We start from the raw sequence: 115,343 nt of genomic DNA, 5'->3' as shown, positions 1-115,343 counted from the left end.
GTGCTTTTCTTCTCTCTCTCGCTGTTTGGCCAGGTGTCAACGGGCTCGCTCTCGGGAATCGTCAAAGACCCAACGGGCAGCGTGCTTCCGGACGCAACCGTCGTGCTCAAGAACCTCGGGACCGGCCTGACGCGTACGACAACCAGCAAGAGCGACGGCTCCTATGCGGTTCCTGAGCTTCCCGTGGGAGCTTACACTGTAAGCGCGGCTCACAGCGGCTTTAACACCGCATCCATCTCGGGGTTGACGATCTCGGTTGCAACGAACTCTACCCTGGATATCTCGCTGCCCGTTGGCTCGACTACGGAATCGGTCCTCGTCACAGACAGCACTCAACAGGTTGACACTACGAGCCCTTCGCTTGGCGGCTTTGTCTCGCCGCAACGCATCGAAGATCTTCCCTTGAATGGACGCAACTTTGTCGATCTTGCATTTCTGCAGCCGGGCGTCGATCTCAATACGAATAAGGGAACGCAGGGCGGCACGGTTGGCGAGTGGTTCAGCTCGAACGGAATGCCGGACCGCTCCAATCTACAACTGCTCGATGGTGCGAGCGTCGTCAGTATTCAAGGCGGAGCAGGCTCTTCGATCCTGAGTGAGTCGCTGGGCGTCGATGGTATTCAGGAGTTTCGTGTCATCAATGGATTTACCGGCGCTGAGTATGGCGGGGTATTGGGCGCGCAGCTCATCCTTGTCAGCAAGGGCGGAACGAATGCGTTTCACGGAGATGTGTATGACTACCTCCGCAACAGTGCCCTGGATGCCAAGTATCCTATCCTGCTGTCGACCCAACCGAAGCAGACCTTCCATCGCAATCAGTTTGGCGGCGCGCTGGGTGGTCCTATCGTCAAGGGTCGCGCCTTCTTCTCGACCGTCTTTGAAGCTCTGAAGGCCTCACAGCCGATTCCAACTTCTGTGACGACACTGGGGCCGGGTTGCATCGCCGCGGCTGGCGCTGTGTTGACGAATGCGCAATGCCCTCAGCTGCAACTGCCTGCTTCGACTCCCTCCGTAACCGTCAATGCAGTAACGGCCAGCCTGCTCCCTATCTTTCGTCCTGCAGGCGTCGTCTATGCTCCGGGCAGCCCAAATCAATATAACTTCACCTTCAACCAACCGCAGAATGAGTACTATGGGCAGGCTCGCGTGGACTACATCTTCGGCGAGAAGGATACGGCCTTTGCCCGTTTCACGACCGACTATGCAACTGAGCCTGTCTCGCAGGGTCAGCCCTACTTTTATTACAACGCGCTCAGCAAGGGGAATATCGGCACCGTCTCCGAGACGCATACGTTTTCTTCGCGACTGCTGAATACGATTGGCTTCTCTTATACGGGCATCGACACGCAGGTGAACTGCTTCGCCAGTGTGCCTGGAGACCTGTCCATCTTGCCGGGGCAGACGATGGGATCGATCTCCATTCCGGGTGTGGCCAGTTTTGGGCCGTGCAGCTCGGATACGCGCTCGCGCAAGCTGGTATACGACATCCGCGACGATGCGTTCTATAACGTCGGACGCCACTCGGTGAAGTTCGGTGTGCTCTACAACCGCGTGGCTCCGTCGATCGGCTCTCCGCAGAATGCGCGTGGAGGATTCACCTTTCCCAGCCTCTCCAGCTTTATAACGGGCAATGCCTCAACGTTTACGCTGAGAGCATTCGGGCCAACCTATCATCCCGCATTTACGGATAACGAATTTGGATTTTATGTGCAGGATGACTTCAAGATCTGGCCGCGACTTACGCTGAATTTGGGCCTGCGTTATGAGCCTTGGACTGTTCCCGTGGAAGACCACGGCCAGACCGCTTACGTGAATAACATTCCTCTTGTTGATCCCGCCGCCACTAGCTTCACTGTTGGACCGATGCTGGCTCACAATCCATCGCTCAAGAACTTCAGCCCGCGCATCGGGCTGGCGTGGGATGTCTTCGGCAATGGCAAAACTGCATTCCACGCAGGCTATAACCGTCTCTACGATGTGGAGCCGCTTAACGGCGCTTACAACAACTACTCGGTAGCCACACCGCCCTTCAGCGCCAGCGTCGTGCCTACGTTCACGGGACAGGCCGCTGCGACCTTCAAGCTGGGGTTGCCCGTGAGTGCGCTGGCCGCCAATGCAGCCGGCACTGCGACGATTCCCTTCCCTACTCCGTCCACGGTGGTATCGCCCTCGGCGCAGACGATCGGGCACAACCTGCAGCAACCGACCGCGGATGAGTGGCTGGCATCGGTACAGCAGCAACTGCCGTCGCATACACTCTTGACCCTCGCCTATGTAGGGACGCGCGGGCTGCATCTGATTCAGAACGTCGACATCAATCCGAATCAGCGGCAGATCGTCGATGGTCAGACCTACTGGCCAGTAGGCGCTACCCGCATCAATCCGCACTTTGGTTCGATTCTGCAGAATGGATCTACAGGCGACTCGATCTATCACGGGATGCAGGTGAGCGTGAATCGCGATGTGGCGACTACCTTGCAATTGCAGGCTTCTTATACCTGGTCACGCGTTATCGACAATGGGCAGGGCGTCGTGGGTATTGAGAGCACGGCCACTCCGCTGCAGCCGGATAACTCGTACGATCCCCGGAGAGACCGCAGCGCGGCGGCTTTCAATGTGACGAATAACCTTCGTCTGAATGCAATCTATCGCCTTCCACATACGCAACGGTTTGGAGTTGTCGGCCGTCAGGTGGTGAATGGATGGTGGATCTCGCCGATTCTTTCGGCACAGAGCGGGCTGCCCTTTTCACCGCAGGTCGGATTCAATAACTCGCGCTCCGCCATTAATACGAACCTGGGCAATGAGCGGCCATCTTATGTGACTCCGGAGAACCTGGCAGCTGCGCTGGCGCTCGATCCTCAGGCAGTCGTCTTCAATCGTGGCAGGGTCATTCAACATACGCGCGCGCAGTACTTCAATCCGCACATGTATACGGTTGGCCCGGCGGGCTTTCTCGGCAATGTAGGACGGGATTCGCTCTATGGCCCGGGGCTGTTGAACCTGGATCTCTCGGTGGTGAAAGATACGAAACTCGCGGTGTTGGGTAGCAGCGGCGCGATACAGTTCCGTGCCGAGTTCTTCAACATCATCAATCGTGAAAACTTTGCGGAGCCTACTGAGACCGCGTTCTCTTCGGCCGGGGTCAGTCCTACGGCTGGATTGATTACTTCGCTCATCAATCCTAATGCGCAGCGGCAGATTCAATTGGCGCTCAAGATTTTGTTTTAAGATCAGGCAGAGAAAGGCAGCGCGATGAACCCCTACAGTAGAAGTGCGGTCAGATTGATTACGTCGGTGGCGCTAGGTTTGCCCCTTGGTTCTATTGTGGCAATGGCGCAGCCTGCCACGCCTGCGCCTGCTTCATCCGAGGCTTGTCATAGCCTGATCGGGACGCCGAACCTGACGATTCTCTCGGCCGAGACTGTCGCGGCCTCTGGCAAACTGCCCGCTTACTGCCAGGTGTATGGGTTGATTGCACCTGCGATTCACTGGCAGGCGCAGCTTCCTCTGGGTGACACCTGGAACGGACGGCTGTTGAATATCGGCAATGGCGGCAAGGCTGGGAACTTTCAGTTCGCCTTCAATCGGCTGGCGCAGGGCTACGCTGTAGTAAGTAACAATACTGGTCACGATAACGGGGCCGAGCCTAACTCGTCCTTCGCGTTCAACAACAAGCAGGAGTTCTTCGACTATGCGTACCGGGCTATTCATGTCACGGCTAACGCATCGAAGGCCTTGACCCTGGCGTTTTATGGCAAGCCTCAGAAGCATGTTTATTTTGAAGGCTGTTCCACTGGCGGGCGCCAGGGGATGCTGGAGGCGCAACGCTATCCTGCGGACTTTGACGGCATTGTCATCGGCTCTCCTGCAATCGACTTTACGAAGCTGAACGTCGCTCATATATGGACGGAGAAGCATCTGCTTGAGAATCATGCAGCCGGGAACCTCGCATTCGATAAGGACGGGGACGGAAGCTTTAAGGATCTGAAGAAGGTCGATATTCTGCATGACGCTGTGCTGGCCAAGTGCGATGCGAAGGACGGCATCAAGGATGGAGTTATCAACGACCCGCGCCAGTGCGACTTCAAGCCTGCAGAGGACCTCAAGCAGTATGCCTGCCCGGCGGATAAGAACGCGGATAACTGCTTTACCAAAGCGCAACTGCATACGATTGAAGCCATCTATGCAGGACCACATGACAGCAAGGGGACGAAGATCTTCTACGGCCCTTCCTTTGGCTCAGAGGTGCAGTGGCCCAAGAATGTCATTCCGTGGGGAGGCAATCAGTTTCTGCCGACGAACCTTATCTATGAACTCGACCATGCGAACTTCCTCATCTACGAAGACTCGCCGGGGCTTCCGCCCAACGAGATTCATAGCGTTGGCGATGCTCCCTATAAAGGCGGCATCTTTCCGGAGTATGCGTGGTGGGAGTTCAACTTCGACGACATCACCGCAGGCAAAGCGCAGTTCGTTCAGCACTACATGGATGCAGTCGACCCTGACCTCAATCGGTTTCTGAAGCAACGCAAGGGCAAGTTGCTGATGTACCAGGGGTGGAGCGATGGTGACGCGCTGCCCGAGAGCATCGTTGCTTATTATCAGCAGGTGGTGCAGAAGACCTTTGATGGATCATATCCCGAAGCTCAGAAGGACGCGCGTCTCTTTATGGTGCCAGGCATGGGACACTGCGGCGGCGGACCCGGGCCGAACGAATGGGATAAGCTGCCCGCGCTGGTGAAGTGGGTTGAGGAGGGCGTTGCTCCGGACTCGATTGTCGCGGTGCATCGCAGCTCTGTGCGCGATGATAATACCCCCGGTCCGATCACCGATGAACGGAAGCTGTGCCCGTTTCCGCAGCAGGCGGTGTACACAGGGCCAGCGGGTGGAGAGAATGTTTCTGCGAACTGGAAGCAGCAGAACTTTGCCTGTCGAGAGAGGTAGGACGTTTAGTGGATCAGGAAAACTCCAGACCGCTCGCCACACAGATTGACCACCTGGTGGTGGATGCGGGAGACCGTATGGGTGAGGCCGAGCGTGCGTATCGAGCCTTCGGATTTCACCTTACGGAGCGCGGCTTTCATACGCTTGGCTCGGTGAATCATCTTGCGGTCTTTCAGGGACTATACCTTGAGCTGCTGGGCATGGGCGCTGGGTCCAGGCGAGCCGATATCGCCACGTTCCCGGAGGGTCTCAACGGCTTTGTCTTTGCTGCCGGTGATGTCGATCAGCTCTATCGCGATCTGCTAGCGCGAGGCGTGGCTGCAAAGGAGCCGGTCTTCTTCTCGAGGCCAGTCACGCTTGCAGATGGTATTCGTGATGCTAAGTTCGATGTGGTTCGATTGGAGCCGGAGGCGTCGCCCTTTGGGCGCTTCTACTTCTGTCATCATCAGACTCCTGAGCTGGTATGGACGCCCGAAGCGCAGGTGCATCCGAATGGCGTCGTCGCGATCTCTCGCGTGCGTGTGTCCGTTATTGACCCAGTGCGTTTGCTGGAGTTCTTCGGCCACACCCTGGGAGATACGCTGCGCGTTGAGACAGGAGAGAATCGATCGAGCTTTCGGGTAGGAGATGTGGTCGTCGATCTGTACTCCGCGCCCGATCCATCGCTCAGCAGCATCTGGGCCGAAGCCAAGGGCCGTTCGGCGTATATGGCAACGCTCACTTTTCGCACGCAATCGCTGACGCAGACCGCGCGAGTGCTCAGAGAGAATGGAGTAGCGGGCGTGATCTTCGGATCGGAGAGTATTCTGATACCAGCAACCAACGCGTTCAATGTTGGACTGGAGTTCGTAGAAGCATGAGTATGCAATCTGGCGCGCGCTGGTCCAATCTGGGCGCTGCTCTCTCGCAAGATGGCAATCAGGATGACCCGGCCATCATTGATCTCGGTGGTGAAACTCCACCCACGACTTATAGCTATCGACAACTGCACGAGCTGGTCCAGGCCATCGCGCGTGGGCTGCTGGCTCTCGGTCTATCTACGGGTGATCGCGTTGCGGTAGTGTCGGCCAATCGGGCCGAGTACCTTGCCGTCTTCTTCGCAGCGATGCAGGCTGGGCTTGTTCCCGTTCCTCTCAATATCAAGCTGCCTGCCGCGGGGATTGACCTGATCCTTCGCGATGCCGGGGCCAGGCTCGTCTTCTGTGATGCGGAGCGCGCCTCACTTTGCCCCACAGATATTCCCAGAGTATGTTTCGGCAAAGTTTCGGCGGGCACTGAGGCCTTCGAAGCTTTTCTCTCGCCGGGAGCCTTTACGCCGGACGAGCCTGTGCCCGACCAGGCTGCGATGTTCCTCTATACCTCCGGTTCAACGGGCGTTCCTAAAGGTGTGGTGCTCTCGCACGAAAGCCATCTGTGGGTGCTAAAGATGCGTCGCCGTCCGGCTTCTACCGAGCGGCTGCGGACACTGATCGCCGCTCCTCTTTATCACATGAACGCGCTTGCGACGGCACACGCCGCACTGGCGCAGCATGACTCGGTCGTACTGCTGCCGGGCTTTGACGTACCCACCTACATCGACGCCATCGAACGATACAAGTGCAACGCGCTGACGGCGGTTCCAACCATGTTCTCGATGATCCTGAAGCGGCCGGATCTTCTTGCGCGCACCGATCTCTCTTCAGTTCGATCGCTTCGCATGGGCTCCGCGCCGGTCTCGCCGGCGCTCTTCGAGTCGCTTCGCAAGCTCTTCCCCAATGCGCAGATCGCCAATGTTTACGGCACTACGGAGGCGGGGCCCATTGTCTTCGCGCCTCATCCCGATGGTGTACCGACGCCTGCACTCTCACTTGGCTTCAAGCATCCTGAGGTTAGTCTGCGCATCGACGGCAAGGGGACCGGGGAGGCCGATGGCGTGCTTGAGATCAAGTCTCCCGCGCTACTCACCGAGTATTACGGCCGTCCGGAGATGACGCGCAAGGTCTTTACCGAGGATGGGTACTATCGCACCGGCGATGTCTTTCATCGCGATGCCCTTGGCTTCTATTTTTATGTTGGGCGGGCTGACGATATGTTCTCGTGCGGTGCGGAGAATATCTATCCGGGCGAAGTGGAGAAGATGCTGGAGCGACATTCTGCGGTCCAGCAGGTTGCCGTCGTTCCCATCCCCGATGAGATCAAGGGCGCGAAGCCGGTTGCCTTCGTCGTTCTCAAGCCGCACGCGCAGGCAAGCGAGCGGGAGATTCAACAGTTCGCACTGGCGAACGCACCGGCTTATCAGCATCCACGGCGTGTATGGTTTGTGAGTGAGCTGCCGCTGGCAAGCACGAATAAGATTGATACGAAGGCATTGATCGCATCCGCACTTTCGAATATGCAGAGCGATCCAGAAAAGAGGACGACATGAAGGCAATGGTGCTGCGTGAACATGGAGGACCGGAGAAGCTTCTCCTCGAGACCGACTTCCCTGACCCGAAGGCGGGTGCGGGCGAGGTGATCGTGAGGGTTCGCGCGACTTCGCTCAACTATCACGATATCTTTACCCGGCGCGGGATGCCCGGCATCAAGGTTCCATTCCCCGCGATTATGGGACTCGATGTCGCTGGTGAGATTGTTGAAGTGGGTGAGGGTGTTGAGGGCTGGTCGACGGGCGACCGCGTGCTCGTCGACCCTATCAATCGCGTCGAAGGCGGACTGATGGGTGAGACAGTCCATGGCGGGCTGGCGGAGCTGTGCCGCGCCAAGGATCATCAACTGATACGTATTCCTGATGGTGTCTCCTTTGAAGAAGCGGCGGCGCTGCCCTGTGCGTATGGCACAGCCATCCGCATGATGTCGACGATCGGCGAGGTGTCCAAGGGAGAGCGGGTTCTTATCCTGGGCGCTAGCGGCGGTGTGGGCGTCTGCTGCCTGCAGCTCGCCAAGCTGGCCGGGGCGGAGGTGGTCGCCTGCGCCAGTACGCCCGATAAGCTCGCACGATTGAAGGAGCTGGGAGCCGATCACACGATCAACTATCGCGAGACCGACTTCGTCAAGGAGATCTATGCGCTCTATGGCAAGCCGAACCGGCGCAGCGCCGGGGCTAAGCTGGGCGTTGACGTTGCGGTGAACTATACGGGCGGTGACACCTGGGTGAAGACACTGCGCTGCCTGCGCGTGGGCGGACGTCTGCTCACTTGCGGCGCTACTGCCGGGTTCGATCCGCAGGAGGACCTGCGCTTCATCTGGACCTTCGAGCTGAAGATTCTCGGCTCCAATAGCTGGGCTCGTACTGACGTTGAGAAGCTGCTTGCGCTGGTGCAGAGCGGCGAGCTGAAGGTCATCCTCGATGGCAGCTATCCGCTGGCCGAGACCAATGATGCACTACGCCGGATTGAAGACCGCGAGGTCTTCGGAAAGTTGGTCATCGTTCCATGAGCACCGAGACGCTTACTGCTGAGCAGCTTCAGGAGAAGCTGCAGTACTCTCCCTTCAATCGCCTCTTGAATCTGACCGTTCTTCATGCCGATGCAGAGAAGCAGGAGGTAACCGTGCGCAGCCAGTTGCGGCCTGAGTTTGAACGGGCCGAGGGCTCCGGCCAATGGCATGGTGGGGTGATCTCGGCCTTGATCGACACGGTGGGCGACTACGGACTGGTGATGCTGGTGGGGCGTCCACTGCCTACGGTCAACTTCCGTGTCGATTACCTGCGGCCCGCGATCAATACCTCGTTGACGCTGGTCGCCAAGGTGCGCCGTATAGGCAAGAGTGTCGGGATCGTCGATGTCGATGTGCTCAACGATGCGGGTGCTCTTATCGCGATTGGGCGTGCCAACTACTCCATGCTCGTCTGACGCACTGCGCAGTATTTAGGAGAGGAACTCTCGATGAGCACGCTGGCTAAGAAACAAGATCGCTGGGTGGCGCGCTCTGTTGTCGTCTCGACGAGCGGGGTGGTCGCCAGCGAAAGCTCACTGGCATCGCAGGCTGCGGCCGTTATCCTTGCCCAGGGTGGCAATGCGGTCGATGCTGCCGTTGCGGCTAATGCTGTGCTCGGCGTCGTTGCTCCGCATAGCAACGGACTGGGCGGCGATCTGTTTGCCATCGTCTATGAGGCCGCTACAGGGAAGTATATTGGCCTCAACGCGAGTGGGTGGTCGCCCGCTGGTCTTAGCGTTGCGTGGATGCAGCAGCGGGGAATGACGGAGATCCCGAAGAAAGGTATCCATAGCGTCAGTGTTCCGGGCGTCGTGGATGGCTGGGAGAAGCTGCTCCACAGATTTGGCAGCCGCAACTTCGAGCAGGTGCTCGCTGCTGCGATCCACTTTGCTGAAGATGGGTTCCCGGTTGCGGAACGGTCTGCGATGCGCTGGCAGGAGAACGCGCACGAGCTCATTGGCGAGGCTCAGAGCAGCTTTTTGCCGGATGGCCGTGCGCCGCGTTTTGGCGAGGTCTTTCGCAGCCCCGGACTCGCTCGCAGCCTTCGTTCCATCGCCAGGGATGGCAGCCAAGCCTTCTACCAGGGGGAGATCGCGGAGCGCATCCTCGAGCTGTCGCAGGCTGAGGGCGGGTTGTTTACTCGCGAGGACTTGAGCGAGTTCAGCAGCGAATGGGTGGAGCCCATCACCACTACTTACCGTGGCTGGACCGTGCACGAGCTGCCTCCTAACGGCGCGGGTATCGCGGCGCTCTCAATGCTCAATATCATGGAGAATTTTCCGCTGCGAGAGTATGGAGCCAACTCCGCGAGTGCGCTGCACCACATGATTGAGGCCAAGAAACTGGCCTATGCCGACATGTTGCGCTATGTCTGCGATCCTGGCCATGCCGCGATCCCCGTGGAGCACATCCTATCGAAGAGCTACGCAGCCCAGCGTGCGGCTCTCATCGAGCCGGATAAAGCTTGTGCGGCGGCTCGTCCCGGGCAGTTCCTGGAGCCGGGTGGAGATACCGTTTACCTCAGCGTCGCCGATCGTCATGGCAATGTGGTCTCGTTGATCCAGAGCAACTACATGAACTTCGGCTCGGGTCTCGAGGCCAGGGGCACAAGCTTTCTGTTGCAGAATCGGGCCAACCTCTTCAGCGCCGACCCTTCGCATCCTAACGTTGCGGCGGGACGCAAGCGCCCTCTGCACACCATCATTCCGGCATTCCTCTCGAAGGAGGACCAGATCATCGCCTTCGGAATTCAGGGCGGATGGAATCAGTCGCAGGCGCACGCGCAGTTTGTCTCGAACATCGTTGACCATGACATGACCATCCAGGAGGCGATTGAAGCGCCTCGCTTTACCAAAGCGACGTTCGATGGCTTCGATATTCAAGTGGAGGCGCGTATCCCCTTAGAGATACAGCGGGAGCTCGAAGCCAAGGGACACCAGGTGAAGCAAGAGGGAGCGTTCTCAGAGATCATGGGTGGTGGGCAGGCTGTGCTTTGCGATCGCGCGGCGGGGGTGAACTATGGGGCCTCCGATCCGCGCAAAGACGGCTCTGCTATTCCCGAACCGCACGCTGCTCTCTGATGGTTACTCTTGGCAAAGAATAGCCGCTGGGAACTCTGCCGGTAACCCTCGTAAACATTGCAGTGAAGCTCCAGGCTGTTTGATAGCCAAGGGTGCTTGGACACAGTGTCTGTTTCAGAGCCTCGTGGAGCTTGAAGCACTCGATTGATAGCGACCTGACATCGGGCATCGATGGCGTTACGGTATTTCTTCGCCATAAATACGCGACAGATGGGGCAATGTTGCGGCTACGACCGAGTTTGGCCATGGATCATCTTTCAGGGTGAGGCTTCCGGGAACGGATGTTCCTCTGAACCTTGCCGCAGACACTATTTCCCTCTCTGCGCCTTGCATAAGCAATAGCGCTACTCCCACATCAAGATGAAGATTTCCTGAGGCATTGTTAAGAGTTGGCAACGAGGACCGAACTCTAAGGTTTCCCTAAGTGACGATGGGTACAAAGCGAGTGGACCCATCACACACTACCGAGGAATCATGATTAAGATAACGGCTCTTGCACTTGCTACTCTTGCGCCCACAACTCTTTATGCACAACATGAGGCACATAATGTTGCACCGGGGGTCAGGACCCAGGTACTGGCTCATAATGCCTACCCCGACCATGGCAAATATGAGGATCGTCTCGACCGCGCCCTTGCCAGTGGTATGCCTCTAGCTATTGAAGAAGACCTTGCGTGGCTCGACGGAAGATCGGTCGTCATTCACGGTGCCAAGAACGCCTCTGCCCAGGATCCGACGCTGGAATCTTATTTATTCCCCAAGGTGCGTCCCCTGATGGAGAAAGCAATGCAAAGTGGGGACAAGAGCAAGTGGCCCCTGATTACGCTCTACCTCGATATCAAAAATAATCCTCCCGAGCACCTAGAAGCCATTGCAAAGGTTCTCGATCGTTATAACTCCTGGCTAACTACGGCGGTAAAGACTGACGACCTCACCAAGCAGTCTCCGCTAAAGCTCGGCCCAATGATGATTCTGGTAGAAGATAAGCAGAACGATATTAAGCAACAGTTTTTTTACGACCAGGTGCCGGTTGGAGGACAGATCAGGGTCTTTGGGTCAGTGACCAAACCGGCTGAAAATCCCACTCATATTCCAAAGCAGGAGTACATCGATAGCCTTGTCACTGTACCAATGGAAAAGATCACCATGCAGAAGGCCGACAACTATCACCGTTGGTGGGGGCTTGATTGGGCCTATGTCGAAGAGGGTGGCGAAGAGCATCATCGCGAGTGGGGCAAAGAACAAGAGACGCGGCTGAAACAGATCGTCTCCTATGGTCATCAACTCGGGTACTTGATGAGCTTTTACTGCCTCGACGGGTTTACTTCAGAGAGCAACCAAGGATGGGAAAGCGAATATAACTTCGGCTCCGTGCAGGAGGTGATGCCTCGCTGGAAATCCGCAATTCATGCCCATGCGGATATGATCTCGACCGACCAGTTCGAGTTACTTGCAAAAGAGATTAAGTCGCGTTAGTTACCTCCTTTTATAGTTAGTTCGAAGATTGTAAGTACCAATAAGAAAGCCCCGCAGATATCTGCGGGGCTTTCTTATTGCTTACTCGACAAGTTAGAAGTCAACCTTCAAACTGAACTGCAAGTCTCGAGGCCCACCGGATCCGGCAGTGTTCGTGTTGTAAGCAGAGGTGATGACACCAAAGTTATTCGGGTTAGGAACAGTGGTAGCCGGAGCCCAGGTTGTTGCCGGTTTGCCATACTGCGCCTTGTTCAAGATATTGAACGCCTCAGCACGGAAGGTAGTGCCCACTCTCTCCGTGATGGGGAAACGCTTGCTGATCGCAGGATCGATCTGCCAGTGTGCCGGCCCGCGCACCGCGTTACGTCCGAGATTACCCCAGGTGCCATTTGCCGGCGTGGAGAAGGCCTCGTAGTTGAGCCAGTGCTGTGGTGTCTTATCTGCAAAGTAAAGCGGCACTCCCAGAACCACGTTAGGACGCTGGCTTTTGTTGATCTGATCCGGCAGTGCGCTTGCACTGCGGCTCACCGTCACGTTGAGAGGAAGCCCACCTCTCGCGTATGCGATCGTGCTCAGTTGCCATCCTCCCAGGAAGAAGTCAGCAGTACGTGAACCGGTGTTCAGGAACTTGCGTCCTCGCCCAAACGGAAGCTGCCAGATAGCACTGCCGGTAAAGTAAGAGCGCATGTCCTGGTCGCTTGCAGCGCGTTCGCACCGTGGGCAGGCGACGTTCTGCGGGACATCGGCTTCGCCACCACCGAGGCCGCCGTTATCAATCGAATGCGACCACTCGTAGTTAGCCGAGAGCGATAGCTCTCTGGATACATTCCGCTGCAGGCTGGTCTGGAATGCGTTGGTACTGGCATGATTGAAGGTTCCGCGGTAGTCGATCGTCGAATACCCCGCATAAGGACGTTTGCCGGTTGCGGGAATAATTCCGTTGAGTGTCCAATCGGAGAAGACGTGCGATGCGCTTGTACCGAAGTACGACATCTGGAAGATCGTCTGTTTGGCAATCTCCTGCTGAACGGAGATCGTCCACTCATCCACTGCCGTGTCTCGCCGATTGATCGGCGCACCCGAGGGGCTTGAGCTTCCTGTCTGAGTACCAAGTGTTGGCGGAACCGGATAGCTAAGTCCCGGAGACTGAGCCTGTGTCAGAGTGTATTTTGCCGGGGTTATGTTCGAGATGGGAGTGCCCAGACCTCCAAACTGACCGAAGCCATAGTAGATTCCGAATCCCGCACGGAAGACCGTCTTGCCATGAAGAAGCTCAGGAGACCATGCGCCACTGATACGGGGAGACAGATCGAGCAAGTTGGGGCTGTACCAGCCAATATTGCTGGGGCAGACGATATTGGGGCAGTTGAGGGGATCGACACTGATGCCTCGCCCCAACACCTCGTGGTTGACGCCGAAGTACTCGTAACGCAGGCCGATATTCAGATTCACTGTCGAGCCAAGCTTGTACTGGTCGAGGACGTATCCGAAGTACTCCGTCAAACGCTGGCCTGTCAGGGGAACGGTGCCATTGTAGCTGTCGGAGTCGATCAGATTGCTGAGAAAGGTCGAAGTGCTGGTATAAGAAATTGTCTCATCGGGACTGTTCGGCGAGGCTTTGTTCTCCTGCACACGACGCACGGTAACTCCAGCCTTGATGGTATGACGCCCGAAGAGGAAGGTTGCATCATCGATGCCGGTGAAGGAGTTGTCGTTGCGAATAGAACCGCTCGGATTGCCGATGCTGGTGAAGGGTGAGATCGAAAGGGCAAACGCAAACGGCGTGTTCTGCCCCTGGAGAAACTGTGCGCGATTGAAGCCATAGCGAAAGTCGTTGAAGAACCGCTGCGTGAAGGTGTTCTGAACTCCAATCGTGGCGTTAGGCGTGTTCAGGTTGTTGAATCCAGTTGCAGGCGGCAGGTTATCAGGCGCCGTCTGGGTGTAGTGATCCGTGTTGACGCGGACAAAGACACTCATGCGGTCACTGACGTGATAGTCGCCACGAATCAAGCCCGAATCTTCGCGTGTAATCTGCTTGCCGGTGCCATTATAGGTGGCACTGGTCGGACTAATAGCGATCTGGCCAAGCGGATAAGCATTGATCAACGGAGCTAATACAGGCTGCTGGCTCGCGACCTGCGCTCTGAAGCTCGCGGTGGGAACGGTCCCCGTGATGGGCTTATTCAAGATCTCACGTACGGCCTCGTAGTTCGCAAAGAAGAAAAGCTTCTTCTTCAAGATCGGGCCACCGAGATTTGCACCGTAGTTATTCCGTCGCAGAGCGGGAAGAAATCCGGCTGCTCCCCACGGAGTCGCATCAAAGTAGTTGTTGCGAATGAACTCCCAGGCCGCTCCATGAAACTGAGCACCACCGGTCTTCGATACGACCTCGATCTGTCCACCAACCGAACCGCCTTGATCCGCGCTATAGCCAACGCCGTTGGCACGAAACTCGGCAATGGCCTCCGTCGAGACCTGCAGGTGAAGATCGACTTTCTGGTACTGGTGATTGATGCCGGAGTTATCGACTCCATCCAGATGCCAAGTGTTATCTTCGTCCGAGAGCCCCGCGAAACGTACATCCTGCTGCGTACCAGTGCCTCCGTCGATCACTCCCGGAACGAGAGAGACAAGACCTACAAAGCTCCGGCCGTTGAGCGAAAGATCCTGCGCCTGTTTGCCATGGACGACTCCGCCGATCTCAGCAGAGGACTTTGACAGACCTGAGTCCAAAACTTCGACCTGCGTGCTTGTGCCTTCGATAGCCAGTTTGGCGTCAAGCGTGCGGGTCTGTCCCACGTCCAGCGTCACGCCCTCCAGAACATAGGGAGAAAATCCGGGCGCATTGATCGCTACAGTATATGCGCCCGTAGCCAGAGAGCTTACAGTGTAAGCACCGGCCTGGTTAGTATCTGTGAGACGCTGAGTGTCCGTATTTTCGGACGTGATTACGAGGTGAGCCCCGACGACCCTGCGGCCTGACGGGTCAGTGACCGAACCCGTCAGGCTTGCACGGTCCGTCTGCGCCAGGGCAGGCAGAACCGATAGTAGAAAGAGCAAAAAAAGTTTCTTCATCACGATCCTTCTTTCCTTAGGGTTGATGAATCGTTACTGGTACAGAGCTTTCTTGCTGGGGATCTGACGCTGCATATCATCCCGAATGGCCACGCCGATCTTGATCGCCTCTTCTTCAGTCGCCGCCTTCGCGTAAGGAACCTCCATCACCACGAAGCCGCCGCTCAGATCGCGGCCCTTGGCATCGGTCATCGGAATCAGAAGATCGAAGACCTTATCCTTGTCAATCTTCGCCGCCACCGGCTTGCCACCTGCCAGCTTCTGCATGTCCGTATCGGAAGACTTCTTGCCGACCTTAGAGAGCGTGATGTTCGCAATGATGACGTTGTCAGTCTCGTTCGGCGGAACGGCATGGATGCCAAGCTTGACGATCTGGTCGTCATGAGCAGCCTTGACCTTCACAACCAGGGACTGGGCGAAAGGTGCGCTCACGTGCATGTAGGTAGAAGGATCCTGCGCGGGAGCCTTAGCTTTCTTCGCCTCCTGGGCGTGCAACACGGTGGAGACAGACGACAGGGATAGCGAGCAGACGAGGATAGCTTTAATGATCGACATAGAGGTTCTCCTAGACGGAAGGTTGACTTGCATTTGGTTAAGTGCGAATCATCATCACCGCATACCGCGCAGCGACTTTGTTGTCAGTCGTGGCAACGATCACCACATCACTGCTTCGCAGAATGTTTCGGAGTCGAGTGCGGCAGATGTGACTGCTGCCTCGACTCGAGAAATGGCTCAGCTACCTGTTCGAGCACATGTCCAACGTTGCCGCTTGGAGTCTCGATCTGCAGGATCGCCGCCAGGGTTGGCGCTACGTCGCTGACGCCGACGCGCTTGCTATAGACACCAGCCCGCACCTTGCTGCCATAGAAGATCAGCGGTACATGGCTGTCGTAGTCATAAGGAGAGCCGTGCCCAGTGCCCGAATCGCCCCCGAGATAGTAGGGCTTCATGATGACAATCACATCGGGACCACGCTGAGGAAAGAAGGCTCGTGCGACATACTCGTCGATCTGCGACTGCGCGGCCTCATGCTTCAGCAACTGCGTGCGGGTATAGGTCCGCGCGACATACGGAAGCGTCATCGCAGCCGCTGCAGCCTCGTCTTCGACAGCACTGGGCTTTAGCTTCTTCTGCGCGATCAGATCGTAGTTGAAGTAAAAGCCGGACTCCTGAACCCCCAGCAGCCACTTCCCTTCACCGAACTTCTTCGTTAGAGCATCCTGAATTTTGCCGAGATACTCCTTCTTATCGATACGTCCACCCGGCATCTTGCGCGCCGTGTTTACCTCAGGCACGGGCGACACGCCATGATCCGCAGTAACCACCACCAGCAGGTTCTCGAGACCGCCCGCCTGCTTGACCGCCGCATCCAGAAGCTTGGCCAGAACCCGGTCCGTGTATACGGACATATCCTCGACCTCGGGCGCATCCGGCCCAACCGCATGGCCAAGATGATCGTTCGCGGAGAAGCTGATCGTCAGCACATCGGTTCCGTTGTGATGGCCGAGGTCTTCATGACGGAGCACCTGCTCTGCCAACTCTTCAAGCATGTCATTGGCATACGGTGTCTTCTCCCACTCAGAGAAGTAAGCCTTATTCGCGATGTTCGAGAGCGTGATAAACGGCTTCGCAGAGAAGGCATCCTTCCCAATGGGAAACCACGTCGCGCCCAGGTACTTCAGAGCGGGCTTAGTGGAGTTGAACTGCTCGACCCACTCCGGCAGCTTCGACTGATACCACGTGCTGCTCACGACATTGCCCGATTGGTTGTCGATCCAGTAGGCCGCATCCGCCATACGCCCCGCGGGCAGAATCGCCGCCCGGTCCTTCATCGAGATGCCAATCACCTTTGACGTGCCTCGATCAGCGATCTTGATCTCGTCACCGAGCGTGCTCACGATCAGGTTGTGCGGCGACGCTCCCTCTTTCCCCGAACCGGCCCCAAGAAGAGTCGTCTTCGCATCCTCAACCGAGGTGATGGTCTTGCCCAACGCGCGGTCGTACCAGTCATTGCCGATGATGCCGCTCGTCGCAGGCACCGATCCAGTCAGAAAAGTCGCATGACCGGTGGCAGTAACCGTTGGAAAGTGATCCTGATGCGCATCCACAAACACCGCCCCTTGCGACAGCATCGTGGCCAGGCCGCCCGTGTAGCGATCACGGAAGCGAGTCGTGTAGTCATACCGGAACTGATCGATTGCGATTGCCAGAATCAGCTTCGGTCGGTGTTCGGAGGTCTTCGGCTTTTCTTCCGCATGGGCTCCTGGTAGAGAAAGAGCCAGCAGAGCGGTGCAGAATATGTTTCGGATCTTCAATGCGCTCTCCTATACAGCCGGCACGAGATGCACATGTGTTCGATCGCATCGAACGCGTTGCACACGGTGCTCTTCACGAGCACTCCTTGGATCTTCTTCTCGAGCTGCTGATAGGTTCATTCAAGCCGGACCGTCTTAGACAAGCCTTAGAAACGAAGGCTTGTAACCTCTATTTCATCGGACGTCCGCAAACTGTTCACATCCTGGCATCTCTAATGGTCCCTATGAACATCCTTGTGGTCGAAGACAATAAACGACTTGGCAATATCCTACGGCAGGGATTGATCGAAGATGGGCATCAGGTTGTGCTCTCGCAAAGGGGCGACGATGGGCGCGATCTCCTGCTGGAAACCGCATTTGACGCGGCTGTGCTCGATGTCATGCTGCCCGGTCTAGATGGCTTTAGCGTGCTCGAGCAGGTACGTGAGCGCAAGTGCCTGGTTCCGATCCTTATGTTGACTGCAAAGGATTCCATGAGGGATATCGTGCATGGTCTGAACCTCGGCGCGGATGACTACCTCACCAAGCCGTTTCAGATTCAGGTCTTCATTGCGCGCGTTCGCGCCATAGGCCGTCGCAGCCCCATGCTGCAACCGAAGAAGCTTCTCGCTGGCGATCTCGAACTTGATACCTCCAGCCGTGTCGCTCGTCGCGCGGACAACGAGATAGCCCTGACAAAGAAGGAATACACCCTGCTCGAGCTGCTCATGCGTAGAGCCAACCAAGTAGTCACACGCAATCAACTGCGAGAGGCCGGCTGGTCTTACGATGCGGAAGTAAGCGACAGCAGCGTCGATTTCTACATGCACAGCCTGCGCTCGAAGATCGACATCAATCGCCGCGAGAGCCTCATTCGAACCGTCCGCTCTCTCGGATATACCCTGGCAGTTCCAAAATGAAGATCACCTTACGCTCTCTTCGCATCAGGCTTTCTCTGCTCTACATCATCTTTACCTTGACCTCCATGATCTGCCTCGGCTGCTTCTCGTACTGGTATCTCAGCCGCCAGCTTGAAAGCTCTCGCAAGCACACCATGGAAGCACGCGAGGAGCGTGTCATCCGCTACATCGCCACCTGGCCCCGGCAAGGCCCTGCGCTCGACCTACTTGAAAAGCTCCAGTTGTTCAGCATTGCACTCGCTTCCACCGACATCATTCAGGCCTATGAACTCGATGGGAGCCTCATCTACTCTTCGCCCGGCAGTCCCGAGTTCAAGGTTCCCTGGCCCAACAAGTCGTGTTTGGAACGCTGCTACGACCTCGTTCACCAGAACGGCCACACCGTCCGCACGCTTGACCACGTGGTCATACTTGACGGCCACAAGATACGCCTGTCCCTCTCCGGCAAGATCGACGAGCATGAAGATATCCTCCGCGCTGTACGCAACTCCTACCTGCTCTTCTGCCCGCTCCTGCTCCTTGCCTCGGCTGCGGGAGGGTATGTTCTCAGCAACCGCGCGCTCACCCCTGTCAGCCAGATGACAACAGAGGCGCGCAAGATCGGGATTCAGGATCTCGAGCGTCGGCTGCCTGTGCCCGATACTGGAGACGAGCTACAAACACTCGCTGAGACATGGAACGAGCTGCTAGGCAGGCTTGAGACTGCAGTCGCGAGACTCACGCAATTTACGGGCGATATCTCCCACGATCTCAGCACCACGATTACGATCATGCTCACCACAGCCAGCCTCGCCTTGAGCAGAACGAGATCGACCGAAGAGTATCAGAGCGCGCTAAGCACGATTGCTGTCGAATGTGAGGCCACCTCTCAGCTTCTCGAAGACCTGCTCGCCGTAGCGAGAGCCGACCTCGTGCATCAGAACATCGAACGCCGTCCCGTTCCCATCTCGCAGATCGTCCTCGAGATGTCTCAGCACTTCGCGGCCAAGGCGAGGCTCAAGAATCAGGTTCTCACCTCACGTATCGACGACGACGCCTGGATGCTTGGAGATCTCTCCCTGCTGCGGCGAATGGTCACGATCCTCCTCGACAACGCGATTAAGTACACGCCGGAGTCCGGTTCTATCAGCATCTCTCTGGAAGCAAATGGCGAAACCATCCAACTGGTTGTAAAGGATACGGGAATTGGCATTCCTGCAGAGGCGCTGCCGAAGATCTTCGACAGGTTCTATCGTGTCGATCAGGCACGGAGCCAGGAGGAGGGGAGCAGCAGTGGCCTGGGCCTATCCATCGCAAAATGGGTTGTGGAAGCGCATCAATCGGTCATCACGGTAGACTCCAAGCCGGGCGAAGGAAGCACCTTTACCGTCTCCATCCCGGAGCAGAACAATGGTGTCGAAGCCACACATTTAGCCGCCTTCTGACACATACTACAAGCCATCTATCCTGATAGCGATGGTACGAAGCTGCTGGAATACCGAACGAATCTCCTCGTCGGCTAACGAGCGATGAGGCGACTAGAGGACTCCCGTCGCCCAGCAAGCTGCGAGCGGCTTCCGAGCACCTCCGGAACATGCTCTTCCACCCAATCCGTCAGCGTCTTAATATGAATCCCCACCTCTCTCCCGAGACGGGTCAGGCTGTATTCGACCTTAGGAGGAATGGTCGGGTATACCGTTCTCAGCACAAATCCATCTGCTTCGAGGGTCTGGAGAGTCTGGGCCAGCATCTTTTCACTGACGCCTCCGATGCCTCGTGCCAGCTCGCTGAAACGCTGTGTCCCATCCAGAAGAACAAGAAGCACTAGGCACCCCCACCGCGACATCAGGTGATTGAGAACGATTCGAGACGGACAGTTCTCGTCGTATACATTCCCTTTCCGTCTCTTTTGTCTCCCCGTGAGAACTTTAGCTGGACTGGGCATGTAAGTAGCTTACCTTAATGTGCGTACTTACGAAAAGTTAGCCAATGCTCTAGGCTTTCGTTATGGCCAGCTGCACTCGATTGGCCGTGAGAAGGATAAGGAGAAAGCAAATGATCGTCGTCACAGGAGCAACAGGGAAACTTGGCCATCATGTCATCAAGGGATTGCTAAAGAAGGTTCCGGCAACTCAGATCGTCGCGGCTGTCCGCAACCCCGAAAAAGCCTCGGACCTCGCCGCTCTGGGAGTTCAGCTGCGGCAGGCCGACTACTCCAAGCCCGTTACGCTCGCTTCGACATTCGCCGGCGCGGAAAAGGTCCTGCTCATCTCATCGAACGAACTCGGCGAGCGCGTGGCACAGCACAAGGCCGTGATCGACGCCGCCATAGCAGCGAATGTGAAGCTTCTTGCCTACACCAGCATTCTGAGGGCAGACACCTCTGCCCTGGCCTTGGCAACCGAGCACCTGGCAACGGAAGAGCACATTCGCTCCTCAGGCTTGCCATTCGTCCTACTGCGCAACGGCTGGTATCTGGAAAACCATACGGAGGTGCTCGGCCCTGCGCTACAGCATGGAACGATCCTGGGAGCCGCCCAAGACGGTAAGTTAGCCTCAGCATCTCGAGAGGATTATGCTCTGGCAGCCGCGACAGTGCTTACGGGCGAAGGGCACGAGAATAAGGTGTACGAGCTAGCCGGAGACAACTCCTACACACTCTCCGAACTAGCCGCTGAAGTCTCAAAGATCGCCTCCGTACCAGTGGCCTACAAAAACCTGACTCCAAGCGAATATGAGACCGCGCTACTCGGCTTCGGACTCCCCGCGGCTCTAGCCTCTCTCCTCGCCAACTCAGACGCGGGCGCAGCAAAGGGCGAACTGGACTCCACGTCCCATGACCTTCAAGCCCTGCTTGGTCGCCCAACTACTACGCTGACAGAAGCAGTACATGCAGCTATCACCAAATAAAGGATATGCGCAGGGCTACTCTGAATAGCCCTGCGCATATCCTCTTCTGAAGCGACTTAGATAGCTCGCAGTTCTTTGTTTTCTGACCTCAAGCATCCGCACCGCGATGCCCTCCTGCAGGCGGCGCATCTCTTTCCACAGGTAGAGCAACCGCACCAGCCAGATGGACTCGGAGACTATCATTTAAAACATGCGAACGTCATAGCTTCAACGGTCGGTGTGCCCTAAATCTCTTCCCGGAGCAATCCGATCCCGCACCAGTTGCTTAAGCTCCTTGATGTCCGGGAACCTGCCCTCATCCTTACGCGACCAGATGAGCTCATCGTTCACACCCACCTCGAAGACGCCGCCTGTGCCGGGGATCAGTGCGACTTCGCCGATCTCATCCTGAAATGTCGTCAGCAGCTCCTGCGCCATCCAGGAAGCGCGCAACAGCCATCGGCACTGAGTGCAGTACTTGATGTGGACTCGTGGCAAAGTGGACATCTCTGAAGTAGTATCACCTTCCGGCATCGCCCTTCAACCACTGATCGCGCAAAACCGATTCTTGCTATAACCAGTCGAATCTTGCTCAAAATGAATCTCAAAACGTGCCGTGCGCGAATCGACTCCTCTCCCAAGGCCATACTGATAACTAGCCGGTAGATCCGGCGGGTGTGCTTGAGCAGCAGTAACACCCCGGGAGTTTTCAATGGCACTCGACATTATCGGTTTCATTCTTGTCTCAACTCACATCCTCACCGTCGGCATCATCATCCTATGGTTTGGTCTAGGCAAGCCCAAGACAGTGGCGAAGTTTTGCAGCGTCTTCAAGCAACACGTATTAGGGATGAAAAATCCCGGCTCGGAGCTACACTCGAAGCCTTAGTATTGTCATTGTCCTTCGTAAGAGTGGGAGTACATGTTTGAAGACGTAGGAACAGTCGTAACGCGCACCTGGGCGAGTCCCTTCTGGCCTACGTGCGGTCTGTTGCTCCTCTCCGCTCTTTACCTCAAAGGGTTTCTAACCGTCAGGCTCACGCGCCCTCACGAGCTTCCCCCCTGGCGAGCACTCTGCTTTGCAGGCGGCATCCTATCGCTCTGGCTGGCCATCGCCTCCCCATTAGACGCACTGGGAAATCTACTGCTCACCGCTCACATGGCGCAGCACTTCATCCTCATGTCGGTTGCGCCTCCGCTAATCCTGCTCGGGGTGCCCACAGTTCCACTACTGCGCGGGCTGCCCAAAACGCTGATGCGAGAGATCGTAGCTCCGTGGTCCAGCACCGGGTGGGTCAATAAGATAGGACACGCCATCACTCATCCAGCCGTGGGCTGGATAGCGATGAACGCAGCCTACGTCGGCTGGCACCTGCCTGCCGCTTACGAGCTGGCCCTCCGCTCCAGCTCTTGGCATGAGGTCGAGCACGGCTGCTTCTTCTTCACCTCGCTGCTCTTCTGGTGGACGGTCATCCAACCCTGGCCAAGCCGCGCTCGCTTCACCCGCTGGCTGGTGATCCCTTACCTGCTCGGCGCGAGCATCATCAACACCGTCCTGTCAGCCTCTTTCGCCTTTTCGGGACAAGTCTTCTACCCCACCTACGCGCAGGTTCCGCGCCTCTTCGGCCTCTCCGCGCTCAACGATCAAATCGCCGCCGGTGTCGGCATGTGGGTCATCGGAGACCTCTTCCTTCTCGGCCCACTCATGCTGATTGCGTTCTCCCTGCTCTCCACGCAGCGCCGCCGTCGTCCACAACAACTCATCATCCTGAGCCAGAAGCCCACGTCCGCTCCATTCGACTTACTACGCCTCTACGGGATCGGCGCTCTTCTGCGCTGGCGTTACGGCCGCCTTTGCTTACAAGCAGTCAGCCTGTTCATCACCGTTTTGGTTATGGCTCACGGCTTCTTCGGCCACCAGATGGGCTCGATGAATCTCGCCGGCATCGTTCCCTGGAACGTGGTCCGCGTCTTCGGCGTGCTGGCGCTTCTCTTCGCCGGCAACCTCTTCTGCATGGCCTGTCCTTTCATGCTGCCCCGCGAGCTGACACGCCTGCTCAAGACACCCCGCTGGCGCTGGCCGGTAGCACTGCGCAGAAAGTGGATCGCCGCCGCACTCATGCTTGCCTTCTTCTGGGCATACGAAGAGTGGACTATCTGGGACGTACCCCGCCGCACCGCCGCCATCCTGCTCGCCTACTTCATCACAGCCTTCGTCGTGGACGCCCTCTTCCGCGGCGCGAGCTTCTGCAAGTACGTCTGCCCCATCGGCCAGTTCAACTTCGTGAGCTCGCTGATCTCTCCGCTCGAGCTGACCGCCCGCAGCAAGAGCATCTGCGCCTCATGCACAACCCACGACTGCATCCAGGGCAACAACCACCAACGCGGCTGCGAACTCGACCTTTACATCCCCCAGAAGATCGGCAATCTCGACTGCACCTTGTGTATGGATTGCGTCAAAGCCTGCCCGCACGACAACATCGGAGTCACCGCAGCCAGCCCCCTCCGCGATCTCCTGCGCGACCCCGCCCGCTCCTCGCTGGGACGTCTCTCGAACCGTCGTGATGTAGCAACCATCGCCCTCCTCATCGTCTTTGGCGCCTTCGGAACAGCCGCCGTCATGGTCGGCCCCAGCGTCAGTGCCCTGGACAGCCTACGAGCCAACCATCCCGCCTTCGCCGCAGTTCTAGGGCCTGGCAGTTGCATCGTTGCCTTCGTACTAACACTCATAGCAATCACCATCTGTGTAGCCACAGCACAACAACGCCTTGGCCATCTCGCCGGGACGAGCATACGCGAACTCTTCTGTCGCTTCTCCCTCGCGCTTCTCCCCTTAGGACTGGCCATGTGGGCCGCCCACCTCATCTTTCATCTCGGCACAGGCTTGCCTTCAATCTTCCCTGCCCTGCAACAAACAATGAGCGACTTCGCCACTCTTCAAGCCGTATCGATCTTCCATTGCGGGAGCCCTTGCTATCCCCTCGGAGCACCCCACTGGGACATCGGTAGCAACATCCGGCCCAATACACTGGAACAGATCCAATTCCTTCTTTTGGACAGCGGCCTTCTCGTATCGCTCTACGCTGGCTGGAGACTCGCGCAGCAGATCGCGCAGGACCGAGGCCGTCCCCTGTTGCTGTGGATCACCTGGTCTGCGGTAGTGGTGTGCCTCTACGGCTTTGGCCTCTGGATCCTGACGCAGCCCATGGCGATGCGCGGCATGGTGATGTCATGAGACACATCCTTCTAGCCCTGGCGGCCGCATTGCTCTTCGTCATGCCCGCCCACGGCGACGGAGGCCGCGTGCAGATGCACGCAAGCGCAGGCCCCTATATGGTCACGCTCTTCTCCACACCGGACACCTTGACGACTGGCCCTGCGGATCTAAGCATTGGGGTCGAAGATGCCGCCACCGGCGAGTTCATCACCGATGCCGAGGTCAGACTCACCCTGAACCAACTCGATGCAGCCCCCGCCAATAAGATCGTAGCCCAAACCGCCCACGGCTCATCGGCTAGAGGCATCCTGCAAGCAGCCCAGATCACCTTCCCTCGCCCCGGACGCTGGCGAATCACTATCGACGTAAACCGCAAGGGCAGAACCGGCCAGTGCACAACCGACCTGACCGTAGGCACTGCCCACCAACAAACTTACGAGATATGGGCCACAGTCTCCACCCCACTCCTAATCTGCCTCCTATTTGTCATTCACGAGCGGAGAAAGCGACAATGGAAGCAGGAACGCACGATAAGAAGCAGAGCCTCATAGTCTCCAATCGCCTGATCTCTTCAACAGCACCAGCAGTCGTCTGAAAGGAAACGTTCTTGTCCGAATCACCTCTCAAGCCCACCCATCGGCCGATCAATCCTCACTTCTCCTCCGGCCCTTGCGCCAAGCGTCCCGGCTGGCAGCCCGCCTCGCTCTCCGACGCGCTCGTAGGCCGCTCCCACCGCTCCAAGCCCGGCAAGGCCAAACTGCAAGAGGTCATTGAGCTGACCCGCCAGATCCTCGGCATCCCCGACGACTACCGCATCGGCATCGTTCCCGGCTCGGATACCGGAGCCGTCGAGATGGCGCTCTGGTCGCTGCTGGGCGCACGCGGCGTCGACGTCCTGGGCTGGGAGAGCTTCGGCAAGGAGTGGGTCACCGACATCACCAAGCAGCTCAAGCTGCCGGACACGCGCATCTTCGAGTCCCCCTACGGTGAGCTTCCCGATCTATCTCAGATCGACCCGGCGCACGACGTCATCTTCACCTGGAACGGCACCACCTCCGGCGTACGCGTCCCCAACGGCGACTGGATCTCCGACAATCGAGAGGGCCTGACCATCTGCGACGCCACCTCCGCCGCATTCGCCATGGAGCTTCCCTGGAACAAGCTCGACGTCGTCACCTGGTCCTGGCAGAAGGTGCTCGGCGGCGAAGGCGCACACGGAATGCTGGTGCTGAGCCCGCGTGCGGTCGAGCGCCTCGAGAGCTACAAGCCCGCCTGGCCCCTGCCCAAGATCTTCCGCCTGGTCAAAGGCAGCAAGCTGATCGAAGGCATCTTCCAGGGCGAGACCATCAACACGCCCTCGATGGTCGCCGTCGAAGACGCGCTCGACGGGCTGCGTTGGGCGAAGTCCATCGGCGGGCTGCCGGAGCTGATCCGCCGCTCCGAGAGCAACCTGCGCGCAGTGGTCGACTGGCAGAGCAAGAGCACCTGGTGCGGCTTCCTCGCCCAGCGCCCCGAGACGCGCTCCTGCACTTCTATCTGCCTGACGATCGTCGATCCCACCGTCGCCGCACTGAGCGCCGAACAGCAGGCGAAGTTTGTAAAAGACCTGGTCAGCCTCGTTGAGTCGGAAGGCGTTGGCTACGACATCGCCTCCTACCGCGACGCCCCCTCCGGACTGCGCGTCTGGGGCGGAGCCACCGTCGAGACCTCGGACATCGAAGCCCTTCTCCAATGGCTCGACTACGCGTTCGCCACCATCATCGCCCGCCAATAACACCAACCAAAACGAAATCTCCTGCTGCCCGGAGAACAAGGGCAGCAGGCGGTTCATTTGAGCAATCAAACCTACTCGATGTTTACCTTCAGGGCTTCGCCGATACCGCCTGCGCCTGCTGCGACGCATCGACCGCCGCCGGTTGCCCCGCAGGCTTCAGCGTCTCCAGAAAGCGCACCAGCGCGGTCACCTCGGCAGGGCTGAGGTTCTTCCCATACGCGGGCATGTTGCCTCCGCCCTGAATCACCTGACGAACCAGTTGATCCTCCGTCAGACGTGTCGCCACCGTATCCAGCGCCGGTCCCCGCTGCCCGCCTGTGCCTCCGATGATATGGCAGTTACGGCACTGCTTATCCTGAAAGACAACAGCTCCCTGCCGTTCGAGCGGCGTCTCACTATGGATGAGCTTCTGCGGCAGTGCATAGCCGCTCCACGCATCCATCTGCGGACTCCACGGCGTATACGTCGCGAGTTTGGTAAACGTAGCCCATGAAACCGCAACGGTTACAAGTACCAGCACCGCGACAGGCCGACGATGCCAGCTCTTCTCACCCTCCCCTGCAACAAGCGGCAGCGCCAGCAGAGCAACGATACCCAGCACCGGAGCGATGAGCACAAAGGGCGTCTCCATGCTCGGCGGCAGATACGAGAGCACCGCATAGAGCCACAGGAAGAAGAAGTCCGGCTTCGGAGCAGTCTGAATGATCGTCGGGTCAGGCTGCCCACCGGGACCATACGGCCCGAAGACCGCGGCACACACCGCCACAGCCGCCAGAATAGCCGCAGAGAAGAAGAGATCCTTCCACAACGCATCCGGGACGAAGGGAACGCCATCCGTATGGGTCAGCTCCTCATACTCCTGCGTATAGGTCGAGCGCCGCACAACCCGGCCCGGCATCGGCCAGTCATTGATGCCGAGCTTAAGCACCATCCAGAGATGCAGCCCCGTAAAGGCAAGCATCGCGCCTGGAACGATAAACACGTGCAGCGCAAAGAAACGTGAAAGCGTCGCCCCCGAGATCGTTGGACCACCCAGCATCAGGTTCACCAAGGGGCCACCGATCAGCGGCACACGACTGGCAATCGAAGCCCCAATCCCCAGCCCCCAGTAGGCGTCCTGATCGAAGCGCATAACCTGCCCCGTGAACGCCATCCCCAGCGTAAGCAGCAGCAGAAAGACCCCGGCGATCCACGTCAGCTCACGCGGAAACTTATACGCGCCGAAGAGAAATACCTGCGCCATGTGGATGAGCACCACGGCAACCATGAAGTTCGATCCCCAGCCGTGCATCGCCCGCAGAAACCATCCCAGCGTAAGCTGATGGTTCAACTGGTTGAGGCTCGACCAGGCCTCGCTCCCCGAGGGAACATAGACCATCGCCAGCAGGATGCCCGTCACGAACTGCAGCATCAGCAGCGTCATAGCGGCGCTGCCAAACACATACCACCAGCTCGCCGTATTGCGCGGCACAGGATGGAGCGCAGCCTCCATGACCGGACCTTCAAGCTGGATCCGGCGCTCAAACCAACCGTAGGTCTTCTTTAGCCAAGGCATGGGGACTTCCCTGTTCCTTCAATGTTGACGAGACCGGCCTGATTGGCCAACGTAGGCATCTGTCCAGAGCTGATATGAAGCTCGTTCTTGACGACTTTATATTCGTACTCGAACAGCCCCCGCTCCGGCGGTCCCGACGCCCTCGAGCCGTCCGCATAGTAAGCGCCGCCGTGGCACGGGCACATAAACAGCTCCGACTGCGGGAACCACCGCACCGGGCACCCCAGGTGCGCACAGTTAATCGCAAAGACCTGAAACTTGCTTCCACTCACACGCCGCACCCAGCAAGGCGTCTTCGAGGTCTCGCCATCCTGCGCGTGCTTCGAAGGATTTACAAACTCAGCCAGCCGCGTCTGCCCCTCAGGAAACTGATCGATCTCCCCCAGCGAGATCCAGGAGTTATACGCTCCCTTCTTCTTAATCGGAGAGAGCAGATAACCAATCACCGGAGTCGCAATCGCAAGCCCCACAATGCCGTTCAGAAAGACGCCGATCTTCAACAACACCGATCGCCGCGTATACCATTGGCCGTCACTCATGTGTTTCCTCTCCTCCGTTGCGGGGCTGCTCTTTGCCCTGGCCGGGTTGCGTTGGATCTGCCTGCCGCTGAGCGGCCATCCAGGTCACGATGTCCGTCACCTCCTGGTCGCTCATCGAATGCCCCTGTAGCGCGCTGCGCCAATCCGGATGCCCAAGGTCGGGCCGGCCAGCAATGATGGTATTTCGCAAAGACTGATCGCTCACCAGCGCCAGATAAGACCGATCCGTCACCGAGCCGCCGCTGGCCTTCTTACCGCCCACGTCACTGTGGCAAGAGACGCAGTACGTCTGAAATGACTGCTGCCCGCGCATTCCATCGCCCTGCACATCAGCCTTGTAAGGCGGAGGAATCTGCTTCTCCAGATACCCCGGCTTATACCAGCGCTGGTGAATCCCCTTGACCAGCACCTCCACCTGCGCATCGGTCAACATTCCTCCGGCGCTTTGTGCAAACGCAGGCATCAGCTTTCCAGGCCCACCGTTCGCGATGGACTTGCGCAGATCGTCTTCACTCACGATGGCCTGATATACCGGATTCGCAAGCGCGATGGAGGGACCATTGCTCCCATCCGACCCATGACAGGCCGAGCAGTTGCTGGCATAGAGCTTCGTAAAATCTTTGACCTCATCGGGCCGCACGTCTTCCGCATCAAGACGCGGCTTCCCCGGCAGATGACATCCGGCCAGAGGAAGCACAAGGGCTGCAAGGACCATCACGCGATAAAGACTCTTCATCGGTCACTGTCCTCCTTCTCCTCTACATGCAGGCCCGGCGTCTCTAATCCCATGCGTACCGCAACAGGCAGCGACTGCCCCGTAGGCACCTTGTTATCTCGCGAGACAATCCAACCCGCAACCATGCCAAACGCAATCTGCGAGAGGATGAACCATCCCCAGTCGATCCGCTCGTTGAGCTCTGGATCAATGATGCCAAGCGCAGAGTGCAAAAGCCCAGTCCACAGAAGCGGCGCAATGATTCCCCCAAGCAGTACAGGCCGCCTCGGCAACATCGGCAATACTGCACCGTAGAGCAGTCCAATTAGCAGGCAAGCAACGACATGGATAATCGTGGCTGCGATCAAACCCTGCGCGTGGAAGGCGGCGATGTCCGCGGTCGTTGGGTTCTTCCAACCCGCGATACCCGCGCCCCCAAGCAGATTCACCGGATACCAGATGCTGTGGTATCCGATGAGCCCATAGAGCAGCGCCGGAAAGATCATCACCACACCACCGACGATCCCACCCTTGAGGCCCGAGATGATCGGATACGTCTCCAGCGGCAGGCGAGCGCGGTGCTGCGCACTGACCTCAATACGCGCCACGCTGGTACGCGCGGAAAAGATGGCAATCTCCTCAGCCGTGCTCACCGGTACCTCTTCGTGCGCCTCATGCGGAATCACCTGGCGAAACCAGCCAATCGCAGCGGAGATCGCCAGTACCCCTCCCAGGAGGCTAATCATAGGACTGGTGACAATGCCCGCAAAGACAAGCGTGATCCCGAAGGCAAGGACGATCGGCCATGCCGTCGGGGCTGGCAGTTGAATCGTCTTGGTGTGCGGACCGGCGTGCTCGTGAGTTTCCATATTCTCTCTCTATCGACTATCGACCGATGACATACACGACAGTGAAGACGACGATCCAGACGGCATCGACGAAGTGCCAGTACAGCGCGAGCACCTGGACCCGCTCTGAGTGCTCCTGCTTCACTCGACCCGTCAGCGTGAAGATCAGAACCGTCAGCAATCCCAACAGCCCGATGATGACGTGCGAGGCGTGCAGCCCGACCAGGCAATAAAACGTAGTGCCGAACAGATTCGTACTAACAGTCAGCCCATCGTGATAGATCAGTGTGCGCCACTCGTTGGCCGTACCGATCAAAAAGATAGCGCCAAGCGCAATCGTAACCGCCCACCAAACTCCGAACTTCCTGATCTCCCCCCGCTCAATCGCGTGCTCCGCCAGCCAGATGGTCACGCTGCTCGAGAGCAGGCAGATGGAGTTGAAGATGGGCAGCGAGAGCACCTCTCTCGGCGTAGGCCCGGATGTGGTCTTGCCCATGTAATAAACGTAAGCGACGACGAAGATGGTGAAGATCGCCGTCTCCGCGATGATGAGGCAGGCCATCCCCACGCGGCCTTTGGACGGCAGTACCCAAGGGCTTTCAACAGCTTCCGGTGTCACGACGGCAGTGCTCATTTACCTTGCCCCCTCATTCGTACTTCCAGTCCGTATCTTCCGTATGCTTCAGGTCCCACAATGGACGCCTGCTGCGCACGACCGGGTCATCCTCAAAGTTGTAAGCAGGAGGCGGTGAAGCGGTCGTCCACTCCAGCGTCCAGGCATCCCATGGATCGTTGCCCGCCTTCTCGCCGTAGAAGTAGGACCAGACCAGATTGAACGCAAAGAGCAGAACTGCGATGGCCTGAATGAATCCGCCGATAGAGACAATCATGTTCAAAGTGCCCCATCCACGGCTGGCCTCGTAGGTATAGATGGAGCGTGGCATCCCCAGCATTCCCGGGATGTGCATGATGTCGAAGGTGATGTGGAAGCCGATCAGGAAGAGCCAGAAGTGCCACTTCCCCAGGGTCTCGTTCATCATGCGGCCCGTCACTTTGGGGTACCAATAGTACAGCCCCGCAAAGATACAGAAGACAATGGCTCCAACCAGCACATAGTGGAAGTGAGCGATCACAAAATAAGAGTTATGCAGCTGCCAGTTCCACGGCACCACTGAGAGCATGATGCCTGTAAGTCCCGCGATCAGAAACTGAAACAGAAATGCCGTGCAGAAGAGCATCGGAGTCGCAAAGCGTAGCTTGCCGCCCCACATGGTCGCGACCCAGTTGAAGATCTTCATCCCGGTCGGAATACCGACGAGCATTGTGGACAGCGAGAAAAACGCATTCGACACGGACGTCATCCCGATGGTGAACATATGGTGCGCCCACACGCCGAGGCTGATGAACACAATCCCCATCGACGCCGCGACCATGGCCGGATAGCCAAAGATCGCCTTGCGCGAGAACACCGGAATTATCTCGTTCGCAATAGCAAACGCAGGCAGCACCAGTACGTAGACCTCAGGATGGCCGAAGATCCAGAAGAAGTGCATCCAGATCATCGCCGAACCGCCCGACTGCGTATCGAAGAAGTGTCCCCCAAGATAGCGATCCACCAGCAGCATGATCTGCGCCGCGGTCAGAGGAGTAATCGTGACCAGAATCAGACCGCTGACAGCAAAGTTGAGCCATGCAAAGAGCGGAAGACGCATCATCGTCATCCCCTTGCAGCGCATACAGAGGATTGTGGCAATCACATTGATCGCCGCACCCACCGTACCGAAGCCCGTCACAATCAGCGACAACGCCCAGAAGTCTGTGCTGTGCCCCCGCGAAAACGCCTTCGCCGTAAGCGGCGCATAAGCGAACCAGCCAACATCGGGAGCACTGCCGTCACCAAAGAGCCCATAGCCTCCGATGAAGCTGTAATAAATCATCAGGCCGCCAAAGGCCGTCACCCAGAAGCTAAACGCATTCAGCCGCGGAAACGCCATATCCCGTGCGCCAATCATTAGCGGAATAAGATAGTTGGCGAACCCAAAGATGAAGGTCATCCCCACCAGAAACACCATGGTGGTCCCGTGCATGGTGAACAGGCGGTTGAAGACCTCCGGCGAAAGAAACGTATTGTTCGGCCGAATCAACTGGATGCGAATGGCCATCGCCTCCACCCCGCCGACCAGCAGAAAAAATATCGCATAGAGCGTGTAGAGGATACCGAGCTTCTTATGATCGACGGTCGTCACCCAGCTATTCAGCCACTGCAAGATAGCGGCCTGCGAATAACGCGGCGATGTCACCTCAAGCGCACCGGGTATCGGAAGTGAAGAATCTGCCATGGCTATAGGCTCCTGCCTACTTCAACGTGCTCAGGTATGCGGTTATCTGGTCCAACTGCTCATCGGTCAAATGCATTGCAGGCATCAACGACCCGCTCTTGAAGGTATCGGGGTTCTCGATCCACGCACGCAGATTCTTCGGCGTATTAGGCACGGCACCGGCTGCGATCGTATCCCGGCTCATCAGGTGCGTCAGGTCCGGGCCAAACCTCCCCGTCGTGCCCGTACCGCGAATCGTATGGCAGTTAACGCAGGCCTGCGACTCATAAACCCTGCGTCCCGCGGCAACGGAGTCATCCTCTACAGCAGGCTGCTGCTGATTCTTCACCCAGGCGTCAAAGTCCTCCGGAGACTGCACATAAACACGGATCAACATCTTCGCGTGCTCCACCCCACAGAACTGAGCGCACTGTCCTACATACATCCCCGGAGCCAGCGGATCGACCCACATCTCATTGGGATGATTCGGAATCAGGTCCGTCTTTCCCGCCAACTGCGGCACCCAGAAGCTGTGCATTACATCGGCAGAGAGCAGCTTCAAGTAAGTAGGCTTCGGATCTTTCGCGCTGCTCAAAGGAACATGCAACTCGTTGACCGCGTGGATGCCAAGCTCGGGATAGTTGAACTCCCACCAGTACTGGTGGCCAACCACGGTGACATTGAGAGCACTCTTGGGCGGTGCTGCATCCTGAATCGCAAAGATCATGCGAGCCGTGGTGAGAAATAGAACAACCACAATCAAGACCGGAACCACGGTCCAGGCGATCTCCACCTGCGTACTGCCGTAGATCTGCGGCGGCTCCTCCGTGTCATCCTTACCGCGCTGGCGATAACGAAAGATAACGTAGGCCAGCACGCCGCCAACGGTCAGAAAGATCCCGGCCGTAATCGCCAGAACAAAGTACGAGAGCGCCAGAATGGAGTGTGCCGGGGTAGATGCAGGAGCGAAGATACTCGGCCTGGCCAGCGGTCCTTGCCCTACAGCCTGGCCTGCAGCTTCATGCCACGAAGTTGCTGCGACCATCAGCAGGCAGCCTGCTCCTCTGGCGGATTCCAACCATTGCGGCAACCTTAAGGCCATCGGTCAACATCCTTCATCACTTCGTCACAAAGGCAAGGAACTCTGCCCGGACAAAGAAGAACTGGGAACCAGACGCGTTGTACAGAATAGCTCATCGAGATGTCTCCAGTTGATACCTTCCCCCCGGTCTTTTCTTGTCGCGAATGGTCATATCTTGCTAAAAAGACCATCTTGCGATCATTGTTCCCCCTCTTTGGACCAAAGACCAGAAACTGACTGCCTCATCTATAGCATTCTTCGCCATTGCGATGGACTAACCCCCATCGCCTTGCGAAAGCTCTTGGAGAGTTGGCTTCCGTCCGCAAATCCTGTTGCCGAAGCGACCTGCTGCACACTCAGCTCTCGCCGCATCAGCAATGTCTTCGCACGCTCCACTCTCATCTGCACGACATACTGATGCGGCGTCACTCCAGCACTGTCCCGAAACGATCGTGCAAAGTGAAACATGCTCAAACCAATCAACCCGGACAACTCCTGCAAGCACAGGTCTCGATGGAGATTTGCCTCGATATAGGACAACACCTGCTTAAGGTGAGATCGCGAGAGACCGCCCTTCAGGAGAACCGGTAGAGACGAACTCCGGCCATACTTTTTGATGATCGTACTCGACAGGCACATGCCCAGAAGATCACCGTAGAGCGCACCCATCGCCCAGTCGGAGTTCATCTCCCGGTCCATCTCCGTCAACAGCAGTTGCAACTGCCGGTCCTTGAACGACCAGCAATTCTCGAAGTCGTACGATCCTTTCAGCTCCATCTCCTTCGCCGCGCGCGCCAGCAACGAGGGATGGATCGACGCCACGATGCGCTGCGAAACCCCGTGCCAGATCACGCTGTCGCGCGTACCCGGCGTCACGAAGATCATGCTCCCGGCTCTGGCCTTGACATGTCCGGTCCTGCCCGCAGAGTGCCAGTCCATCTCAACCGGCCCTCCCGTCTGCAGATGCAGGCAAAAGGTCGTGTGCTCGTGCATCGGCAGCGCTACAGGTCCATGATGATGTCTCTCCAGCAGCAGGCCAGTCCACGGCGACCTCTCGCTTCCCCTGACCGGCACGCCGGGAAAGAGCGGAACGGAATGCGCGCCCACCAGAACGGAGACACGCTTTGACAACAGGCTCCCGGCGCCCGAAGCCGTCGATTCACAACACCCGTCCTGTACTCTTATCCTTCTGTGGGACCGCGGCATCTGCTCTCCCCCTTACATGATATCTATCGCAAGGATCGACCGCTCAGAGCAAAAAATAGCCGCATACCGCACAAATAGAAACACAACAGGCCGATGGGTTGAATTGAATCCATCCCATCGGCCTGTTGCCCTGCCTTACTTGTCTGCAATTACACCTAAGCCGTTGCCAGCAAGCCATGCGGATCGAGTACGAACTTCTTCGCAACACCCGAATCGAAGTCCTTATACCCCTGCGGAGCCTCATCGAGCGAGATGACCGTAGCATTGACGATCTTCGCAATCGGAAGACGTCCATGCAGAATCGCCTGCATCAACGAGCGGTTGTACTTGAGCACCGGAGTCTGTCCGGTGTAGAAGCGATGCGACTTCGCCCATCCCAGCCCAAAGCGCATACTCAGAGCGCCATGCTGCGCCGCCTTGTCACTGGCCCCAGGATCCTCCGTCACATAAAGTCCCGGAATACCGATACCGCCAGCCGCACGCGTAATCGCCATCAGGGAGTTCAGCACCGTCGCCGGAGCCTCCGTGTCATGCTGCGATCCATGCCCCTTCGCCTCAAAGCCAACCGCATCAATCGCCGCATCAACCTCACGCACACCCAACACGCCCTCGATCAGATCTTCAAGCGAGTCGCTCTTGGTCAGGTCAATCGGCTCGAAGCCAACCGACTTCGCGTGCTTGAGACGATCCTGATTCATGTCGCCGATGAGAACAACCGCCGCTCCCAGAATCTGCGCCGAGGCCGCAGCCGCCAACCCTACGGGACCAGCACCCGCCACATAGACCGTCGATCCCACACCCACACCCGCCGAGACCGCGCCATGAAACCCCGTGGGCAGAATATCGGAGAGCATCGTCAGGTCGCGAATCTTCTCGAGCGCCTGCGCCTTGTCGGGGAACCTGATCAGGTTGAAGTCAGCATAAGGAACCATCACATAGTCGGCCTGACCACCGATCCAACCGCCCATATCAACGTAGCCATAAGCTCCGCCGGCCCGGCCAGGATTGACGTTGAGACATACCCCCGTCTGCTGTTCCCTGCACGTACGGCAGCGGCCGCAGGCCACGTTGAACGGCACCGTCACCAGGTCACCGACCTCGAGATACTCGACGTCCTTGCCCTTTTCGATAACCTCTCCCGTAATCTCATGCCCCAGCACCAACCCTGTGGGAGCAGTAGTACGCCCACGCACCATGTGCTGATCCGAGCCACAGATATTCGTAGAGACCACCTTGAGGATTACAGCATGTTCGATCTTTTTGCCCGCCGGATTCTCGAACTTGGGATAGTCGATCGACTGCACTTCGACCTTGTTCGGTCCCAGATAGATAACACCACGATTGCTTGCCATATTTTCCTCCTGATCGCTTGCCCGAAACGTTGTTAGTACGCTGTCGCGCCTGCCTCTGCAACAGCGTGGTCCTGCTCTCCCGAGCCGCCGCTGACCCCGATGGCTCCAACGACCTTGCCATCTTTCCTAAGCGGGATTCCGCCGGCAAAGATCATGATCTTGCCGTCGTTGGAGGCGTGAATGCCAAAGAACTGGCCGCCGGATTGAGAGTGCGTCGCGAGATCTTTCGTCGCAATATCAAAAGCACGGGAGGTGTAGGCCTTCTTGATCGAGATATCGATGCTGCCCAGCCAGGCCCCATCCATGCGTACATGCGAGACGAGATTGCCTCCTTCATCGGCCACAGCAATGTTCATGGGCTGACCGATCTCCTGCGCCTTCTTCTCCGCAGCGGCAATAATTCTGCGGGCGTCTTCGAGCCTGATCATATTTGTTTCATCCTTTACTCAATGGGTTGTATTGCGCCTTAAATGCGGTTAATCGAATCGAAATGTTCGTTTCTATTACCTATCCGTGACTACAATACTTCTTACATCTGCTGCTTGGCAAATCACAGGAATATGAAGAAAACAACAAGCGTCTCGAAGACCTCGAAAGTAAAGCCCCGGGCATCAGTCGGTAGCGGCTCCGGCCGCCCACCGGCCAAGCAGGCCGCCGCCCGCATGGAAAACATTCTGAGTGCGGCCGCTGAGATCTTTCTTCAAGAAGGCTTTGACCGCGCCAGCGTAGGCTCCATCGCTCGCCTGGCCGGAGCCTCCACCGAGACACTTTACTCGAAGTTCTCAACCAAAGAGGAGCTGTTTCAGGCAGTTATCACCAGAAAGACCGAGATCTTATTGCAGAAGTTCTCCCGTGTGCTGGTGCAAAATCAGCCCATTGAAAAGGTTTTGGAGCGATACGGCTCGAACCTGCTCGACTTCATGCTCCTGCCCGAGATGCAACGCCTCAGCCGCACCCTGATCGCCGCAGCCCCGCAGTTTCCGGAACTCGCCGGAGATTTCTGGCGTCTCTGCCCCGAGCGGGAGCAGGCCCAACTGGCCGAGTACCTTGAGACGCAGATTGCCGCAGGCATCCTTGTCCCCTTCAACTGCCGCAAGGTGGCAGAGTCTTTCTTCAGCCTCTGCCTCGGCCAGTTCCTCGTCCACGCCTACATGTTCGTGCGCAAGGTCCCGAACACCGCTGAACGCAAGCAGCACGTGGCCCTGGCCGTCCACATGTTCATGGCAGCCTACGGAAGACCAACCGGGCGCAAACAGTAGCCCTTTCCCTCAGACTCCTCATTGGCCACCATTCCGGTTGCCCGTCTGCGTCCGGATAAACTCGATCCGGCTCGGCCCACCGAAAGAGCGATTACTTGCATAGACATCAGCAAGCTGCTCTCGGAACGCATCTTCCGTCAGTAAGTTCCCTTCCCCATCCACCGGATTAATAACGGTGATCGTCCGCGGACCTGCCGCTATCATCAAGTCATCCAGATCGTAGTGCAGCAACACACCCGGCACCACCGATTCAGCAACATCTCGATGGACAGCAGCACTGACAACCGAACGATAGCTGACAAGGCTGTGCTCGATAGTCACTTTCCGAATTCGTGGCTCAAGAACAGCCGCGTGTAAGAGAACAACACCGGAAGCTCCATATCCATAAGCATCAATCTCCCCAGGGTTGACCTCGTGCTGCGCCGCAAGCCACCGCACGGCAGCCAAAGTATCCTCGGTTCTCATCCCTACAAAAGTCCTTCCAATCAGAAAGGCCCGCGAGGTCCAGGGCAGCATCGTCCCCATGGTAGGCCGTACTGCATCCGTACTCTGCGGCCAGGGCAATGGAGTAATAGCGAGTACAAGCTTGCCGCCTCGCGCCGCACGATCAAGATCCCCGTCAGCCTCAGCCACACCAGGCTGACTACTGGTAATAAGCAGCGCCGACTTACTCCCCTGCTTATCCGGTAATGCGAGCACAGCAGGAAGCTCCATTCCGGACCGGCTATGAAAGATCGCACTCTCGAGCCGATATCCCTGCCGCTGCTCGGTCTTGACAACCGTTAGCATAGGCAAGGCCTGCGAAGCGCGACTCATGCCAATCACAGCAGGAATCTCCCTCTCCAAACGGAGTAGCAGCTTTCGGCGTCCCTCCAATGAAGAAATAGCAGCCTTCGGCGGCAGGATAGAATGAGCGCGATCCTGGTTGATCTGATAGATCGTTCTTCCAGTCATCGCTGTAGTGACTTGTCCCGTCGTAGTGCACTGCAAATCAGTAACGGCTGGCCGCGGAAGAGCCGGCATCTCCAACACTGGACTATCGTCATGTGCCAGCCAATGCTTGTAGAACGCGATGATCTGCGGCATCAAAGGCCGGATAGCACCATGCCCTCCAGGCCCGGTAAACCACTTGAGGTTATCTTTAGCACCATACAGCGAGTAGAAACGTTCTGCCTCATCGTGCGTGGCTCGCGCCCCTGCAAAGGGAAACATGTCCTCAGTCGTACTCACCATCGCATAAGCGCGAGGAGCAGCCAACTCCACGAGGTCGGGAAAGTCGAGGCCCTCTTTGATGAAGTCAGGGATAACTTGTTCTCCATCCTGCGGCCCTATCGTCTTAAGCAGTTCCTCGTAAGAAGTAAGATAACAAGCCACTGCACCAGCTTTCACCCTGGTATCCAGCGCCGTCAGATAAGCCGAAAGCGTACCGCCGCCAGAGCATCCGTACGAACCAATATTCGTTGCATCAATATCGTGCCGCGTGGTCAGGTAATCCACTCCGCGCATCGCATCCCACACCATGTAACGAGAGACATGATCTCCGACAAGCGAGATAGGAATCTGCGCCTGCGAGTGTTCATCGGGCCCCGCCCAGGACTTACCGGTAGCGGGGTTCATGGCCTGTAGCCGCTCGCCCGCTCCAAGAGGATCATAGGCAAACACAGCAATTCCATTTCTCGCCAGATTCGAAGCAAGCCCAAAAGCCTCTGACTTGCCCGAGGGGCCATGTCCCGAATGATAGACAACCACCGGGAACGGTCCCTTGCCGGCCGACGGCAGATAGAGATTCGCCGTGACATGATAGCCAGGCAAACTGTCGTAGATAATGCGCTCGATGCTAAACCCGTCCTGAGGAATAACACCAATCAAAGTCGCATTCAGCGGATCGTGGTCATCAGGCAAGCCGCCAATCAAACGCAGCAAAGTAGCACGTACATGTGCCTTCCGCACCTCCGCCTGCGATCGGTCATGAATAGCAGCTAACGTAGACTTTCGCCGCTCCAGATAAGGCTGCGACAGACGATTCATGCTCTGAACGTATGTAACAGGTGCTGCTGTCTGAGCCGCAACAATCCCCCCGGACAACAGCATCACAACTAGCAAACAGCATCCCAATCCATCCGCAACAAACGCAACTCCAGAGGAAGATTTGATAGCTCTGATCGATAGCGTCCAAATCAAGCGACCAGTCCTGTATTTAAGGGACCTTATATTTTCCCCACAGAAACCGACTAATCGTTTACTGGTGCGAAAGGCATTATCACCAATAAGAAGATTGGCCTGCTCGTGAATCAGCTCCTTAGCAGGTTCAACTCTCTCCCCATGTTCTGACAAAGGACTGATCATAGCTGATGGCGGACATCATAGCAGCGTTATCCAAGGCTTGTCCCGGGAAACTATTTTGACGGCCTACCACGCGCATCGCCTTACACTATGTCATAAGCGGCCCTCCCCATACCAGAGAATCGAATAGCTCTCCTAGAACACAACTTTGAGTGCCAATTGGATAATGCGTGGATCGTTCGCAGCCTGAATCGTCCCGAAACCCGCGCCGGTTGTCGTCTGGATCGGACTCTTAGCGCGTGACCCGGTATTATCCACAGAGAAGTTCGTGTGGTTGAACGTGTTGAAAAACTCTCCACGGAACTGGAGCGCGAAGGAGTCATGCAGCGGAATATTTTTGAATATTCCCATATCCCAGTTCCAGTAACCCGGCCCGATAAATTCGCCCTTGCCTACGTTCCCTAACTGCCCAGGAGCCGGTGCCGAGAAAGCTGCTGGATTGAGCCAGCTAACGCAGTGGGCTGATATCGTGCAAGGCGCTCCCTTAGCATAGCCATTCGACCCACTGTACTGCGGACGATCCAGATTGATGCCCGTCTTTGAGATGTCCTGTCCATAGTAAAGAGCTAGAGGCGCTCCGCTCTCCCCGGTGAAAATCCCCGAGAACTCCCAGTTACCAGCCACTTGCCTGGCCACAGCATTCATCTTTTCGAATTTAGGCGTCTGCCATACATAGGACACCACCATGACATGCGCATGATTGAAGTCCGACAGCCCTTCGTCAAACCGGCGAAAGTTGGGCTGCGTAATAGGAGCCGTATAATATCCGGCGGTTCCGAAGGTAGCAGCATCCGTACCGTACGGAAGACTATCCACGCTCTTCGACCATGTATAGTTCGCCAGCACTGTTATTCCGTGCGACAGCGGCTTAGTAAGGCTGAACTGAGCTGAGTGATACCAGGAGTTACCCGAGTTACTCTGCTGATAAATATTCGTAAAGTTAGTCTTCGGTGGAGCCGCATTCACACAGGTTCCAGCCGTATCGTTATACCGGCGCCTCTGATCCGTGGTGAGCGTGCACGCGGTTCCCGTTGAGGAGGTCGGATAGTACGTCGCCGGATTCTGATCCAGCGTCACCGTCATATGCTGCCCACGCGATCCCACATACGCAACTCTGGTAAGTACACCGCGCCCAATATTTTGTTCAACCGCCAGATTCAGCATGTAAGTACGAGGCGTGATGAACTTATTCGCAGGATCCCAACTGAAGACCTGTATCGGCAGACTGAATGTTGCCGCGGACGTAGGAGGAAAGGTCGCCGGAAACGGATTGACCTGCCCCAGATAAGGGTTGCTGAACGGACCTGCAGGAGTCGTAAAGTTTACCGAAGCGCTATACGGCGCAGCCGACAGCTCCCGGTTATTCGAGAACGACGGCACACGAGAGTCGTAAAAGATACCGACACCGCCGCGAAAACTCGTCTTGCCCGTGCCGAAGACATCCCATGCAAAGCCAACCCGTGGAGACACATTCGTATAGGACGGCTGAGTACCATTGATCGGCACTCCAGCATCACCGGAGAAGAGCAACCCTGCCGGAGCGTTCGGGAACATCGTCGACCTTCTACCGGCGGCAAAGGCATCCGGATAGAACACTTGGTTCTGATGATAGAGATCATGCCACACCTGCTGCGGCTCATAGCGAACTCCGAAGCTCAGCGTGACCCTGTTGCTGGCACGGTAAGAGTCCTGGCCATATCCATTCAAAATCCAGTAACGATTCTTTACATGTTGCCCATTGGTCTGAAGAAACGTCCTGATCTCGCCTGTCATGAAGTCCGCCAGAGCGAGGCCCGTGGAGTCTCCGGAGAAGGAGAACTGCCCCGGCAAGTTCAGAATGTTGTACATATTGAGTTGGTCTCTCTCATACGTACCACCGAAGGCCACGCTGTGTTTGCCATGTACCCAGCGCACATCGTCCAGCACGGAGTAACTCGTACGCGGAAACTTCGCCGTAGGATTCGCCCCTGTACTAAAGAAGCCCGTAACCGAAACACCTTGAATCGCCTTCGGAGTCGGCTCATAGATATTCACCCCATAGTCCGCGAGTGACGGAGTATCGGGCGGAGATTGGCGGATCGACACAATCCTGGCAAAACCTATCCGAAAGTCATTCAGCAAGCTGGGGCTGAAGATATGCGTCTCTTGAATTACCGCGTTATGCGAGCTGATCGTCGATCCCTGCCGATAGGCCAGAAGATTTCCTCCATAACTCGGAACATTGACGAAACGGTCATAGTAATAACGCGCAACCAGTTTGTCGTTCGAAGTAATGGCATGGTCGCCGCGCAAAATATACTCATCGAAGTTCTGAGAAATAGGAGTGCTATAAGTAACAAAGCCATTTCCAGTCGCATGGGGAAGATTGGCCAGCATATTAACCGCGGCCCTATCAAATGATCCAGCCGGAGCGATATTCCCAACAAAGGGAGCGGGCAGAATAACTGCCTTGCCCAAAGGATTATTCGGATCTGACTTATTCAAATATGCTGTGAAGTCTCCGGCACGGTTTGCATCAGTAGGCACGTAAGCGGTCTGCCCTCCCTGGTTGCTGCGAATCCTCGTCCCTTGATATCCCCCAAAGAAGAAGGTCTTCTCCTTGCGCAACGGCCCGCCAATCGTGCCACCGAACTGGTTGCGCTTCAAAGGATCGACCGTCTTTACACCATTCGTATAACCGAAGTAATTCGCAGCATTAAAGACACGGTTGCGAAGAAACTCGAACGCGGTTCCATGAAACTGGTTCGTGCCCGATCTTGAAACGATCGACACGATACCTCCAGCGGCCTGCCCATACTCCGCGCTGTAGTTACTCGTCTGGACGCTAAACTCCTGCAGCGCATCCGGAAATGGAAATGGCTGATTGATGTTGCTATTGATATCAAGATTCGGTGCGCCGTCGAGATAGTATCCCGTCTGGTTTGCCCGTGTCCCATTGACCGATACCGTCACAGCCGCAGGAAAGGTCTTCGCATTGCCCTGATCGGCGTTGTTTGAAGGCGAGATCACAGCACCAGCCACCAGCGTCGTCAACGACGCGGCGTTTCTCCCGTTCAAAGGAATCTCAACCATCCTGGCCTTATCGACCACCTCCTTCAGCGTCGGAGTCGTCGTATCCACCTGCACCAGCTCCGTATTCACCGTCACGCTCTCCGTCACCAGTCCCACCGTAAGCGGCACGTCAACGGTCAGGCTCTGGCTCGCCTGCAAGACAACTCCCTGCTGCGTGATCTGCTTGAACCCCGCCATATCGACGGTCAGGTTATAGGTCGAAGGCATCACCGAGACCAGCGTATAAAAGCCGTCCGAACCGGTCACCGCGGTTCGCGTTTGTCCCGTGCCAACCTCCGTCACAGTCACCTTGGCTCCCGCCACAGCGGCTCCCATAGGATCGGTTACCTGGCCATTGATCGTTCCATACCCCTGCCCCCAAGCAGCGGATACAAACAAAACCAGGAGAAGATTCAATCTGACAAACATCCGTAAGCAAGTCATCGCCGTCATCCTCTCGACTCGTTGCGAGTCGCAGATTACCTCCTCTGCGCCGCGCATAAGGGCAATTTTTCGCCTGATTGCGACCTGAGCACGAATGCTTCAAACCGCTTTTACTTCAGGTCAAACATTGCTCCTGTTCTGAATCGCCAGAACAATAGCTCCTTACTTCCTCTGCTGGCAAGTAATAATTTGCATGATGGTCCGAATGTTTTATGGACAGACCAATTTAAGCATTTCTTCTCTAACCGAACTTTTTCCGTTGCCGCGTGACCGGCTGCGAAATCAGGGCAGAAGGAAGAGCTTAGCGAACAAGTTGCAAAGACGCAATCACGCTCCGCGGACTGCCCGGATAAACCGCAAAACGCCCACTCGCACCCGAGAAATAACGACGATCGAGCAGGTTATTCGCGTTCAACGCGAAGCGGTACTTCCATCCCCCAGCCTTCGGACGCTCATAGGATACGCCCGCATCCACTCTCGCCCACCCCGGCACAAGGTAGAAGGTATTCGGAAGGGCCTTCGTAATCAGTTGTCCCTGCATGTCGCTCACGCCTGAGACGCCACCACCAATAGAAGCTCCCTTCAGCCAGCCGCGTGTCTGGTTGTAGCGAGTCCACAGGTTCCCCGTATGCCGCGGCACCGACTGCAGCTGGCTATCGGCCAGATAGGTATTATCCTTATGCACAGTCGCGTTGGTAAGAGCATATCCAGTAATCAGATCCCACTGATGCGTAAGATGCGTCACCGCATTGAACTCGACTCCGCGGCTCCGCTGTTGCCCCAGTTGAATCGAAAACCCAGGATTATTCGGATCAGCCGTAATAACATTCGTAAGATCGATCTGATAGATCGAAGCGGTTCCAGTCACGCGATGGTTCGCAGTATCAAACTTGAACCCTGTCTCAAGCAGTTTGCCGTGCTCCGGCACAAAGGGCGCACCGTGTACATCCGTACCGCTCTGTGGCTGAAACGAACGGTTATAAGTGGCATAAAACGAGATCGCCTGCACCGGCTCATAGGTCAAGCCCACACGTGGCGACCACGCCGTCGCCCGGCTAGAAGAATCCGGAGTCACAACATAACCAACCGTCTTGATCTTGGCCAAGTCGTAGCGCACTCCGCCCGTCACCTTCAGCTTCGGCGTCAACGTCACCTGATCTTGCACGTACCCTCCGCCATAGCCATCGCGCGACTGATCGACTCGAGAGGTGACCGTCAGCGAACGCGGCGGCAGCGCAGCATAGTCTGGATGATAGATATTGAGCGTCTCTGCCGGCGATCCAGCGGCTGGACGCACCGTATTCGTATCGTAGATCTCATAGTTCAGCTCAGCACCAGCCAGCAGCGTATGACGGATCGGCCCCGTCTTCACCGTGCCCGTCACCTCGTTGACCCAGTAGTGTGCCTGGAAGTACTGATCCGTCTCGAGATCGTTCAGCGTTACCGTCTGCTGATCCTTCGAGATCGAATTTGCAACGCGTGCGTTATAGTTCGTCCACCCCGTGGAGGAGCGCTCATAGCTACGGAGGGTCCATCCACGCCCAAGCGCCTGATCGAGACTCAGCCCAGCCTTTCCCTGCCGATACGGATAGACCAGATTAGGATCGGCAAGGTATCGGCTCACAGGAAGATCGGCGGGCCTCGTTCCGATCGCAATAAGGCCGCGATCGTTGAGATTGCTACCGCCAAGAAACTCCGTATAAAGCCGCACACTGGTCGACGGCGTCGGCGTCCATGTCAGAGTAGGCGACAGAAAGAGACGCCGCGTAAAGTTGAAATCGCGAAAGCTCTGGCTATCCTGCCCCGACGCGATCAAGCGATAGAGTAGCGCCTTATTCGCAGTCAGCGGCCCTGAAGCATCAATCGTCGGACGCAGAAACTGATACGAGCCACCCTGCATCGTTACGCTGTAGTAGTGCTCCGAGAGCGGCTGCTTCGTCACAAGGTTAACCACCCCACCAGGATCGAGCCGCCCAAAAACGGTCGACGAAGGCCCCTTGAGAATATCGACGCGCTGCACATTCGCAAAGTCGGGAAAGGTGGCATTGGCGTTCGAGTTATTGCGGAAGCCATCCTGAAAGGTCGTATCCGTCACAAAGCCGCGTATCGTAACGCGCTCCTGCCGCCCGCCCGCGTCCTCGGCGATCGTCACTCCACTTACATTGCGAACCGCGTCGGCCAGCCTCACCACCTGCTGGTCCTGCAACAGCTGCTGCGGAATCACATAGACGGCCTGGGGAATATCTCGAATCGCCGTGTCGGTGCGCGTTGCCTCGCTGCTCTCATTCACCTCATAACCCTTGGCCCCGGCGCGCACTTCGATCGTGCTGTTCTGCTGAGCGACGTTGAGTATCAGATCCTGCTGATTCGCCTGGTTAGCCTGAACCTGAAAGCTCTGCTCCTTCGTCGTAAATCCGTTTGCCTCCACCATCAACTTGTAAGCACCAGCCGGTATCTGCACCGAGTACTTACCCGCCGCATCCGTCGTCCCATGCACCGCAATCTCCCCGCACGAGAGCGTCACCCGCGCATCGTGCAGAATGGCTCCAGTGGGGTCCGAGACGATACCAGACAGCGTGACCGTCGCGCCCGTAGGAGAAGGACACGCGCTCTGCGCACCGATGTACTTTTGACCAGAAACAATAAGAGCAGCAACGAAGATGCGAGACAGCAGGGAGCGGGACATAACTTGCCTTTCATGCTTAGGGCTCCGCTGCTTTATTACAGAAGCAGTCATAAGCCTCGGACGATCTCATATTCCAGATGAACCTTCGCCAAAAGACTCCATCTGAAACTTTCTGTTACTTGCGAATCACTTGAAGATCTGTCAGATACGCGCCGTCTCTATGCCTGCTCTCTTCTGCGGCGCAGTGGCATGGGTATTGCGTCGTTTCCTCCACGATGCAAATCGCCGCAAAGAGAGCGCAAACCCAGTCCACACCAACATGAGCGCACTCACCATCGCCATCAATGCAACGAACCGGCCTGCAACACCGAAGATCTCCCCCGTATGCAGGAACCGGGCATACAACCGCCACCGTCTCCCACGCGGGTTTGCCGAGAACGGCTCCCAGCGAACGACTTGGCCATCCTTGCGCGCGATCACCAACTGCGCGCGCTGCTGCGGCCTGCCGCCATCCCCCTCATCCAACGTGAACATCACATTGGGGTCTTTAGCCGAAGGTAGCCTCATCGACAGACTCTGCCACTTCGAGTCCTGCGACACAGCCTTCTGAACCGCCAGATCCAGCACAGGAAACTTATCGACAGAGAGCGGCTTGGGCCGCCTTGGCTCCAGTTGAGCACGCTCCACCGGAAGCGCATCTCCCGCGGCTCGATAGAGCAGCGCATTCGCCCACGGATAAGCCATGATGACGCCGCTGATAACAATCACAAGCAACGGCACCGACATCCAAAAACCGAAGACGTTATGCCAGTTCCACTCCCGCGCACGCCCCTGCAGATTGCCCCGCAGCACAACGACAGGCCGCAGATGCTTCCACGTAATCTTGCGCGGAAACCAGAGTACAAGCCCACTGAGAATCAGAAAAAGAAAGGCCAGCACCGCCGCATTCTTGATTGCACGCAACGTCTCATGCCGCACGCCATTCAGAGCAATCCAGCGATGCAGATCCCTCGTCCCCTGAAAGAACTTCCTCAACCTGTTCGCGCCCGGCCCAATGACCTTGCCGTCACAACCACGCGCAAGCACCACCGCGCTCTGCCCAAATGTAACCTCGGCAGGCACATGTGGATCGGCATAGAGCGTAAGCCCCGTAGGCGCATCCTGCTGAAATGCAGCCGCATTCTGAAGCAGCACAGACGGCGCAACACAACCCTGCTGCGAAGGAGCAGAAGGTGTAACGATGCGCGCATCCCGCTCAGCCCAAGCAATCATCTGCTGCTGAAACGTCATGATGGAGCCGGTAACAGCGAGGAAGGCGACCACCAGACCCACCGTCACGCCGGTCGCCAGGTGCAGCCAGAACAGTACTCTCCGCAGCGTCATCGGAACATCCGCGTTCCGGAAGATTTCAGTGCAATAGCCAAGCGCCAACTCCATGGAAGATGCCGACACAGAGGACTGCGTCCATATCCATTGGAGCAATCGTCAGCCTTCGGTCGTCGATCTCGAGCCTTCCCCGGTGCTTCGCCAAAAGACAGTCAGGGAAGGCCTCTGTCGCACTTTCTAAACTACGACAGATTTAGTCGCATATCAAGGTCCACTGCGTATTTAAATCTCCCAGAGCCATCGGCTACTGCCATCCCCCACCAAGCGCCGCATACAACTGCACCAGCGACGCAGCCTCCTGCTGCTGTGCCAACGACAGCGCCAGTTGCGCATCATAGAGATTGGTATCCGTAGTCAGCACCTCAAGATAACTTGTATTACCACCGGCATACCGCAACCGAGCAAGCCGTACCGCATCCGCAGCCGAGGTCACCTGCGCCAGCTCTTCTTGTCTCCGCTCTCTCGTCTCCTTGTACGAGACCAGCGAGTTAGAAACATCTTTCAAAGCCCCCAGGATTGTCTTCTGATACTCCAGCAGCATCTCCTGCTGCTGTGCCTTGGAGAGACGATAGTTGTTACGAATACGCCCGCCATCGAAGATCGGTTCCGAGACCGAGCCCGCGGCATACCAATACGCATTCGCGCTCTTGAAGACCGATTGCAGTTGGTTACTCGACGAGCCTCCAAGGCTGGTCAGCGATATCTGCGGAAAATACTGCGCCCTCGCAACACCAATACGCGCATTCGCGGCAATCAGCTTGGCCTCGGCCTGCTGAATATCCGGCCGCCTCTCAATCAACTGCGAAGGCACACCAGCCGGAACCTCCTGCGGATGCGGCTGCTCCGCTATCGGCAGGCCGCGCTCGATATCCCCCGGCCTGTGCCCCAGCAGAATACTGATCGCATTCTCCTCGACCGCAATCTGCCTTCTCAACTCCGGCAGGTTGGCCTGCGCCGCGTGCAACAACTCCTCGGCCTGGCGCACATCCGCAAGCGATCCCGCACCATGCCGCTCCAGCGACTGCGTCAGCCGCAGAGAATCCTGACGAGCCTTGATCGTGCTCTGAGTAATCTCCATCTGTGCGTCGAGACTACGCAGCGCGAAGTACGCCTCGGCCACGCCTTGGACAAGACTGCTACGCGTAGCCTTCCTGGCCCAGTCGCTGGCCAGCAGCTCAGCCCGAGCAGCTTCGCTCTGACGACGATACATCCCCCAGAAATCGAGGTTCCACGCGGCAGATCCAGTAAGCCCTCCGCCATCGAAGAAGGAGTTGGCCGGACTGCCATTGCTATTCGTCCCCGCAAGCGACGAGGGAATCTGCAACGTTGTAAAACCCGCGCCACCACTCACCGAGGGTAGCTGTTGCGAACGCGCAATCCCCACCTGCGCCTGCGCTTCGAGAACCCTCTGAGCAGCAATACGAAGATCGAGATTGTTCGCAAGCGCCTCTTTGACTAAGCGCTGCAACGCAGCATCCTGAAAGATAGCCGCCCACTGCTCATCGCCCAGAGAGGCAGTCGAAGCAGCCACCGCAACATCCGGCGCCAGCGCCCCACGATAGCTCTGCGGAACATCCACCGCCGGACGTTTATAGTTAGGCCCGACTTTGCACCCAACCACCGCAACGAGCACCGCAAGCTTCATCAATACATCAGCAATTCGCTTCATACCATGCCTTCTCATCTCTCCACCTGCAACAGTTCTTACCGAACCTCAACATGCTGGCCTTCATTCAGCAGGTCGCTGGGGCTGGCCACAAGCGCCTCAGAACCCGTCAGCCCATTAAGGATCTCGACCTGTATCCCCATATCGCGTCCAATCGTGACCGGCACAAAGTGAACAGTGCTATTGCTGGCAACCGTCACTACGTGCATTCCCGCCCGATCAATCACAAGAGCACTCGTAGGAATGATGTACGAAGCACGCTTCTCCGCCAGCGTGAACTTGATCTGCGCATACATCCCCGGCAGCAGCGATCCATCGCGGTTATCGAGCTGCACCTCGGTGAGCATCGTACGCGCTGCGCTATCCAGCGAGCTGGCGCTGCGCACCACGGTCCCAACGTACTCACGGCCAAGCCGTTCCTTCACATCGACCGTAGCCTTCTGGCCATCCTGAATATTGACAGCCTGCGACTGCGGCACATCCACCTGAATCCGCAGCGTCCCACTCTGTGCGATAGAGAAGAGCGGCTTACTGGCAGAGGCACCACCAGCACCCACAAGGTCTCCACGTTCAACATTGCGCTCAGTAATCACACCATCGAACGGAGCCACAACCCGCTCAAAGCCCTGCGTCTGCTCCAGCCGCGCCACATTGGCACGGTTCGCGGTCACATTTGCCTCAGCAGCAGTAATATTGGCATTCGCCGCCGCCACATCCGCCACACGCGCATTGTGCGACTGCACAGCCTCATCCACAATCTGCTGCGAGATAGCGTGCTCCTCCCCAAGCGGAAGATCCCTCTCCCGAGTCAACCGCGTAAGCTCAGCATTCGCCTTCGCCTGCTCCAGCGAAGCCTTAGCCTGCTGCAATGTAGCCTGCGATTGCGCCAGTGTAGCCCGCGCCTGCAAGAGCTGCTGATCGACCTCCGGCGCAGAGATAACAGCCAGCACTTGGCCAGCCTTCACCTTCGCACCAATGTCAACATTGCGACGGTCAACATAGCCATCCACCCGCGCATAAACACTCGCGCTATAGAGCGGCTGAATATTACCCGGCAGCAACAACTCCGAAGTAGGCTCCCCTTGCTTCGGATGAACAACCGAGACAATGGGATGCGTAACAGTAGACTCATTCACCGCGGCCAGCGCAGCTCGCTGACGTCCGAGACGCGGGATGATACCCACGGCAAGCAGAACCAGCAGCAGAGCAAATGCTCCTGTAATGGTTACTTTTGTTCCGGAAGGAATGCCCTGTCTTTGTTCGCTGGGTTGGTTTTCAATCTGCTGTGTCATGCGGCCTCCTGGGTCGTGCTGGCGTTTCTTCCATGGATCAAGGTAAACATCAAGGGAACGAAGAAGAGTGTGGCAAAAGTTGCGACGCCGAGGCCACCGATAACTGCCCGGGCGAGCGGAGCATTCTGCTCGCCTCCCTCACCGATGCCAAGCGCCATCGGCAACATGCCGATAATCATGGCGAACGCAGTCATAATGATCGGCCGCAGACGCGTATAACCCGCTGTCACCGCAGCTTCAAGCGGAGCCATGCCCTTCAAACGCAACTCATTGGCAAAGGTGACCAGCAGAATCGAGTTAGCCGTAGCCACACCGATAGACATGATCGCACCCATCAAGCTAGGCACATTGAAGGTAGTCTGCGTAAGAAAGAGAGCCCAAACAATACCGCAGAACGCCCCCGGCAGTGCGCAGATAATAATGAATGGATCGAGCCAGCTCTGGTAATTCACGACCATCAGCAGATAGACCAGCAACGCCGCAAAGGTAAGCCCGAGGCCAAGACGATTGAACGCCTCATTCATACTCTCCACCTGGCCACGAACAACAATCTTCGTCCCTGGAGGCAGAGACTTGCTCTCCTCCTTCACGATCTTGTTGACCTTCGCCGCCACCGATCCAAGATCGCTATCCTGCGTATTCGCGAAGATATCGAAGACCGGCGCACCGTTATGGTGATTAATCACGACAGGCAGCACAGCAGGAGACAGCGTCGCCATATTGCCCAGCACCTCAGTACGATTCGCCAGAGTATGAATCGGGATCGGTGTATTCTGTATCGCGTTGATGGAGTCTATGTTGTACTGCGGAGTCTGCGCCGCAACCGTATAGGTGATCCCCATCTTCGGATCGAGCCAGAAATTCGGCTGCACCGCAGCACTCGAGCTGAGCGAGATATACAAGCTGTTCGCCACATCCTGCTGGGTCAAACCAAACTGCGCCGCGCGCACACGATCAATATCAAGATGAAGATCGGGAGCATCTACAACCTGGTGCATATGCACATCGACAGCACCCGGCACCGTGGCCAGCCGCTCACGCAGATGGCGTGCAATCTCATAGTTCCCCGGATCATACCCCTGTACCTGAACATCAATCGGCGCAGGCAGTCCAAAGTTCAGAATCTGCGTGACCATATCCGCAGGCTGGAAGAAGAACGTGAGATCCGGAAACTGCCTCTGCAACTGAGACCGCAGCTCTTTCACATACTCCTGCGTTGGCCCATGATGCTCGCTGTTGAGCGCGATCAACACCTCGCCATCGGCGCTGCTGATAGTCGCACCATCCCCGAAGGCATAGTTGAAGGTCTCAGGTGTAAGCCCGATGTTGTCGGTAATCAACTCGATCTCATTCGCAGGAATCGCCTTACGAATCTGATCTTCCACCTGGCTGAAAATTACCTTGGTGCTCTCGATGCGCGTCCCTGGCCGAGCCCTTATATGTAACTTAATCTGTCCCGCATCAACCGAAGGAAAGAAGTCCCGCCCCACAAAAGGCAGCAGAACGAACGCCGTGGACATAATCGCAATCGAAGCAATCAACGCCGTCTTTCGATTCCCTAGAACAGCTTCAAGAGCATGAGTGTAGCGGCTCTGCACCCAGAGATACCCTTCATTGAACCGATCGTTGATCCGTCCAAAGATAGAGCGCGGAGCATGATTCAAAACATCGACAGTGAAGTCTCCCTCGGGATGCCCTTCAAAGCTATGCTCAGCGCCAAGCAAGAAGTTCACCAGCACCGGCACCAGCGTTCTCGACAAAACATAAGACGCGAGCATGGCAAACACAACCGCCAACGCCATCGGCGTAAAGAGAAACTTCGCAGGCCCCGTCAAAAAGACAACCGACACAAAGACAATACAGATCGTCAGCGTCGAAACCAGCGTAGGCGTCGCAATCTCCGACGCTCCAATCAGCACAGCCTCTCTCAGCGGCTGCGAGTCCATGTGGCGGTGAATATTCTCAATCGTCACCGTCGCATCATCCACCAGGATGCCGATAGCCAGCGCAAGCCCACCCAGCGTCATCGTATTCATCGTCTCGCCCATCGCACTCAGCACAATGATCGAGCTAAGAATGGAGAGCGGAATCGAGATCGCAATAATCAAGGTGCTGCGCCAACTCCCCAGGAAGAGCAGAATCATCAACGCAGTCAAACTCGCCGCAATGGCCCCCTCGCGCAACACCCCGACAATAGAAGCCTTCACAAAGACCGACTGGTCAAACAACTCCGTAATCTTCAGCCCCTTAGGAGCAGCCGCACGCGACGCAGGCAGCACATCGTTCTTGATCTGGTTGACGATATCTAACGTCGAGACAGAGCCCGTCTTCATAATCGCCAGCAGCGCGGCAGGCTTCCCATTCGCTCTCGCCACATTCTGCTGCACCGACCAACCATCCCTAACATGCGCGATATCCCGCATATAGACCAGCGATCCATTGACCGTCTTAATCGGCACATCATTCAACATCAGCGCATCGACAGGGCTAGAGTTCGTACTGACGGTATATTCGCTATTGCCAACCTTGGCCGTACCTGACGGCAGCGTAACGTTCTGAGCATTAATAGCCGCAGTCACATCAATCGGAGTCAGCCCCTTCGCCAGCAGAGCATTCTGGTCGAGATCCACCATGATCTGCCGCGCCACACCGCCATACGGAGTAGGCAACAAAGTCCCCGGAACCGTCGTTAGCTGCTGGCGAATCCGGAAGAGCCCGTAGTCATAAATCTCCGACTCCGAGAGCGTGTCGCTCGAGAGCGCAAGCTGAATAATCGGCACTGTCGAAGCACTGAAACGCAGAATCCACGGCGGATTGACACCCGCCGGCATCCGAAACCGAATCGAGTTAACCGCCGCTCCCACCTGCGACACCGCAGCGTCAATCCGCACCTGTGGTTGAAACGAAATCTTAATAACACTGGCACCGCTGGTCGTCTGCGAGTCGATGGACTTCACGTCATTCACGACGGCCATCACAAACTCGCTGAAGGTAGTCACCCTCTCCTCCATCTCCTTCGCGGGCAGCCCGGAGTAAGACCAGATCACCGTGACCACCGGGATATCAATATTCGGAAAGATATCCGTCGGCGTCGTAGCGATCGAACTGAAGCCCAGTACCAGAATCAGGATCGAAGCTACAATAAAGGTGTAAGGTTTGTTGAGAGCAAGTCGTACGATCCACATCTTGAGTTCTCCATCTACAGGTACTCTTGGCACTTACCGAGTATTTAGATGAATGTCGAAATAGATGGATTCACAAATTCTAGTTGCTTCCAAAACGAATCTGGCGCGTCTTATTAACTAACCGTTATGGGAAGAATTACGGACGTCGAGGTCGCGCAGATCGGCAAGGCACTGGGAGACCCCAACCGTCTCGCCATCTACACGCAGATCGCACAGCATGACGAGCTCTTCTGCGGCGAGATGCACGCCAAGCACATCATCTCTCCCGCCACACTCTCGCATCACTTGAGGGTGCTGCACGACCTCGGCCTCATCACCTCTCGCAAGGACGGCCTCAACGTCTTCTATCGCGTCGTCCCCGAGAGATTCGCCGAGTACATCAAATACCTGACGCAGGTAGGACCAAAGTCTGTATAAGTCGATGTTGAGAAGTGACCACACCTCTCAACATCCACGTCGGCCTCTTACTTCTTACCGGTATAAAAGACGTGCCAAACCTTCCCCTTCTGGCTTTCCGTAATAAAGAGCGTCCCATCGGGAGCCTCAGCCACGCCGTCTGCCCTCGCCAACGCATCCGAGGGATTCATCAGCGGATCTTTCCCCGCAAAACCACTGGCAAAGATCTCATACTTACCCGCAGGCTTGCCATGCGCGAACGGTTGAAAGGTCACATTCGCTGGCTCTTGCGGCAGCGGAGCCCGATTCCACGATCCATGAAACGCAATGAACGCCCCTTCGCGATAGTGCTCCGGAAACGCATAAGCACTCTTCACCGAGCTATAGAAGATCATGTCCACCGGAGCCCAGTGAGCAGGAAAGGTCGCCACCGGCAGCGCAAACGCACTGCACCGCCCAACAGTCTTCCCATCGCCGCCATACTCCGGATTCAGCAGCAACTTCTGCTGTCCATAATCGAAGTAGCAGTAGGGCCAGCCGAAGTTACTCCCCTTCACCCCACGATACATCGGCTCCGCAGGCCGCATCGCATTCTCGGTGGAGTCGAACTTCCCCGGCCACAGCGTATCCATCTGGTCGCGGCTGTTCATCGTAATGTAGACCGCACCATCATGCCAGGCAATCGCCGGCTCCTGCCGCAGCCCAGTCACATACTTCTCTCCATCCGCCTGTTTCTGGTGCAGCTTCGTCTCATCGAACCGCCACACCCCGCCATGCAGCTCAAGAATCGGGCATGGGTCCTGTCCCACAATTCCCTGCTGCCGATCCTTCGACTGACAAGCATTCGAGGGCGAGCCGACATTGATAAAGAACGAGCCCTTACCATCAAAGGTCAGACCTTTATCTCGATGTTCATGCTCGGTCGGCAGCCCATCTACAACCACCTCCGCCTCCCCACTCGGCTTCAACTGCCCCGGCGTCATCTTGTATCGCTCAATCACGGTCGGATGCGCCACCCACAGGTATCCGTTGCGCAACGCAATCCCCGTCGCGCTCACCGTGCCAAACTTCTCCTTCACCTCAAACCTGCCGTCGCCATCACCATCATGCAGCCCGACGACACCGCCATCCATCAGCGCCACATACAGGTCGCCATTCGGAGCCACCACCGCATGTCTCGCCGCGCCCAACCCATCCGCCACCACCTGCGCGCAAAATCCCGGCGGCAGCTTGAGCCCTCCGTTATCGCTGTCGCAGGCTGGCGGAGCCGCCGCGAACGATACCGCACTGGTCAGAAAGAACACTCCCGCTGCTACAACTCCCCCTCGAACTAAGCTCATATCGTCTCCTTGAAATATGTCTTTTGAAGGATGCGTTGAAGACTGGCACATTCGTCTCTTGCCAGCGATGATATAGAGAGCATCAGCGGAATAGCAAAAACACCAGGAGATTCTTCCGATGTTCGTGAAACGACTCCCCACACTCTGCATCGCCCTGCTCGCCACTGGAGTCTTCTACAGCCAGCCTCCGGTCCATGCAGCCCCCGGTGCGGCCCTCTACTCTACCGCTCAGTCCGACCGCGGCAAGGCGCTCTACGCGAAGCAGTGCACCTCCTGCCACAGCGCCGACCTCGGCGGCGTCGGACAAGCCCCACCGCTCGTCGACAACGAGTTCCTATCCAAGTACACCGACCAGCCTATCTTCGTCCTCTTCAACAAGATCCAGAAGACGATGCCCGCCACCGCTCCAGGCTCTCTCACGCCATCCGACACCGCCGACGTCCTGGCCTACATCCTCAGCGCGAACAGCTTCCCCGCGGGCGCAACCGATCTACCCAGCACAGAAGACGCGTTGCAGAAGACTCCCCTCACCACCCCCGCAAAATAAATCGCCTGCCATCCGCATCAACAAAGCGAACGACAGGCGAACCTTCTTACTCCATCAATACTCGTCGAAGTACTTCTTAACCTCACGCCAGTCGTTCGTCTTCGTCAGCGCCAACTGAAGCAGCAGCCGCGCTTTCTCCGGCGGCAGGTTATCGCCGTTCACCAATTGCGCCTCCGTCCGCCGAGGCGTCTCCTGCACCCGCCCGCCATGCACCCTGGCCGTTATCACCACGACCACCCCTTTGGCCTGCGCGCGCTTAATCGCCTCAGTCTCCGAGGCCGTCGGCGACCCCGCCCCCGTACCATCGACCACTATCCCCTTGACCCCATGCTCCACGGCGGCGTCAATCAGATAACCCGGCGCATCCGTATACGCATAAAAGACCTCCACCGGCGGCAACGTGGCATAGTCCATCCCGGCAAAGGCCGACTGCGTCGTGTGCTTCCGCGTAGGCTCTCGGTAAAAGACAACCTTATCGGGATCAGCAAATCCAATCGCCCCTACATCCACGCCCCTGAAGGTCTGCACCCGATACGCACTGGCCTTGGTCACATCCCGCGCCGTATTGATGTTCTGGTTCATGCACTGCAACACACCCTTGCCACCAGCCATCGGTGAAGCAGCAACCCGCACCGCGTTATAAAGATTCAGCGGACCATCGCCTGAGATGCCGGTCCAAGGCCTCTGCGACCCAACAAACACAATAGGTTTATCCGTATCGACCGTCAGGTCCATGTAGTAGGCAAACTCCGCCATGGTATTCGTGCCATGCGTCACCACGATCCCGTCTACACCAGGGTCCTTAGCCAACTCATTCAGCCTCTTAGCCACCCTGCGCAGATCCTCAAACAGATCGCTCGAGTCAGTCCGAGTAGCCGGCGGCCTCATATCCTCCGTAGTAATCCGAGCGACATTCGCCAGCTCCGGCATATCGTGCACCCAGTCCTGCGGATCCACCCGGGGAATCCCCTTGCCGCCGTAGTTCGTAATATTGAGCCGATCCGACGCCCGACTGGCGATCGTCCCACCCATCGACATCAGCACCACATGCGGAAGATGCGACTGGTCCTTCGTAATCGGAGGAAGATTATTTGGAATCTCCTGCGCAGCAATAGGCGCAGAAGAGAAAACGGTAAAAGCAGCAAGCGCAGCGATGACGGCAATCTTCATAGTCAGCCTCAGTACTCATCAAACATGCGTTGAATTTCTTTAATATCGGTAGTCTTGGTCAGCGCAAGACGCAGCAGTTGGCGTGACTTCTGAGCATTGAGGTTGTCCGCAGTGACCACCCCCTTCTTCAGCTCAGGATCCTCCATCACACGCCCGCTGCCCTTCCTATCGCTCTGCACAAAGACAACGCCCTTGGCCCGCCCGTCCTTCACGGCATCGGCAAATCCCGGTGCACTGTCATCGAGCACAATCCCCTTGGCCCCAGCCGCGATCAACGCATCCACCGCCGTCCGCTCGCCCTCCTGGTAGCCATAGACGATATCCACCTTCGGCAGCTCATCCAACTTACTCACATCGAACTCAGACTTATAAGTGTGCTTGTAAAGAAGGTTGCGATAAAAAACAATCCGATCCGAATCCGAAAAGCCAATCGGCCCCAGGTCCCGCGACTCAAACGTATTCACCCGCTCCGTGTTGGTCTTAGTAACATCCCTCGCCGCCTGAATCTCCTCATTCAGCAGCACCATCACGCCCTTGCGCCGCGCCTCCGGATCGGCCGCCGTGCGAATCGCGTTATACAAGTTGAACGGACCATCGCGGCTGATAGCCGTGTAAGGACGCATCGCACCCACCACCACCACCGGCTTCTCCGAGTGAACCACTAGATTCAGAAAGTAAGCCGTCTCCTCCATCGTGGCCGTGCCATGCGTCACCACCGCACCAGCCGAATCCGGCTGCGCCAGCCACGCATTAATCGCCTTCGCCAGCTTCAGCAGAATCTTGGTATTGACACCGCCGCTCCCCACCGAGGAGATCTCCTCATAGCTCAAATCCGCGACGGCCTTAGCCTCGGGAACATTCTCGAGCAGTTCCTTCGGAGAAATTTTACCCGGCTTATAGTTCGAGATCTCATCCCGATTCGGCCCCGAGCCCTGAATCGTCCCGCCGGTCGAGAAGAGCCTAACCTTCGGCAGCCCTTGGGCAAAACATGCAGAAACAGCAGAGAAAATCAGCAACAATAGAACGAGAGATCGCGAGGCAAGAAACTTCTTGTCTTTCATCATTCCGCAAGCACCTCTGGAGAGCACGCAAAAATAAGTTGGGTTGATGGATATAAGAGTAGCCTACTTCAAATTCCGTAAAATATCAGAGCAATTGCAAGGAATATTCCGGCATTTACTTCAAACTGGCCGGAGTAACAACCTGGTGGCCGACAAAATTATAAGGCGGCACCGCATTTCCTCTCAGCATTGATAGCCCCAACTGAATCAGCCGCGGCCCATACGTATCGGTCTCATGCGAGACCGACCCCACCAACCCACCACGATTCGCCCGCATCTCCTCGAGCGCCTCCGGAATACAATCCTGCCCCACAATCGCCACGAATTTCTCCAGCTTCAACTCCCGCACCGCCCGCAACGCCCCTAGCGCGACCGTGTCGTTAGCCGCAGCCACCAGCACCTTAGCCCCCTTATGCCCATTCAAAAACTTCTCCATCACGCTATAGCTTCTCTGCCGAATCCCGCTGCACTCCAACCGCACAAAGCCCTCTTCCGGAAAGCTCGGCAACCTCCTCCTAACCCCATCAAACGCACCTGCGACTCGACTCTGCACAAACGAGCCAGCCTCGGTAATCTCGAGCCCCACCACATAGTCCACCTTCCCCTTCCACTTCTCGATCGCATACTGTGCCAGATAATCTCCCGCATCAAATCCCACCTGGAAGTTATCCACGCCAAAGTAAACCGCATAAGGATGAGGAATCCCCAGCGCGATCAAAGGAATCCCCGCACTCGTAATCGTGTGCCCAATCCGCGGCGCGACCCGATCGTCAATCTGAAACTCAATCACCAGGTCCACATTCGAAGCCACAAACTTCTTCGCATTCTCCAGCGCCACATCCGCGCTGTACTGGTTATCGAGAATCTGCAGATCGACCCCATTATGCGTAGCCGCCAGCTGCAAGCTGGTCGTGACCTCCTCCGAAAACGGCATCGCCGCACTCTGACTCGCAAACCCAAAGCGAATCTTCCTCGAGCGCGAGATCGCGTGATATCGTCCATCCGGCGACTGCGCCAGATACCCACGATGCACCAGCGTCTTCAAAATCCGATAGACCGTAGTCTTAGGAATCTGCACCCTCTGGAATATCTCTTCGAGCGGCACACGGCTCTTCTCCCGCTCCAGCAGATCCAGAATATCGAGAGCCTTGCACAAAACAGGGATGAGATAGAGACGAGGTATTCTAGGCTGCGCCAACGGATAGACTCCTTCAATAACACCCAATCTATTACAGATGTCATCTAGGGTAGCGCATTTCCCAGAGCACCCCACAAACCATCAGCGCACCCGCACCAATCTCACCGGCCCCAGCAGTCCAGACTCAACCAGCGGCGAGTCCGCCTGATACGCACCATAGACCGTAAACGTGTACTTCTCCTTCGCATCCGGCTGCTGATCCCCAATGATCCGGTTCGGCCATAGGTTCGTCACCTTTACCTCAATATGATTGGCCCCCGCCCGCAAGGCCTCAGTCACATCCACCGTAAACGGCGGCTTCCAAAGCGTCTCCGGAATCTCCCTGCCATTCACCGTCACCTCGGCGATCTCCCGCACACGCCCCAGTTCCAGCAATATCTTCCCGCCCTGCGTCTGCTTCTCCGTCAAGCTCACATCCTGCGAGTAAGTCGCCGTCCCCGAAAAATAACGCACCCCCGTATCACTATTCTCTGTCCACGAAGCAAGCTTCTTCACTTCCACCTGCTCAGGCGCACCCAGCTTAGGCGGAAAACTAATCTTCCAGTTTTCCGGCAATCTAACTAGCTCCTCCGTCTTCACTTCCGGCACAGTTTTCTCAGCCGGACCAGCCTCACGAAACACCACAAAGACAGACCCCAGCGGCCCCAGTCGCAGATCCACAACCGTACGGCCACCCTCAGTCTTATAAGACACCGGCTCCACCGTTCCAGTATCGGGATGCCATAACTCAGCCACCTTCCCTGTCACTCGAAAACTAATAGGCAGCACCTCCGACTGCGCTCTCTGGTTCGAGATAAAATAAGCATCCCCCGGCATCGACTTACGATGAATCCACACCACATCCTCCGCCTGCGCATTCGGCAGCGGATACTCATAAGCCCGCTCCACTCGCGGCTTTCCATACAAGAAGTCCGGAGAAATATGCTCCGCCACAAAGACCTCCTCGAGCGAACTCCCCCAATAAACCCTGCCCTTCCCATACGCATGAGAACCATGCGCACCACTACCCCACAACTCATTCGCAATCTTCCGCAACTCACCCATATGCGGTCGATCCTCAAGACTAGGCGAGCCAATCGTCCGCGGCGCAACCACCACCGCCCCGGCCTTTACCAGCTCCGCAACCTGCCGCAATATAGCCAGCGTCAACTTAGTCTCTTCATCCGGAATCACCAGCACCCGATAGCGCGGCCCAGCCTTCAACGCCAGTTTTCCATCCACCACGCTGGCCTGATGCAACAACACATCGGAGTTCAGATAATCGACGGCATACCCTTTAGGCAGCGCAGGCGAAAACCTCTTCCACCAAGGCACCGTCACCGGCGCACCTTCTCCATAGAAGTAAGCAATATCCGCCGCCGGCTCACCACTCTGCAATAGATAAGAACACCGCGCCAGATAAGTATTCCAAGCCAGCGCCTGCTCGGCCCAGGTAATATTGCGCGAATAATGCTGGCCAAAGTAACCCAGCGTCATCCCCGGCTTATGCCTGTCATCTACGAACGCCTGATGATCCGACGTATGAAAAACAATTTGATTAATCCCACGAGCAAAGTTCTGATCCGCAAGCCCCTTCAGATAAAAAGGCGACTGCCCCCAACCCGGCGTACTAGGCATCGAAGTAAACGACTCCGCCGCCGCAATCGGCCTCCCATAAATATGCGCCGCCGAAGCCGTCTCCACCACATCCGTCTCTCGCGTCGCCATATCCACGCCGCCCGGCTTCGGCGTCCAGAACTCCCCCATCGGCACCGTCACCTGCCCCTTGTTCAGCAGACCGTCCCCAGTCGTCGGCATGGCCACCCCCATAGCCTCGCCATACAGCCCAATCGACTGCTTCGCCAAAAACTCCTTAGCCAGCCGATAGTGGTTATCGGCCAGCATCTCACCAATCGTCCTACGGTAGTCCCAAAGAAACGCATCACTCTCGGCCGCACTACCAACGATCTTCCCCGTCAGCACTGGAAGATAAGCCGTAGGATCATACCCTCTCCTCCGCACAAACTCAGGGATCATATCCTCCGTCCAGTTCTGCCTTCCCGCCTCCCAGCTATCCATCAGAAAATATCGAAAGCTCTTCCCATAATTCTCACCAAGTGCCCCTGAGATCATGCCCGTATAAGTCTGCATATACTCGCGCACATGCTCGGCACTTAGCTTGTCTACTTCAAATCCAGTAGCAGCCGGAGTAGCCGGATGATTCTTCTTCCCCGTAAGTGAGTACCCCACCCTCAGTACCACCCACTCACCCTCCGGCACGTCCCAGTCGAGCGTCCCATCCGTCCGCATCTTCCCCGTAAGATTGACAACCTCTGATGGCACAATCGCCTCACCAGCTTTAGTAACTGGAGTAGGAGACTCAGGCAGATCCACATAAATACCGAAGCTAGCCTTATCCTCAAAAAAATTAATACGCGGCGCCACACTCAACTCAGCCTGAACAATGTCAAAGAAGTTCGGTGCGACATTGCCACGCATCCGCGCATCCAGATCAAAGACCTGACGCTCCAGGATCATCCGAAAAAATCGCGCCTGCACCGGAGCAAACGAGTAAGTCCTCGATCCCATCAGAGCCACGTACTGCGGCGTGCCCGGCAGCGCAAGCAGCTTAGTCCACTGCCTCCCATCCATACTCCATTCAAGTTTCCCATTCGGCAGCGCAGCCGCCTGCCGAGTAGGCGGAGGAGTCATCTGCAACACAAAAGATCGCACCCCCACAGGCCGCTCAAACTCCCACTGCACCCACGCCCGATCACTCCCCTCGGCCATCTTCAACCGCCCCACCGTATCGTAGTTCCGGTCACTGATCGCCCTAACATCGAGCGTCGCATCACTAGCCGTAATCTTCGGCCGCAGCCTCACCGCCTCTTCTTCCACCCTCGGCTGCCGATAAGCCAGCACCACCGTATCCGCATAAAAGGTAGGATCTGCCTTAGCCTCCTCCAGCTTCGCGCGAGCGATCCCCGGCGCACCACCCACCATCGGAGGATTCGGCAGATCAATCAACCCCAGCCCTTGAAACGGCCCATTCGTCCTCGGCGGCTGCGGCAACGCCCCATGAAAGTGCCGCCCTCCCTTAACCACCATCTCGCTCCAGACGACCTTCTTCATCGCCTGCTCCGGCTTCACCCACGGCCCCGCCGTCTCGCTCCACCCACCCGAAGCCGCCATCGACATCTCCAGGTGCAGCCGCTCAGCCTCCGCCCCCGCGTGCCTGAAGTCCGCCTTCCACTCCGGCGTCATCCAGATCACCGGTTTCTCCAGATACTGCGCCACCCCCATATCCCCATCGAACATCTGCAACCCACCAATGCCCACGCGGTGCATCCACTCCAGATCGGCCGTGATCCCCTCCCGCGTCACATTGCCGCTCATCCAGTGCCACCACACCCGCGGCTTCGCAGCTTCAGGCGGCGCGCGAAACTCCTGCGGCGTAATCGCCGCATTCTGCGCACTCGCAACACCCACCACAGCCAGAACCAAAGCTGCACCCGCAGCCACAGGCTTCCATCTCTTCATCGTCTCTCCTCGAATGCCACCGTAATAGAGCCACCGCAACGGACGCGGTAAGACTATCCCCTAAAGAGAACTTATTTCAATCCAAAAACAAGCAATTACTGATGAAAGCGAAATGAACAGATGCCGACTCGCACAATACAAAACGTATAGAGCCGTGTCTTATGGCTTTAAATTGCAATAAACGTTAGTAGCCAGCTCTATCTCCGAAAAAACCATTAGGAAATTTATATCCAGATTGACATTAGTTTCTTTCCACCCCTATGATTCCGTCGTCATTGATTCCTAGTTCGCCGGGACACCATGCACTGCCGTCGCCAGACAGTGCCCTACACCTGTATGCTTCACGCCTGGCAAGAAGTTGTTCTCGCATTGGAAGGCAAACCATGAGAGCTAAGTCCGCGAGACAGATCGTCCAACAAGCCATCCTGCTCACAACGGCAGCTATCCTTGCGTTCTCCCTACACGCAAACGCACAAGAGGCAGCCCGACCGCTCGAGGGCGTCATCGACATCCACGCGCACTTCATGCCCGATGTCGTCCCCCGCTCCATCGACGCCATCGAAGCAGCCCGCATCGCAAAGCAGCAGGGGATGCGCGCCATCGTGCTCAAGAACCACTACGACTCCACCTCCGCACAAGCCTTCCTGGTCCGCAAAGCGGTTCCCGGCATTGAGGTCTTCGGTGGAATCGCCCTCAACCTCAGCGTAGGCGGCATGAACCCCGCGGCAGTCGAGCGCATGGCCCAGATGTCCGGCGGCTACGGCAAGATCGTATGGATGGGTTCCTTCGACACCGAAACCCAGGTGCGATCCGAAAAGACCACCCGCCCCTTCGTAGCCATCTCAAAAAACGGCGAGCTACTTCTCGAGACCAAGGCCGTCATCATCACCATCGCGAAGTACCACCTGGCCCTGGCAACCGGCCATAACACCCCGCAAGAAGATCTCCTCCTCATCCGCGAAGCCAAACTCCAGGGCATCGACCGCATCGTCGTAACCCACGCAATGATGGCCCCCATCCACATGTCCATCCCCCAGATGCAGCAAGCCGCATCCCTCGGTGCCTACATCGAATTCGTCTACAACGGCACCGTCGGCCACTTCAAAGAGTTCGAGCTGGCCGATTACGTCAAGGCCATCCGCGCCATAGGCCCATCCCACTGCATCCTCGCCAGCGACCTCGGTCAGGCCGACAACCCCATCCCCACTGATGGCCTCATCGCCTACTTCGCTGGCCTCAAGCGTTTAGGCATCACCCAATCAGAACTCGACCAGATGTCCAAGACCAATCCAGCCCATCTATTGGGCCTGAACTAACTGCAACTCTTCGGAGGCAATTGATGGAGATGAATCGCCGCACCTTCCTGCAAACCGCTGCCGCAACAGCACTCACCACCAGCCTCCCCGAAATCGCCCAAGCGGCCCCCACGAACAAGAAGACCGACAAAACCATCGGCATCCAGATCGGCGCAGTCTCCTTCGTCGACGAGGGCGTCAACGGCGCGCTCGACACCTTGCAGGAGTGCGCCAACATCAACACCCTCTTCGTCACCACCTTCACCTACGGCCGCGGCACCGCTGGCCGCCAGATCCCCGGCCAGCCCTTCCCCGACCACGGCAAGCGCGAGTATGACACCAACTTCTACGGCGGCAGCTACACCAAAGTAAATCCGAAGTACTATAAAAACACCGTCTTTCAAGACTTCCGCGCCCCCGACTTCGGCGACTACGACGTACTCGAAGCAGTCCTCCCCGAAGCCAAGAAGCGCGGCATGAAGACCATCTGCTGGATGGAAGACGTCTACCGCAAAGACCGCCCCAACATCACCAAGCTGCAAGAGAAGCAGTTCAACGGCGAGAACGCCGTCACCCTCTGCTTCAACAATCCCGACTACCGCAACTGGCTCCTCGACCTCACCGAAGACTGGGCTCGCAGCTACGACGTCGACGGCATCATGTGGGGCTCCGAGCGCCAGGGCGCCTTCTCCGACATGCTCGGCGCCAGCCACACCCCGCCCAAGCCCGACACCGTCACCTGCTTCTGCGAGTTCTGCATCACCCGCGCCCGCAAATCCGGCATCAATCCCGACCGCGCCCGCACCGGCTTCACCGAGCTACTCAAGTTCGTCACCACCGCACGCCAGGGCCACCGTCCCACCGACGGCTACTACGTGCAGCTCTGGCGCATCCTCCTCCGCTACCCCGAGCTACTCCAGTGGGAGACCCTCTGGACCGACAGCCTCCACGACATTCAAGCCGCCGTCTACGAGCGAGTCCACAGCGCCAATCCCAAGGTAGAAGTAGGCTGGCACCTCTGGCACAACAACACCTTCAACCCCATCTACCGCGCCGAGCTCGACTTACAAGAGCTATCAAAATATTCTGACTTCCTGAAGGTAGTGATGTACCACAACGTGGCGGGCGAGCGCGAAGTAAACTACCTCAACAGCGTAGGCGGCACCATCTTCGGCGACATCCCCTCACAGCAACTCCTCGACTTCCATGCCCGCGTCATGGACTTCCGCGAAGCCAACTTCGACAAGCTCCCCTCCGTCGGCTTCTCTCCCGACTACGTCTACCGCGAGACCAAGCGCAGCCGCGAAGACCTTGCAGGTACCAAGACAAAACTCTGGTCCGGTCTCGACCTCGACGTCCCCACCGCAGACGGCCACAGCAAATGCACACCCGAGGGCACACGCGACGCCGTACTAGCCGCCTTCCGTGGCGGTGCCGACGGCATCCTCCTCTCCCGCAAATACTCAGAGATGAAGCTGACAACCCTACGCGGCGCCGGAGAAGCCCTCAAACAACTAGGCATGATGTAAGCAACAACTCAAGTTACATGTCCGCGACAAGCCCGAAGAGGAAGCCCATGCACCTGAAGCTCGAAAAACCAGCCATCCTCTTCGGAAGCATCATCATCACCTGCCTCAGCGCCTCCGGCCAGGCCGTGCATCCCTCCGACTGGCCCATCAGCGGCGGCTCCTCTGACAACACCCACTACTCTCCCCTCGCCACCATCAACACCCACAACGTAGCCAGCCTCCAACAAGCATGGGCCCTCGAGACCGGCGAAAAGGGCGGCCTCGAGACCACCCCCATCATGGTCGACGGCATCCTCTACGCCTACACCCCAACCCAGAAGGTCATAGCGATCAACGCCACCACAGGCAAGCTGCTGTGGAAGTTCGACTCCGGCATCGTCGGCTCCCGCCCCGCCCGAGCAGTCGCCTTCTGGCGCTCCAGCAAAGGTTCAGACAAGCGCATCCTCGCAGGCATCATGAACTTCGTCTACGAACTGGACGCCACCACCGGCAAGCCCATCGACACCTTCGGCGACCACGGCCGCATCGATCTCCGCGAAGACCTCGACCGCCCCGCAGCCCAGCAATCCCTCGTCATCACCAGCCCCGCCGTCATCTATAAAGACCTCTTCATCGTCGGCGACGCCACCCCCGAGAGCCTTCCATCCCCTCCCGGCGACATCCGCGCTTACAGTGTAAACACGGGTAAGCTGCGCTGGACCTTCCACACCATCCCCCATCCCGGTGAGTTCGGCTACGACACCTGGCCGAAGTCCGCGTGGACCTACTCCGGCTCCGCTAACAACTGGATGGGCATGTCCGTCGATCAGCAGCGCGGCATCGTCTACGCCCCCACCGGCTCTCCCGCCACCGACTGGTACGGCGCCGACCGCATTGGTGACAACCTCTTCGCCGACACGCTACTTGCACTCGACGCCGCCACCGGCAAGCGCCTCTGGCACTTCCAGGGAGTCCATCACGACCTCTGGGACCGCGACTTCCCTGCCCCACCCGTGCTCTTCACCGCGCACATCCACGGCAAAGCCACACCCGCCCTCGCCCAAACCACCAAGCAAGGCAATATCTTCGTCTTCGACCGCACCAACGGCCACCCTCTCTTCCCCATCGAGTTCCGCAAAGTTGAGGCAAGCACAGTCCCGGGCGAGATCACCGCCGACACCCAGCCCTTCGCGACAAAACCCGCCCCCTTCGCCCGCCAACTTCTCACCGAAAACGACCTGACCACCCGCACCCCCGAGGCCCACGCCTGGGCACTCGAGCACTATCGTAACCTCATCAGCAAAGGCCAGTTCACCCCCATCGGCACCGGCCGCGAGACCGTCATCTTTCCCAGCGCCGACGGCGGCGGCGAGTGGGGCGGCCCCGCGCTCGACCCCATCACCAATGTCCTCTACGTCAACTCCAACGAGTTCGTCCACACCGAATCTCTCTCCAAACAAGAGGCCAGCGGCGGTCGCTCCATCTACCTCAGCCAGTGCGCCGCCTGCCACGGCCAGAGCCTCACCGGCGCACCACCAGCGATCCCTTCCCTCATCAACATCCAGGAAAAACTAACCCCAGAGCAGATAGTCGATCTTCTACAAAAGGGTCGCGGAAGAATGCCCTCCTTCCCCGCCATCACCGGCGACAGGCGCAAAGACCTCATCTCCTACCTCATCAACGGCGAGCCGAAGGAGACCAAGCCCAGCGGCCCAATCTCTTACAGCAGCAACGGCTACCATCGCTTCTACGACCCCGAAGGCTACCCCGCCAACTCCTTTCCCTGGGGCACGCTGAATGCCATCAACCTGAACACCGGCGAGTACCTATGGAAGATTCCCTTCGGCGAGTACCCCGAGTTAGTAGCTAAAGGAATCAAAGACACCGGCTCCGAGAACTACGGAGGCCCGTTGGTCACACGCGGCGGCCTGTTGGTCATCGGCGCAACCATCTTCGATAACAAGCTCCGCATCTTCGACAAGGCCACCGGCAAACTACTCTGGGAAAAAGTACTACCCTTCGCCGTAAACGCCACACCGATGACCTACGCAATCAACGGCAAGCAGTACATCGTAGTCGCCTGCGGAGGCGAGGGCCGCAACCCACACGCGCCCACCGGCGGCATCTACTACGCCTTTTCCCTGCCAGACGCTCCAGAGCCTCATTGAAGCAAAGTGGTTGAACCAACAAACTTGCGCAGCATCCCCCCGCGTATCCAGGTTGCGACACAAGCCACGTAGCGTAGCCACTGCAATCGCATCCTATGCGTCCGCCCTACATTATTCCAAACTTTTTGAAACTATTTCATTTAGGAAATTCAATTTACAGGATACGTCTGCTCTGCGAATTCATTCTTAATCGCCTCATTTTGGCCTTTATAAACACTGCCTTTTCCGAAGTTTCACTCCAGAGGTCATACCAGAAGACAAGCTGATGACCGTAGCCCTTTCCAGGCATTCAGTATTTCAAATAGGAAATAGATTTTCTGTTGACATTCATCTTTATCGAGTGGTAGCGTCCACCACCGTAGCGAAAACAAGTCTTTCTGCGAAGCGTAGTCTGCATCACTTCCACCCCGGCACCTTCGCAAGAGAAGCCGCACGCAGTTCAAATTTCGGAGGACCACTCCAATGCTTCTACGCAAGCTGACCTTGCTTTCCCTCATCGTCCTGCTCACAACGATCCACGCCTTAGCCCAGGCCGGAGCCACCGGCTCCATCGTCGGCATCGTGGTCGACAGCACCGGAGCCGCCATCAGCGATGCCAACGTAAGCGCAACCAACACCGCGACCGGCAACGTCAGCCGCACACGCTCCACCGGATCGGGCGAGTACACTCTGCCCGACCTGAACCCAGGAGCCTACAAGATCACCGTAGAGGCCAAGGGCTTCGAGCGTTCCATCGTCAACAACGTAGGCTTGGTCGTCGCCCAAACCGCCCGCATCAACGTCAAGATGACCGCCGGAGCAGTCGAGGAGACGATCACCGTAGAAGCCAACGGCGTAGAGCTGGACACCGACACCGCAACCGTCTCCAACATTGTCACCAACCGCCAGGTAGTCGAACTCCCCATCAACGGCCGCAACTTCCTGCAGCTTCTCTACATAGGCGCAGGCGCAGTAACAGTCGGAGCCGAGCAAGGCACCATGCGCCAGGGAGAAGGCGCAGCCGTCAGCATCAACGGAGCCCGCCCCGAGTCGAACAACTACATGCTCGACGGCATGACCAACACCGATCAGGCCCTCAACACCCCCGCCGTCGTTCTCTCCATCGACGCCATCCAGGAGTTCAAAGAGCAAACCGCCGTCTCTCCCGCCCAGTACGGCTTCAGCGCCAACCAGGTCAACATCTCCAGCAAGAGCGGCACCAACCAGTTTCACGGCTCCGCCTTCTACTTCGGTCGCAACGACTTCTTCGACGCGCAAAACTACTTCAATCTCAAGGGCACCCATCCCCTTCTGCGCCAGCACCAGTTCGGCTACGTCCTCAACGGTCCCGTCCGTATCCCCGGCATCTACAACGGCCACGACGAGACCTTCTTCCTCGCCAACTACGAGGGCCAGCGCATCAAGTCCGGCAACATCACCTTCCAGAACGAGCCCAACCCGCTCTACCTCCAGGGCGACTTCCGCGCACTCGCCGCCAACCCCGCCAACTCGGCCTGCGTCCCCGGCCATATCGTCGCCAACTGCATCCCCATCGACCCCACCACCGGAGCGCGCTTCCCCGGCGACGTGATCCCCACCACCCGTTTCTCCCGTGTAGCCAACGTCGCCAATCGCGTCGGCTACTTCGACACCCCCAACTGCCCCGGCCTCTGCAACGGCTTCAACCACCAGCAAACCCCCATCCTCCCCACATCGAGCGACCAGCAGACCTACCGCATCGATCAAGACCTGGGCCGTTACGGCAAGCTCTTCGGCCGCTACAGCCAGGACCCCTTCCACACCGTAACCCAGGACTCCAGTTCCCTCACCGCCGCCAAGGGCCACATCGACGAGATATCCCGCAACGTAGAAGCAAGCTGGACGGTCAGCATCGGCCAACGCATCGTCAACAACTTCATCGGCGGCTATTTAGTTGCCAACGCCATCATCAGCGGCGTCCCCGTCTCTGCTGAAGATACCTCCGCCCTCGGCCTCAGTGGCATCTTCACCGGCTTGCCCGACCAGTACCGCACCGCCCCCAAGCTCGGCTTCGGCAACCAGCTCGGCGAGAACCTCGGAGCCTACGGCGGCGGCGGCCACTCCACCATCGGCAACTCCGGCATGTACGTCTTCAGCGACACCCTCACCATGGTTCGCGGCCGTCACACCCTCACCATGGGAGCCGAGTTCCGCAAGTGGAAGCTCGACCGCAACCTCGCCGTCAACCCACTCGGCGGCTTCACCTACAGCGACTACTGGAGCGGCAACCAGGTAGCCGACTTCGACCTCGGCTACTACTCCGCGGCCAGCGTCTTCCAGCCCTCCGGAGCCAGCTCCAACCAGGGCAACCCCCGCGAGTTCAACTTCAGCTACTTCGCCCCCTACCTCCAGGACGACTGGAAAGTAACTCCCAACCTCACCATCAACGCGGGCCTTCGCTGGGACTACCGCCCCTTCCCCTACGAGACCCACAACCACATGGGCTGGCTCGACACCAGCAATCCCAACGGCGGCCTCTGCATCGCCGACCAGTCGCTCGTCTCCTCCGGCGTCACCGCCCCTGCCCCCGGCTTCGGCCCCTTCTACCGTTACTGCGGACGCAACAACCCCGCAGCCACCGAGAAGTTCGACTTCGGTCCACGCATAGGTTTTGCCTATCGCCCCTTCAACAACGAGAAGACCGTAGTCCGCGGCGGCTACGGCCTTTACTGGGACGCAATGGAAGGAAAGGAACTAGACGGCTCCGCCGACATCTACCCCTACCTCATCCGCACCTCACTCTCGCAGACGCCCAGCACCGGCCTCATCGCTGGCCTTAACACAACCAACAACCTCTTCGTCAACTACTCCACCACCGTAGGCCCCGCCGTCCCCGGCCTCACCGGCGTCGACACCTTCCTAGCCGTAGTCATCCCCGAGCACCCCCACAACTCCTACGCCCAGCAGTACACCCTCTCCATCCAGCGCGAGCTGGCCCGCAACACCACGCTCGAGATCAACTACATCGGCAACAAAGGAACCCACCTGTTAGCCCGCACCGAGATCAACCAGGCCGTAGCCCCCAGCGCCGCCTGCATCGCCGCGCCCACCTCGCCCGGCTGCTCCACCCTCGCGCGCCAACCCTACCCCTACTTCTCTACCTTCATCGACAGCACCCCCACCGCCTACTCCAACTACAACTCCATGAACATCAAGTTCGAGCACCGCGCCCACCAAACTGCCATCACCTCCATCTTCACCTGGGCTAAGTCCATGGACGACCACTCCGTCGCCGGAGCCATCGGCGCCGACACCGGCGGCTTCCAGGGCTTCATGGACAACCACCGCCCCAACCTCGACTACGGCCCCTCGGAGTTCGACGTGGACAAGCGCTTCGTCACCAGCGTCGTCTACGATCTCCCTATAGGTCGCGGCCAAAAATACTTAAGCAGCCTCACCACTCTCCCCAACGACTTACTCGGAGGCTGGGAGCTAACCGGCATCTACACCGCCCAAACCGGCTTCCCCTTCTCCGTCCTGGCGACTGACATCAGCGGCTTCCTCGGCACCAGCTCTCAGCGCGCCAACAAAGTCCCCGGCACCCCGGGCTTCAAAGGCACGCGCACCCAGTGGATCGACAAGGCATCTTACACCCAACCCGCCCTGGGCTTCTACGGCACATCCAGTCGCAACTTCCTGCGCCAGCCTGGCATCAATAACTTCGACCTGGGCCTCTTCAAAAATGTCGCCATCAGTGAAAGGGTCAACTTACAACTCCGCCTCGAGACCTTCAACACCATGAACCATCCCCAGTTCTATCCCAACCCATCTCTACCGCAGTACGCCGCAGGCGGCACCACCGTAGACGCCAACGTAAACGACGCCAACTTCGGAAAAATAACCGGAGCATCCTTCGGCCGCGAGTTACAAATCGGCGGTAAGATCACCTTCTAAGTCGCCGACACTTATCAGGAGAGTTCAATGAGCGCAGCAACAAAAAGACTGGGACACCACCTGCTATTCCTGGCCACCTTACTTCTACTAATAATCCCAGTCTCCGCCCAACAAAAAGCCACGCAGTCCCAACTAGTAGGCTACTGGAAGCTACTAAGCGTAGATAACGTCAAACCCGACGGCACCCGCGCCCCACGCCACGGCGCACACCCCGCTGGCCTGCTAATCTTCGACAACCAGGGCCGTTACTCTCTCATCGTCCTCACCGAAGGCACGCCCGAAGAGTACAAGGCCGCCGTCGAAGGCAACAACGCGGACTACGGCCACTACACCGTCAACGAAGCCGAACAATCCGTCACCTTCTTTATGGATCACGCCAGCCACCCCCAGCTTGAAGGCAGCTCCCACACCCGCTACTTCACCCTCAAGGGCGACCGCCTCACCTACACCACCACCAAACTCTCTCCCGAGGGCAAAAGCAAAGATACCTTTGGCGAAGTAGTTCTGGAAAAAATGAAATAACAATATCCCCGAATAAACAAAAAATGACCCACCATGAAGCCTCGATAACTACAAGACCTCATGGTGGGTCTATGGTGGCCCAACCTTATAAACTTACTTAGCGGTCTTATCCACCATCACCTTGCCACCCTTCATCACCCACTTCACGTTGTGCACCACAACGCTGATGTCGGATAGAGGGTCACCATCGACCGCAACAATATCGGCATAGTGCCCCGGCGTTACCTGCCCGAGATCGTTCTCCATCCCCAGCGCCGCCGCACCATTCACAGTAGCTGCCGCAAGAGCCTGCGCCGGAGTCATACCCGACTTGACAAGGTAAGTCAGTTCCTCCGTGTTGTGCCCAAACAGCTCGAAGACCGCATCCGAACCCATCGCAATCCGAACACCCGCCTTGATGGCCCGCCGCGTAGTCTCCTCGACCTTATCCTGATAAGCCTGAATCTTCAGGTTCTCACTCTCCGGCCACTTGAATTCCTTATAGTTCTGGATATACCAGACATTATGGTAAGCAGTCGGTACATAGATAATGTGCTTTCTATTCATCTCCGCAAAGGTCGCATCATCAATGTCGATTGCATGTTCCACCGTATCCGCACCGGCCTTCACCGCATCGCGCGCGCCCGATGCACCATAGCTATGGATCGCAATCCGTTTTCCATTCGTATGGGCAACGTTGACAGCGGCCTGCATCTCCTCATAAGTAAAGGTCTGGTGCGTCTCCACCGTCTGGAACCCACCGGACGAGCCGAACATCTTAATGAAGTCCGCACCCGCCGCCATCTCCTGCCTCGCCAGCGTCATCACCCCTTCTACTCCCGAGGCCTGATTCTGGCTCGGCGGCACCCACGGGAACGCCTGTCCCCAACGCGGCACCGCTCCACCTGCAGCAATCGCAGGCCCCGCCACAAACATTCTCGGCCCCACCATCACGCCGCGGTTTATCAAATTCCTCATCGCAATATCGGTATAGTTACGCGCCGCCATATCGCGCACCGTAGTTACACCAATGTCAATGCAGTTACGCGCATTCTCCCCTGCAAGAAACGCAAGCTCCTGCGGCAACAGATTCGCCGCCCCTTCATTCGGAGTAGTACGCGGGTTCTTATCCCACCAGTAAGTCATGTGCGTATGCACGTCGATCAGGCCCGGAATACCAGTCCGATTCGACATATCAATCACCTGCGCTCCACTCGGGATAGCACTATCTCCCGTGCCGACACTTTCAATGCGGTCACCCTTGATAACCACAACCGCATTCGTCGTCACCTTGCCAGTACCATCAATCAACTTACCGAATTTAATGGCTTTGACCACTGGAGTCTTAGTAACCGCATCCTGGGCATGGGCCGTTACAACCAGCCCATACCCCATCAGGGATAACAACATACCTCTAGAAAACTTCATATAAACTCCTGATTCCTTTATTCCCGGTTTATGACAGAGCCAAGTTAGAAAATATACTTGATCGCAAGCTGCACTTGACGCGGCGGCCGTCCACCATAAGCATTCGCCGTCTGAATCGCACCTACAGTCGACGAATCAAAGTTATTGGTAGGCAGATCGAAGTTAGGATGATTCAGAATATTGAAGAACTCCCCCCGCAGTTGCAGCGTCTGCGCATTGCCCATCAGAGGAATCTCCTTCAGCACCGTAAAGTCCAAATCATCGAACCGTGGTCCAAGTAGGTTATTGCGAGCAGCATTACCGAACTGTCCCGGCGCCGCTGCAAAGGCGCATGGATTGAACCAATGCTGCGGATTTCTGACAGTCGCAGGCGCCGCGCAACCAGGATTACCGGCCACAGGCCCACCCACCATCGGATCACCCACTTGATTTGGCCGGTCTCCACCCGCAGTCGGGTAGGTTCCGCTCTGAGCAATTCCACGCACAACCGTGAAGGGCTGCCCAGTCTGATCCGTATTGATCGCGCTCACCTGCCAGTGCCCAGCCAGCGCACTCGCCACACCGCCACTGCTCAGGTACTTCTGCCCCTTGCCAAACGGCAGAGAGTAGACCGTGCTGATCACAAGCCGATGGTTTGCATTAAAGCTGCAAAGCCCCTTCTCCGCATCGAGATTATGGGCATACTGCGCAGTGTTTCCACCACCCAGCCCGCCAAACAAGGTCGAGCCATTATCCAGGCACCGCGAAAAGGTATAAGCCAGCAGGAACGACAGTCCATTCGCCGAGTGCTTCTCACCCTTCACCTGCAAAGCCGAGTACGCGCTATACCGATTGTTGATGATATCGGTCAGCGTAGGACCAAACTGCGGATAAGGTATCGGCCCACCCACATTCGGCTGGTTGAGATTGGTGTTCCCAGGCAGGTCCACACCATGCGTCCCGACATAGTTCACATCCAGCAGCGTGTTATGCCAGAACTGGTACTGCATATCCAGGTTCCAATCTTCCATGTAGGCATCGTGGAAGTTGCGATCCATAAACGTACCCGTCGACCCAATCGCTCCCGGCGGCTGATTCAGAATCGTCTGAATCGTCGCAGTTCCATTAGGATTCGTAATCGTCAGCGTATTGCGAAACGGAGGATTCAAACGAGCATTCAGGTTCGCATTCAGCGGCACGATGTCATAGAAGATTCCAAACGCCGATCGCACCACGAACTTATCCGTATCGAACGGCCTCCACGCCAATCCAACTCGCGGCGCAAAGTTATGGTAAGTCGAAGAATACAGTCCACGCGGCACACCATTCGTACCCGCCGTAAGCCACTGGCATCCCGGCTTTGGATTACACGTAACAGAATTTGAGCTTAGATCCGGCGTGCTCAGATTGTTCTGCAGCTCATATGGGGGAACGTTCAACTCCCACCGCACACCGACGTTCATCGTCAGGTGCGACGTAAGATGAATATCATCCTGTACATACGCGTCATAAGAAGGCGCACGCAGATTCATTGTTACGCCTTGCAGCACAGTTGTCGCATTATCAGGCGTGCCGCAGAGCAGTTCGACCAGCACATTGCCTTTAGTCGGCGTACACGAATTTGCAAGCTGCCCCTGGAAGTTCCAGATGCCACGCGCATCCGTATCGAACAGCAGTGGGTACCAGTAATACCGATATTCCGCACCGAAGTGGAACTGATGCCGTCCACCGTTGAACTTAGGATTCCAGCTCAAGTCATCCGCCAGGTGCAGCGTATGCGTCGAATGGTCCTGCGGCGTATTCGTGGGCTGCCCGATCGAAGCAAAACCCGACACCGACACATTCGGAAAACCCAAATCAATCGGATTCGTCAACACAGTCGGAAAGCCAAGCGCGGCATTATGATTCGTATTATCCGTCTGGTGAAATGACCCATTCTCCCCATTGAACCCACCCCGCAACTGGTTAATCATGTGGTCATTGAAGATATGATCCCAGGTGCCGCCGGCAAGCTGCCCATTCGTCAAAACAGTAGTCCCATACCCAGGCAGGTTCGTATAAGGCGAGAGCGGGTCGAACGCATTCAACGAAGTCCCATTCGACACCACATAGCGGCCCGAAATCATATCGTTCTGCCCGATTTTATGGTCGATCTTGATCACGCCAAACGGAGTAGTCTGCTTCGACACCGGAGCCGAAACAAAGGTGTTCGAAGTAGTCAGATTTGTTCCCACATTCGCCGCCGGATACAGCTTCAAAATCGCCAGACCAGCCGAGTTCGGATTAGGAACCGCAGCCAAAGCACTAGCCAACTGCACCAGAGAAGGCACCGAAGCCTGCCGCGTCGAAGCTTCCCTCTGATCGAGATACTCATAAGCCGCAAAGAAGAACGTCTTGTCCCGAATAATCGGCCCACCCAAAGAAACACCAAACTGGCTGCGATCCAGGTTAGGGATCGGACCGCAAGTACCCGCAATCGAGTTAGCCGTACACTCCGGACGATCGAAGTAATTTCGCGCATCCATCTTACGATTGCGGAAGAACTCAAATGCCGTCCCATGAAATTTATTCGTGCCGCTCTTCAAAACAACATTGATCTGCGCACCGCCGCTTCGCCCAAACTCGGCCGTGTAGTTACCCGACTGCACCTTGAACTCTTCCACCGCATCGAGCGAAGGAATCGCACTGTACTGATTGATGACAAGATCGTTATCATCGATACCATCGATCAAGAAGTTATTCGCCGTCTCACGTGATCCATTCACGCTCAGCGCAAGTCCCTGCGTCGAGTCAATCGAACCCTCCGCCGGAATCTGTACACCCGGCACAAGATACGTAAAGCTCACAAAATTCCTCTGGTTCAGAGGCAGCGTACTTACATTCCGCTGATCGATTACGCCACCCAGCGACGAGCTATCCGTCTGCACCACCGGAGCCGCGCTCGTCACCTCAACTACCTCTGTCGACTGACCTACCGCCATTCGTGCATCCACACGCACCGTCTGGTCCACCAGTAGGGTAATATTCTGCGTCTCCGACTTACTAAATCCCGGTGCAGTTACAGTAACTTCATAAGTCCCCGGCGGAAGCAGCGGCACACTATACTGACCATCTACACCAGTCGTCGCGGCACGCGTCTCGTTTGTGCCGAGATTTCTCACTGTCACCGACGCCTTCACAATCGAAGCCCCAGATGGATCGAGAGCGCGGCCAACAATCGTGCCTGCCGCTCCCTGCGCCAACAACGGTATCGAGGCAAACGTAAATAACAACAGAACAAACAGCCGCCTCATACACGTCGAGACAGCATGTCGAACCCGGTTCAATAAGGTCATATGATCTCCCAGCCCAATAAGGCCGCAGGCATAACTAAGTGTGAAAGGCTTTTCATCAAAGTAGAGAGGAGTCACACGACTGTCTTGAACCGGCAGAACATTTGAACAGGCTTAGCGCTCTCGCCTGTAACTCTGACTTACATACAAAAAGCCTCTGAATCCCCAATAGGGCATATTCAGAGGCTTATGCACTTCTAACTCCAACAGTAACTACACGCTATGACTCTTCCGATACTGAAGCGGTGACATTCCCGCATATTCTTTCAGAGAGCGGCAAAGATGGCTCTGATCCGAAAACCCTGTACGCAGCGCCACCTCAGCGATCGAGCACTTAGAGCCAAGTAGCTCCCTGCACGCAGCCTCCAGCCGTAACTTCCGCATATACTCCCCAATACTACAGTGATGCCGCTTCCTGAAAGCCCGCGCCAGATGCACCGGATGCACCGACACATGCGCTGCAATCTCTTCTAGCGTCATCGGCTGCTTGTAAGTATCTTTCAGTAACTCGATCACCTTACTCAGCCACGCGCAGTTACTTTCCCTGATCTTTGGCGCGTGCTGGCGAAAGATCTCCGCCATCAGCTCCATCGTCAGTCCCTCAAGCGACCAGCACGAAGTAACATCCCGACACGAAAATTCTCTATATAGCCGCGTCCCCAACTGCAACCCATACGAGTTACGCAAACGCCTCTGCCCATCCGGACGTATATTCTGAAACTCCGCCAGCCGCGCCAGAAAGCTGGGATATAGCTCTACATTCAGCACCCGCCCACCTATCTGATGAAAACGGTTCGAGTGCGACTCCCCAGGCACATGCAGAATCACCTGCCCCGGCAGAATATCGGACGATACCGAGCAGCACTTCTCCGTATACGAACCCTGCAGAGCAATCGAGATATAGCTGAAGTTATGTGAGTGAGTCGGTATCTCTTGGTCCGGAAGGTACTTCGTCTCTGAAACTGCAAAATCGGCAAAGCTACGACGCGCCAGCTCATGCCCCGCAAAGGAACGACACTTATGACTCTCATCGCTGTTAGACACGGATCCCCCCTGAAACAAGTCCCGAGAAAGCAAAGTCCTTCAATGTTCCATAACGCGCGACATCAACGGCTTGAGCCGCGTACCAGTATCGGCGGCAGAGCCGCATATACATGTGGGCTGAAGAACAGAGCAGCGCCTCAGTTAGACGCTTATCGTGGATCACCAGCCGTAGGAGTGAGATAACACGCTTGTAACATACCCCTTTGGACGATTGCAATCTTCAGCACCCATCAAATGCAGAGTGTCTGACAATCAGTCAACATTCACCGGACAACTTACACACAGCCACACTCCGACAAGTCCATCACTCTTCTGGCTTTTCCTCCCGCCATACGTCTACGATGGTCTAGAACATGAACGACACTCGCTCTCTCCCCCCCGAAATCCTTCTCCACATCGCTGGAGTGCTCAACGTCCCCCTTCACTCGCTCGTAGCCACCATCACTCTCCTCGACGAAGGCGGCACCGTGCCCTTCATCGCACGCTACCGCAAAGAGGCCACCGGCGCCCTCGACGAGGTCCAGATCCGCGCCATCGAAGAGAACCTCGCCTACTTCCGCGAGCTACTCAGCCGCCGCGAGACCATCATCAGCTCCATCTCCGAGCAGCAGAAGCTTACCGACGAGCTGCGCCAGAAGATCGAGTCCACCCTCGACAAGGGCGAGCTCGAAGACCTCTATCTCCCCTACCGCCCCAAGCGCCGCACCAAGGCCACCATCGCCCGCGAGCGCGGCCTCGAGCCCCTAGCCGACTACCTCTGGTCGCAGCAACCCGCCGAGCAATCGCTGTTAGACTTCGCGGCGACCTTCATCGACGAGGCCAAGCAAGTCCTCACCGTAAGCGAAGCCCTCGAGGGCGCACGCCACATCGTCGCCGAGCGCATCGCCGAAACAGCCGAGGTCCGCAAGTCCCTCCGCCAGCTCCTGCACGACGAGGGCACCATCGTCAGCCGCAAGACCATGGACGCCAACGACCCGCAAGAGAAGTTCAAGATGTACTACGACTACCGCGAGCCCGTGAAGACCATTCCGTCCCACCGTATGCTCGCCATCCGCCGCGGCGAAGCTGAGTCCATCCTCTACTTCCTCATCGAGATGGAGCCAGCCCGTGCCACCGGCATCATCCGCAACCACATCCTCGGCCCCGAGGGCGACTGGACTGCTCAACTCGACCTCGCCATCGAAGACTCGTGGAGCCGTCTCCTCTCCTCCAGCATCCAGGGCGAGCTGCGCCTCGAGTTGAAGAAGCGCTCCGACCTCGACGCCATCCAGGTCTTCCGCGACAACCTTAATAACCTGCTCCTAGCGCCACCCGCCGGTCCCATCTCAGTTCTCGGTCTAGACCCCGGCCTGCGCACCGGCTGCAAGGTCGCCGTAGTCGATGAGACCGGCAAGTTCCTCGCCCACGACGTTATCTACCCCCACACCGGCCAGACCGCCAAGGCCAACCAAACACTGGCCCAGCTCGTGCGCCAGCACAACGTCCGCGCCATAGCCATCGGCAACGGCACCGCCTCCCGCGAGACCGACGCCTTCGTCCGCGACTTCCTCGCCGAACAGAACCTGACCGAGATCTTCAAGGTCATGGTCTCGGAGTCGGGAGCCAGCATCTACTCCGCCTCCGAGGTCGCCCGCCAGGAGTTCCCCGACCTCGACCTCACCGTTCGCGGAGCCATCTCCATCGCCCGCCGCCTGCAAGACCCACTCTCCGAGCTGGTCAAGGTCGATCCCAAGTCCATCGGAGTAGGCCAGTATCAACACGATGTGGACCAGCGCCAGCTCCAGCAGTCCCTCGAAGCCACCATCGAGACCTGCGTCAACAAGGTCGGCGTCGACCTCAACACCTCGTCATGGACGCTTCTCCGCTACGTAGCAGGAATCACCGAGCGCATGGCCCTCAACATCGTTCAGTACCGCAACGAGAACGGCCGTTTCACCTCCCGCGCCCAGCTCAAGCAGGTCACCGGCGTAGGCGCGAAGACCTTCGAGCAGGCCGCAGGATTCCTGCGCATCCGCGGCGGCTCGCAGCCCCTCGACTCCACCGCCGTCCACCCCGAGAGCTATGCGCTGGTCGAGCAGATCGCCGCCAGCATCGGCGCGCCCATCCAGCAGATCATCGCCACCCCGCACCTGCTCGACAACGTAGACCGCTCAAAACTATCCGCTGGCACCTTCACCCTCAACGACATCCTCGAAGAGCTGCGCAAGCCCGGCCGTGACCCTCGCGACAAGTTCGTCGCCCCCAGCTTTCACGAGGGCGTCCGCGAGCTGGCTGACGTGCAGCCCGGAATGGTTCTAGAGGGCGTCGTCACCAATGTGACGAAGTTCGGGGCCTTCGTCGATATCGGCGTTCATCAGGACGGCCTCGTTCACATCTCCGAGCTGTCTAACCGCTTCATTAAAGATCCCAGCGAAGCCGTCAAAGCTGGCCAGATCGTGAAGGTCAAGGTCATCAGCGCCGACGTGATGACCAAGCGCATCGCCCTCTCAATGAAGGCTTTGATGACCCCATCCCGACCTGCTGAACCGGCTGCTAAACCCGCTCAAGCAGGCAAGCCGCATCCGAAACCGCGGCAGCAACAGCCCGCTCCGCCCAAGTCCATCGAGGACAAGCTGGCCGAGCTTTCTACTCGCTGGAAGGTCCGCTAACTCGATCCGGCAAGTCCGGGTGTCTCAGAGACGAGACACCCGGACTTGCACAACTTTTACCGCAAACTACACCGTCACCTGCCCGTGTTTCACCGTCACAAAACCACGTTCTGCGCACCACTTCGTAGGGTATAAAGAAGTCTATCGCCATGAATACCCAACCGAGGTTTTCCCCCTCTCTCATCCGCGAAGTAGCTAACTCCGCCGCGGGTCGCACGGACGTCCTGCCCTTCTGGTTCGGCGAGTCCGACCGGGCTACCCCCGAGTTCATCCGCGAAGCCGCAATCGAATCCCTACGAGAAGGCGAAACCTTTTACTCGGAGAATCTGGGTCGGCCGCATCTGCGTCAGGCAATCTCGACTTATCTGACAGGGCTGCACTCACTGCCCATCGGTGTCGACCGCATCGCCGCCACCAGCTCCGGCGTCTCGGCTCTGATGCTTACCTGCCAGTTGCTTGTAAGCCCTGGGGATCGTGTCGTCGCGATCACGCCGCTCTGGCCTAATGCGGTGGAGATTCCCAAGGTGGTGGGCGGCGTGGTGGAGTGCGTTTCGCTTGAGGCGCAGGATGGCCGGTGGTCGCTGCCGATGGGGAAGTTGCTGGATGCTCTTTCGCCGGGGACGCGCATGTTGGTCATCAACTCGCCGAATAATCCTACCGGCTGGACGATCTCGTCGGAGGAGCAGAAGACGATCCTTGAGCACTGTCGACGGCTGGGGATATGGATTCTTGCCGATGATGTCTATGAGCGGCTGGTCTATATCGAGGGGATGAAGTCGGCTCCGTCTTTTCTTACGATTGCCGAGGCGGAAGATCGGGTCATCATCGTGAATAGCTGCTCGAAGTCGTGGACAATGACGGGTTGGCGCGTGGGTTGGATGGTGGTGCCTACGTCGGTTGTGGCCGATCTGGCGGCGCTCATCGAGTTCAATACCTCCTGCGTGGCGGAGTTCTCGCAACGGGCTGCTACCAAGGCAATTCTCGATGGGGAGTCTTATGTTCAGCAGCTTCGGGCGGAACTGGCCGAGACCAAGAGCCGTTTGACGGCGGCGATTCGGGTGCTGCCGGGGATTGAGGTGCCGGAGGCGGATGGGGCTATGTATCTTTTTCTGCGGATTGATGGGGAGAAGGATTCGGTCAGTCTGGCTAAGAGGTTGATTCAGCAGGTGGGGTTGGGGTTGGCTCCGGGACGGGCGTTTGGGCCGGAGGGTGAGGGGTGGTTGCGGTGGTGTTATGCCGCGCAGTGGACGAAGAATGAGCTTGGAGTGGAGCGGTTGGCGGCATTTTTGGCGCAAGGGTAGCCTTTACGCGAAGCGTCGAGAACCGCACGAAGTGCCGCCCGCCCGGCGTTAGGGCGCTTTTGTTGTTGCCTTTGTGGCTAGGAAGAAAAAGCATACCTCGGGGGCTAAAGCCTGGACCTCCCCCCAGAAGCAAAGGCAAAAGCAGATTCCTCCGCTTCGCTCCTGAATGACAACCAAGAAAACAAGCAACTGCGCCCTCACGCCGGGCGGGCGGCACTTCGTGCGGTTCTCGACGCTTCGCGTGAAATACCAGAGAGCCTGCCCCCTCAGTTGATGATGCGGAAGTTGCCGCTGCAATGCAGCAGGCTCATCAGGTAGAGCATTCCGTCGTAGTAACGCTGCTCGCCGGATGGGATCGGCGTGTTCCAAAGTTCCTCTACAAAGGCTTTTGAAGTAGGGCCAGAGGCGGCGGCGAAGCTGCCCACGGCCGCGGCGGCGAGCATCCCCGTTGAGTGGCGTGTCGAAAGCGGCTTGCCGTCCAGCGTGTAGCGGTCGGCGAAGGAGCTGATGCCCTGGCTGAAGAGGAACTTCTGCACGCGGTCGCTGAGGACGGCCTCGCGCGGGTCCTTCTGCCACCAGGAGTAGTCCACCGACCAGTTGCTAACGCTGCGCCACGAGTCGTACCCAAAGGTGGCCGAGCCGTAGCGGGTGATGACCGGGGAGCCGTCGAAGTTATTGCGCTCCGGCGTCAGCCCGGTCTCGGGGCCGGTGACGATAGCGAAGTAGTTGCGGCTGACGTCGGCGGCCTTGGCCCAGAAGGCGCGGTCCTCCGCCGGACCCCAGCGCGCCCACAGCTCGTAGAACGCGGGCAGGTGGTAGGAGGCGTCGCTGATGCCGTTTTCGACGTTAGGCACGAAGCGGATCATGTAATGAGGCTCATCGACCATCGGGCCGATGGTCTCGGTCTGCGGACCACGCGGTGCCGGGCGCATGGGAAGAGGTTTGCCGCTGGCTGCTGCTTCACGGGCAGCCGTGGTGTTGTTGGGACTGGGCCAGGGGTGGCCCGGATACACAAAGGGCGCGTCTTCAGGGTGAATGCGAAAGGGGCCGGTCCCGCTGAGGACAGGGTGGTGACGGATGCCGCGCAGGATCTTATCGGCCTGGGCCTGGTAGTCGTAGATGCCCTTGCCGTTGCCCCAGCGATGGGCAGCGAAGTAGAGGGCCATGGTGAAATACTCTTCGCCGTCGGGCGCGGGGCCGGTGGAGCGTGGCGAGCCGTCCGTGCTCATGGACCAGGCGAAGTAGTTTACCGAGGGGTTCTTGGGATCGGTGACGAGCATGTAGGTGTTGGCCCAGTTCCAGAGCGCGTCGAACTCGCGCTTCTTGTTCATCTGGACGGCGATCATCATGCCGTAGCTCATGCCCTCGGTGCGGGCATCGTTATTGGCCCAGTCGGTGACGTAGGCGAGGGGACCGTTGGCGTTGGCCCCGGTCTCGAAGTAGAGACGCTCTTCCTGTCCGTCTCCGTGGAAGAGCTGCCGGAAGGCTTGGTCGATCTTGGCCTGGGTCTCGGCGGGGGTGTGGCCCTGCTCGGAGAAGAGGTCGCGGTAGTGATGGGTCTTGTAGGCTCCGTTGCCGTCTCCGGGCATGGCGGGGATGTCGCCGAGGGGGGCGTTGACGTAAGGCGGAGCGGGAGTCTGAGCGGACGCGACGCAGGGCAATGAGCAGGCGAGCACAAGCAGAAGTGCATGGCGGGCAGACAAGAAAGACCTCCGTAGAGCTGTGGGGAGTTAGACGGCGGTGTACCCCACCCATCGACGATGAAACCGCCGATGAATGGGGTACCCGTTATTGCCACCAGATTAGTTACGTGTTCAAGGTTGGGTTGTGGGTTAGAATGTGTACTTCACGTCCAGCTCGATATTGCGCTGTCCGGGTGCGCCGTTCTTCGAGTCGAAGAAGCCGACCGTCGCAGGTTGAGTGGCCTGGGTGACCGCCCCGGTTTTGCCGTTGACGGTGTAGTTGATCTGGTACTGCGTGGACGCGCTGAACTGCGGCAGAGGATGGTTGAGCCAGTTGAAGGCCGAGACCCGGAACTGGATGTTGTTGCCGCCGTGGATGTTGAACGTCTTGTAGACGGCCAGGTCGTTCTCGAGGAATGAGGCCGCCTTGATGTAGGGGAAGTTCTGTCCGCCCTGCTGGCCAAGGTTGGGAGCGACCAGGCAGGACTGCTTGAACGACTGGTGGAAGGCGAGGCCGGAGAGCGGATTGCAGGTGACTACCGGCAGGATGGGCATGGTCGAACCGGCGTCGGTTCCGAAGTAGGAAGCCGTCGTCAGCGAGGTCGATGCGGTGTTGTAGGGCGAGGTTCCGGGAGCATACGTCACGCTCACGGTCGGCTGCAGGAAGGTGCCGATCTGCCAGGACGAGACGCCCGAGATCGTCCATCCGTTGACCGTGCCTTCGACCAGCTTGTTGCCGTGGTAGAGCTTGCCCAGGCGGTAGATGTAAGACGAGTTGAAGACGTACGGGCGGTCGGTGGGCTGAGGTCCGTAGTTGAGGCGATTGTTGTACGGGCTGCGCGCCAGCACGGTGCCGAGAGCCTTCGACCAGGTGAAGTTGGCGTTGATGGTCAGGTTGCCGGTACGCTTGAGTACGGCGGCCTGCAACGAGTTGTAGTTGGCGTAGTTGGTGCTCTGCAACTCGGTGACGCTGTTGGCGCCGTAGGCATAGCCGTAGGGACGATAGTCCGATGCGGTGATGCCGGTGCCGCCCTGGCCCAGGTTCTCGGGGTTCTGCGTCTTCAGGCCGATGTTGGGGGAGAGCGGGTTGTCGCCGACAGCAGCCGAGATGGGCTGGAAGTAGGCTCCGAGCGGCGTCTTGTTCACGTTGGCGATACCGGTGTAGCTGCTGCCGGCGATGGTCTGGCTGGAGTTGAGCAGCTTGGAGCTGCTGTTGCCGACGTAGGCTACGTCGAGTAGGAAGCGGCCGGGCAGTTGCTGATCGATGCTGAAGTTCCAGTCATAGGTCAGCGGAGTGCCGTAGTCGCTGGCGTCGAAGCCGGTGGGAGCGGTGGTGGTGAGGCACTTGCTAAAGCAGGTCGGCGGCTGCAGCGAACCGATCTGGGTCTGCTGGAAGGTCTTGCCGGAGTAGTTGGAGGTGGAGTTGTAGCCTACGATAGCCTGCGCTGTGATGAGGGCGTTGGCCGAGTCGTTGTACTGGTTGGGGAAGCGGTAGGCTCCCCAGCCGCCGTGCACCATCGTCTTGCCGTTGCCGAAGACGTCATAAGAGACACCGAAGCGGGGCGAGATGAAGGCGAGACGGTCGGGAGCGCCACCCTTGGGGACGCCGGGGTCGATGCCGTGCCAGTAGAAGCCGGGGTAGACCTTGCCGGACTCATAGTCGGCGAGGACGCGGCCCGGGAAGAAGGCCGCGATGCCGATGCCCTGACGATCGTAGAAGTGGCCGATGTGATCGAAGCGGAAACCCAGCTCGACGCTGAGGCGCTTGGTCGCCTTCCAGGAGTCGTCGACGTAGCCGGAGACGATCTGGTAGGCGAGGTCCTGGATGGGATCGCTGGAGTCTTCGCGGTAGGCCGAGAAGGTTCCGGTGATGAAGTTGGCGGTGCCGTTGAAGGAGCCGATGTTGGGGCAGGTGCCGGAGGTGCAGAGGAAGTTCGGGTTGGAGTTGGTCGCGATGGTAAGTCCACCGTTGGGGTACTCAGCCATGTTGCCCTGGTAGTTGTCCACGTTCTCGGTGAAGCCGCCGAACTTGAAGGTATGGTTGCCGATGACCTTGGTCAGGTTATCGGTGTACTGGGGGATCTGCTTCTTGGCCGGGTAGAGCCCGCCGGGATACTCGAAGTAGTCGCGCTGGGAGTAGTCCGGGATGCTCATGGCCGAGGGTGCGCTGTAGGTGGGCACGAGCTTAGAAGCGCCGCCGCCGTAGATGAAGCTCTGGTTGTAACCCACTGCAGAACGGTAGTCCGCAGTGATGTCCGCAGCGCCGTAGGGGATGTAGCCGTAGGTCCAGGCGGCGACGAACTCGTTGGTAGTGGTGGCGTTGAAGGTGTGGACCCAGTGGCCCGCCAGACCCTTGGAGTAGGTGGTGCCGGAGAGGCCGCCGCCCGGGAAGGGGATGGCATAGTTGGGCGTGCTGTAGATGTGCGCGCCGTTGCCCTGCGCGAGCTGCTTGCTGTAGCCCTGCTGGTAGGAGATGAAGAACTTGTCCTTCTCGCTGGGGTTGTAGTCGACGCGGATGCGGTAGATCCAGCCGTTGTTGACGTTGATGACGGGCTGCACGTAGTTGTAGCCGCCGGGCGTGGTGGAGGGGTTGGCGTTGGCCTTGGGCCAGAGTTTGGTGAGAGCCAGCATGTTCTGGTTGATGGCCGAGGAGGGGATCTTATAGCCGGAGGCTCCGGCTACGGGCGTGGGCGTCACGGGATTGCCCGCGCCGTCGAGGAAGGTGGTTCCGGCGAGGCTGCTGCACCAGTAGGTGCTGGAGGAGGCCGAGTTGAAGCCGCCGGGGCAGAGCGCCGCATTGGCCGCGTCGTCCGAGCTGAAGTCGCCGTTCAACATGGCCGGGGTGGGAATGAAGGACTGCAGGGTGCTGGCGTTGCCCTGGTTCTGCAACAGGATCTCGGTGCCGCCCCAGAAGAAGAGCTTGTCGTGCGTGAACGGGACCGGGCCGCCGATGCTGCCGCCGGGGTAGTAGTAGTGGGCTCCGCCTTTTTTGAGCCCCTGGTGGTTGCTCTGCCAGTCGTTGGCGTTGAGAACGTCGTTGCGGGCGTTGAAGTAGCCCTGGCCGTGGTACTTGTCGCCACCGGACTTGGAGATGGCGCTGATGACGACGGGGCCGAACTCGGTGTCGGCACCGAAGTTGGTGGTGAGGACGCTGATCTCCTGGGTCATCTCAGGCGAGATGGTGACGAGGCTCGAGGCATTGTTGCCGATGTCGAGGATGTTGATGCCGTCGAGCAGTAGCGCCGTGCCGCCGCGGTTGGGTGCGCCGCCTACGTTGAGACCCGATCCGATGGCGCTCTGGCCCGCGGTGATGTTGGTGGGATTGAAGCCGGAGGTGTTGTTCGTCGGACCGTTGGCGACGTTGACGACGCCGGGCAATACCTTGAGCAGTTCGCTGGTATCGCGGCCCTGGAGGGTGAGGTCTTCGATGTCCTTGGCTTCAAGAACAGCGGTTCGTTCGCCGTTCGAGATGGAGAGGATCTGATCGGCCGTCTCGACGGTGATGGCGGTGTCGGTGGTTCCGATGGCGAGCGCGAAGGCAGGCAGCGTCTGCGAGTCTCCGGCGTGCAGCACGATGCCGGTGATCTCCTTGCCCGCGAAGCCGGTGGCGGTCACCTTGACCGAGTAGGAGCTGGGCAGCAGCGCCGGGAAGACGAAGACGCCGTCGCCGTTACTGGTGCCGGTGCGAACGTCCTTGGATGCCTCGTTGGTGAGGGTGATGGTTGCGTTCGGAACCAGGGCTCCGGTGGCGTCCTGCACCGAACCGGAGAGGGTTGCGGTGGTTTGGGCGTGCAGACTGAGCGCGCCGAAGAGGCAAAGGGCAAGCGCGAGGATGAAGCCTGCGCGCCGAACGACCAGTTGATGAAAGAGTTGGCTGAGCGAGCTGACCTTGAAGTGTTTCGTATGCTGCATACTGCCTCCAGCCCCAGCGGGGCATATGGATCAATCGTGAGTTCCAGAGATCCTTGGGTAACTGCCGAACGGCTTGATGAAGGACGCAGGTCTTCCGTCAGACGCAAGTCTGCTCAGTCGCCATGCGAACCCGTTTGGTGTCCCGAAGGATCTTTTCTTCTTTATTCACCGCGTCCGGTCAAGCAATTGCTGGCCGCGATGTGCTGCGAAAACGAAATCCAGAGACGAGGTTTTGCGTCCCTCCCATACCGCTGCTAACGAAGGCCGATACAAATGAAGCCATCCTGCGATCCTGCCCCTTCCGGCTGAGAGATCGCTTTTCCGCTTCGATTCCTATGCGACGCGAATTATTTGCGCGAGCACTTGTAGAAGACTGGGAGTAAGCTTGTCAACAAGTTTTTTTGGGGAGTGTGCAAATAGTGCAATGACCGCGTCAAGATATGAAAACTAGGAGCTTATCGAGCGCATTTATTTGATTTTTCAGGGAAGAAAATCGCGCGTTCTGGAAGGAACACCTTCAAATCCGATATTATTCGTCGCATGTTTTAATCACGACGCCAGCGCGCTGTTCAGAAGCCGTATGTGGTCTCCCGTATTAAACGCGCTTCCTTAGCGACGCGAGGTGCTTCCGGATAGGTCTTGGCTTTGAACTCGGAGGGAGAGTCGATAGAGCGGGGGCTTCGGCCCTCATCCGCACGCACAACTACCCGGCGCCTTGCCCCAGGCTGGCATAGGACACGATGTTGGCGCTCTTGTGGCCCAACCTATCGGAAGCAACCTGTCACTTGGCGGCGGCTGGCGCGGGCGTCGCCTTCGGAGCAGTCTTCGGCACAACCTTGCGCTTCTTCTTCGGCGCAACCCGCGACGGGGCAGGCTCCGCCGGGGCGCACACAACAGGCGGCGGAGCCGCGGCCTGCGCGCGCAGAGCCCGCTGCTGATCGGCGAGCTGCTTCTCCTGCTCAACGGCTGTCTCCTGCGCGTTATCGGCCAGCGTGCGGCGCGCTCCGTCGAGGCTCGCCATCGTCTGCGCGAGCAGCTCAATCTGCTCGCGCGGAGCCGAGACCCGCGCCGCCTCGTTCACACGGAGCACCACGTCGTAGAGCGCATTGAGATTGCGCAGCAGCGGCAATGCACTGCGCAGCGATTGGGGAGCCGCATCGGCGTCGGCCAGCAGCGACGGCAGGTTGGCCTGAAGATCGTGCTGGATGGACTGGATGTTCGATGCAGCCTCCTGGCGGACCGTGCCGCCCTTCCACTTCTCCAGCCGCAGCTCGCCGACCGTCTGCTGCAACATGTCGAGCGAGGGCTTCAGCAGCTCGGACGGGGTGAGTGGAGCGGCCGCGGCCGTGGGCGCCTGCACGGCGTATAGGATGGAAGAGGTACAGAGCATCGCCAACATAAGAGCCATCTGAATCATGCGCATGGTTATCTTTACCGCCGATCGGATTAAATTCATGTCTACTAAGATGCGCGTCTGTTTGTTTCTCGCAGCTCTCCTACCGGCTCTCTGCACTGCTTCGGCGCAACAGACGCCCGAGACGGGGAAGTCTCGAAGCATTCATCTTAACGTAGTCGTTCGGTCCGGGTCCGGGACCAAGGCCGGACCGCCGGTTGCGGACTTGCAGCAGCAGGACTTTACCCTGATCGACAATAAGTTGCCCCGACCCATCACGGCCTTCAAGGCCGTTCGCGGGAGCGATGCGCCGACGCGGGTAATCCTGCTGATCGATGCGCTCAACACACGGTTCACGACCGTGGCCTACGAGCGGGATGAGGCGCAGAAGTTCTTGCGCAGCAACGGCGGGCACCTGACGCATCCAACGGCGGTCGCCGTGTTGACCGACAAGGGCGTGCAGATGCAGCCCGCGTTCTCGCGCGACGGCAATGCGTTGGCCGATGCGCTGGGCCACTACGAGATCGGGCTGCGCGAGTTGACGCGCTCTACCGGCATCTACGGCGCGAACGATCGGCTGCAGATCTCGACCCTGGCTGTTCGTCAGCTTACGAACTATGCGGCGACGCTCCCTGGGCGCAAGGCGCTGCTCTGGATCTCGCCGGGCTGGGCGCTGCTCTCAGGCCCGCGCATCGAGTTGAATGCGAAGCAGCAACAGGGGGTCTTCGGCGATGTGGTCGCGTACTCCACCGAGATGCGGGAGGCGAACCTGACGCTCTACAACATCAACCCCATCGGTGCATCCGAGGGGCTGCTGCGCTCGAACTACTACCAGACTTTTTTGAAGGGCATCAGCAAACCATCGCAGGTCGACCTCGGCGATCTTGGGTTGCAGGTGCTGGCGATCCAGAGCGGCGGGCTTACCTTCGAGTCGAGCAGCGATACGGCGGGCCTGCTGAAGCAGTCGCTTGAGGATCTCGATGCCTGGTACGAGATCGACTTCGACGCGGTGGTCTCTGAGAAGCCGAACGAGTATCACCATATCGAGATCAAGCTGGATAAGCCTGGGCTGATTGCTCGAACGCGCGATGGATACTACGCGCAGCCTCGATGATGCGTGGCTCCGTGGCTGGCTGTTGCGCCAGCCACGGAGTGTTATAGCTACAGGTTGAGTGCAGCGCGGGTCGCTCGTGCGGCTTCGCATAGGTTGGTCAACGCGCGCTCGACCTCCGGCCAGCCTCGAGTCTTCAGGCCGCAGTCGGGGTTGACCCAGACCTGGTCGATCCGTAGTACCTCGAGCGCGAGCTTCAGGAGCTGCTGCATCTCCTCCGCGCTAGGCACGCGCGGCGAGTGGATGTCGTAGACGCCGGGGCCGATTTCGTTGGGGTAGCCCTCGCGTCCAAATGCCTCCAGCATCTCCATGCGCGAGCGCGCGGACTCCATCGAGATGACGTCCGCATCGAGCGCGGCGATGGCGGGGAGCACGTCCTCGAACTCGCAGTAGCACATGTGGGTATGGATCTGCGTGGCATCTGTAACACCCGAGGTTGCAAGTCGGAAGGCCTCGGTTGCCCAGGTCAGGTAAGCTTCCCAATCGGCGTTGCGCAGCGGCAGGCCCTCTCGCAGTGCAGGCTCGTCCACCTGGATGATGCGGATGCCCGCCTGCTCGAGATCGCAGACCTCATCGCGCAGGGCACGTGCGATCTGGAACGCAGTGTCGCGCTCGGGAATGTCGTTGCGGACGAAGGACCACTGGAGGATCGTGATCGGGCCGGTGAGCATCCCCTTCATGTGCCGCGTGGTCAGGGACTGCGCGTAGCTCGACCAGCCGACCGTGATAGCCTCGGGGCGCGAGACGTCGCCGTAGATGACCGGCGGCTTGACGCAGCGCGAGCCGTAGCTCTGGACCCAGCCGTTCTGCGTGAAGGCGAAGCCCTTCAGGTGCTCGCCGAAGTACTCGACCATGTCGTTGCGCTCGAACTCGCCGTGGACCAGCACGTCGAGGCCGAGCCGCTCCTGACGGCGAATGCAGTCCTCGGTCTGCTCGCGCAGGAACTGCTCGTAGGCGGCATCGTCCAGGTGGCCCTTGCGGTGCGCGGCGCGCTTCTGTCGTACCTCCGCGGTCTGGGGGAAGGAGCCAATGGTGGTGGTGGGGAGCAGGGGTAGCTTGAGTTCATTGCGCTGCACCTTGGCGCGCTCCGGGTAGGAAGAGAGCCGCTGGAAGTGCTGCTCCTCCAATGAAGCGACCGATGCACGCACGGTGGGGTCGAAGCTGCTCTCGGCGCTGGCCCGGTCGGCGATGCGGCGGGCGCTCTGCGCGAAAGCTTCAGGCGCTGCCTGCGTCCCTGCGGAGAGTGCTGCGAGTTCTTCGAGCTTCTGCTGAGAGAACGCGAGCCACGACTGGATTCGTGGATCGAGTTTGGTCTCGTCGGCGGTGTCGTACGGCGAGTGCAGCAGCGAGCAAGAGGTAGCCAGTTGAAGACGGCCGGATTCCAACCGACCGGTCAGTCTATAGATCAGCTTGTCAAGCGCCTCGAGATTCGAGAGCCAGATATTGCGGCCGTCCACGCAGCCGAGCGAGAGTATCTGACCCGGCTGGAGCGAGGCGGCGACCGCCTCTACCTGGCCCGGTGCTCGTACCGCGTCGATGTGCAGACCGGCGGCGCCGAGAGAGGTCGCCAGGGCAAGGTTCTCGTCAAGTGCTCCGAAGTAAGTGGTCAGCATCAGCTTGATTGGAGACTTGGTCAGCTCTGCGTAGGCTGTGCGATAGGCCTCAACGTAAGCCTCGGGCAGGTCAGTGACCAGCGATGGCTCGTCGATCTGGACCCACTCGGCTCCGGCGTTGGCAAGTTCGGCAAGGATCGCGCTGTAGGCCGCTACCAGCTTGGGCAATAGCGCCAGAGAATCGGAACCATCTATGGACTTGCCCAGTTTCAACAGAGTCACGGGGCCGATGAGCACGGGGCGCGTGACGATGCCCAGAGCCTTGGCCTGCTGGAACTCAGCGAGCAGTTTGCGCGTGTCGACCGCGAAGGTCAGGTCGGCAGACCACTCCGGGACCAGGTAGTGGTAGTTGGTGTCGAACCACTTGGTCATCTCCATCGCGGTCTGCTCGCTGCTGTTGCGGGCCATGGCGAAGTAGCGTTGCAACGTCACTTCTCCGCTGCCGAAGCGGGTTGGGGTGGCTCCTACCAACACCAGTGCGTCGAGCACCTGGTCGTAGAGCGAGAAGTCGTTGGAGGGGATGAAGGTGATGCCCGCCGCCCGCTGTTGCAGCCAGTGGCGCTCGCGCAGGCTGTGCGCGACGGCCAGCAGGTCGGCCTCGGAGGTGGTGCCCTTCCAGAAGCTCTCGAGGGCAAACTTCAGCTCACGCTGGCGTCCGATGCGCGGGAAGCCAAGGACGGCAGTTGGTATCGAAGGTGTGTTGGTGCTCATGGTGCGGTTCCTCTCTCGTGCGTATCGAAGGAACCACCACTGCGCAGGTGTACGAGGACGCTCGCGCGTGGGGCGCACGTCGTCAGCGGACAGATGAAAGCCAGACCCAATCCACGAGGCCGGTGCTCTCCAGCGCAGCCATGGTGGGAGCGCGGGCGCTCCTCCACGGTGGTGGCGGCAGGCTGGTGTTCGGACTTAGGGCCGCCTACTTGGCATCGCTTCCCACCTCCGAGGTGGAGGCAGTGCGTGGTCCGCGGAGGACCGTATGCTGTTCGTTCCCATTACCGCTGCGGGACAGTGCCGGAGTTCCACCGGCTTCCCATGGGCAGGACGCTCCCGCGCCCTGCACCTGCACATATCTATCCTACCTTCGTACAGCCCTGGGATGGGATGGAGGGATCTTGTTCCCGACCAGCGTGAGGGCCACGCGAAGCAGTAAAACCGCCATCCGCGTAGGAGGCCCGTCCGCAGGACAAGGTTGTGGCAGGGATAGGTCGGGCCTTCAGCGCTTTTGGGAGGCACCCCGAGGGCTTAGGTCAAGGTGAAGAAAGCATACCTCGGGGGCTAAAGCCCGCTTCTGTGGCTGGTTTTGATGTCCGGATTAAAGCCCGGACCTACCCCAGAAGCAACAACAACACAAGCAATGGCAAAGACGAAAGCAGATTCCTCCGCTTCGCTCCTGAATGACAACAAAAAAACAAGCAACTGCAACGACGGAAACAAGCAACAGCGATCATGGGAGGACAAGTGGTGGTCAAAAAGCTGTGTCTGCGGAGTCATTATCGACTTAGGTAACCCTGTAACCACGCGACGTTGGTTACTTTTCCACATCACATCTAGATATAGCGCTTGCCGTGGCGCACAGCGCAAGATAGGGTAGGTTTATTCGTGGTTCTCCAAACCAGACGGCTTGGGGTGAAAAGGGAATCCGGTGAGAGTCCGGAGCTGTCCCGCAGCGGTAAGCAGGTACGAAAGCCTGGGTGGCACTGGAGCGACGCTCTGGGAAGTCAGGCCGGTAGGGTTGATCCTGCGAAGTCCGAAGACCTGCCACGGATACATTTGCTCGCGCCTCCGAGGAGAGGCGAGGCGGCAGTGGCCCGTTTGTTCCTCGCTCCCCGGAGGTGGTCCGTTGTCTCTTCGCAAGCTTCCCGAGGCCAAGGAGATTATCCATGGCCACTTTCGCAAACTCGACCTCCGATTCGACCCACATCCAGACCAGCCTCTCCGATCTCGCGCCCGGATTCCCCGCCCGCGAGGAGACGCCCATCATGCACGTTCGCAAGCGCAACGGCGCGCTCGAACCAGTGGACGTCAACAAGATCGTCCGCGCTGTACAACGCTCGTCCTACGGGCTGACTCATGTCGATGCGATCCGCGTTGCATCGAAGACCATCGGCGGCCTGTATGACGGGGCCACCACGCGCGAACTCGACACCATCTCCATTGATACGGCCGCCTCTCTGATCGCCGAGGAGCCGCAGTACTCGCGGCTGGCGGCGCGGCTGCTGCTCGCCACCATCGTCAAAGAGGTCTCGGCGCTGAACCTGCACTCGTTCTCGCAGGCCATCGCATATGGGCACCAGGAGGGTGTGGTCTCAAAGGCCACCGCCGAGTTCGTCCAGACCCACGCGCGCAAGCTGAACCACGCCGTCGATGAGACCTTTTCCGACCGCTTCGAGTACTTTGGGCTGCGCACGGTATATGACCGCTATCTACTGCGTGATCCGATCTCACGTAGCGTGATCGAGACGCCGCAGCACTTCTTTCTGCGCGTGGCGTGCGGGCTGGCGGGCACGGCGCATGAGGCCATCGAGTTCTATCGGCTGATCGCGTCGCTCGACTACATGCCCTCGTCGCCGACGCTCTTCAACTCCGGCACCAAGCACGCGCAGATGTCCTCGTGCTATCTGCACGACTCGCCGACGGACTCGCTCGAGAGCATCTACGACACGTATAAGAACGTCGCCATGCTTTCGAAGTTCTCGGGCGGCATCGGGCTGGCCTTTCATCGCGTGCGCTCGGAGGGATCGCTGATCCGCGCTACCAATGGGCTTTCGAACGGCATTGTGCCGTGGCTGCGGACGCTGGATAGCTCCGTTGCTGCCGTCAATCAGGGCGGTAAGCGCAAGGGTGCTTGCTGCGTTTATCTGGAGCCGTGGCATGCGGATATCGAGTCGTTCCTCGAGCTGCGTGAGAACACCGGAGACCTCTCGCGGCGTACGTATAACCTGAACCTCGCTAACTGGATTCCCGACCTCTTTATGCAGCGTGCTGAGGCTGACGGCATGTGGTCGCTCTTCGATCCGAAGGACGTGCCGCAGTTGCCCGATCTCTATGGCGAGGAGTTTACCCTGGCCTACGAGAAGGCCGAGGCGGATAAGCTTTACCATCGCCAGATCAAGGCGCGTGAGCTGTATGCGCGCATGATGCGCTCGCTGGCCGAGACCGGCAACGGCTGGATGACCTTCAAGGACGCTACCAACCTGAAGTGCAACCAGACCGGCAAGCCGGGCAATGTGGTGCACCTGTCGAACCTCTGCACTGAGATCACCGAGGTGACCTCGAACGACCAGACTGCCGTGTGCAACCTGGGGTCGATCAACTTGGCGCGGCACGTCATTGCGGATGAGAACGGCAACGCCAGCTTCGACTTCGAGAAGCTCGGCGCGACCGTGCGCACGGCGGTTCCGATGCTCGATCGCGTGATCGACATCAACTACTACCCCATCGCGCAGGCTGCTGGATCGAACGTGCAGTGGCGGCCCATCGGGCTTGGCATCATGGGCTTGCAGGATGTGTTCTTCCAGCTTCATCTTCCCTTTGACTCCGCCGAGGCGCAGGCGCTCTCGACGAAGATTCAGGAGGAGATTTACTTCCACGCGCTTACGGCTTCGGCTGCGCTGGCTGAGAAGGATGGGCCTCACCCGACCTTCAAGGACACGCGGATGGCGGAGGGTAAGTTCCAGTTCGATCTGTGGAATGTGACGCCCTCGGACACTGCGCGTTGGGAGGAGCTGCGGGCTCGCATCGCCAAGACCGGTGTGCGTAACTCGCTGGTGATTGCGATTGCGCCCACCGCGACCATCGCCTCTATCGTCGGCTGCTACGAGTGCATCGAGCCGCAGATCTCCAACCTCTTCAAGCGTGAGACGCTCTCGGGCGAGTTCCTGCAGGTGAATCGCTACCTCGTCGATGAGCTGCAACTGCGCGGGCTTTGGACCGAGGAGATGCGGATGCGGCTCAAGATGGCCGAGGGCTCGATCCAGAACATCGCCGAGCTGCCCGACGATCTGAAGCTGCTCTACCGCACTGTGTGGGAGATTCCCATGCGCGCGCTCATCGACATGGCCGCAGCGCGTAATGCGTACATCGACCAGTCGCAGTCGCTGAACCTCTTTGCCGAGTCACCCAACATCGGCAGGCTCTCTTCCATGTACATGTACGCGTGGAAGCAGGGCCTGAAGACCACCTACTACCTGCGCTCGCGGCCCGCGACGAAGATCGCCAAGACCACCGTGCAGAACACCTCGTCGCACGCGGGCGCGGCGGCTTCGAATGCCCTGCCTGCCGCTTCCGTTCAAGAGGCCATTGCTTGCTCGCTCGAGAATCCTGAGTCGTGCGAGGCTTGCCAGTAACGTATCGCTTTGAAATGCCAGGGAAGCGTCCTGTATCAGTGAAGGGCGCTTTTCTTGGCGCGTCTAACGCCACCTGAAGTCACCCCGAAAGGACCACTCCATGTCCGAAGCTACTGCCCCCGTCGCCCATAGCTCGCATAACTCCGTCGCCGCGCCCGACCACATCCTCGACCCCGGCCTCTGCCTCACGCTGCGGCCCATGCGATTCCCCGTCTTCTACGACATGTTCCGCGACGGCATCAAGAACACATGGACCGTAGAAGAGGTGGACTTCCAGACCGACCTTACCGATCTGAAGCAGCGCATTACGCCCGCCGAGGTGCATGTTATTCAGCGGCTGGTGGCCTTCTTCGCTACGGGAGATTCGATCGTCTCGAACAACCTGGTGCTCAACCTGTACAAGCACATCAACTCGCCCGAGGCGCGGCTGTATCTCTCGCGGCAGCTCTTTGAAGAGGCCGTGCATGTGCAGTTCTACCTGACGCTGCTCGACAACTACGTGCCCGACCCCGATGAGCGCGCCGCCGCGTTTGCCGCGGTCGAGAACATCCCCTCTATCTCCAAGAAGGCCGACTTCTGCATGAAGTGGATGGACTCTATCCAGCAGCTTGAGGCGCTCGAAACCCGCGAGCATCGCCGCCAGTTCCTGCTCAACCTGATCTGCTTTGCTGCCTGCATCGAGGGCCTCTTCTTCTTTGCCGCGTTCGCTTATGTTTACTTCTTCCGCTCGAAGGGTCTGTTGCATGGGCTGGCTGCGGGCACCAACTGGGTCTTCCGCGATGAGAGCTGCCACCTGGAGTTTGCGTTCGAGGTTGTCAACGTGGTTCGTGCGCAGGAGCCAGATCTTTGGGATGCTGAGCTGGAGAAGGACATCGTCACCATGCTGCATGAGGCTGTCGATGCCGAGGCTCAGTTTGCTGAAGACCTGCTCGCCGGTGGTGTGGCCGGGCTTTCGCTGCGCGATATGAGGCAGTACCTGGGCTATGTGGCTGACTCGCGGTTGCAGCGGCTTGGGATTGCTCCGGTGTTCAATGCGAAGAATCCCTTCTCCTTCATGGAGCTTCAGGATGTGCAGGAGCTTACCAACTTCTTCGAGCGCCGCGTGTCTGCGTATCAGAGCGCTGTGCAGGGTGAGGTTGGGTTTGGTGAGGACTTTTAGAGTTTTGGGTTCGGGGAAAAAGTATACCTCGGGGGCTAAAGCCCGCATCTGTCAAGGGTTTTAATCTCGGGGCTAAAGCCCCGACCTACCCCAGAGGCAATAACAAAAGCAACGGCAAGAGCAGAAGCAGATTCCTCCGCTTCGCTCCTGAATGACAACCAAGAAAATAAGCAACAACGTTCTCTCAAAATAAGAAGGGCCGGGATTTTCCCCGGCCCTTCTTGCGTTGCTATGTCGCTCTTCTACTTCAGCGTAACCTCCGTGCCCGCGCCATCCAGCACCCCGTTGAAGAGGAACTTGAAGGTCGAGTGCGGCTGGCCACGGAAGGTAACCTCAGGCCCGTAGAGCACCACCTTGCCCTTCCCTACCGGAGCCTCGGCAATGGCCGTGCTGTGGTTGATGTACTTCGATCCCCAGGCCCAGCCGCTGGCCAGCAGGTTCTCGTCGTCATACCACGCCACCGTCCGCAGCCCCTTGATCTGGGCATCGGGCGAGAGCTGGAACGACGGGCTGTGATCGAAGTCGAAGACGACCTTGGCCGGAACGCCGTAAGCAAGCGGATCGGCCGAGTTGACGCGGGCCTTCAAGAGCGAGCCGGGAATGTAGAAGCGCTCCGGCGGAACCGCCTCTTCCTTGCCCTTGACGATCTCGGTGGGAGCGTCCTTCAGCGGCAGCTTCAGGAACGAAGCGATCGACGTGGAGCCTCCGATAGCCAACAGCGAGCCGCCATCCTTGACGAAGGCCTCAAGCTGAGGGATCGTCTTCTCCGGCGTGATGTTGCCCAGCCAGGGACGGAACTCGGCCGGGACATCCTCCGGCGCAAGCTGGCCGAAGCCGCGTCCGCCACGGCCTCCGCCCGCGTGGATGGAGCCATCCGCGAAGACCAGCACGTCGAACTTATCGTGCAGGTTGCCCGCGTCGAGCGTCTGCGGATAGACGACCGTGAAGGGGAACTCGAACTGCTCGAAGAGCCAGCGGATCCAGCCCGAGGGCATCGAGCCGCCGTACTGATCGACCAGGCCGACGCGGATGGGATGGACCTGGATGGCCTCGCCCGTGGGGGCCTGCGCGACCGCGAAGGCGTTGATGCCGAGCGTCTTCACTGCTGTATCGAGCAGCTTGGCGGTGTCAGCCGAGTAGGGCAGCCACAGAGCGCCCGGAGGCAGTTGTTTGCCACCGGCTGAGGTGGCGGACTTCAGCCAGTAGACCGGCTGCCCGGCCTTGAGCAGGCGGTTGGTGAGCGTGTAGGCGTCGTTGTACTCGTGGCTGACGAGGTAGCCCGCCGGAGTGCCGCTGACTCCGGCGATGGTGCCCGGCAAGGGCTTCGCCAAGTCGGTCTTGATGAGCTCAAAGGGGCCGGTGAAGGGGTCGAGCACGCGGTCGAACTTGACGCCCATCTGGTAAGCGAGCGTCCAGCCGGTGGTGTCGTAGGGACGGTTCGGGGGACCGCCCGGATAGGGGAAGTCGTTGGGGTGATCCTGCGGCTCGAACTGGTCGAGGATCTCCGGGCGGAAGGCCTGCGCGGTAAGCACGACATACGATCCGGCGGGGTAGTGCTTGCCCGCTACGTCGAAGGCTGCGGTGGCCTGCTCGACCTCGATGCCGGTCTTCATCAGCGTGTTGATGTACTTGGTGGCCGTGGGGAAGTCGGGCTGATCGGCGCTGATGATGTAGCCACGCGGATCGCGCATGGCGGGATCGTGCAGCACGGTGTTGTAGAGGTCGGCCGGAACGCCGCCGCCGCGAACACCGCCGTTCTCGGCTCCGGGATCGAGCGGACCGCCGTGGCTTACGTGCACGCCCGCCTTCTCGGCTGCGGCTTCGAGCGCCTCGACCCGCTTCGGCGTCACTGTCCACGAGTCGGTACTGCCTGCGTCGACCGAGTTCTTCGCCATCAGGTAGATGTTGTAGAGAACGTGCGTGCGCTCGCGCGAGGCGTAGTCCATCACCGCGCGGTTGTTGGTCTGCTCGTACGCGATGGACTGCGCGTAGTGCCACATCTGCGGCTTGATGGGGTAGACAAGGTCGTTGCGTGGGAGCTGCTGCGCGGGCACCAGCGGCAGAGGCTGCGGCGTGGGGTCGCCAATGATCTCGGTCAGCAGGCCGATCTGGTTGTGGAAGTAAGAGATGGTGCGCAGGCCGCCGTTGTACCAGGTGGAGTACGAGGTGCCCGTGCGCGAGATGGAGCCGGGCTTCTTCTCTTCGACCAGGCGCTCGTGCATCGCCGTGCCTACGGCCTCGATGCCGAGGACGAGCAGCGGATCGTAGTGGTAGCTGTTGGGGTCGCGGAAGGGCGGCATGAAAATGACCGTGCCCGCCGGGCCAGCCTGGTGGTGGTTGTAGACGATCTGCGGATACCAGACGCGCGAGAGGATGCGGTTGACGTTGGTCGTCTCCGGCATATTGCTCATGTAGAAGTCGCGGTTGTCGTCGTGGCCGATGTACTTCTGCCACAGGCGCGGCACCCCAGCCATCGCGCGCTTGGTGGGATCGGGGTTGCGCATGTACCAGTCGGAAACCAGCTCCATGCCGTCGGGGTTGGCGAAGGTGCAGAGCACGATGTCGTCGTGCAGGAAGCGCATCGTCTCGGGGTCGGTCTTGCTGTTCAGCTCGTAAATAGTCTCAACGAGCTGCTGCGCGCCCACGGTCTCGGAGGCGTGGAGTCCGCCGTCGATCCAGACGATTGCCTTGCCCTCTTCGGCCAGGGCCTTGGCCTGCTCGTCGGTCAGGTCCTTCGCGCGGGCCAGCTTCTCGGAGATCTCGCGGTAGTGCTCGAGCTTCGCCATGTTCTCGGGCGCGCTCATGATGGCCATGTACTGGTGGCGTCCCTCAGCGGTCAGGCCGATGTCGACCAGCTTCATGCGGTCGGACTCCTTCGCCAGCTTTTGCAGGTACTCGGTCTCCTGCGTGTAGTTGACGAGCTGGTAGTCGGCGCCGATCTCGTGGCCGAACTGCTGCTGCGGAGAAGTGATGGTGCGCGGCTTCTGGGCGTGCGCGACAGGCAGCAAAGCCAGCGCCACCGTACAGAGGGTGCTGGCAAGACGAAGGGCAGAGGTATGGAACCTTGGCACTAAGAATCTCCTGAAAGCCAGACGAAGAGACGCCTGGGCTGGCTGCATTGGTTTACGGGACTGTTAGCGAAGACGTAGAGATCTGTTGCAGAGACGCAGGCTTTATGACGATTTCGAAAAAAACTTCTCTACTATCAAGCCGTAGATACAAGAGAAAACGAAGGGGTAGTGATTGCCAGCCGCCCTAACCGACTGGCAATCACTACCCCTCATCCTGCGATGACGCAATGCTTAGTTGCTTCCACCAGCGGCATCTTCTCCGCGTGAGCCACGGTTGCGCGGCGCGGGCTTGGCCGCGTCCTTGCCTGCGTCGAGATGATCCCAGTTCAGCAGCGTGTTGAAGCCGAGCATGTAGGTGCCCTGTGTCTGCCAACGCCAGAAGGGACGCAGCGCGAACATCACCACGTGCCCCTGGCCGAGCGGCACATCAAGCGCCAGAGCGCGCTTGCTCAGAGCCTCGCCACCGGAGAGTGCGCCCGAAAGCAGGATGTCTGAGCTCTTCTCCGGGAACTGCATCACCACGCGCGGCGGGGTCGCATCGTCGACGAAGCCGAACTGACGCATCATCTGCCGCATCCCCTCTGCCTCGGAGATCTGCGCGGCAGTGGGCGGCGGCGTGGGCGGAGTATCGTCACCCTCGACCACGAAGGGCGAGAGCTTCACCGGGTTGGCGTTCGGCGTGATGTCGTAGGCCACGCCGGGCACCACCGAGCTAGTCTGGCGTCCGCCACCGGCAGCGGCGGCACCGGCTACCAGCACCGGCTCCGCACTGAAGTAGACCGGCAGGTCGTTGCCCGTGTAGCCGTAGACGATGGGGCTCTTGTGATCGACGATCATGCCGCGCATGATCGAGCCCTTGGTGTAGAGATGCGTAGGATGCTCCACATGAACGCCGGCGGTGATGCCGTAGTCGGGCAGGATGGTCGTGGTCGAGCCTTCAGTCAGCAGAGTTCCGCCCTCACGGACGAACTTAGCCAGCTCATTCAGGCCGTCCACGCCCATGCCGCCGCGGATGTCGTCGCTCGAGTCCTCCGCGCCGAGGTTCGGCGTCAGCTCCGACTTCTTGTAGGGGATCGGATCGGGACCGGTCTTGGGGATGCCGTTGACCTGCGAGATGGACGAGCCGCCGATGCTCGGGAAGACGATGACGTCGTACTTCTCGCGCAGATGGCCCTCGCGCAGCTTCTGGTCGGAGAAGTAGGTGAACGGGACGCCGTAGCGGTCGAGCGCCAAGCGTACCCAACCCTCGTCCTGCGTGCGCTGCCACGAGTGGACGTAGCCGATGCGGGGCACGGTGAGCGGATGCGTCTTGACCGCGGGAGCTGACGACGTAGCGTAGGCGATCAGGCCAAGCTTCTGGATCGACGCCTTGATCGCCGCGTTGTTCGCGCCGTCGGGAACGATGAACGCGCCCGCGTGCAGATGATGTCCGTCAAGGTCGAAGTTGTCCTCAGCCGCCTGCATCGGCACCGACGGGTTCGAGAAGCGGAAGGTCACCAGCACGTTGTCGGTGTTGGCGTCGACCACCAGCGTGGAGCCAGTGCCGTTGACCGTACCCGGCAGTACGACGTCCTCCGTCAGCGGCTTCATCGTGGCCGAGAGCACGGTCTTGTCCGTGATGGGATGCACCACGATATTGCGCATCAGCGGCATCGTCCAGCCGGTGTCGTCGTAGGGCAGCGGGTTGGTCACCGGGTAATTTTGCAGGCTGAAGTACATATCGACCAGCGTGCGGAAGGGCTGATCGGCGCGGATGACATAGTCGCCCGGAGCCACCGCCGTCGAGCCGAACTGCCCAGCCGACGTAGCGATGTTGAACTCGACTCCCTGGCGGCGCAGGTCGTTGACCATGTCGGCCGCGTTGCTGCGGCGGGCCTGTGCGGCGGGGATCACCCAGCCGTAGACCGGGCCGTCCTTGCCCTTGTCCACCGAACGCTTGTTCTTCAGCCAGTAGTTCTCGAGATAGAGCGAGTGATCGGTCGAGACCTTGTCCAGCGCGAAGAGGATCGCCGACTCCTGAATGTTGGTGTTGTTGCGCGGCCCCCACTTGATGGTGGGCAGCGGCGGGTTGGTGCGGTACCACTCGCGGCTCGTCGTGGTCGCGGGCAGTTGCAACTTCTCCTGCACGTCAGGTCCGTACGACTGCACCTCGTAGAAGCGGCCGAAGGAGTTATGCGTCTCGGCGATCCAGAAGAGGTAGTTCGGCACCCAGCCGTCGTAGAAGCCATAGGTGAAGACGCCGGGCACGTTGCGCTTGGCCATCTCCATCACCTCGGTCTCGGCCAGCAGCCACCACTCGTCGGGCGCGATGGGGTCGAGCGAAGGATTGTAGGGGCCGGTGCCGGTCGAGACGTAAAGGTAGCTCTGGGCCTCGTGCAGGTCGTGCAGGATGGTCGGGTGCCAGGTGAGTACGCCGTCGGTGATGTGCTGCGTCAGCGCGAGGCCCTGACCCATGCCGTCGCGGTTGTTGTCGTGGGCCACGTACTTGCCCCAGTACATCAGCGGAGGACGCGGCTTGCCGGTCTTCTTGCCGTAGTAGTAGGTGTCCACCTGCTTGTCGCGGCCGTCGGTCTCGACGACCGGCGTGATGAAGACGATGGTGTGCTCGCGGATGTTCTTGATGAGCGGCGTGTCCTCGACCAGCAGCCGGTAGGCCAGCTCGGTGAGCATCTGCGGGCCGCCGGTCTCGGGCGAGTGGATGCCGCTGGTGATCCAGTAGAGCGGCTTCGAGGTGTGGATGATCTTCTGGGCCTCGGCCTCGCTGGTCTTGCGCGGATCGGTCAGCGCGCCCAGGTCGGCCTTGTATTTATCGAGGTTCTTGATCGCATCCTCGCTGCCGATGGCGAGCACGACCATGTCGCGCCCCTCTTCGCTCTTGCCCAGCGTCCAGAACTTCGCCCGCCCCGGCGCGGCCTTGGCCAGCGCCTCGTAGTACTTGTTGATCTCCTCGGAGTAGTACAGTTCGCCCGGCTGCCCCGGCATCTTGCCGAAGAACTTCAATGGCGTGGGGATCGTCGCCGACGCGGGCAAGTGATCGACCAGCTCCGTCGTGAACCGAGGGTCCGAGAGGTACTCGTGGATCAGCCGCGTGTACTCCTCGTCGTTCTTCTGCGGCGCGGCGGGCTTGGCGGCAGACTGGGCCAGCGCGGTGCTCGCCAGAGTGGCACCAAGGAGACCGGCAAGGATGACGCGACGGGCGCTCTCGATCGGAGGGACGAAGGCCCACCTCCGGATCGGAGTGGAGCAAGCAAAGTTAGAGGTCATAGATGAGAGCTATAACAAACGGCGATAGAGAGGTCAAAGGAATTCGTAACCTCGGCCCACTACTATCGCCCCGTAGCTCCAAACCGCTGCTATGCCTCGGGAACCGGCGTGCCTGGGTCCCAGTTCTGCTTCAGGCCACTCGGCCACAAGGTCTCCGCACCGCCCGCGCGCAGCATCTCCATGACTTCGTGCGCCAGTTGGGTATGCTCCTCGCCCTCGAGCACTCGCAGGTTCGCCCGCACAATCTCAGGCGTTCCCATCCCGACCAGCGTGGTGGCCACATGCGAGTAGTCGAGGCAGAAACGCAGCGCCAACGTCTCGATGGCCACGCCCTGCGCTGTGCAGAATTCCGCCGCTCGGACACAGACGGCCCGCGCCTCGGGCGTCGCCGGATGCCACGCAGGAGCGCCCGCTTGCGTCAGCAGCCCCATGTGCAGCGGCGACGCATTGATGAGGCCAAGCCCCTCCGCCTGCGCGAACGGCCGCAGCTCACGCTCCATCGTGGTGTTGGCCAGGTTGTAGCGGCAGTAACTCAGCACACTGTCCAGCCGAATGCCGCGCTCGCTTGCCTGCCGCGCGATCGTCCGCAGGTTCTCCAACTGGTAGCCCGTGATACCGATCAGCCGCGCCTTCCCCGCTGTGCGCAACTCCTCGAGTGCGGGCAGCGTCTCTTCCACGATCTGCTCCACCGTGCCGAACTCGCAGTCGTGCACCTGCAGCAGATCGACGTAGTCCGTGCGCAGGCGACGCAGCGACTCCTCGAAGCCCTGCGTGATTGCCTTGGCCGAGAAGTTGAAGGCGCTGGCGCCGTAGCGTCCGCACTTGGTGGCCAGTACCACGCGGTCGCGCCGACCCTCGAGCGCCGCGCCCAGGCGCTGCTCGCTCAGGGTCAGGCCGTAGTAGGGAGAGGTGTCGAAGAAGTTGATGCCCTCGTCGATGGCCAGATGGACCGCTCGCTCACCCTCGCTCAAGGGGATATCGCCGAAGACGTTGCCCAGGGCCGAAGCTCCGAAGCCGATCACTGAAACGCGCGGACCGCCAGGTTGAAGCAGGTTATATCTCATAAGCCTGCCCTCACTATAAATGGGTACTTCGCACCGTTCTCGGGGCGGTATGGGTGAGTTCTCTTCTGAGGGCCTTCCGTTGGTCGGCAGCAGGATTTTAGTTTCGGACCAGCACGCGAAGCAGTAAAAAGGCGTGTGAACGCCCGCACTCCGAGCAGGAGGCTCGTCCGGCAGGACAAGGTTGTTGCTTTTCCAAGAGTGGAGCTTTGTGGATGGGGATAGAAAGCATACCTCGGGGCTAAAGCCCGGACCTACCCCAGAGGCAGCAGCAATAGACTCCCCATGCGCTATTCGGATTTTCGGATTCTATTTGTAGCGAAAAATGTTACAAGATAATTTGTGACAAAATTTGTTATTTAATCCGATCACTTACTTCGGTTCGACCCTCAGCCGATCGGCTGCCAGCAACGCGAGGTAATCGCGTGCGTACGCGGCCAGCACCAGGCTCAGTGCCATCACCATCACCATCAGCAGCCAGAAGTGCTCCGCCATCCACAGCCGCAGCATCGCGTACGGCGCGATATTGCCCACGTGGTACACCCGCGAGCCCAGTTCGTACGAGGTAAACCTGCCGTTGCGCAGCAGGCTCACCGTGTGCGAGATATCGCTGGACTGCGAACGCTCCAGAAAGATATCGGCAAACCCGTTCAGCGCCTCGTCGTTGCGCAGCTCCAGCATCACGATCGAGCGGCCCGAGAAGAACGGCGACTCCAGCCCCTCCATCAGCAGGTCGGGTAGCCCATCGGAGGTGTCCGAGATCTGCTCCTCGGGTGAAGCTTCGCCGTTCATCCGCTGCCAGTACGCGCGCAGCAGCTCCGTCAGCCCGCTCGGCCCCTTCACATGCAGTCCGCTGGCATCGAAGGTAACCGGCAGCAACGCATCCAGCGACGAGAAGACCGGCTGGTCGGAGACGCTGCCTAGCATCAGGTAGTCGCGGTCGCCGCGCATTACCACGTCCGGGCCGGCCACCGAGAGCCGCAGAGCGGGATAGCCCGTCTGGGTGCCGCAGTGGCTCATCAGGTAGAGCAGCAGAGTGATCTCGTTCGGCGTCGGCGTGGACGGCAGCACGATCACCGTGTCGGCCAAGTCGGCGCGGCGCGTAAACGGAAAACCCGCATTGGCAAACAGCTCCAGGTTCGGCATCGTCGCCCAGTGCGTCAGCCCGCGTATATCGAGATAGGAGTCATGCAGGATCGCGCCCGAGAGCGCCCCCGGCCCGCTCTGCCGGTCGATATTCGGGTTGGCGGGAATGAAGTCGAAGCTGAACAGCAGCGTATTGCCGAACGGGCGCATCTGCGGCACCGGCATCATCACCGTCCGATGATGATCCGCGAACTGGTTCCCCGACGGCAGCGCCGTCTCGTTAATCATCGAGCCGTTGGCAAACACACGCAGCGCGGAGCCCATACCCAGAGGCAGCGGGTTATAGCGATAGGTCAGAGCCAGCTTCAGGTTCTGCTTCTCGCCGTAGTAAAGGTCCGGCGGCACGCGCAGGTAGACCGGCAGCGGTTTGGTTCCGTCCGCCTGCAAGGCCTCCTGCGAGCTGAGCTGCCACAGCGGCGTCAGTTGATCGGTCGACAGCCAGCGCGGAGCGTCGTCCGGCTGACGCGGCTCCGGCATCGCAAAGTCGCCGATCCGCACGCTCTCGCCCAACATCGGCGCGGCCGTACCGGCCATCGGATGCGAGACCTTCATCAGCGCGAGCGCGAGCGCCGCATGCATCAACTGTTCGTCGTTGTCGCCCGACAGGATCAGCGCCGCTCCATCCGGGTCGGAGGGGTTGGACTTGATATTCAGCGACGGGCCACCCGCGGGAATCCGTAACCCATCCGGCAGACGGCTGGGCTGGTTCGAGAAGACGATCACGTTGCCCGGAGGAATCGCGCCGATCGCAACTGAAAAGTGCGGCGGCTTCGAGCTGGCCAGGGTGCCCAGCCACGAGGCCACAATCCCCGCCGCTTGCAGAGCCTGCGGCGTCGGCGGCGAAAGGAAGACAAACGGGATCGTCGTCGTGGTCTGGAGATCGGTGTCGAAGAGCGGTAGCGGCAGCAGTCCCAGGTCTTTCTGGAACGGCACGCGGTCGCCCGCGATCAGCAGTGTGGAGCTGGCTCCGATGTTCGCCAGCACTATCGAGCTTGTCGCCTTGCCCGACTGCGACACTGTGCCGCCCGTGAACTCGAACGTAATGTCGTTGTCGCGGATCAGCAGCTCGGCCGGGATCGGCAGCGCCACGAAGCCGTACTCGGCATACTGCTGCGGCTGGTCCGGTGCGGCGATCTCGGCGATGGGCGAGCCGTTCAGAGTCACCTTGATGGTGCCGGTGTGCGGCGGCAGCTCCGAGCTGAAGTGATAGGTCAGGTCGAGCGTCGCGCGCCGCGGAAGCCGCGTATGACCCAGCGTGAACTTGACCGAGTAGTACGAGTGCGGGCCGCGCATCTCGACCGAGTTATGCACTCCCATATCCTTCAACGTGATGCTGTCGTTCGCCTGGCCGCTCGTCACCGTAGTGGCCGGCGGTGTGAGCAATGTGATCTGCTGCCGCTTCGTCGCGGAGGCAACTGGCGAGGAGACCGCAGACGGCATAGCTACCGGAGCGGTATCGGCAGCAGGCTGCTGCTCCGCAGCCCCGGAGCTCTGCGCGCCCGGAATCTGCGCATGAGCCCGCCCCGGCAGCATGGCAAGCGCCAGCAAGGTCACCGTTACCGCAGCGGCGGCGGCCTTCTTCTTACGCGGCAGCAGGCCGCGGAGTACCTGGTTGAAGCCCGCGAAGGAGATACGAACCACGCGCGCCAGGCTGACCATCGGACGATCCACCTCGACGTCATCGCGCAGCTTGATCCACGAGTTGGCGCGTGAGTACAGGGCACAGGTCAGCGTCTCTTCTTCCTCGATCGTCGGCGTGTTGAACTGCAGCCGCACCGCACCCTCGCGAATCCCCACCACCGTCGCCCCAATCTCCGCGTTGCCGGTCTGTGCCGGGAAGGCAAGCTGCAACGACTGCCCCAGCTCAAACTCGTAGGCGTTGCCGCACCGGAGCGACGCACCACCCACGGACATATCTTCCGTCATGCCGTAGATCAGCTCGCCCTGCGGCAGGCGCAGACGCACCGAGAGCTGCGCCGGAATCCGCACCGAGCTGCGACGCTGCTGCTGCTCGTTGGCGCACGCGGCGGCCACTCCCAGAATCACCATGTTGAACAGTATCCAGGCCAGGTTGCTGAGGACCGTGCCCGGGTGCGTCGGATCGGTGACCAGCAGACGGTAAGGCACCGCGCACACTCCCAGAAAGTTCAGGAGCAACAGCCACGTGGTGGGAGCCGCGATGTGGCGGTCGAAGGTCGTCTCCGCCAGAGTGCTGCCCTTGTCCGTCACGTTGAACTTGCCCAGCTTCGGGTTGATGAGCGCGAGCAGCGTCGGCAGCAGGATGTAAGGCGCAAGCACGGTCTCGTAGATCTCGTTCCAGAACGAGTGGCGATGCCTGCCCTGTACCCGAGAGTTGGTCAGGCTCGAGATGACCAGGTGCGGCATCGCGTACGCCAGAATCGCCACCCAGTACCCCGGAATAACTGTCCGCCCCAGCAGCATGTAGATCAGCGGAGCGCAGAGAAAGATGAGCCGCGGCACCGCGTACATGAAGTGCAGCATGGCGTTGAAGTAGCAGAGCCGCTGCGTGAGCTTCATCCCCGAAGCCAGCATAGGGTTGTCGGTACGCAGAATCTGGATCATGCCGCGCGCCCAGCGCACGCGCTGGCCTACGTGCGCCGCAAGCGTCTCGGTGGCCAGACCCGCAGCCTGCGGCAGGTTGATGTAGGCCGTGTTCCAGCCCTTCTTCTGCATCCGCAACGAGGTGTGCGCGTCTTCTGTAACAGTTTCGGTGGCAATTCCGCCTACCTCGTTCAGGGCCTCGCGCCGGATGACCGCGCACGAGCCGCAAAAGAACGTGGCGTTCCACAGATCGTTGCCGTCCTGGATGATGCCGTAAAAAAGCTCGCCCTCGTTGGGGATCGACTTATATTGCAGCAGGTTGCGCTCGAACGGATCGGGCGAGTAAAAGTAGTGCGGCGTCTGCAACATCGCCAGCTTCTTCTCCGCCAGGAACCAGCCCACCGTCACTTGCAGGAAGCTGCGCGTGGGTACGTGGTCGCAGTCGAAGATGGCCACCAGCGGCGAGTTCATCGTGGTCAGCGCGTGATTGATGTTTCCGGCCTTGGCGTGGTTGTGCTCGGCGCGCACAATATAGCCGACCCCGGCCTCTTCGGCGAAGCGCCGGAAGCCCTCGCGCGTGCCGTCGTCGAGGATATAGACGTGCAGCTTCTCCGGCGGATAGTCGATATTGTTCGCCGCCAGCGCCGTGTACCGCACCAGCGAGAGCGGCTCGTTGTAGGTCGGAATCAGCACGTCCACATGCGGCCACTCGGCCTCGTCCTCGGGCAGCGGCATGGGCTTGCGCCGCAGCGGCGCGCTGGTCTGCATGAAGCCCAGCACCATGATGAGGACCGTGTACGCCTCGGCCGAGATCAGCACCAGCATCAACACCGCGTCGATGGTGAAGCGGGGGTTGGCCTCGTCGCCGAAGTACTGGATGATGGTGTACACCCGCCACCACCCGTAGCGCAGCGTCGCGGCCAGCGAGATGAGCATCAGTGCGATGGTCACCACGCGCGATCCCTTGAAGCGGTTCAGGATCATCGCCAGCAGGATGCTGACGATGCCGACCACGATCTGCTTCTGCCAGCCCAGATAGAGGCTGACGAACTGAAAGAGCAGAAACGTGCTCAGAAGCACTACGACCAGGCGCACGACCCGAGTTCGGACCTTCTCTGTACCGAGGAAAAAGCTCACGTTATCTACTCTCTACTTCCGCGGCAAAATGGAAATACAACATTCGTGCAACGTGTACGGTAACCTTTACTAAATCGTCAATAACAAAAGGCACATCAGGCTCATAACAGGGTACTTTCCATTATCTGTCAGCCTCCGGCGATCCGGCTGTCCCGGACAAGACCTTCGGGCGGGGCGTATACTAGCCAAGTTCGGGCGGCATCTGTCGCAACACTCTGGCAGAGCAGCACTGGAGATGACTATGAGCCTTACTCAACTCGCAGATAACGTCGAGCGTGGTGTTTCGCGCAAAGTTACCCCTCAGCTTCTGGCCGACAAGAAGCGACTTCGCCAGCCCATCACGGCCCTTACCGCGTACGACTACCCGACCGCGCGCCTGATAGACGAGTCTGGAATCGACATGATCCTGGTCGGCGACTCGGTGGCCATGGCCGTTCTCGGCTACGACTCCACCCTACCCCTCACCGTTGACGAGATGCTACATCACGCCAAGGCCGTGCGCCGGGGTTGTCGTAACTCCTTTCTCGTCGTGGACATGCCCTACGGCAGCTACCACTGCGGCAGCGAAGACGCGCTGCGCAACGCACTCCGCTTCGTCAAGGAAGCCGGAGCCGAGGCGGTCAAGATCGAAGGCGGTGCCGAGCGCGCCGCGCTGGTCGAGCAGCTAACCCTAGCCAAGATTCCCGTCGTTGGCCACATCGGCCTTACGCCGCAGTCGCTCAACCTGATGGGCGGCTACAAGGTGCAGGGCAAGACCGTCGCGGCCATCGACCGGCTGCTCGAAGACGCCGCCGCCCTCGAAGGCGCGGGAGCCGTCGCGCTGGTGCTCGAAGGCGTTCCTCGCGAGGTCGCCGCGCGCATCACCGCCGCGGCCAGCATCCCCACCATCGGCATCGGCGCGGGGCCGGAGTGCGACGGACAGATTCTCGTCTTCCACGATATCTTCGAGCTGACCTTCCTCCACCGCGCCAAGTTCGTCCGCAGCTTCGGCAGCGCGGGCGACCTGGTACGCAGCGGGCTTCGGCACTTCCGCGAGGCCGTCGCCGCGCGCACCTTCCCCAGCGACTCCGAGAGCTATCACCTCTCGTCCGGCGTCCGCGCCGAGTTCGAGCATCCGCCCATCCCAGCAGGAAAGTAACCAATGCAGATCCACACCACCATCGCCAGCCTGCGCCAGGCCATCGCCTCAGGCTCCGGCACGCTCGGCCTCGTTCCCACCATGGGAGCCCTGCACGAGGGCCACCTCTCGCTCGTCCGCGCCGCCCGCAGTCAGTGCGGCCGCGTCGTCGCCTCGCTCTTCGTGAACCCCACCCAATTCGGCCCCAACGAGGACTTCAGCCGCTACCCCCGCACCTTCGAGCGCGACTGCCAGCTCTTCGAGCAGGCCGGAGTCGATCTCCTCTTCGCGCCCCAGCCCGAGGAGATGTACCCCCACGGCCCCGCCGATCCTAACCGCACCTTCGTCGAGGTGCCCGGCATCAGCGAGCGGCTCGACGGGCACTTCCGCCCCGGCCACCTGCGCGCCGTCGCCTCCGTCGTGGCCAAGCTCTTCCACATCGTCTCGCCCGACTTCGCCTACTTCGGCCAGAAGGATGCCGCCCAGGTGGCTACCATTCGGGCCATGGTCCGCGACCTCAACTTCCCCCTTCACGTAATGGTCTGCCCCACGGTGCGCGACCCCGACGGGCTGGCTCTCAGCTCCCGCAACCGCTACCTGACTACCGAGCAGCGCACCCAGGCGCTCGCGCTCTCCCGCGCCCTGGCCCTCATCTCTACCGCCGTCTCCGAGGGCATCCATGAGGTCCCGACCCTCGTCGCCAACCTGACCTCCGCCATCCGTAGCTCCCCCGGCCTGCGCTTCGAGTACGCCGAGATCGTCGATCCCGACACGCTGGAGCCTATCGCCAATCTCAAGCGCGGAGCCCTCGTCGCGGTAGCTGCGTACCTCGGCAACACGCGCCTCATCGACAATATGGTTCTTCCTCCCATGCAGCCTATTGCTGTCCAAACAACCGCGCAGGAGGTCTCCGCATGAACGTCCTCGTGGGAGTCGCAGGCGGAGTAGCCGCTTACAAGGCCGCCGAACTGGTCCGCGCCCTGCAAAATCGCGGAGTAGACGTGCAGGTGGCCATGACCCGCTCCGCCGAGGAGTTCATCCGGCCCCTCACCTTCGCCGCGCTCACCGGCCATCAGGTCTTCACCTCACTCTGGAAGCCCTCGGCAGAGGCGACCTCCGGCGAAGCCGGGCCGTTCAGCATCGAGCACATCGCTGTCGCTCAGCAGATCGACGCCCTTGTCATCGCTCCGGCCACGGCCAACACCATCGCCCGGCTGGCCCACGGGCTGGCCGACGACTTCCTGACTACGCTCGCGCTGGCCACGACCGCGCCGATCCTGCTCGCGCCCGCGATGAACGTCAATATGTGGAACCACCCGGCCACCCAGGCCAACCTGCGCACGCTCGAGTCGCGCGGCGTCCAGATCGTCCCGACGGGCTCCGGCTACCTGGCCTGCGGAATGACCGGCGGAGGCCGTCTCGCCGATCCCGAGGTAATCGCCGAGGCAGTTCTGCAAAGGCTTCTCAAGACAAAAGACCTTACGAATGAGCACATTCTGATCACCGCTGGGGGCACCCGCGAGCCTATCGACCCGGTGCGCTTCCTCGGCAACCGCTCCAGCGGCAAGATGGGCCACGCCCTGGCCGAGGAGGCCGCCGCCCGTGGGGCCGCCGTCACCCTGGTCACCGCCTCGACGCTGGCGGCACCGGCTGGCTGTACGGTCGTCCGCGTCGAGACCGCCCGCCAGATGATGCACGCTGTTCTGGACCACCTGCCCGCCACCACCATCATCATTGGGGCCGCCGCCGTGGCCGACTTCCGCGTCGCCGAGGTTGCCGGATCGAAGATTCGCCGTAACGGGCCGCTCACCTTGGAACTCGAGCCAACCGAGGACATCATCGCCCGTGTGGTCGCGGGGCGCAGCGCCAACACCCTCGTCGTAGCCTTTGCCGCCGAGACCGACTCGCCCGAACAGAATGGTCGCGCCAAGCTGCTGCGCAAAGGGGCCGACGCCATCGTCATCAACGACGTCTCCCTGCCCGGCCTGGGCTTCGATTCGGACTCCAACGCGGGCATCTTCCTTACCCCTACCGTCTCGGTCCCCCTGCCCGAGAGCAGCAAACGCCTGATGGCCGCGCGGATTCTCGACCAGACCGTGGCCCTGCGCACATGCAGCCTTGAACCAGTCCTCTAGATCGGAAAACACGCGAAGCGTCCAAGACCGCACGAAGTGCCGCCTGCCAGATGTGAGGGCGTTTTTGCATCAACATTCAACTCAAGTAGCATCAAAATCATGATCTCCCCGGCTTCACCCGCGTCCCGCAAGGCCCCAAAACGCTTCCCCATCCTGTTTCTGCTTGCCCTTGCACTCGGTGCGGGCGCGGGCGCATCGGCCCAGACACTGGCCCACTCGCACTGGGCCGGTGACGGCATATCGGCGGACCCGTGGTGGCGCACCGCCGTCTTTTACCAGATCGATCCCCTCACCTTCCAGGACTCCAACGGCGACGGCTTCGGCGATCTGGCCGGGGTCACCCAACGCCTCGACTACCTGCAATCGCTCAACGTCGACGCCATCCTGCTCTCGCCGCTGAAGATCACCCTCACTGCCGGAGCAGCTCCGGAGCCGGACCCGCTCTACGGCGCTCCGGGCGACTTCGACGACCTGATCCAGCAGGCCAGCCGCCGCCGCATCCGCACCATCATCGACCTGCCGCTCACCGCCGGGCGCTCCGCCGCCGAGATGACCGGACTGGCCCGCTTCTGGTTCAGCCGCGGCATCGCCGGACTTCGCCTGATACGTGACGCCAAAGCCCCCATGACCGCCGCCGATGTCGAACAGACCGCGCGCCAGCTAAGACAGGTGGCCGACGGCTTTGGCGGCCAGCGCGTGATCCTGGCCGATGCCGAGCTTGGCGCTGCCTCCGCCCAGTTGGCCCTGACGCCGCCGCTGGCCCTCACCGATCATCTCAGCGGCTCCGACCTGCGCCGCGCCCTGCTCGACTCGCTGGCTCCGAATCGCACTGCCCCGGTCTTTTTCACCGACTCCCCGGACCACCCGCGCAGCCCGGATCGCTACGCCGATCCCGCGCAGAGCACTGCCATCGCACGCCTGCTGGCCACCCTGCTGCTGACCAGCCGCTCCGCCGCGAACCTGTATTACGGGCAGGAGATTGGTCTTCAGGCAGCCTCCACAACCAAACCGGAGTCGCTTCCAGCCGCCGCGCAGGCATCCCTTGCGGCCGTGGCTCCGGCGTTGATGCCCTGGGGCGGAACGCCCGGCTTCAGTACCGGTAAGCCCTGGCTGCCGATAAACAATACGACAGCCACCGTCGCCGCCGAAGACCCCGATCCCAAGTCCCTGCTGGGCTGGTATCGCCAGTTGAGCGCGATGCACCACAACAATCCAGCCCTCAGCTCCGGCGCCAGCACGCTGCTCGATACAGGCAATCCCGATGTGGTCGGGTGGATCCGCAGGCCCGCGTCCGGAGATCCCGTGGTCATCGTCCTCAACCTGGCTTCGCACCCCAGTCAAGCCTCGTTGACGCACGACCTGCACGCCGGATTCCTGCGTAACCTGATCCCCTCGACCGCGAGCGGGAGCTACATTCAGCCGATCCAGGTGGGCTCGTTTACGCTGCCGCCATATGGGGTCTACATCGGCGAGCCGCATCTGAAGTAGGGAGAAAAAAGCATACCTCGGGGCTAAAGCCCCGACCTGACCAGAAGCAACGGCAACGACAGAAGCAGATTCCTCCGCTTCGCTCCTGAATGACAGCCAACAACAGGCAACGGCAAGTGCGGCCTCACGCCGGGCGGGCGGCACTTCGTGCGGTACTCGACGCTTCGCGTAACAACTGCTATGCCAGCCGCTTCACCGCTGCCTCACGCTCAAGCATCTCCACGTACGCCGTATACACCCGATCGAAGACCGAATCCCAACTGCACCCCAAGGCATACTGCCGCGCCGTTGCGCGCATACGGACCAATTGCTCAGGATCGTTCAGCACCCCGGAGATCGCGCCGACAAAGCCCTCGTCCGGCACGATATGCCCCGTCTCGCCCTCGCGGACGATGTACTTCGGGCCACCGTCCGGCGTCACCACCGCCGGAACCCCGCTGGCCAGCGCCTCCAGCACCACGTTGCCGAAGGTGTCGGTGTGCGAGGGAAAGACCAGCAGGTCCATGCGGGCATAGGCTCGCGCCAGATCCGGCCCGCGCAGCACCCCGGCAAACTCGGCCGTGGGCAGAGCACGCCGCAGCGCCTCCTCCTCCGCCCCGTGCCCAATAATCAGAAACCGTGCATCGATCCCGGCGCTCGTCAGCGCGTCCTGAATCCGCGGCAGCAGGGAGACGTTCTTCTCCACCGAAAGCCGCCCGACGTACCCCAGTGTAAAGGGTCTCTCCGGCTGGTCTGGCTGCCGATGGGCTGGAGAAAACAGCTCCGTATCCACGCCGCGCTGCATCAACTGGCACTGCCTGCCGGTGGCCTGCTCCAGCATGGCGCACAGCTCCGTGTTGGGCGCGAAGAGCACCTTGGCCAGCCGGTAAAAACGCCCCGTCAGCTCCAGCGCCCCGGCCTCGATGCCGGATGAGGTGCTCTGGCCCATCGCCTCGGGCAGCAGGGCCGTCAGCCAGTCCAGCCGCCGCGCCGCGTACTCGTGTACGTTGGTGTGCCACGAGGCGGCCAGCGGAATCCCCAGCTTCCAGGCAAAGTACGCGGCAAAGATCCCCAGCTCACTCGGCCCGGTCATGTGGATGACATCGGGGCGGAAGCGCAGCAAAGCCTCTTCGATCACGTCTCCGTGCCGCCAGTAGAGCGGGTCGAAGGAGAGGTCTTTTTCCATGCCGACCGCGACCCAGCTCCGTGGCAGCTCCAGCGTGGTCAGCTCGCCGCGACGGTGCTCGGCGGTGTCGCGGTCGCCCGCGCGCACGCACAGAAAGGGAAGGCCGTGCCGCTCCGCATAAGCCACGAAGTTCCGGCTGGTATGCGCGACCCCATTGACCTCGTGGAACGAATCCGGAAAGTAAGCGATGCGCGGAGCCTGCATCGAACTAGGGTACATCGGCATAGTTTCGTGGCCTTAAAAGACATTGTCCTGCCGGACGGGCCTCCTACGCGGAGGGCGGTCACTTCGTGACGCGTATACCTTGTCTCGATGACTCAAGAGGCAACGGTCCTCCCGCTGGTCGGAAACAAAATGCTCGTTTCCGACCAGCGGGAGGACCTCAGAAGAGAATCCCGCCCATACCGCAACGAGAACCGCACGAAGTGCCGAAGTGCTATGCGTCTAGCTTGCTCAGCGCGGCGCGCATCTCGCTGGTGTCGCTCCATGCCATGCGCAGGCCGCCCGAGACCGGAGCCGCGCCCATCATACGAACCGCGTTCAGGATGAACCGCAGATAAACCGGGGCCTGACCGTCGTTCCACAGCGTCGAGAGCGGGCGGATCTCGCCCTTCGAGTCGGGGTGGAAGACGCGCTCATCCCAGCGCTGCGAGCCTTCGGGGAAGTGCGGGTAGTCGCGGATCGCGTCCAGCGTCGACTGCA

The 115,343-nt window shown here is 59.1% G+C and carries 73 protein-coding genes and 2 riboswitches (2 of these 75 cut by a window edge); of the genes, 32 read left to right on the top strand and 41 right to left on the bottom strand.

The genetic code is table 11. The features are described 5' to 3' along the window. The 8 genes from FTO74_RS03930 to FTO74_RS03895 form a co-directional block, all read left to right on the top strand. Positions 1-3,231, top strand: the 3' portion of a protein-coding gene (locus FTO74_RS03930) for a TonB-dependent receptor (RefSeq protein ID WP_162536970.1). Its footprint begins 63 nt before the window's first position; only the last 3,231 of its 3,294 coding nucleotides appear in the window; the start codon falls outside the window, past its left edge; its stop codon occupies positions 3,229-3,231. A gap of 102 nt (positions 3,232-3,333) precedes the next feature. Next, a complete protein-coding gene (locus FTO74_RS03925) occupies positions 3,334-4,947 on the top strand; it encodes a tannase/feruloyl esterase family alpha/beta hydrolase (RefSeq protein WP_162536969.1) in 1,614 nt (537 codons plus the stop codon). Between the two features lie 8 nt (positions 4,948-4,955). Continuing rightward, positions 4,956-5,807 (top strand): VOC family protein, encoded by an 852-nt coding sequence (locus FTO74_RS03920; RefSeq protein ID WP_162536968.1) that lies wholly within the window; start codon positions 4,956-4,958, stop codon positions 5,805-5,807. Then, positions 5,804-7,351 carry a class I adenylate-forming enzyme family protein gene (locus tag FTO74_RS03915; RefSeq protein WP_220399069.1) on the top strand — a complete coding sequence of 516 codons (1,548 nt, stop codon included), beginning with the start codon at positions 5,804-5,806 and terminating at the stop codon, positions 7,349-7,351. Before FTO74_RS03920 ends, FTO74_RS03915 begins: the two co-directional genes overlap by 4 nt. Next, on the top strand, positions 7,348-8,361 hold the full coding sequence (locus FTO74_RS03910; protein WP_162536967.1) for a zinc-binding dehydrogenase: 1,014 nt from the start codon (positions 7,348-7,350) through the stop codon (positions 8,359-8,361). Before FTO74_RS03915 ends, FTO74_RS03910 begins: the two co-directional genes overlap by 4 nt. Further along, positions 8,358-8,777 (top strand): PaaI family thioesterase, encoded by a 420-nt coding sequence (locus FTO74_RS03905; protein ID WP_162536966.1) that lies wholly within the window; start codon positions 8,358-8,360, stop codon positions 8,775-8,777. Before FTO74_RS03910 ends, FTO74_RS03905 begins: the two co-directional genes overlap by 4 nt. Positions 8,778-8,810: 33 nt before the next feature. Continuing rightward, complete coding sequence (ggt, locus tag FTO74_RS03900; protein ID WP_162536965.1) at positions 8,811-10,442, top strand: gamma-glutamyltransferase; 1,632 nt, start codon at positions 8,811-8,813, stop codon at positions 10,440-10,442. Between the two features lie 474 nt (positions 10,443-10,916). Next, positions 10,917-11,918 carry a hypothetical protein gene (locus FTO74_RS03895; protein WP_162536964.1) on the top strand — a complete coding sequence of 334 codons (1,002 nt, stop codon included), beginning with the start codon at positions 10,917-10,919 and terminating at the stop codon, positions 11,916-11,918. Positions 11,919-12,011: 93 nt separating this feature from the next. On the opposite strand, the gene FTO74_RS03890 is transcribed toward FTO74_RS03895, so the two are convergent. The 3 genes from FTO74_RS03890 to FTO74_RS03880 all read right to left on the bottom strand — a co-directional run bounded on the left by FTO74_RS03890 (position 12,012) and on the right by FTO74_RS03880 (position 17,308). Next, a complete protein-coding gene (locus FTO74_RS03890; RefSeq protein ID WP_162536963.1) occupies positions 12,012-14,993 on the bottom strand; it encodes a carboxypeptidase regulatory-like domain-containing protein in 2,982 nt (993 codons plus the stop codon). Between the two features lie 33 nt (positions 14,994-15,026). Next, positions 15,027-15,548 (bottom strand): hypothetical protein, encoded by a 522-nt coding sequence (locus FTO74_RS03885; protein ID WP_162536962.1) that lies wholly within the window; start codon positions 15,546-15,548, stop codon positions 15,027-15,029. Between the two features lie 107 nt (positions 15,549-15,655). After that, positions 15,656-17,308, bottom strand: a complete 1,653-nt coding sequence (locus tag FTO74_RS03880; RefSeq protein WP_162536961.1) for an alkaline phosphatase family protein — start codon at positions 17,306-17,308, stop codon at positions 15,656-15,658. A 224-nt stretch (positions 17,309-17,532) separates the two neighbouring features. On the opposite strand from FTO74_RS03880, the gene FTO74_RS03875 reads away from it, so the two are divergent. Then, on the top strand, positions 17,533-18,207 hold the full coding sequence (locus FTO74_RS03875) for a response regulator transcription factor (protein ID WP_162536960.1): 675 nt from the start codon (positions 17,533-17,535) through the stop codon (positions 18,205-18,207). Then, positions 18,204-19,631: an ATP-binding protein gene (locus FTO74_RS03870; RefSeq protein WP_162536959.1), complete on the top strand. Its 1,428-nt coding sequence runs from the start codon at positions 18,204-18,206 to the stop codon at positions 19,629-19,631. Before FTO74_RS03875 ends, FTO74_RS03870 begins: the two co-directional genes overlap by 4 nt. A gap of 74 nt (positions 19,632-19,705) precedes the next feature. On the opposite strand, the gene FTO74_RS03865 is transcribed toward FTO74_RS03870, so the two are convergent. Then, entirely contained in the window at positions 19,706-20,032 is a 327-nt protein-coding gene (locus tag FTO74_RS03865) for a helix-turn-helix domain-containing protein (RefSeq protein WP_255462487.1), read from the bottom strand. Positions 20,033-20,241: 209 nt separating this feature from the next. Between FTO74_RS03865 and FTO74_RS03860 the strand changes: the two genes are divergently transcribed. Continuing rightward, the gene (locus FTO74_RS03860) at positions 20,242-21,096 is read left to right on the top strand and encodes an SDR family oxidoreductase (protein ID WP_162536957.1); all 855 of its coding nucleotides are present in this window, start codon (positions 20,242-20,244) and stop codon (positions 21,094-21,096) included. Between the two features lie 15 nt (positions 21,097-21,111). On the opposite strand, the gene FTO74_RS03855 is transcribed toward FTO74_RS03860, so the two are convergent. Both FTO74_RS03855 and FTO74_RS03850 read right to left on the bottom strand, forming a co-directional pair. Then, positions 21,112-21,279, bottom strand: a complete 168-nt coding sequence (locus FTO74_RS03855) for a hypothetical protein (protein WP_162536956.1) — start codon at positions 21,277-21,279, stop codon at positions 21,112-21,114. A 24-nt stretch (positions 21,280-21,303) separates the two neighbouring features. Then, positions 21,304-21,582 (bottom strand): SelT/SelW/SelH family protein, encoded by a 279-nt coding sequence (locus tag FTO74_RS03850; protein WP_162536955.1) that lies wholly within the window; start codon positions 21,580-21,582, stop codon positions 21,304-21,306. A gap of 205 nt (positions 21,583-21,787) precedes the next feature. Between FTO74_RS03850 and FTO74_RS03845 the strand changes: the two genes are divergently transcribed. The 4 genes from FTO74_RS03845 to FTO74_RS03830 are packed head-to-tail and all read left to right on the top strand — an operon-like array spanning position 21,788 to position 26,066. Further along, positions 21,788-21,964, top strand: coding sequence for a hypothetical protein (locus FTO74_RS03845; RefSeq protein ID WP_162536954.1), 177 nt, complete (start codon positions 21,788-21,790; stop codon positions 21,962-21,964). A 33-nt stretch (positions 21,965-21,997) separates the two neighbouring features. Further along, positions 21,998-24,310, top strand: a complete 2,313-nt coding sequence (locus tag FTO74_RS03840) for a cytochrome c oxidase assembly protein (RefSeq protein WP_162536953.1) — start codon at positions 21,998-22,000, stop codon at positions 24,308-24,310. Further along, positions 24,307-24,843 carry a FixH family protein gene (locus FTO74_RS03835; RefSeq protein ID WP_162536952.1) on the top strand — a complete coding sequence of 179 codons (537 nt, stop codon included), beginning with the start codon at positions 24,307-24,309 and terminating at the stop codon, positions 24,841-24,843. Before FTO74_RS03840 ends, FTO74_RS03835 begins: the two co-directional genes overlap by 4 nt. A gap of 56 nt (positions 24,844-24,899) precedes the next feature. Beyond that, positions 24,900-26,066: a phosphoserine transaminase gene (locus FTO74_RS03830; RefSeq protein WP_162536951.1), complete on the top strand. Its 1,167-nt coding sequence runs from the start codon at positions 24,900-24,902 to the stop codon at positions 26,064-26,066. 88 nt (positions 26,067-26,154) lie between these two features. Here the strand turns inward: FTO74_RS03830 and FTO74_RS03825 are convergent, their stop codons facing one another. From FTO74_RS03825 to FTO74_RS03780, 10 genes are all read right to left on the bottom strand, one after another. Further along, positions 26,155-27,621, bottom strand: a complete 1,467-nt coding sequence (locus FTO74_RS03825; RefSeq protein ID WP_162536950.1) for a cytochrome b N-terminal domain-containing protein — start codon at positions 27,619-27,621, stop codon at positions 26,155-26,157. Continuing rightward, a complete protein-coding gene (locus FTO74_RS03820; protein WP_162536949.1) occupies positions 27,609-28,160 on the bottom strand; it encodes a Rieske 2Fe-2S domain-containing protein in 552 nt (183 codons plus the stop codon). The genes FTO74_RS03825 and FTO74_RS03820 overlap by 13 nt, the downstream gene beginning before the upstream one ends. Then, positions 28,153-28,896, bottom strand: a complete 744-nt coding sequence (locus FTO74_RS03815; RefSeq protein WP_162536948.1) for a cytochrome c — start codon at positions 28,894-28,896, stop codon at positions 28,153-28,155. Before FTO74_RS03815 ends, FTO74_RS03820 begins: the two co-directional genes overlap by 8 nt. After that, a complete protein-coding gene (locus FTO74_RS03810; RefSeq protein WP_162536947.1) occupies positions 28,893-29,744 on the bottom strand; it encodes a hypothetical protein in 852 nt (283 codons plus the stop codon). Before FTO74_RS03810 ends, FTO74_RS03815 begins: the two co-directional genes overlap by 4 nt. Positions 29,745-29,760: 16 nt before the next feature. Next, entirely contained in the window at positions 29,761-30,357 is a 597-nt protein-coding gene (locus FTO74_RS03805; protein ID WP_162536946.1) for a heme-copper oxidase subunit III, read from the bottom strand. Between the two features lie 13 nt (positions 30,358-30,370). Continuing rightward, positions 30,371-32,062: a cytochrome c oxidase subunit I gene (ctaD, locus tag FTO74_RS03800; RefSeq protein WP_162536945.1), complete on the bottom strand. Its 1,692-nt coding sequence runs from the start codon at positions 32,060-32,062 to the stop codon at positions 30,371-30,373. A 16-nt stretch (positions 32,063-32,078) separates the two neighbouring features. After that, complete coding sequence (gene coxB, locus FTO74_RS03795) at positions 32,079-33,086, bottom strand: cytochrome c oxidase subunit II (protein WP_162536944.1); 1,008 nt, start codon at positions 33,084-33,086, stop codon at positions 32,079-32,081. A gap of 282 nt (positions 33,087-33,368) precedes the next feature. Continuing rightward, a complete protein-coding gene (locus FTO74_RS03790; RefSeq protein ID WP_220399068.1) occupies positions 33,369-34,007 on the bottom strand; it encodes an AraC family transcriptional regulator in 639 nt (212 codons plus the stop codon). 476 nt (positions 34,008-34,483) lie between these two features. Further along, entirely contained in the window at positions 34,484-35,680 is a 1,197-nt protein-coding gene (gene fdhA / locus FTO74_RS03785) for a formaldehyde dehydrogenase, glutathione-independent (RefSeq protein WP_162536942.1), read from the bottom strand. Positions 35,681-35,712: 32 nt separating this feature from the next. After that, entirely contained in the window at positions 35,713-36,108 is a 396-nt protein-coding gene (locus FTO74_RS03780; RefSeq protein ID WP_162536941.1) for a heme-binding protein, read from the bottom strand. Between the two features lie 132 nt (positions 36,109-36,240). On the opposite strand from FTO74_RS03780, the gene FTO74_RS03775 reads away from it, so the two are divergent. Further along, on the top strand, positions 36,241-36,939 hold the full coding sequence (locus FTO74_RS03775; protein WP_162536940.1) for a TetR/AcrR family transcriptional regulator: 699 nt from the start codon (positions 36,241-36,243) through the stop codon (positions 36,937-36,939). An 18-nt stretch (positions 36,940-36,957) separates the two neighbouring features. On the opposite strand, the gene FTO74_RS03770 is transcribed toward FTO74_RS03775, so the two are convergent. The 7 genes from FTO74_RS03770 to FTO74_RS03740 form a co-directional block, all read right to left on the bottom strand. Further along, positions 36,958-38,967, bottom strand: a complete 2,010-nt coding sequence (locus tag FTO74_RS03770; protein WP_162536939.1) for an acetylxylan esterase — start codon at positions 38,965-38,967, stop codon at positions 36,958-36,960. Positions 38,968-39,417: 450 nt separating this feature from the next. Then, positions 39,418-42,750 (bottom strand): carboxypeptidase regulatory-like domain-containing protein, encoded by a 3,333-nt coding sequence (locus FTO74_RS03765; protein ID WP_162536938.1) that lies wholly within the window; start codon positions 42,748-42,750, stop codon positions 39,418-39,420. A gap of 328 nt (positions 42,751-43,078) precedes the next feature. Next, complete coding sequence (locus FTO74_RS03760; protein ID WP_162536937.1) at positions 43,079-45,463, bottom strand: TonB-dependent receptor; 2,385 nt, start codon at positions 45,461-45,463, stop codon at positions 43,079-43,081. A gap of 141 nt (positions 45,464-45,604) precedes the next feature. Beyond that, positions 45,605-46,786, bottom strand: coding sequence for a PepSY-associated TM helix domain-containing protein (locus FTO74_RS03755; protein ID WP_162536936.1), 1,182 nt, complete (start codon positions 46,784-46,786; stop codon positions 45,605-45,607). Positions 46,787-47,033: 247 nt separating this feature from the next. Further along, complete coding sequence (locus FTO74_RS03750; protein ID WP_162536935.1) at positions 47,034-48,458, bottom strand: efflux transporter outer membrane subunit; 1,425 nt, start codon at positions 48,456-48,458, stop codon at positions 47,034-47,036. A 35-nt stretch (positions 48,459-48,493) separates the two neighbouring features. After that, the gene (locus tag FTO74_RS03745) at positions 48,494-49,747 is read right to left on the bottom strand and encodes an efflux RND transporter periplasmic adaptor subunit (RefSeq protein ID WP_162536934.1); all 1,254 of its coding nucleotides are present in this window, start codon (positions 49,745-49,747) and stop codon (positions 48,494-48,496) included. Beyond that, the gene (locus FTO74_RS03740; RefSeq protein WP_162536933.1) at positions 49,744-52,932 is read right to left on the bottom strand and encodes an efflux RND transporter permease subunit; all 3,189 of its coding nucleotides are present in this window, start codon (positions 52,930-52,932) and stop codon (positions 49,744-49,746) included. The genes FTO74_RS03745 and FTO74_RS03740 overlap by 4 nt, the downstream gene beginning before the upstream one ends. Positions 52,933-53,058: 126 nt before the next feature. Between FTO74_RS03740 and FTO74_RS03735 the strand changes: the two genes are divergently transcribed. Next, entirely contained in the window at positions 53,059-53,349 is a 291-nt protein-coding gene (locus FTO74_RS03735; protein ID WP_162536932.1) for a metalloregulator ArsR/SmtB family transcription factor, read from the top strand. A gap of 47 nt (positions 53,350-53,396) precedes the next feature. Here the strand turns inward: FTO74_RS03735 and FTO74_RS03730 are convergent, their stop codons facing one another. After that, on the bottom strand, positions 53,397-54,668 hold the full coding sequence (locus tag FTO74_RS03730; RefSeq protein ID WP_162536931.1) for a sorbosone dehydrogenase: 1,272 nt from the start codon (positions 54,666-54,668) through the stop codon (positions 53,397-53,399). 118 nt (positions 54,669-54,786) lie between these two features. Here FTO74_RS03730 and FTO74_RS03725 point away from each other — a divergent pair, with 118 nt between their 5' ends. Then, positions 54,787-55,215: a cytochrome c gene (locus FTO74_RS03725; protein WP_162536930.1), complete on the top strand. Its 429-nt coding sequence runs from the start codon at positions 54,787-54,789 to the stop codon at positions 55,213-55,215. A gap of 54 nt (positions 55,216-55,269) precedes the next feature. Here the strand turns inward: FTO74_RS03725 and FTO74_RS03720 are convergent, their stop codons facing one another. From FTO74_RS03720 to FTO74_RS03705, 4 genes are all read right to left on the bottom strand, one after another. Continuing rightward, entirely contained in the window at positions 55,270-56,385 is a 1,116-nt protein-coding gene (locus tag FTO74_RS03720) for an asparaginase (RefSeq protein WP_162536929.1), read from the bottom strand. A gap of 8 nt (positions 56,386-56,393) precedes the next feature. Continuing rightward, positions 56,394-57,449 carry a type II asparaginase gene (locus FTO74_RS03715; protein WP_220399067.1) on the bottom strand — a complete coding sequence of 352 codons (1,056 nt, stop codon included), beginning with the start codon at positions 57,447-57,449 and terminating at the stop codon, positions 56,394-56,396. A gap of 112 nt (positions 57,450-57,561) precedes the next feature. Continuing rightward, positions 57,562-58,644: a substrate-binding domain-containing protein gene (locus FTO74_RS03710; RefSeq protein ID WP_162536928.1), complete on the bottom strand. Its 1,083-nt coding sequence runs from the start codon at positions 58,642-58,644 to the stop codon at positions 57,562-57,564. An 81-nt stretch (positions 58,645-58,725) separates the two neighbouring features. Then, entirely contained in the window at positions 58,726-62,163 is a 3,438-nt protein-coding gene (locus FTO74_RS03705; protein WP_162536927.1) for a glycosyl hydrolase, read from the bottom strand. A gap of 383 nt (positions 62,164-62,546) precedes the next feature. Here FTO74_RS03705 and FTO74_RS03700 point away from each other — a divergent pair, with 383 nt between their 5' ends. The 5 genes from FTO74_RS03700 to FTO74_RS03680 all read left to right on the top strand — a co-directional run bounded on the left by FTO74_RS03700 (position 62,547) and on the right by FTO74_RS03680 (position 71,568). Next, positions 62,547-63,479: a DUF6282 family protein gene (locus tag FTO74_RS03700; protein ID WP_220399066.1), complete on the top strand. Its 933-nt coding sequence runs from the start codon at positions 62,547-62,549 to the stop codon at positions 63,477-63,479. A 23-nt stretch (positions 63,480-63,502) separates the two neighbouring features. Then, positions 63,503-64,987, top strand: coding sequence for a hypothetical protein (locus FTO74_RS03695; RefSeq protein ID WP_255462486.1), 1,485 nt, complete (start codon positions 63,503-63,505; stop codon positions 64,985-64,987). Between the two features lie 47 nt (positions 64,988-65,034). After that, entirely contained in the window at positions 65,035-67,134 is a 2,100-nt protein-coding gene (locus FTO74_RS03690) for a pyrroloquinoline quinone-dependent dehydrogenase (protein ID WP_162536926.1), read from the top strand. A 462-nt stretch (positions 67,135-67,596) separates the two neighbouring features. Beyond that, positions 67,597-71,046: a TonB-dependent receptor gene (locus FTO74_RS03685; RefSeq protein WP_162536925.1), complete on the top strand. Its 3,450-nt coding sequence runs from the start codon at positions 67,597-67,599 to the stop codon at positions 71,044-71,046. A 27-nt stretch (positions 71,047-71,073) separates the two neighbouring features. Continuing rightward, complete coding sequence (locus FTO74_RS03680; RefSeq protein WP_162536924.1) at positions 71,074-71,568, top strand: lipocalin-like domain-containing protein; 495 nt, start codon at positions 71,074-71,076, stop codon at positions 71,566-71,568. 93 nt (positions 71,569-71,661) lie between these two features. Here the strand turns inward: FTO74_RS03680 and FTO74_RS03675 are convergent, their stop codons facing one another. The 3 genes from FTO74_RS03675 to FTO74_RS03665 form a co-directional block, all read right to left on the bottom strand. Next, positions 71,662-72,975, bottom strand: coding sequence for an amidohydrolase family protein (locus FTO74_RS03675; protein ID WP_220399065.1), 1,314 nt, complete (start codon positions 72,973-72,975; stop codon positions 71,662-71,664). Positions 72,976-73,019: 44 nt separating this feature from the next. Continuing rightward, entirely contained in the window at positions 73,020-76,289 is a 3,270-nt protein-coding gene (locus FTO74_RS03670) for a carboxypeptidase regulatory-like domain-containing protein (RefSeq protein ID WP_162536923.1), read from the bottom strand. Positions 76,290-76,499: 210 nt separating this feature from the next. After that, positions 76,500-77,330, bottom strand: a complete 831-nt coding sequence (locus FTO74_RS03665; RefSeq protein WP_162536922.1) for an AraC family transcriptional regulator — start codon at positions 77,328-77,330, stop codon at positions 76,500-76,502. A gap of 353 nt (positions 77,331-77,683) precedes the next feature. Between FTO74_RS03665 and FTO74_RS03660 the strand changes: the two genes are divergently transcribed. Continuing rightward, positions 77,684-79,978, top strand: coding sequence for a Tex family protein (locus FTO74_RS03660; RefSeq protein ID WP_162536921.1), 2,295 nt, complete (start codon positions 77,684-77,686; stop codon positions 79,976-79,978). Between the two features lie 149 nt (positions 79,979-80,127). Next, a complete protein-coding gene (locus FTO74_RS03655) occupies positions 80,128-81,279 on the top strand; it encodes a pyridoxal phosphate-dependent aminotransferase (RefSeq protein ID WP_162536920.1) in 1,152 nt (383 codons plus the stop codon). Positions 81,280-81,545: 266 nt separating this feature from the next. Here the strand turns inward: FTO74_RS03655 and FTO74_RS03650 are convergent, their stop codons facing one another. The 3 genes from FTO74_RS03650 to FTO74_RS03640 form a co-directional block, all read right to left on the bottom strand. Continuing rightward, the gene (locus FTO74_RS03650; RefSeq protein WP_162536919.1) at positions 81,546-82,940 is read right to left on the bottom strand and encodes a glycosyl hydrolase family 8; all 1,395 of its coding nucleotides are present in this window, start codon (positions 82,938-82,940) and stop codon (positions 81,546-81,548) included. A gap of 171 nt (positions 82,941-83,111) precedes the next feature. Continuing rightward, complete coding sequence (locus FTO74_RS03645) at positions 83,112-86,873, bottom strand: carboxypeptidase regulatory-like domain-containing protein (protein ID WP_162536918.1); 3,762 nt, start codon at positions 86,871-86,873, stop codon at positions 83,112-83,114. Between the two features lie 781 nt (positions 86,874-87,654). Further along, positions 87,655-88,296, bottom strand: a complete 642-nt coding sequence (locus tag FTO74_RS03640) for a hypothetical protein (RefSeq protein WP_162536917.1) — start codon at positions 88,294-88,296, stop codon at positions 87,655-87,657. A gap of 31 nt (positions 88,297-88,327) precedes the next feature. On the opposite strand from FTO74_RS03640, the gene FTO74_RS03635 reads away from it, so the two are divergent. Further along, positions 88,328-89,380, top strand: coding sequence for a VWA domain-containing protein (locus FTO74_RS03635; RefSeq protein WP_162536916.1), 1,053 nt, complete (start codon positions 88,328-88,330; stop codon positions 89,378-89,380). A gap of 47 nt (positions 89,381-89,427) precedes the next feature. On the opposite strand, the gene metE is transcribed toward FTO74_RS03635, so the two are convergent. Beyond that, positions 89,428-91,701, bottom strand: a complete 2,274-nt coding sequence (gene metE, locus FTO74_RS03630) for a 5-methyltetrahydropteroyltriglutamate--homocysteine S-methyltransferase (protein WP_162536915.1) — start codon at positions 91,699-91,701, stop codon at positions 89,428-89,430. 162 nt (positions 91,702-91,863) lie between these two features. Further along, a riboswitch (cobalamin riboswitch) is annotated at positions 91,864-92,069 on the bottom strand. A 504-nt stretch (positions 92,070-92,573) separates the two neighbouring features. Further along, positions 92,574-92,768: riboswitch (cobalamin riboswitch) on the top strand. A gap of 102 nt (positions 92,769-92,870) precedes the next feature. Here metE and FTO74_RS03625 point away from each other — a divergent pair. Both FTO74_RS03625 and FTO74_RS03620 read left to right on the top strand, forming a co-directional pair. Further along, positions 92,871-95,336 (top strand): ribonucleoside-diphosphate reductase subunit alpha, encoded by a 2,466-nt coding sequence (locus FTO74_RS03625; RefSeq protein ID WP_162536914.1) that lies wholly within the window; start codon positions 92,871-92,873, stop codon positions 95,334-95,336. Positions 95,337-95,436: 100 nt separating this feature from the next. Then, entirely contained in the window at positions 95,437-96,495 is a 1,059-nt protein-coding gene (locus tag FTO74_RS03620; protein ID WP_220399064.1) for a ribonucleotide-diphosphate reductase subunit beta, read from the top strand. Between the two features lie 242 nt (positions 96,496-96,737). On the opposite strand, the gene FTO74_RS03615 is transcribed toward FTO74_RS03620, so the two are convergent. From FTO74_RS03615 to bcsA, 4 genes are all read right to left on the bottom strand, one after another. Next, entirely contained in the window at positions 96,738-99,566 is a 2,829-nt protein-coding gene (locus FTO74_RS03615) for a M14 family metallopeptidase (RefSeq protein ID WP_255462485.1), read from the bottom strand. Between the two features lie 231 nt (positions 99,567-99,797). Beyond that, positions 99,798-102,830: a M14 family zinc carboxypeptidase gene (locus tag FTO74_RS03610; protein ID WP_255462484.1), complete on the bottom strand. Its 3,033-nt coding sequence runs from the start codon at positions 102,828-102,830 to the stop codon at positions 99,798-99,800. An 89-nt stretch (positions 102,831-102,919) separates the two neighbouring features. Beyond that, positions 102,920-103,894: an aldo/keto reductase gene (locus FTO74_RS03605; protein WP_162536912.1), complete on the bottom strand. Its 975-nt coding sequence runs from the start codon at positions 103,892-103,894 to the stop codon at positions 102,920-102,922. A gap of 369 nt (positions 103,895-104,263) precedes the next feature. After that, positions 104,264-108,694: a UDP-forming cellulose synthase catalytic subunit gene (gene bcsA / locus FTO74_RS03600; RefSeq protein ID WP_255462483.1), complete on the bottom strand. Its 4,431-nt coding sequence runs from the start codon at positions 108,692-108,694 to the stop codon at positions 104,264-104,266. Positions 108,695-108,977: 283 nt separating this feature from the next. On the opposite strand from bcsA, the gene panB reads away from it, so the two are divergent. The 4 genes from panB (at position 108,978) to FTO74_RS03580 (ending at position 113,476) form a co-directional block, all read left to right on the top strand. Further along, the gene (panB, locus tag FTO74_RS03595; protein WP_162536910.1) at positions 108,978-109,874 is read left to right on the top strand and encodes a 3-methyl-2-oxobutanoate hydroxymethyltransferase; all 897 of its coding nucleotides are present in this window, start codon (positions 108,978-108,980) and stop codon (positions 109,872-109,874) included. Positions 109,875-109,877: 3 nt separating this feature from the next. Continuing rightward, a complete protein-coding gene (panC, locus tag FTO74_RS03590; RefSeq protein WP_162536909.1) occupies positions 109,878-110,771 on the top strand; it encodes a pantoate--beta-alanine ligase in 894 nt (297 codons plus the stop codon). Then, positions 110,768-111,988, top strand: a complete 1,221-nt coding sequence (gene coaBC, locus FTO74_RS03585) for a bifunctional phosphopantothenoylcysteine decarboxylase/phosphopantothenate--cysteine ligase CoaBC (protein WP_162536908.1) — start codon at positions 110,768-110,770, stop codon at positions 111,986-111,988. The genes panC and coaBC overlap by 4 nt, the downstream gene beginning before the upstream one ends. Positions 111,989-112,087: 99 nt before the next feature. After that, positions 112,088-113,476 carry an alpha-amylase family glycosyl hydrolase gene (locus FTO74_RS03580; protein ID WP_162536907.1) on the top strand — a complete coding sequence of 463 codons (1,389 nt, stop codon included), beginning with the start codon at positions 112,088-112,090 and terminating at the stop codon, positions 113,474-113,476. Positions 113,477-113,654: 178 nt separating this feature from the next. Here FTO74_RS03580 and FTO74_RS03575 read toward each other — a convergent pair whose 3' ends face one another. Together FTO74_RS03575 and FTO74_RS03570 are read right to left on the bottom strand one after the other, a co-directional pair. Beyond that, positions 113,655-114,860, bottom strand: a complete 1,206-nt coding sequence (locus FTO74_RS03575; RefSeq protein ID WP_255462482.1) for a glycosyltransferase — start codon at positions 114,858-114,860, stop codon at positions 113,655-113,657. A 217-nt stretch (positions 114,861-115,077) separates the two neighbouring features. Then, on the bottom strand, positions 115,078-115,343 hold the final stretch of the coding sequence (locus FTO74_RS03570) for a hypothetical protein (protein WP_174242208.1). 907 nt of this gene lie beyond the right edge of the window; only the last 266 of its 1,173 coding nucleotides appear in the window; its start codon lies beyond the right edge, outside the window — the gene reads right to left on this strand; the stop codon is at positions 115,078-115,080.

It is taken from the genome of Granulicella sp. WH15 (assembly GCF_009914315.1).
Classification (GTDB): domain Bacteria; phylum Acidobacteriota; class Terriglobia; order Terriglobales; family Acidobacteriaceae; genus Edaphobacter.
Note: the sequence above shows the minus strand (reverse complement) of the source record. Positions and strands in the feature narration are given on the sequence as shown.

Excerpts from the sequence above, each read along its gene's own strand:
- FTO74_RS03925 (WP_162536969.1), top strand. The coding sequence starts at position 3,334 with ATGGCGCAGCCTGCCACGCCTGCGCCTGCTTCATCCGAGGCTTGTCAT.
- FTO74_RS03915 (WP_220399069.1), top strand. The coding sequence starts at position 5,804 with ATGAGTATGCAATCTGGCGCGCGCTGGTCCAATCTGGGCGCTGCTCTC.
- FTO74_RS03910 (WP_162536967.1), top strand. The coding sequence starts at position 7,348 with ATGAAGGCAATGGTGCTGCGTGAACATGGAGGACCGGAGAAGCTTCTC.
- FTO74_RS03905 (WP_162536966.1), top strand. The coding sequence starts at position 8,358 with ATGAGCACCGAGACGCTTACTGCTGAGCAGCTTCAGGAGAAGCTGCAG.
- ggt (WP_162536965.1), top strand. The coding sequence starts at position 8,811 with ATGAGCACGCTGGCTAAGAAACAAGATCGCTGGGTGGCGCGCTCTGTT.
- FTO74_RS03895 (WP_162536964.1), top strand. The coding sequence starts at position 10,917 with ATGATTAAGATAACGGCTCTTGCACTTGCTACTCTTGCGCCCACAACT.
- FTO74_RS03890 (WP_162536963.1), bottom strand. The coding sequence starts at position 14,993 with ATGAAGAAACTTTTTTTGCTCTTTCTACTATCGGTTCTGCCTGCCCTG.
- FTO74_RS03885 (WP_162536962.1), bottom strand. The coding sequence starts at position 15,548 with ATGTCGATCATTAAAGCTATCCTCGTCTGCTCGCTATCCCTGTCGTCT.
- FTO74_RS03875 (WP_162536960.1), top strand. The coding sequence starts at position 17,533 with ATGAACATCCTTGTGGTCGAAGACAATAAACGACTTGGCAATATCCTA.
- FTO74_RS03870 (WP_162536959.1), top strand. The coding sequence starts at position 18,204 with ATGAAGATCACCTTACGCTCTCTTCGCATCAGGCTTTCTCTGCTCTAC.
- FTO74_RS03865 (WP_255462487.1), bottom strand. The coding sequence starts at position 20,032 with ATGTCGCGGTGGGGGTGCCTAGTGCTTCTTGTTCTTCTGGATGGGACA.
- FTO74_RS03860 (WP_162536957.1), top strand. The coding sequence starts at position 20,242 with ATGATCGTCGTCACAGGAGCAACAGGGAAACTTGGCCATCATGTCATC.
- FTO74_RS03855 (WP_162536956.1), bottom strand. The coding sequence starts at position 21,279 with ATGATAGTCTCCGAGTCCATCTGGCTGGTGCGGTTGCTCTACCTGTGG.
- FTO74_RS03850 (WP_162536955.1), bottom strand. The coding sequence starts at position 21,582 with ATGTCCACTTTGCCACGAGTCCACATCAAGTACTGCACTCAGTGCCGA.
- FTO74_RS03845 (WP_162536954.1), top strand. The coding sequence starts at position 21,788 with ATGGCACTCGACATTATCGGTTTCATTCTTGTCTCAACTCACATCCTC.
- FTO74_RS03840 (WP_162536953.1), top strand. The coding sequence starts at position 21,998 with ATGTTTGAAGACGTAGGAACAGTCGTAACGCGCACCTGGGCGAGTCCC.
- FTO74_RS03835 (WP_162536952.1), top strand. The coding sequence starts at position 24,307 with ATGAGACACATCCTTCTAGCCCTGGCGGCCGCATTGCTCTTCGTCATG.
- FTO74_RS03825 (WP_162536950.1), bottom strand. The coding sequence starts at position 27,621 with ATGCCTTGGCTAAAGAAGACCTACGGTTGGTTTGAGCGCCGGATCCAG.
- FTO74_RS03820 (WP_162536949.1), bottom strand. The coding sequence starts at position 28,160 with ATGAGTGACGGCCAATGGTATACGCGGCGATCGGTGTTGTTGAAGATC.
- FTO74_RS03815 (WP_162536948.1), bottom strand. The coding sequence starts at position 28,896 with ATGAAGAGTCTTTATCGCGTGATGGTCCTTGCAGCCCTTGTGCTTCCT.
- FTO74_RS03810 (WP_162536947.1), bottom strand. The coding sequence starts at position 29,744 with ATGGAAACTCACGAGCACGCCGGTCCGCACACCAAGACGATTCAACTG.
- FTO74_RS03805 (WP_162536946.1), bottom strand. The coding sequence starts at position 30,357 with ATGAGCACTGCCGTCGTGACACCGGAAGCTGTTGAAAGCCCTTGGGTA.
- ctaD (WP_162536945.1), bottom strand. The coding sequence starts at position 32,062 with ATGGCAGATTCTTCACTTCCGATACCCGGTGCGCTTGAGGTGACATCG.
- coxB (WP_162536944.1), bottom strand. The coding sequence starts at position 33,086 with ATGGTCGCAGCAACTTCGTGGCATGAAGCTGCAGGCCAGGCTGTAGGG.
- FTO74_RS03790 (WP_220399068.1), bottom strand. The coding sequence starts at position 34,007 with ATGATCTTCGTGACGCCGGGTACGCGCGACAGCGTGATCTGGCACGGG.
- fdhA (WP_162536942.1), bottom strand. The coding sequence starts at position 35,680 with ATGGCAAGCAATCGTGGTGTTATCTATCTGGGACCGAACAAGGTCGAA.
- FTO74_RS03780 (WP_162536941.1), bottom strand. The coding sequence starts at position 36,108 with ATGATCAGGCTCGAAGACGCCCGCAGAATTATTGCCGCTGCGGAGAAG.
- FTO74_RS03775 (WP_162536940.1), top strand. The coding sequence starts at position 36,241 with ATGAAGAAAACAACAAGCGTCTCGAAGACCTCGAAAGTAAAGCCCCGG.
- FTO74_RS03770 (WP_162536939.1), bottom strand. The coding sequence starts at position 38,967 with ATGAATCGTCTGTCGCAGCCTTATCTGGAGCGGCGAAAGTCTACGTTA.
- FTO74_RS03760 (WP_162536937.1), bottom strand. The coding sequence starts at position 45,463 with ATGTCCCGCTCCCTGCTGTCTCGCATCTTCGTTGCTGCTCTTATTGTT.
- FTO74_RS03755 (WP_162536936.1), bottom strand. The coding sequence starts at position 46,786 with ATGACGCTGCGGAGAGTACTGTTCTGGCTGCACCTGGCGACCGGCGTG.
- FTO74_RS03750 (WP_162536935.1), bottom strand. The coding sequence starts at position 48,458 with ATGAAGCGAATTGCTGATGTATTGATGAAGCTTGCGGTGCTCGTTGCG.
- FTO74_RS03745 (WP_162536934.1), bottom strand. The coding sequence starts at position 49,747 with ATGACACAGCAGATTGAAAACCAACCCAGCGAACAAAGACAGGGCATT.
- FTO74_RS03740 (WP_162536933.1), bottom strand. The coding sequence starts at position 52,932 with ATGTGGATCGTACGACTTGCTCTCAACAAACCTTACACCTTTATTGTA.
- FTO74_RS03735 (WP_162536932.1), top strand. The coding sequence starts at position 53,059 with ATGGGAAGAATTACGGACGTCGAGGTCGCGCAGATCGGCAAGGCACTG.
- FTO74_RS03730 (WP_162536931.1), bottom strand. The coding sequence starts at position 54,668 with ATGAGCTTAGTTCGAGGGGGAGTTGTAGCAGCGGGAGTGTTCTTTCTG.
- FTO74_RS03725 (WP_162536930.1), top strand. The coding sequence starts at position 54,787 with ATGTTCGTGAAACGACTCCCCACACTCTGCATCGCCCTGCTCGCCACT.
- FTO74_RS03720 (WP_162536929.1), bottom strand. The coding sequence starts at position 56,385 with ATGAAGATTGCCGTCATCGCTGCGCTTGCTGCTTTTACCGTTTTCTCT.
- FTO74_RS03715 (WP_220399067.1), bottom strand. The coding sequence starts at position 57,449 with ATGATGAAAGACAAGAAGTTTCTTGCCTCGCGATCTCTCGTTCTATTG.
- FTO74_RS03705 (WP_162536927.1), bottom strand. The coding sequence starts at position 62,163 with ATGAAGAGATGGAAGCCTGTGGCTGCGGGTGCAGCTTTGGTTCTGGCT.
- FTO74_RS03700 (WP_220399066.1), top strand. The coding sequence starts at position 62,547 with ATGAGAGCTAAGTCCGCGAGACAGATCGTCCAACAAGCCATCCTGCTC.
- FTO74_RS03695 (WP_255462486.1), top strand. The coding sequence starts at position 63,503 with ATGGAGATGAATCGCCGCACCTTCCTGCAAACCGCTGCCGCAACAGCA.
- FTO74_RS03690 (WP_162536926.1), top strand. The coding sequence starts at position 65,035 with ATGCACCTGAAGCTCGAAAAACCAGCCATCCTCTTCGGAAGCATCATC.
- FTO74_RS03685 (WP_162536925.1), top strand. The coding sequence starts at position 67,597 with ATGCTTCTACGCAAGCTGACCTTGCTTTCCCTCATCGTCCTGCTCACA.
- FTO74_RS03680 (WP_162536924.1), top strand. The coding sequence starts at position 71,074 with ATGAGCGCAGCAACAAAAAGACTGGGACACCACCTGCTATTCCTGGCC.
- FTO74_RS03675 (WP_220399065.1), bottom strand. The coding sequence starts at position 72,975 with ATGAAGTTTTCTAGAGGTATGTTGTTATCCCTGATGGGGTATGGGCTG.
- FTO74_RS03670 (WP_162536923.1), bottom strand. The coding sequence starts at position 76,289 with ATGACCTTATTGAACCGGGTTCGACATGCTGTCTCGACGTGTATGAGG.
- FTO74_RS03660 (WP_162536921.1), top strand. The coding sequence starts at position 77,684 with ATGAACGACACTCGCTCTCTCCCCCCCGAAATCCTTCTCCACATCGCT.
- FTO74_RS03655 (WP_162536920.1), top strand. The coding sequence starts at position 80,128 with ATGAATACCCAACCGAGGTTTTCCCCCTCTCTCATCCGCGAAGTAGCT.
- FTO74_RS03645 (WP_162536918.1), bottom strand. The coding sequence starts at position 86,873 with ATGCAGCATACGAAACACTTCAAGGTCAGCTCGCTCAGCCAACTCTTT.
- FTO74_RS03640 (WP_162536917.1), bottom strand. The coding sequence starts at position 88,296 with ATGCGCATGATTCAGATGGCTCTTATGTTGGCGATGCTCTGTACCTCT.
- FTO74_RS03635 (WP_162536916.1), top strand. The coding sequence starts at position 88,328 with ATGTCTACTAAGATGCGCGTCTGTTTGTTTCTCGCAGCTCTCCTACCG.
- metE (WP_162536915.1), bottom strand. The coding sequence starts at position 91,701 with ATGAGCACCAACACACCTTCGATACCAACTGCCGTCCTTGGCTTCCCG.
- FTO74_RS03625 (WP_162536914.1), top strand. The coding sequence starts at position 92,871 with ATGGCCACTTTCGCAAACTCGACCTCCGATTCGACCCACATCCAGACC.
- FTO74_RS03620 (WP_220399064.1), top strand. The coding sequence starts at position 95,437 with ATGTCCGAAGCTACTGCCCCCGTCGCCCATAGCTCGCATAACTCCGTC.
- FTO74_RS03610 (WP_255462484.1), bottom strand. The coding sequence starts at position 102,830 with ATGACCTCTAACTTTGCTTGCTCCACTCCGATCCGGAGGTGGGCCTTC.
- FTO74_RS03605 (WP_162536912.1), bottom strand. The coding sequence starts at position 103,894 with ATGAGATATAACCTGCTTCAACCTGGCGGTCCGCGCGTTTCAGTGATC.
- panB (WP_162536910.1), top strand. The coding sequence starts at position 108,978 with ATGAGCCTTACTCAACTCGCAGATAACGTCGAGCGTGGTGTTTCGCGC.
- panC (WP_162536909.1), top strand. The coding sequence starts at position 109,878 with ATGCAGATCCACACCACCATCGCCAGCCTGCGCCAGGCCATCGCCTCA.
- coaBC (WP_162536908.1), top strand. The coding sequence starts at position 110,768 with ATGAACGTCCTCGTGGGAGTCGCAGGCGGAGTAGCCGCTTACAAGGCC.
- FTO74_RS03580 (WP_162536907.1), top strand. The coding sequence starts at position 112,088 with ATGATCTCCCCGGCTTCACCCGCGTCCCGCAAGGCCCCAAAACGCTTC.
- FTO74_RS03575 (WP_255462482.1), bottom strand. The coding sequence starts at position 114,860 with ATGTACCCTAGTTCGATGCAGGCTCCGCGCATCGCTTACTTTCCGGAT.